The organism is Streptomyces sp. NPDC023573, from assembly GCF_055559735.1.
Genome location: NZ_JBVHKB010000007.1, coordinates 165752 through 280650, shown reverse-complemented (window position 1 = coordinate 280650; position 114899 = coordinate 165752). Strand labels below are relative to the sequence as shown.

Here is a 114899-nt window from a genome sequence, read left to right as displayed (position 1 = left end):
CGCGGTGACCAAGTGGCTGCCGGGGTGGAAGCGCAACGGCTGGAAGACGTCCGGGGGCAAGCCGGTCGCCAACCGGGAGCTGGTGGTCTCCATCGACGAGCTGCTGAGCAGCCGCGCCGTGACCTTCCGCTACGTACCGGCGCACCAGGTGGACGGCGACCCCCTCAACGCGCTGGCCGACCAGGCCGCGAGCGAGGTGGCCGTCTCGCAGCAGGCGGCGGGGACCGCGTACGGCACGGCGGACATGCCGGTGCCCGCGCCCGCCCGCTCGACGAAGAGCCGGACGGTGGGCGCCGCCAGGAGCGGGTCCACGGGAGGCTCCACCGCCGGCTCCTCGGGCCGGGCGCGGTCCGCCGCCACGATCCGGGCGAAGTTCGCGGGCCGGTGCCACTGCGGGAAGCCGTACGCGGCCAAGGACATGATCGCCAAGAACCCGAACGGCTGGGGACACCCGGAGTGCCGGACGGTGCCGGCCTGAGCCGTCCCGGCCGGGAGACCGGCTCCGTGGCATCCGGCACGAGAACGCGCCGGTCCGGGCTCAGGAGCCCCGACGAACCGACGAGAAGGCACACGCGACATGACTGGACAAGATGACCGCTGGGCGGAGCTCACCGGAGGAAAGGCCGGAGAGGCCTACGCTCAGCGCTTCGCCCAGCTCGCCGATTCGGGTCACGACATCCATGGCGAGGCCGCCTTCTGCGCCGCGTTGCTGGGACCGGCCGCCCGGGTCCTCGACGCCGGCTGCGGCACCGGCCGGATCGCCATCCGGCTCGCCGGGCTCGGCCACCGCTGCACAGGCGTGGACGTCGACTCCTCGATGCTCGCCGTCGCCCGCCGGGACGCCCCCGCACAGGAGTGGCTCCATGGGGACCTGGCACGCCTCGACACCCTCGGCCTGGAGCCGGGCTTCGATCTGGCGATCGCAGCCGGGAACGTCATCCCGCTGCTGGCTCCCGGAACCGAAGCGGAGGTCGTCCGTCAGCTGGCCGCGGCACTGCGCCCCGGCGGTCTGCTGGTCACGGGCATGGGCCTGGACGCGGCACACCTGCCGCTGCCGGAACCGACCGTGACCCTCGGGGAGTACGACGACTGGTGCGCACAGGCCGGACTGACCTTGCAGCGACGCCACGCGACCTGGAGCGGCGATCCCTATGACCCGGGCTGTGGCTATGCCGTCAGCGTGCACTTCCGCCCCGCCTGAGCCCAGCCCGTACGCGAGTGCTCCCGTGGGCGGGGCGAGGTCACTTCGACGCGAGACAGCCGGCCGGCGTCCGTGTCCGGGCAGCCCAGGACAGGTGAGGGCCGGGCCGAGCGGAACCGGTCCGGGAGACCTCAGACGTCCGCCCAGACGAGTCGGCCGGACACGCTGCTGCGCGTGCCCCATCGCGTCGCGAGCGCGTCCACGAGCATCAGGCCCCGGCCGTCCTCGGACACCGACGCGAGACTGAAACCGTCGTCCGTGCCGTCCGCACCGAAGGCCACGGGGCCGGGACCCTCCGCGCCGTGCGGGCCCTCCGGCACGGTGCCGGAGGGCCGGTCCCGTGGACCGGGCAGTTTCGGCACATCCCGGCGGCCGCGGTTCCACACGCAGATGCGCACCCGGCCGGGGGTCCGCAGGAGACGGCACCGGATCCGCCGGCCCGCGGTGTGTTCCACCGCGTTCGTGACCAGCTCGGTCACGAGAAGGGCCGCCGTCTCGACGCGTTCGTCGGGTTCTCCCCAGCCCCGCATGGCTTCCTGCACGCGGTGTCTCGCCACAGGAACGGCCCGGGGAAGGCGGGGAATCCACCAGCTCTGTGCGCTCCGCCCGCCCGATCCCTCCGGGGCCGAACGCGCGCACGTGACTATTTCCGACATGTACGTACTCTCCGCGCAAAGTGCATACTTTGCAAGAGGCAGAATGTCAGGATGGTTCCGAATCGGCGCCGGGGTTACTGCCACCCCGGTCGTAGCCTGCCAGGAAGGGATGTGGATGAGGCCCCGGTCCGGCCCCACCCTCGAACACCGAGTCCTGGCGGCGCGTCTGCGGATGCTCAGGGAACGGGCGGGCGTCAGCCTCCAGGCGGCTTCGGTGGCACTCGGTGCCCACCCCGCCACCGTCCGGCGCATCGAGCGTGCCGAGACCGGGCTCGACGCCTATCAGGTCCGGGTCCTCCTCGAGCGTTACGCCGTGTCCGCCGAGGAGGCCGAGCCGATCATGGCGGGTATCGCCGCCGCGAACCTGCCGGGCTGGTGGCACGCGTGGCGGGACGCGATGGACCCGTGGCAGCAGGAGGTCATCGGCATCGAGTCCTCCGCCGCGCTCGTCCGGACCTGGCACCCCGCCCTGATCCCCGAACTCCTGCGCACCCCCGCCTACGAGGCGGCCCTGGGCCGCGGCCTGACCTCCTCCCCCCGGCCACGGCGGGAGGAGGACCGGCACATCGAACTGCTGGCGGAGCGGCAACGCCGTCTCGAGGCGCGCGGCGCGGCCCTCTGGGCCCTGTTCCCCGCCGCCGCCCTCCGTACGCCGGTCGGCGGGCCCTCCGTGATGGCCGGACAGCGGGCGGTGCTGGAGGAGGCGGCCCACCGCCGGCACCGCACGGTGCAGGTGGTGCCCCTCGACGCCCCACCACACCCGATGACCGGTGTGCCACCGCTGCACCTGCTGCGCGTACCGGCACCGGAGATCGGCGACCGTGCGGTCCTGGAGATCCCCGGCGCCCGGGTGGACATCGTCGACGAACCGGCCGTCGTCATGGACTACCGCATCCGCCTGGACCGCGCGTGCGCGGCTGCCCCGCACCCGGGCTCGCCGCTGCCGGAAGGCGGACCGGGACCCAAAATCCCCTGAAGACCGGGCCTGTTGGGGTTTCGATCGCCGTATGACGGTCACGCGCACAGTGCGGAACCCGAAAGCCAGGCGCAATCCAGCAGAGACCGACGGACCGTTCCCAGCGAGAAGGAGTGAGAGACATGGACAACTGGCGCATGCACGCGGCATGCCGCGAAGAGGACCCCGACCTGTTCTTCCCCATCGGCAGCACCGGGCCCGCACTCGTGCAGGCCGAGGAGGCCAAGGCCGTCTGCGGGACCTGCCCCGTGCGGGAGCAGTGCCTGGACTGGGCGCTGGAGAACGGACAGGACTCGGGCGTGTGGGGAGGCATGGACGAGAACGAACGCCGTGCCCTGAAGCGCCGTCGCGCCCGTCAACAGGCCAGGAGCCACGGGTGACGCCTCCGCGCTCCGGCCGCCCGGCCGGGAGACGATGAGCCATGGACACCTCGGTCTGGCTCATCATCGGCGCGCTCGTACTCCTGCTCATGGCGGGTGCGGCCCTCGTCCTGCTGGTACGGGTGATCCGGGCCAGAAGGCTCCTCGTCGACGCCGGCATCCCCCTGAAGAACAAGGCGCTCGTCTGGGCGGCGGTGATCTACACCGTGTCGCCCGTGGACCTTCTGCCCGACCCCGTCTACCTCGACGACATCGGTTTCCTGCTGCTCGCGCTGCGCTCACTGCACGCTGCGGCCGGTGCGGTGCGGGGGCGGCCCGCCATGACGGAGAAGGAGACCGGCGGCAACCTTTCGGCGTCCGGCAGCAACTGAGGGGGCGTAAGCCACCCCCTGCCGGAAGGTGCCTCCCGTGGAGCCTCTGCTTCCCCACACCGCTTCCCGTCCCCGCCGCAGACGCCGCATCACCCGCACCCGCGCGCTGGCCGGCGCCCTGGCGGCAGGGCTGCTCGCCGCCGGCGGACTCGTAGCACTCGGCCCCGTCTCGCAGGCCGCCACCGCGCGGCAGGCGGAGGCGCTCGACCGCGGCGTGGTCAGCGTGCACACCGACAGCGGAAACCTCGTCAGCTGGCGCTGGCTCGGTACCGACCCCGACAACGTGTCGTTCAACGTCTACCGGGCGGGCACCAAGGTCAACACCTCGCCGGTCACCGCCTCGACGAACTACTTCCACTCCGGCGCGCCCGCCACCGCCGACTACACGGTCCGCGCGGTCGTCGACGGTGTGGAGCAGAGCGACTCCGTCCACGCGATCCAGTTCCGCGCCGGATACAAGGACGTGCCCATCAGTCCGCCCGCCGGCGGGACGACACCCGACGGGGTCGGCTACACCTACGAGGCCAACGACGCGTCCGTCGGCGATCTGGACGGCGACGGCGCCCTCGACTTCGTACTGAAGTGGCAGCCCACCAACGCCAAGGACAACTCCCAGTCCGGTTACACGGGCAACACGATCATCGACGGGATCCGCCTCGACGGCACCCGGCTCTGGCGGATCGACCTCGGACGCAACATCCGATCGGGTGCTCACTACACCCAGTTCCAGGTGTACGACTACGACGGTGACGGTCAGGCCGAGGTGGCCATGAAGACCGCCGACGGCAGCGTCGACGGTGCCGGGAAGGTGATCGGCAGTTCCTCCGCCGACCACCGCAACTCCTCCGGATACATCCTGTCCGGTCCCGAGTTCCTGACGATGTTCAACGGCAGGACGGGGGCGGCGATGGGCACCGTCGACTACGTCCCCGCGCGCGGCACGGTGTCCTCGTGGGGCGACTCCTACGGCAACCGGGTCGACCGCTTCCTCGCCGGCACGGCCTATCTGGACGGCGCCAGGCCGTCCCTGATCATGGCGCGCGGCTACTACACGCGCAGCGTCATCGCGGCCTGGGACTGGCGGGGCGGAGCCTTCACCCGGCGCTGGACCTTCGACACGAACAGCTCGACCAACGCCGGCAAGGGATACGACGGACAGGGCAACCACCAGCTGTCCGTCGCCGACGCGGACGGTGACGGCAAGGACGAGATCATCTACGGCGCCATGGCCGTGGACGACAACGGCAGCGGACTGTGGACCACGAAGAACGGCCACGGCGACGCCATGCACGTCGGGGACCTCGATCCCTCTCGCGCGGGTCTCGAGGAGTTCAAGGTCGACGAGGACAGCTCGAAGCCGTCCTCCTGGATGGCGGATGCCAGGACCGGTCAGATCCTCTGGTCCACCCCGGCGAGCGGTGACAACGGACGTGGCGTATCCGGTGACATCTGGTCCGGCAGCGCCGGCGCCGAGTCATGGTCCTCCGCCGTCTCCGGGGTGCGCAACCCGAAGGGCGCCGTGGTCACCAGCCGTAAGCCGTCCAGCTCCAACTTCCTGTCCTGGTGGGACGGTGACACCACCCGCGAACTCCTCGACGGCACCCACATCGACAAGTACGGCACCTCGGGCGACACCCGTCTGCTGACGGGGGCGTCCGTACACTCCGGCAACGGCACCAAGGCCACGCCCGCGCTCTCCGGCGACCTCTTCGGCGACTGGCGCGAGGAAGTCGTCTGGCCGACCACCAACAACACCGCTCTGCGGATCTACTCCACGCCGCACGAGACCGGCACGAAGATCACCACACTGCTCCACGACACCATGTACCGGACCGCGCTGGCGTGGCAGAACACGGCCTACAACCAGCCGCCGCACCCGAGCTTCGCCATCGGCAGCGGGATGGCGACCGCGCCGCGGCCGGGCATCACCACGCCGTGACGCACCGGCGGCCCGTGCCCCTGCCCAGGGGCACGGGCCGCCCCGTGGCTCAGGAGCCCGACGACAGCAGGGGCGGTTCGCCCCAGGACCGCGTGAGGATGTCGCGCAGCAGCCCGGCCTGCGGACCGATGCGCTCGGCCAGGACGGCTTCCGCGCGGGCGAGCATGCTCTGCGCCCGCTCGTGCGCCCGGGCGCCCACCGGGGTGGTGCGGACGATCCGTGACCGGGCGGACGACGGATCGGGCGTCTGCTCCAGCAGGCCAAGGCCGATCAGGCCGTGCACCGTCTGGTGCGTGGTCTGACGGGTGACACCCATCCGCCGCGCCAGCTCGGAGATCGAGGTGCCGTCCGGATCGAGCGCCGCGAACACCGCGGCCTGCGCGACGGTCACGGGCTGCTCACCGGCAGCCGTCATGCCGGCCAGCAGGGCGTCGTCGAACCAGCGTCTGGCCTCGCTGAGGAGCTGGGGCATGTTCGGTGCGGCGTCTGCGGTCATGGTTCCTCGATGGGCGGGCGGGGGCTCCGAGCATAACGACCGGCCGCGCCCGCCCGGCCCCCCGCCCGCACCCGTGATCAGCGCGTACGGGCGCGGGTGAACTCCACCGAACGCTCGAAACACTCGGTGACCCGCTCGTCGGGAACGCCCAGCCACAGGTGCTGGGCACCCGCGACCAGGTGCAGCTCCACGGGCGCCCCCGCCTCCCGGAGCGCGTCGGCCAGCCGGACGCTCTGCCGGGTGGGGACGGCGGTGTCCGCGGTTCCGTGCAGGAGCAGGAAGGCAGGGGCCCGCGCGGTGACGTGGGCCACCGGACTCGCCGCCCTGGCCCTGTCCGGGTCGGCGCCGGCCGGCATTCCGAGGAGGCGCGCCTCGTAGGTGGCCGGGTCGTGGGCGTCGTAGCCACCCCCGTGGTCCTCGGCCAGGGCGACCAGATCGCTGGGGACGTACCAGCACACGCAGCCGCGGACCGGGCCGACACCCCCGGACGGCGCCGAGAGAGCGGCGTGGGCGGCCAGGTGCGCGCCCGCCGACTCGCCCCACAGGACGGTCCGGGACGCGTCCACGCCCAGTTCGTCCGCGCGGGCGCGCAGCCAGCGCAGAGCGGCGGTGAGGTCGTCCCGCTGCGCGGGGAAGTGCGCCTCGCCGCTGAGCCGGTAGTCGGGACACGCGACGGCGAAGCCGGCCCGGACGAGACGGGCGAACGGTCCCGGCTGCCAGGAGTGGAAGCGGGGCCCCATGGTGTCCCGCAGGCCGGTGTGCCAGCCGCCTCCGTGCACGAACACGATCAGGGGGACGGGGGCAGCGGCGTCCTCCGGCAGCCATATGTCCAGCTCCAGCGCCCTGCTCCCCTCGAGCAACCGGTAGACCGCTCCACGCAGCAGCCTCACGCCGGGAGCGGGGTGGGAGGGGGACGGCAGCGGAAGCGTGGCCGGGTCCGGCGGGGCGGGAGGCACGAAGGGGGAGGAGACGGGATCGGAGGGCAGCGGCATGGGCCTGGCTTTCGGTGGGTACGGGCGTTCCCCCGGACGGGAACAGGGAGCGAACGGCCGGTCAGTCCCGGGTGCGCCACTGCTGCCCGGGCATGAAGCGGACGTCGAACCGCTGCGGCACCGTGCCGAACTTCTGCGGGTCGGGGACGTACGGCTCGCGGGGCAGGGTCAGCTCCTCGGTCGGCGTCCCGAGGTTCTCGAAGAAGCGCTCGAAGGTGCCGCCCGGACCCGCCGCCACCCCGATGATCTGGCTGTGATGGCGCTCGATGCGGTAGGCATGCGGGCAGTTCTTGGGTACGAAGCCGAAGTCGCCGGTGGTCAGCAGCTTCTCGTACTGCTCACCTTCCTGGTCCTCGACGAAGAGCCGGGCCGCGCCACTGCCGATGTAGAAGACCTCGTAGGTGTCCGTGTGCATGTGGGCGGGGATGATGTCGCCCTTCACCCCCTCGACTGTGAAGAAGTTGAAGGCGTTCTCGGTCTGCTCCCCGCCGGCGTAGACGGTCACGAGGTCACCGAAGAGGTGGGCCCGGTCGCCCATGCCCTTCTCGATGAAATACGGCTTGCCCGGCTCGGCGGGGATGTGGGAGCGGGTGCGGTACTGGGTGGCGTACTCCATGGTCATGGCGAACCTCCGGGATCGGCTCCGACTGAACCGTCAGGCTACCTGACGGTTCAGTCGGAGTGAAGGACGGACACCGCGGCTCCCGCCCGAGGCGGCGGGCGGGAGCCGCCTCGCCCTACTCGCCCGTCACGGGATCGCGCCCGGTGAGGCAGTAGACCCCGCCCGCAGGGTCCCGCATGACCGTCCAGCCGTCGCCGTCGCGCACGAACGCTGCGCCGAGCCCTTCGTGGTGGGCCCGGCCGGCCGCCAGGTCCGAGCAGGCGAGATCCAGATGCGCCGAGGCCGGGCGGTCCTCGTCCAGGCGCTGCACGAGGAGATGGACGGGCAGGTCCGGCGACGGGCGGAACACATGGAACTCCCGGTGGACTCCCGGGCGTGCGTCCCAGCCGGTCAGCGCCGCCCAGAACGCCACCTCCGCGTCGAACACCGCCGGTGAGACGTCGAGGCAGATCTGGTCCAGCCTGCTCGTCACGCCGCCGGGACCGGTGAGGACCGCCGGCCGCGCCTTCTGGCCCCGCCAGGGGACGACGCAGAAGGGCTGGCCGCCGGGGGAGCGCAGGACGGTCAGTTCCGGGTGCCCGGCCTCCTCCAGGGCGCCCAGCCGGAGAGCCTGTGCGGTGAAGGCGGCCATGTCGTCCACCGCCAGATCGGGATGGGCCCCGCCCTCGCCTCCCACCGCCTGCACCGCGAGGCAGGCGTCGGCGCCGTCCGGGAGCAGGGTGGTGAATTCGCCCCGCTCTCCCCACGGCTCGGAGAGCCGGGTGCCGGTGACCGCGCTCCAGAAGGCGGCGGCGTGGCCGGCGGCTGCTGCGGGCCGGTCGATGAAGGCGTACGTCCAGCGGATCACGGTGCTCCTCTGCTGCGGCTCGGTGCTTCGTGCGGCAGTCCCCATCGTGTCAAAGCGAAGCCCCACGGGCCCCGTTCATCACTCGTTCACCGGTCGGATCCGTCCGCGGCATTCCCTGGCACGCCGCGGGCACCTACGCTCGGCCGCGAATCGATCAACGCTGCGGCGCCGTGGTCCGAACGGTGTTGACAACGTTGTCCCCCTCTGCCGGAGGTATCCGAGACCATGCCCTCCAGACCGTCCCCGGCCCGGCGTCTCGCCGCACGGGCCGCCGCGATCGCCCTCGCCGGCGCGCTCGCCGGTGCCGTCCTGCCGCCGGCCGCGGAGGCCGACGCGCTGGTCGCGCGCCCCACCGCCTACGTGGACCCGATGATCGGCACGGCGAACGGCGGCAACACCTATCCCGGCGCGGTCCGCCCGTACGGCATGATCGCCTGGTCGCCGACCAGTACCACGGGCGACCAGACGAGCACCGGGGCGGCCAACGGCTACGAGTACGGGGTGACCCGGATGCGCGGGCTGAGCCTCACCCATGTCAACGGGGCCGGCTGCAACCCGGGCGCCGCGGGTGACGTGCCGATCATGCCGTTCGTCGGCGACGTCACCTCCTCGCCGTCCGCCGACACGAAGGACGCCGTCTACGCGTCCGGCTTCTCGCACGACGACGAGCGCGCCGTTCCCGGCCGTTACACCGTGGGGCTGGACTCCGGCGCCACCGCGGACCTGGCCGTCAGCGAGCGCGCCGGTGTGGCCGACTTCAGCTTCCCGGCGGACAAGCCCGCCAATCTGCTCTTCCGGGTGTCCAACTCCCTGAACGGCAGCGAGGACGCCGAGATCGAGATCGACACCGCACACCGCAAGGTGACCGGTTCGGTGCTCACCGGGGCGTTCTGCGGCCGGCGCGCCAACGGCGGTACCAACAACCGCAAGAGCTACTACCGGCTCTACTTCAGCGCCTCCTTCGACCGTGCCTTCTCCACCACGGGCACCTGGCGCGACGGCGCCCTCGCTCCGGGCGCCACCAGCGGAAGCGGCGGCGAGGGATACGCCACCGGAGCCGACCGCGCCGGGCGCGGGTCCGGCGGCTGGGTCGGCTTCGACACCCGGGCCGACGACGACGTCCGCATGCGGATCGGGATCTCCTACGTCAGCCAGGCGGGCGCGGAGGCCAACCTGCGCCAGGAGATCGCACCGAGGGCGAGCGTCGACGACGTGGCCCGCGCGGGGTCCGCCGCCTGGGACCGCGAGCTCGCCTCCGCGCGCGTCGGCGGCGGCAGCGACGCGCAGCGCACCGCCTTCTACACCGCGCTGTACCACTCGCTGATGCAGCCGAATCTGATCAGCGACAGGGACGGCCGCTACCCGGGCATGGACGGGAAGCCGCACCGCGTGACGCGCGGTCAGAAGGCCCAGTACAGCAACTTCTCCGGGTGGGACCAGTACCGCGCCCAGATCCAGCTCCTCGCCCTCCTCAAACCGAGGGTCGCCGGTGACTTCGCCCAGTCGCTCTACAACTTCGCCCGGCAGAACGGCGGAGTCTGGGACCGCTGGGTGCACGTCAACGGCGCCACACATGTGATGACGGGCGACCCCACGGCCGCCACCCTCGCCACGTTCTACGCGATGGGCGTACGCAACTTCGACTACGAGGGCGCCTTCGAATCCCTGGCACGGCAGGCCACGGTGCCCCACCCGGACGGTCTCTCCGACGCGGGATGCCCAGGCCAGTGCACCGGCCAGCGGCCCAATCTCGCCCAGTACCTGGAGTCCCACTACGCGGCCCAGGACGTCTGCCACTGCTGGGGAGGCGCCGCCGAGACGCTGGAGGACGCGGTCGCCGACGCGGCACTCGGCCGGTGGGCCCGGCTGCTCGGGCGCGACGAGGAGGCCGACGCCTTCGAGGAGCGCGGCCTCTGGTGGCGTAACGTCTTCAATCCCGAGGCAGGCGACGGCGCCGGGACCACCGGCTACATCCAGGCACGCAACCTCGACGGCTCGTGGGTGACCCCCTTCAGTCCGGGCAGCGACCGGGGCTTCGCGCAGGGGACCAGCGCCACGTACACCTGGATGGTCCCGCAGGACGTGCAGGGGCTGGCCGAGGCCATGGGCGGCCGTGACGTGGCCGCCGAGCGGCTGGACGGCTTCTTCCACAAGGCGGACGGCTCCTGGTCGGTCAAGGGCGGCGACGCGCTGCGCTACGACCCGACCAACGAACCGGGCATCCACGCCCCTTGGCTCTACAACGCGCTGGGGCAGCCGTGGAAGACCCAGGAGACCGTGCGGGAGATCGTGAACACGGTCTACGGGACCGGCCCGCGAGGCCTGCCCGGCAACGACGACCTCGGCACCATGTCGGCCTGGTACGTCTTCTCGGCCCTCGGCCTCTACCCGCAGACGCCCGGCAGCGCCACCATGCTGCTGGGAGCGCCGCTGTTCCCGTCCGCGGTGCTGGACCGTCCGCAGGGCGGTGACATCCGCATCAGTGCCCCGGAGGCAGATGCGACACATCCGTACATCGATGCTGTGAAGGTCGACGGACGGACGGCCGACAGGTCGTGGACGGACGCCCGGCTGGTCACCCGTGGGGGGTCGCTGAGCTACCGGCTCGCTGACCGGCCGAACACGTCCTGGGCCACAGGACCTGCGGGTCTTCCGCGGTAGCACCCCGGCCGGCCCGGGCCCGGAGTCCGGTGGGCGGCGCGACGCCGCCCGCCGGACTCCGCCTGCCCGGCGCGGAGGGCGGAAGAGACCTTGATTTTCTATCGTTGAAAATTCTGTGTGCACGACCGTTGTCAGCTGTTTGGGGCTGTGGCTCAATGTTCGACTATGTGCAGTGCTCCACAGTCCGGGGCACTCCGGCTTCTTCGACGAGGACGACGCCTTGATACGACAACTAGCCCGCCCCCGCACACTTTTCAGATCACTCGCCTGTACGGCGGCGCTGCTGCTCCCCCTCGGGGCCACTCTGGTCCCGGCCGCCGCAGCGGCTCCCGCGGCCCCCGCGGCGGAGGCCGCCACCGCCTCGGCGTCCTCCGAGGAGGATCCCTCCACCGAGGTGCACGGTCTCAAGGGTGAGTACTTCGCCATGTCCGCCCCGGGCGCCCGTGACTTCGCGAAGCTCGGCGCCACCGCGCTCGACCCGGACATCAACTTCCCCGGGCTGACCGGTGCCTTCGAGTCGGCCACCGGGCGGACCGAGCACACCACCGCCCGCTGGACGGGGCAGATCGAGGCCCCGGAGACCGGTGACTACACCTTCTCCGCCATCGGTGACAACGGCTTCCGGCTCTTCATCGACGACAAGGCGGTCATCGACCACTGGGAGCCGGACTGGGACAAGGAGCAGACCAGCGCTCCGGTCGCGCTGAAGGCCGGCGAAACGCACACCTTCCGGCTGGAGATGTTCCAGGACGTCGGCGGGGCGAACATGTTCCTGCGCTGGTCGAGCGCGAAACTCGCCAAGCAGATCGTGCCCGAGTCGGCCTTCACCCCGCCGTCCGACTTCGAGGTCTACCCGGTCGGATTGACCGTCGCGGAGGACGGCCTCAAGGTGCGGGCGACCTTCGACCACGAGGTCAGCGGCATCGAGGACGTCAAGGACCACCTCACCATCGAGGCGGACACGACGCCGATGCCGGTGAAGTCGGTGGCCAGGGCGTCGGACAACCGCAAGGCGCTCGTCGTCACCCTGGGCGCCGCAGTCCAGAAGGGCCAGCAGCTCAAGGTCGTCTACGACGGCGAGGGCGGCCTGAAGAACGGCGACGAGACCGTACCGGAGATCAGCCGCAGGGCGAAGAACCTTTCCACGCACCGGCTGACCACGCCGTGGGGCGACAAGGTCGACCCCAAGAACCCGATGCCCGAGTACCCCCGCCCGCAGCAGGTGCGCGACGACTGGAAGAACCTCAACGGGCAGTGGGAGTTCGCCGGAGCCGCCGCCGGTGAGAAGCCGGTCTTCGGCAAGAAGCTCGACGAGCGCATCACCGTGCCCTACCCCGTCGAGTCGCAGCTCTCCGGACTCGAGCGCCACGAAGACCACATGTTCTACCGCAAGCTCGTCACGGTGCCCAAGAGCTGGTCGGTCGGCAAGCGGGGCAACGACGACCGCCTGAAGCTCAACTTCGGCGCCGTCGACTACCAGGCGCGGGTCTGGGTCAACGGCAAGCAGGTCGCCGAGCACACCGGGGGCTACACCGCCTTCAGCGCCGACATCACCGACGCCGTCAAGGGTGGCGGCCCCCAGGAGATCGTCGTCGCGGTCACCGACACCACCGGAGCCGACCAGCCCACGGGCAAGCAGTCCCCGAACCCGAGCGGCATCTTCTACACCGCCTCCTCCGGCATCTGGCAGACCGTGTGGATGGAGCCCGTCGCTCCGGCCGCCATCGACTCGCTGAAGACCACGCCCGACATCGACAAGGGCAGGCTCGCCCTGACGGTCAACTCCGAGGACGCCTCGAAGTCCGCCCGGGTCACCGCCGTCGCCCGCGACAAGAAGGGCAAGGTCGTCGGCAGGGTCACCGGCCCGGCCAACAGCGAGCTCAGCCTGCCGGTCGCCAGGCAGCACCTGTGGACACCGGACGACCCGTACCTGTACGACCTCGATGTCACTCTCAAGGACGGCCGTTCCAAGGACACCGTCGACAGCTATTTCGGCATGCGCTCCTTCGGAGTCGCCGAGGTCGGCGGCTACCAGAAGCTGGTACTCAACGGGAAGCCGTTCTTCTCCCTCGCCCAGCTCGACCAGGGCTTCTACCCCGACGGGCTCAACACGGCGCCCAGCGACGACGCCCTGGTCTTCGACCTGAAGGCGCAGAAGGACCTCGGCTTCAACTCCGTCCGCAAGCACATCAAGGTCGAGCCGGCACGCTGGTACTACCACGCCGACCAGTTGGGCCTCCTGGTGTGGCAGGACTTCGTCTCCGGCAACCTCACCGGCGAGAAGGGCCAGAAGGCCTTCCTCGACCAGGGTGCCGAGATGATGGAGCAGCTGCACAACTACCCCTCGATCGGCGCGTGGATCGTCTTCAACGAGGGCTGGGGTGAGTGGGACCGCACCGAGACCGGCAAGATCACCGAGAAGGTCGAGGCCGCCGATCCCTCGCGCGTCGTCAGCGCCCACAGCGGTGTCAACTGCTGCAACTCCAAGGGCGACTCCGGCAAGGGCGACATCATCGACCACCACGACTACAACAACACCGACCCGGCCTTCCCCGACGAGACCCGCGCGGCGATCGACGGTGAGCACGGCGGCTTCACCCTGCGGATCCCCGGCCGCATGTGGCCCGGTGCCCCCACCGCGATCTACAGCGGTGTCGCCGACAAGGACGCCCTGACCGCCAAGTACGTCGACAACACCCGTACGTACTACCTGGAGGCGGCCGGCGCCGAACTCTCCGGCTCCATCTACACCCAGGTGACCGACCTGGAGAACGAGCTCAACGGCCTCTGGACGTACGACCGCCGGGAGATCAAGGTCGACGCCGCGAAGGTGCGGAAGATCAACCAGGAGGTCATCGCCGCCGGCGCCGCAGCGGGCGAGCGGGACGAGGTCAAGGGCGGCGGCGCCTGGTCCCTCGACGAGAACAAGGGCACCAAGGCCGCCGACAGCGGCCCGAACCACAAGGACCTCACCCTCTCCGAGGGGGCGTCCTGGGCACCGGGAGTGCGGGGCTCCGCGCTGAAGTTCGACGGCGAGGGCCAGTACGCGCAGACCGTCGGCCCGGTCGTCGACACCACCGGTGACTACACCGTCTCGGCCTGGGCGTCGCTCGACGCGCTGCCGGGCAACTACGGCACCGTCGTCAGCCAGGACGGCCGACGTCAGGAGAACCCGTTCTACCTCCAGTACGGACAGGGCGGGTTCGCCTTCTCCACCCCCGGCGCCCACCGTGCCCGGCTGGAGATCAAGCCCGAGCTCGGCCAGTGGTACCACCTGGTCGGCGTGCGCAGCGGTGACGAGATCAAGCTGTACGTCGACGGCAAGCTCGCCTCCACCGCCGCGGCCGGCACCGCCGACGTCAGCACCGGCGCGCTGTCCGTGGGCCGCGCCAAGTGGTCCGGCGGCAACACCGACTTCTGGAACGGCTCCGTCGACCAGGTGAAGGTGTACGACAAGGCGCTCACCGACCAGGAGGTGACCGCGCTCCACGACGGCGAACAGCCGTAGGGAGCAACCCCGCGGAACCGCTCCCGGCAGCGTGCGCACAGGCCGCGCTGCCGGGAGCTCCGCGCTGTCCCCGGCCCCGCCCGCTCAACCTGTCGGCGGGAGCGCCGCAGGCGTCACACCGGTGAGACCGCGGCTCCGGTGCTCTCCCGGGCCACCACGTGGTGCGGGACCACGATCCGGCGGCCGGCCAGCGTCTCGAACCGCCCCAGGACACGCTCGGTCAGGCACTGCACCGCGCGTTCGGCGATCTGCTCCCGGTCCGGGGCGACCGTGGTGAGGGAGGGGGCGGCGAACCGGCCGTCCTCGATGTCGTCGAAGCCCATGAGCGCCAGGTCCTCCGGCACCCGTACACCCTGTTCGGCCGCCACGCGCAGCGCCCCGAGGGCCAGTTCGTCACTGAAGCAGAAGACGGCGTCGACGGAACGGGGCGTCTCCAGCAGCTCCCGCAGAGCTCGCGCCCCTTCGGCCCGGTGCAGGTCTGCCACCTCCACCTCGGCCACCGGCCGTAGACCGGCCTCCCGCAGCCCTTGCCGGAAGCCCTCGGCCCGCAGCTCGGCCGTCCCGTGGCCCAGCCCCGACTGCAGGCCGATCGCCGCGATCTGCCGACGGCCCAGCGAGACGAGATGACGAGCGGCGTCCCGCGCCGCTCCCACGTTGTCCAGTGCCACATGGTCGATGGACCCGTCCGGTTCCAGCTCGCCGAGGACGACCAGCGGCAGGCCGCCCGCGAGCGACGCCAGCCCGGCCGGGGACGTCGACCACGGACTGATGATCATCCCGTCGACCTGGTGGCCCTCGGACCCTTCCAGGAGCCGCCGTTCCAGATCCGCCCGCCCTCCCGTCCGCTCCAGGAGCACCGTCCACCCGCGCTCCTGCGCCGCGTCGATGAGGAGGCCCGTCAGCGCGCCGAAGTACGGGGAGTGGATCTCGGGCACGGCGACGCCGATGAGCCCCGTACGCCCCTGCCGGAGGTTGCGGGCGGCGAGGTTGGGGCGGTATCCCAGCTCCTCCACGGCCGCCATGACCCGGGCGCGCGTCGCCGGGGCGACGGCCGCGGCGTTGCTCACGACGTTGGAGACGGTCCTGACGGACACGCCGGCGAGTGCGGCGACGTCCTTGAGCCTCGCTGCCACAGCCAATGCGCTCCCGTCCCTCTGTCCGCTAGGGCGGCCGGCGGGCCCTGCCCTCTGCGCTGTGCACCGTAACAGGCTCGTCGCACCACCTCGCGCACTCCCTCTTGCCACGTTGCTTGCAACGTTGCAATATGGGCGCGTCGACAGGGCGGCAGGAGGGCGACACCTCGTCCGCGCCTGCCTGTCGTGCCCGCCTCCCGCCGTTGAAGGGACCATTGCCATGCCCGAGACCTCCCTCGCCCCGCAGCTGGACGCGGCCGTCCAGGATCTGTACACGGCCGGGATCACCGCGCGCCGGGGTGCCTTCACCCCGGAGTGGGCCGACGCGATGCGGGAGGACATCGAGAAGGCCTTCGCCGAGGCGCGCGGCCGGGAGGGCGGAGCGGTCGGCCGGGGGCCGCACCGCTTCTACGTGGAGATACACCCCGAGCAGCTGCGCGGCTTCGTGGAACTCGTCGACCATCCGTGGGTGCGTGGGGTGGCCGAGGCCGTCCTGGGGGCCGACTACCGCATCGTCGAGCTGGGCTTCGACGTCCCGCTGGCCGGGGCGGTGAACCAGCCCTGGCACCGGGACTTCCCCATGCCGGAGGCCACCCTGGACCGGCGCCGGCTGACGTCTCTGGCCTTCAACCTCACGGCCGTGGACACGCGCGAGGACATGGGCCCGTTCGAGATCGCCCCGGGCACCCAGTGGGACGACGACCCGCGCTTCGGTCACGGGATGTTCCCGCCCCGCGACTCCTACCCGCGCTACGCCTCCCTCGCCGAGCGCAAGTACCCGCAGCGCGGGGACGTCTCCGCTCGTTCCGCCCTGACGATCCACCGGGGGACGGCCAACCACTCGCCCGACGCCCGGCCCGTTCTGGTGCTCGGCATCGACGCCCCGGGGGCCGGCAACGACGCGCAGCACGACATGGCGGTGACCAGGGAGTACTGGGCGTCGCTGCCCGGGAGGGTCCGGGCCCACCTGCACTGCCCGGTGGTGGAGGAGCTGGCCCCCATCGTGCAGAAGCACACCATCGAAGGCCTGGTCATGGGCGACGCGTGACACCACCGGGCCCGGTGGCCGGCCCGCCGGCCCGGTGGCTCATCTCAGGGCGCCCAGGGGGCGTCCACCGCCCATATCGTGTCCTCGGTGAAGGTCGCCGCACTGTCCCAGGCGTGGCCGCCGCCCGGAGTGGCCAGCCACACCTCCGAGTCGATGTGACGCAGATAGCTGCCGGGCAGATTGGCGCTCGACAGCCGTACGCCGCCCTGACCCGCCACCGCGCACCAGGTGGCGTCGGCCTTGAAGAGTGCCGAGCCGTCGCTCGCGTCGCGGCGGACCCGGAAGTCCCGGTGGCGCAGGTACTCGCCGGGGTAGTTGCGGGACTCGAACGAATAGCAGTTGCTGTTCGCCAGGCCGGTGACGACCTTCCACGTGGCGTCGTTCTTCAGCAGCGCGGTGCTGCCGCTGTCGACGACGGCCGTGTGGGCGAGCTCCTGGGAATGCCGCAGGTACTTGTTCGTGTGCCCCGCGGTGGTGACCCGGAGCGACCTGTTCCCGGTGGGCAGGGTGACCGGCGGCGGCGGGGTCCTCGACGCCTGGATCAGAGCCTGGTTGGCGGCCCTCACCCGCGCGGTGTCCACCTTGACCACCTGGCGGTCGTAGGTGAGCAGCCCGTTCGCCTCGTTCTCGACGTCCGTGATCTCCGTGTAGACCGAAGCCGAGAGCCCGGCGGGCAGCTGGCCGACGCGGATGGAGTCGATGAGCCCGGCGAAGCGGTCGTTCAGGGCGGAGAGGCTCGCCTGGTCCTCGTAACTGAATCCGCCCCCCGGGTACCACTCGTGGCCCGGCACCTTGTAGCCCAGTCCGCCGAACTCGCCGAGGACGGCGGCCCGGGTCGCGGTCGGCGCGGTGTTCCCCGGGCCGACGTAGATGTGGTTGTCGATCACATCGCCGTTGCCGCCGTCCACCGAACCGCAGCAGTTGACCCCGCTCATGTTGTTGACGAGCCGCGACGGGTCGTAGGCCTTCACCTCGTCGGCGATCCTGGCCTGGTCGTACTGTCCCCAGCCCTCGTTCTGGTTCACCCACATGACCACCGAGGGCGAGCTGCGGTGCTGGTCGATCACCGCGTGGTACTCGGCCTCCCACTGGGCCCGGGCCGCGGGGTCGGGGGTCTTTCCGGTGTCCATCGCCGGCATGTCCTGCCAGACGAGGAGGCCCAGCTTGTCCGCCCAGTAGAACCAGCGCTGGGGTTCGACCTTGATGTGCTTGCGGACCATGTTGAAGCCGAGGTCCTTGTGTGCCTGGAGGTCCGACCTGAGCGCCGCGTCGGTGGGAGCCGTGTAGATGCCGTCCGGCCAGTAGCCCTGGTCGAGTGTCCCGGTCTGGAAGACGAACTTCCCGTTGAGGACCGGGCGCAGGATGTTGCCGACCTTCGCGATGCCGACGGACCGCATGCCCGCGTAGCTGCCCACTGTGTCCACCACCGCCGTGCCGTCGAGCAGTTCGGCGCGTACGTCGTAGAGGAACGGGTCGTCCGGGCTCCACAGCCGCGGGTTCGGCACCGGTACGGAGATGTCCGCGCCGGGGGCACCCGTCGCCGTGCCCACGACCGTGCCACCGCTGGAGACGGTGACTCTCGCGCTCCGGCCGGCGGCTGCTGCCGCCTGCACCTTCACCCGCAGGGTGCTGTTCCCCAGGTCCGGCGTCATGTCCAGGCGGATGACGTGCGACGCGGCGACGGGCTCCAGCCAGACCGTCTGCCAGATCCCCGAGGCCGCGGTGTAGAAGATCCCGCCGCCCGGGTGCGGGGTCACGTCGTTGATCCGCTGTTTGCCGACGGCCTGGCCACCGGTCTGCGTCGGGTCGTACACGGAGACCACGACGGTGTTCGTACCGCCGTTGAGGTGGGGAGTGATGTCGTACGAGAACGAGTCGAAGCCGCCCTTGTGGGCGCCGACCCGGCTGCCGTTGACCCAGACGGTGCTCTGCCAGTCGGAGGCGCCGAAGTTGAGCACGGTGCGGCGGCCGTTCCAGTCCGACGGCACGGTGAAGGTGCGCTTGTACCAGAGCTTGTCGTTCCCGGTGATCCTGCGTTGGATGCCGGACAGCGAGGACTCCGCGACGAACGGGACCCTGATCTGCTCGGAGAACGCCGAGGGCTGCCCGGCGTCGCGGCCGGTCACCGCGAAGTCCCAGATGCCGTTGAGATTCGCCCAGTCAGGGCGGGTCAGCTGGGGGCGGGGGTATTCGGGGAGCGGGTTGTCGACGGACACCTGGTTCGTCCAGGGGGTCGTCATCGGTGCCGGCTTCGGTGCCCAGGCCGTGGGCGCGGCGGCGGCCGGGCCGGTGCCGGAGCCGACGAGTGCGGTGGCGAGCAGTGCCAGCAGGCCGCTGCCGGCGGTTAACCGTCTCCACCAGGTGCCGCGGCTCGGTGCGGGTGCGGATCGCATTCCAGGTACTCCCTCATGAGGACGAGCCCCCGCGCCGGCCGGCGCGGGGGGTGGGACGCCTGCGGGAACCGACCGCTCAGAGCAGCTTCCAGAGATGGTCCGCCGTCCCGTTGTCCTCGTACTGGACGACGTGGGCGCTGTCGGCGGTGGACATGCCGTCCACGCCGAGCACCCTGTCCGAGTTGCGGTTGCGGACGCGGTACCAGCCGTCCCCGTCCGGCACGAGCTGCCACAGGTGGTCCGCCGTGCCGTTGTCGTCGAACTGGACGACGTGTGCGCTGTTCGCCGTGGACATGAGGTCCACGCCGAGCACCTTGCCCGAGTGCTGGTTGCGGATGCGGTACCAGCCGTCACCGTTGGCGACGAGCCGCCACAGGTGGTCGGCGGTCCCGGTGTCGGCGAACTGCACGACATGGGCACTGTTCGCGGTCGACATGAGGTCCACGCCGAGCACCTTGCCGGAGTTCCGGTTGGCCATCCGGTACCACCGGTCCGCGAGCCACGGGACGCCGTCCGGGCTCGCTGTCGGGAAGGACGTGATCCGCAGCCGTGCGGCGCCCATCGGGACGAGCGTGACCTTCTCGACCGGCTCGGTGCTGCGTGCCGGGCTCTGCCGGAGCGGCTGCACCACGTGCTCGTCGTCGGCGCTCCACTCGGGGATGCGGCGGGCGCGGACGGTCATGGAGAGCGGGGTGCCCTCCAGTGTGAAGGGGTTGTCGCCGGGGGAGCGGCGGTGCGGTGCGGGGGGCAGCCGTGCGCCCTCCAGGACGAGGCCGTAGTTCCACGGAGTGGTGGCGTGGACCGCGTACTCCGGGAACTGCTCGGTGCCCCCGATGCGTTCGTACGACTCCCCGATGCGCAGGGAGTAGGTGAGGGGGCCGTGGTCCACGCTGACCGAGCCGTGGTTGTCCGCCCAGGTGCGTACGGTGGTCCGCTGCGGCAGGCGCAGGGTGACCCGGTCGCCGTCGGACCAGGTCCGCTCGATCCTGGTGAAGGCGGGGCCGGCCGGAGCGGTGACGCGCCGCCCGTTGACCCTGATGTCGGGATCGTCGCACCAGGCGGGGACGCGCAGGACCAGGGGGAAGCGCAGCGCCCTCGGGGACGCGAGGGAGAGCGTGACCGTGTCCGTGAACGGGTAGCCGGTCTTCTCGGTGAAGGTGACCTCCGTGCCGTCCGCGACCTTCGCGGTGACCGCGCAGGGCGCGTACATCGCCGCGGCGAGACCGCCGTCCGGGGTGGCGAGCCAGAGCTCCTCGACGAAGTAGGGCCATCCCATGCCGTAGTTGTGCGGGCAGCAGCGGTACTGGTCGACACCCGGCAGATAGGCCTGCATGGCGAAGCCGTTCTGGAACTGCCGGTCCCGCTTGGGCACGTTGTCCAGGTCGACGCCGTTGGCGCTGGTGACGTAGTGGACCGCCTTTCCCGACGGGTCCAGCGAGGCGGGCAGCGAGTTGAAGGCCAGCTCCTCGCAGCGGTCCGCCCAGAGCGGGTCGCCCGTGATCCTGGTGAGCAGTTGATGGCTCGCCATGAACTCCACGATCCCGCAGGTCTCGAAGCCCTGCCGGGGGTCGCCGTGACCCGGCCGGGCGTTCTCGTCCCCGGCGAAGCCGCCGCCGGGGAACTGCCCGTACGCGTCCATGGCCTTGGCGTACGTCCCGTACGTGTCCCGCGTGTCCTGCGGGGAGCCGCTGCGCAGGGCGTACTGGGCGGGCTCGCGGAAGCCCTGTGCGATGTTGACGTTGTGCGGGTCGACCAGATTGTCGCCCCAGTCGGCGCCGTAACGGTGGATCGTGTCGGCGAGGTCGAGCAGGAAGGCGTCACCGGTGCGGTTGAACAGCCAGTAGACGCTGTCGAGACCGTCGCCCCAGCGCAGGGCGATCCAGCTGGTGTCGAAGGCGCCGGGGCCCTGCGCGTTCATGAAGCGGAAGAAGCGGCTGAGGAAGGGGATGATCCTGTTGTCCCCGTCGTACTCCTGCCAGGAGCGCAGTGCCTGGACCAGAGGCAGGAACGGCCAGAAGTCGGGACCGCCGTTCAGTGAGGTGCGCAGGGCCTTCGGGCCGAAGAAACCGTCGGACTGCTGGGTCGCGAGGATCGCGTCGATCCACCGGCGTGCGGCGGCGAGTGCCTTCGCGTCCCCCGTGACGATCGCCAGGTCCGTGTACCCGCGCAGCCAGTAGGGGACTTCCTCCCAGCCGCCCAGGTCGGGGCGGACCCAGCCGGAGTGCTCGAAGTCGAGGAAGTGCGAGAACTCCTCGTAGCGGCCGCAGAGGCCGTCCAGCTGGAGCCGGAGCTGGCCGGCGAGCCAGCCGTCGGCGGTGACGCGCCCCGGCGGCAGTTTCAGGAAGGCGGTCGGATGCAGCGGTGCGGCGTTGGGGGAGTAGTGGCCTCCTCGCGCGGCGGCCATCACTCCCTCCGCGGCGGTCGCCGTGGTGGCCCAGCGGCCGGCGGCTGTGGTGGCGGCGACGGTGGCCAGCGCACCGGTCACGAGTTGTCTGCGGTTCAGGGGCATCGTGTGGGGACTCCGCTTCTGCTCTGCCGGACAGGGGAGGAGCCGGCCCGGGGGGAGGCCGGCGCATGGCGAAGGCGGGGGCCGCCTTGGGGGTGACGGGGCGACACCTCATGTGCAACGTTGGAAAATTGATGTCGGCGGTATGACAGCACGCGCTCAAGGCGGTGTCCAGAGGTGGCGCAGCACCTGGCACAGAAGCGGCCCGGTGATCGGTGCGGGCGAGCGCGCACCCCGGGGCGACACATTTTGGAAACGCATCGACAACTCTCTTGCCGCCTGTGGCGCCTCGCCTATATAACGTTGTAAACCGAGCCGCCGAGAGGCCGCCCAAGCCCTCACGACCGCAGTTCTCGCAGCTCGGAACGGGTCGTGAGGGACAGAGCGTCATCCGCCGCCGAGCGGCTGACGAGCCGTCCCGCCATGCCCGACCGCACGCAGAACGGTGTGCCGTCACCTCGCCAAGGAGCGTCCCGCGCATGATGATCCAGCGTCGATCCCGTACCCTCGCCGCGGCCTGCCTGATCGCCGCCACCGCCACGCTGGCCGTTTCCGGCTGCTCCAAGTCGGAGACCTCCAACAGCGCGGGCGGTGACAGCAGCCAGGGAGCCCAGGCGGCCAAGTCCCCCGAGGCGGCATCCGGCCCCGGCTGCTCCCTGCAGAGCTACGGCGCACCCGAGATAGACCTCAAGAACGCCGTGGTCGGCTTCTCCCAGTCGGAGAAGGAGGCCAACCCCTTCCGTATCGCGGAGACCCAGTCGATCAAGGACGAGGCCGCGAAGATCGGCGTCAAGAAGCTCCTCACCACCAACGCGCAGTCGCAGTTGTCCAAGCAGATCAGCGACATCCAGGACATGCTCTCGCAGGGAGCCCAGTTCCTCATCATCGCGCCGCTGAACTCCGACGGCCTGGAGCCGGCGCTCAAGGCCGCCGCGGCGAAGAAGGTGCCGGTCCTCACCATCGACCGCAAGGTCAACGCCACGGCCTGCAAGGACTACGTGGCCTTCCTCGGCTCCGACTTCGTGGAGCAGGGCAAGCGGGCCGCCGACGCGATGATCAAGGCGACGGACGGCAAGGGCAAGGTGGCCATCCTCCTCGGCGCCTCCGGCAACAACGTGACCACGGACCGGACGAAGGGCTTCGTCGACCGGATCAAGGCGGAGGCGCCCGGTATCGAGATCGTCGCGCAGCAGACCGGCGAGTTCGCCCGTGACAAGGGCCAGCAGGTCATGGAGCAGCTCATCCAGTCCAAGCCCGACATCACCGCCGTCTACGCGGAGAACGACGAGATGGGCCTCGGCGCCGTCACGGCGCTGAAGGCCGCCGGCAAGAAGCCCGGCAAGGACGTCAAGATCGTGTCGGTCGACGGCACCCGCAACGCCGTGCAGGCCCTGGTCAACGGTGAGTACAACGCCGTCATCGAGTCCAACCCCCGCTTCGGCCCGCTGGCCTTCGCGACCGCCCAGAAGTTCTACGGCGGCGACGAGATCCCCGAGAACGTCATCATCACCGACCGCGCCTACGACGAGAGCAACGCCAAGGAATCGCTCGGCGGGGCGTACTGACCCGCTCCTGAACGCATCGGCCCCGGCCGCCGTGGCGCTCGCACCGGGCCACGGCGGCTCCCGGCCCTCACCCTTGGACAGCGGAAGGCCAAGAAGACCCATGGCACCACCCGAAGCAGTACCGCAGGCACAGGAGGCGGCCCAGGACACGGCCTCCACCGTGCTCGAAGCCCGCTCGGTGAGCAAGAGGTTCCCCGGGGTCGTCGCCCTCGACGACGTCAGCTTCTCCCTGCGCGCGGGCGAGACCCACGCACTCGTCGGGGAGAACGGCGCCGGCAAGTCCACCCTCATCAAGGTGCTCACCGGTGTGTACCGGCCGGACGGCGGCGAACTGCGCATGTCGGGTGAACCCGTCCGGTTCGCCCGGCCGTTCGAAGCACAGCAGGCCGGTATCTCCACGATCTACCAGGAGGTCAACCTCGTCCCGCTGATGAGCGTGGCGCGGAACATCTTCCTGGGCCGCGAACCGAGGAACCGGCTCGGCCTCATCGACTTCGCCCGCATGCACCGCGAGACGAGCGAACTGCTCGACGGATTCGGCGTACGCGTCGACCCCCGGCGCCCCCTGCACACCCTCGGCGTCGGCACCCAGCAGATGGTCGCCCTCGCACGGGCGGTGTCCGTCAACGCCCAGGTCGTCATCATGGACGAGCCCACCTCCTCGCTCGAACCACGCGAGGTGGAGACCCTCTTCCGCGTCATCGAAAGCCTCCGCGGCCAGGGCATCGCCGTCCTCTACGTCAGCCATCGCATGGACGAGCTCTACCGCATCTGTGACCGCGTCACCGTCCTGCGCGACGGTCGCCACATCCACACCGGCGAGCTCGCCGCACTCGACCGGATGCAGCTCGTGTCCATGATGCTCGGCCGTGACCTCTCCGAGGTACGCCGCTCCGGCGTCACCAGTTTCGCGGCGGAGGGCCACGAGGCCGCCCGCACCCCGGTACTCACCGCCACCGGCCTCTCCAGCCGCCTCCAGCTCCACGACATATCCGTGTCGCTGTACGCGGGCGAGGTGCTCGGCCTCGGAGGACTCCTCGGCTCCGGGCGCAGCGAGACGGCCAAGGCGCTGTCCGGCGCCCTGCCCCTGGACGCCGGCGAACTCACCGTCGACGGCACCACGCTGAAGCGCCTCACCCCGGCCGCCGCCATCCGCGCCGGCATCAGCCTGCTGCCCGAGGACCGCAAGGCCGAAGGCATCGTGCCCGGCCTCTCCGTCCGCGAGAACATCGTCCTGGCGGCCCTGCCCCGTCTCTCCCGGGCCGGTGTCGTCTCGCGCGCCAAGCAGGACCGGATCGTCGACATCTTCGTGAAGCGCCTGCGGATCAAGGCCTCCAGCCCCGAACAGAAGGTCGGGGAGCTCTCCGGCGGCAACCAGCAGAAGGTCCTGCTGGCCCGCTGGCTCTGCCTGGAGCCCAAGGTCCTGCTGCTCGACGAACCCACCCGCGGCATCGACGTCGGAGCGAAGGCCGAGGTCCAGAGCCTCATCGACGACCTCGCCCGCGAAGGCCTGGCCGTCCTGCTCATCTCCTCCGACATCGAGGAACTCATCGAAGGCGCCGACCGGATCGTCGTCCTGCGCGGCGGAGCGGTCGCGGGTGAGCTGTCGGGCGACGACGTGGCCGAGGACCGGCTGCTCGAAGTGCTCGCCGACCACGCACCGCATCCGGCGGACCGGGCCCCGGCCGCCCAGGAGGACCCCCGATGAACCGGACCGCCGTCGCCCCGCCCGCGAAGAGCGACAAGCCCCACAAGCCGGTGAGCCCCCTGGCCCGGCTGCGTGACCCCGCCTGGTACCAGCGCTACGGCGTCTACGTGGCCGTGGCCGTGGTGCTGCTCTTCAACGCGCTGTTCACCGACCACTTCATGACCGCCGACAACTTCCGCACCCAGCTCGTCCAGGTCGCCCCCATCGTCATCGTCGCCCTGGGCATGGCCCTGGTCATCGGGACCGAGGGCGTCGACCTGTCCGTCGGCTCGACCATGGCACTCGCCGCCGCCTTCCTCCCGCTCTACCTCGGCTACGGGCTCGTTCCCGCACTCGTCGTCGCCCTCCTGGCAGGCGCGGTCGTCGGCGCCGTCAACGGCGCCCTCGTCTCCCTCGTCGGGCTGCAGCCCATCGTCGCCACACTCGCGCTCTTCGTCGGAGGCCGCGGGCTCGCCCTGGTCATGGCCGACGGCCAGCTCAAGCAGATCGTCAACCCCGACCTGCTGTCGCTGGGCACCGGCTCCTTCCTCGGCATCCCGCTCGTGGTCTGGATCGCCGGGGTGCTGGCCCTCGCCGTCGCCTTCCTGGTGCAGCGCACCACCTTCGGCCGGCAGATCGTCGCCGTCGGCGGGAACCGCTCCGCCGCCGCGCTCGCCGGGCTCCCCGTCAAGCGGGTCCTCATCGGCGTGTACGTGCTCTGCGGAGTGCTCGCCGCCCTCGCCGGCATCCTCGCCACGGCCAGGCTGACCGCCAGCGACCCGTCCTCGCTCGGCACCCTCATGGAACTCTCCGCCATCACGGCGGTCGTGGTCGGAGGCACACCCCTCAACGGGGGCTCCGTCCGGGTGCTCGGAACCGTGGCCGGCGCCCTGCTCATGCAGCTCCTGCGCGCCACGCTCGTCAAGCACGACCTGCCCGACTCCACCGCACAGATCGCCCAGGCGGCCATCATCATCGCCGCCGTCTACGTCGCCCGGGAGCGTCGGTCCCGATGAACGAAACCAAGCCCGTCACCGCCGCCCCGGCCCCGGCCGCACCGAAAGCGCCCAAGGCCCCTCCCGCCGCCGGCCCCGAGCAGACCGGCCGGCAGCGCGCCGCGGAACTCCTGCAACGCCAGGGCGTCCTCGCGGTCCTGCTCGCCGTCGTGATCGCCGCCTCGTTCATCTACCCGACGTTCGCGTCACTGGACAACGCGCGCGGCGTGACCATCCAGGCCTCCTTCCTCGCCGTGGTCGCACTCGGCATGACGATGGTCATCATCACCGGCGGCATCGACCTGTCGGTCGGCTCGGTCTTCGCCCTCGGGGGAGTCCTCGCCGCCTGGGCCTCGCAGTACGGATTCCTCGCCGCGCTCCTGCTCCCCCTCGTGGTCTGCGGCGGGATCGGCCTGCTCAACGGATTCCTGATCGCACGCGGCAACATGGCGCCCTTCATCGTCACCCTCGCCACACTCCTGGGCGCCCGCGGCCTGCTGCTCGCCCTCACCGACGAGGGCGCCACCACCTACCTGGTACCCAAGGACTCCGCCTTCGGCGAGCTCGGCCAGGGCAGCGTCTGGGGCTTCGGCTACCCGATCGTCATCGCCCTGGTGCTCTTCGGCGCCGGCGGACTCGTCCTGCAGCGCACCTCGTTCGGGCAGACCCTCTTCGCCGTGGGCGGCAGCAGCGACGCCGCCACCCTGATGGGGCTCCCCGTCGCGCGTACGAAGATCCTCGTCTACACGCTCAGCGGCCTGCTCGCCGGACTCGCCGGCGCACTCAACGCGGCCAGGCTCTCCTCCGGCGTGACCATCGTCGGCGTGGGCATGGAACTCGACGCGATCTCCGCCGTCGTCATCGGCGGCACCCTGCTCATCGGCGGCGCGGGATCCATCAGCGGAACCCTCTGGGGCGTCCTGCTGCTGGCCGTCATCCAGAACCTGATCAACCAGATCGGCTCGCTCAACTCCTCCTACCAGTCGGTCGTCAGCGGCGGCTTCCTTATCGTTGTCGTGGTGGCCCAGCGCTATCTCGCGCGCAGTCGCAGAAGCACCTGACGACGAGCCGGCCGCCGAGCCCGGACCAACAGCCAAGCCGAGCCGAACCAAGGAGTGCCGTGGGCGTCAGCCTCAAGGACGTTGCACAACGGGCGGGCGTGTCCATCAAGACCGTGTCGAACGTGGTGAACAACTATCAGCACGTCACACCAGCCATGCGCGCCAAGGTGCAACAGGCGATCGACGAGCTCGGCTACCGGCCGAACCTCACCGCCCGTCACCTGCGCAAGGGCCGCACCGGCATCATCGCCCTCGCCGTCCCCGAATTCGGCAACCCGTACTTCGCGGAGCTCGCCGGAGCGGTCATCGACGCGGCCGCCCGGCACGACTACACCGTCCTGGTCGACCACACCGCCGGCCTCAAGGAGAAGGAACTCCTGGTCAGCCAGGGATTCCGGTCCCATGTGATCGACGGGCTCATCCTCAGTCCCATCCATCTGGAGACCGAGGACCTCATGGCGCGCACCGAGACGGCGCCACTGGTCCTGCTGGGCGAGCGCGAGTACGAGGCGCCCTACGAACACATCGCCATCGACAACGTGGCGGCGGCCCGCGAGGCCGTGCGCCACCTCGTCGACCAGGGCAGACGGCGCATCGCCTTCCTCGGATCGCGTACCGGCCGGGAACGCCAGCCGGCGCACCTGCGACTGAGAGGCTGGCGCGAGGAACTGGAGGCCGCCGGCATCACACCCGACGAGTCCCTCGTCGTGGTCACCGACGGCTACGGCCGCGAGGACGGCGCCACCGGCATGGCGCAGCTCCTCGACCAGGACCACCGGCCCGACGCCGTGTTCGCGTACAACGACCTCATCGCCGTCGGCGCGATGCGCACCATCACCGCACGCGGCCTGCGGATCCCGCAGGACATCGCCGTCGTCGGCTTCGACGACATCGAGGAGAGCCGCTACACCACCATCTCGCTCACCACCATCGCCCCCGACAAGGAGGCCATCGCCCGTCTCGCCGTCGACAGCCTCGTCGAGCAGCTCTCCGGCGAACCCGTCGCCGAACCGCGCAGACCACGCCCCGGCTACCGCCTCGTCGTCCGCGAATCCACCACGGCCGTCCCCGGCTCCGGCCACACCGAGGATCTCTGATGCAGCGCCCCACCGTGCACCGCACCCCGTTCGGCTCCGTCCAGGGGACCCGGACCGACCTGTACACCCTCGACAGCGGTACGGGGGTCCGAGCCGAGGTCCTGACCTACGGCGCGACCCTGCACCGCCTCACCGTGCCCGACACCACGGGCGCCGCCGCCTCCGTCGTCCGGTCGCTCGCGACGCTCGACGACTACACGGCCGAGCACCCCTACTTCGGCGCCGTCGTCGGCCGTTACGCCAACCGCATCGCCCACGGCCGCTTCGTCCTGGACGGGACCGCACACCACATCCCCGCCAACGACCGGGGCCACGCCCTGCACGGCGGGCCCGACGGCTTCCACACCAAGGTGTGGGAAGCGGTCCCGGCCCGGACCGAGGACACCGTGTCCGTCCGGCTCACCCTGCACAGCCCCGACGATGACATGGGCTTCCCCGGTGCCCTGGACACCACGGTCATCTACACCCTCGACACCGCGGGCACCCTGGCCGTCGACTACGCCTCGGTCGCCGACCGCCCCACGGTCGTCAACCTCACCAACCACGCCTACTTCGACCTGGCGGGCCGGGGCGACGTGCTCGGCCACCACCTCGAGGTCGACGCCGACTCCTATCTGCCCGTGGACGACGACGGCATCCCCCTGGGACCGCCGGCCGAGGTCCGCGGCACCCCGTTCGACCTCACGACGCCCCGGATCCTCGGGGAACGCATCGGTATCGAGGACGCACAGCTGAGCGCCGCGGGCGGCTTCGACCACTGCTGGGTGCTTCGGGACACCGACGGCGGCCTGCGACGCGCCGCACGCCTCACCGCCCCGGACGCGGCCAGGGTCCTGGAGGTGTGGACCACGGAGCCCGGCATCCAGGTCTACACCGCCAACCAGCTCGACGGCTCCTTCACCGACGGCACCGGCCGCCGCCACGAACGGCACGGCGCGATCTGCCTGGAGACCCAGCACCTGCCCGACTCACCCAACCGGCCGGACCTGCCCACCACCGTGCTGCGCCCCGGGGACACCGCGCGCAGCCGCACCGAACTGCGGTTCCCGCACCTGCCGCGTTGATCCATGAGATCCGGCCGGGCGGTCCGCCGCGCCTGCCACGAAGCCGGAACTCCTCGGTATCCGCACCGCCTGACGGACGGCGGCAGCGAGCACCGCGGTCAGGGAGTGGTCCCTCCCGCCACCAGCTTGGTCACCAGCCGGTCGAGGCGGGCGGCCCGGAGCTCCGGGGTCCTCGCCTTGAGCAGCTCGAGAATCACGAGGTAACGGTCCGTCCTGCCGAGCCGTTCGAAGCGTTCGGCCGCCCGTGGGGCGGCGGTCAGCGCGGCGGTGAGATCGGCGGGCACGGTGGCCTCCTTCTGCGAGGGGTACGCCGCCTCCCATCGCCCGTCCTCCCGCGCCGCCCGCACCTCGGCGAGTCCGGGCTCCCGCATCCGGCCCGCCGCCGTCAGCGCCTCCACCTTCCGTACGTTGACGAGGGACCAGGATCCGGCCGGCCGGCGGGGCGAAATCCTCTGCAGGTAGTACACCTCGTCCAGAGATTTCCGCTGCCCGTCGATCCATCCCGAGCAGAGCGCGGCGTCCACGACCTCGGACGCCGTGACGGACATGATGCCCGAGCCCTTCTTCGCGATCTTCAGCCAGAGCTCCGTCCGCACTGCGTGATGCTTCTCCAGCCAGGCGTCCAGGAGCCCGACCCGTTCGAAGAGGAGCGGTTCCGCGCCCGCTTCCCCGGGGGCATCCGCCGTTCCGCCCTCGGCCACTGCACTGTCCGTCCACTTCCGCGATGCGTTCATGGAAGCGACGTTAGAGCTCATACAGGACGGATTCTGTCCTGTATGAGCCCCGGGCGACCGGTCATCGGTGTGGCGGCGGGCCCGTGCTCTCCCGGACGACCAGGTGGGTGGGGACCAGAGTCGTGCCGCGCTCCGTGGTCTCGTCGCGGATCTGCCGCAGGACGCCGTCCACGCATCGCCGGCCGATCTCCGCGAAGTCCTGGTGGACGGTGGTCAGAGGGGGGAGGAAGGAAGCGGAGTCGGCGATGTCGTCGAAGCCTACGACGCTGACGTCCTCGGGCACGCGTCTGCCCCGTTCCTGGAGGGCTCTCAGGACGCCCAGCGCCATCTGGTCGTTGGCGGCGAAGACCGCGGTGCAGGACGGGTCCGCCGCGAGCGCGAGGCCCGCCTCGTACCCCGAGTCCGCCGACCAGTCACCGTCCACCGGAGGCGGAACAGGGCGTCCCGCCTCCTCCAGGGTCTGCCGCCAGGCCTGTGCGCGGCGCTGCGCGGCGAACGACTCGGGCGGGCCGGCGACGTGCGCCACGCTGCGGTGCCCGAGATCGAGGAGATGTCGCACGGCCGCCCTGGCGCCCCCGGACTGGTCCGTGTCCACGACGCTGTAACGGTCGCCCGCGTCGGAGTCGGCCACCACCACATGGGTGTGCGGCGGCAGCGAGATGGCGGCGTCCAGGAGGCGGACTTCCATGATCACGATGATGCCGTCCACGACCTGTTCGCCGAGCATGGTCACGGCGCCCCTGACTCCCGTGCTGGTGGGCGTCGCGACGGGCAGCAGGGTGATCGCGTAGCCCTCGTCCGCGGCGGAGGCGGAAATGGCCTCCAGGGTACGGACGTTGCCCGTGGTGGCCAGGGTGAACAGGATGACGCCCAGCGTGCGGAACTTGCCGCTCTTCAGGGCGCGCGCCGCGCTGTTGGGCCGGTAGTTCAGCTCCTTCATGGCGCTCAGCACGCGTTCGCGGGTCTCCTGCGACACCACCGTGTGCCCGTTGGAGACACGGGAGACCGTCTGCGAGGAGACCCCGGCCAGGCGTGCGACGTCGGCCATCGAGGCCTCCTTGCGGGGCGGCCGATCCATGGCCTGTTCCTTTCCCTGCACTACGTCTGCCTCCGTCGTGGTCGTGTGAGCCTTTCGCCGTGTGGGCGCGCTGTTCCGGCGCGGGGCCGTCCTCGGCCGCGCGTTGTGGGGTGTTCCGATCGGGACCGGCCCCTGTCTCTGCTGCGCGTGTGTGGCTCGATATCGCGTGCGGACCGAGGGCTCGGACCAACGGCATTTCTACCACTCCGGACGCCCGCCGCCGACACGCGGGCACGTACGGACGCCGCCGCACGGGCCGCCGGCGGGCCTGCCGGGACCCAACTGAACGGCGTAGCAGGGAAACCGAGTCTTGACCATGGGGTGAGAGACGTGTAGACATCACTTCACCGATCAATGTTTACGTAAACATCAGCACGGGTGTTCGCGTGAACATCGGCCTTCTCAAGCACAGCGCCTCCATGATGTCCGGTGTCTCCATCCGGCCGGGGCCCTGCACCACGCCGGACCAACAGGAGTACCCATGACGGCCGTTACGCCGATCACGACCGGACGCCGCCCACCGGCCGGAAGGTCCCGCAGCCGGCGTGGACGGGTCGGCTGGATCTTCGTGGGCCCCTTCATGGCCGTGTTCGCCCTGGTGTTCCTCGCCCCGATCGTCTACTCGCTCTATCTGAGCTTCTTCCGTGACCAGTTGGTGGGCGGCACGTCGTTCGTCGGCCTGGACAACTTCCGGCGGGCCTTCGAGGACGAACAGTTCTGGGCAGCCGTCGGCCGGGTGACGCTCTTCCTCGCGGTGCAGGTGCCCGTCATGCTCGGCCTGGCCCTGCTCATAGCCCTCGCCCTCGACAGCGGCAGGATCTACGGGAAGAGCTTCTTCCGGATCGCGGTCTTCCTGCCGTACGCCGTACCCGCCGTCGTCGCCACCCTGATGTGGGGCTTCATCTACGGCACCCGCTTCGGGCTGGTGGGGAACATCAACGACGCCCTGGGCGTGTCGCTGCCCGACCCGCTCTCTCCCTCCCTGGTGCTGGCGAGCATCGGCAACATCGTCACCTGGGAGTTCATCGGCTACAACATGCTGATCTTCTACTCCGCGCTGCGGGTCGTCCCCAAGTCCCTCTACGAGGCCGCCGAGATCGACGGAGCGGGACAGTGGCGGATCATCACCGCGGTCAAGATCCCCGCGATCCGCGGTGCGCTGGTGATCGCGACGATCTTCTCGGTGATCGGCAGCTTCCAGCTGTTCAACGAGCCCAGCATCCTGCAGAACCTGGCGCCCAACGCCATCACCACCTACTTCACGCCCAACTTCTACACCTTCACGCTGTCCTTCTCCGGGCGGCAGCAGAACTACGCGGCCACGGTCTCCCTCGTCATGGGAGTCGTCACGATGATCATCGCCTACGCGGTCCAGCTGCGCGGCATGCGAAAGGAGGCGTGAACGATGAGCGCCCCTTCCTTCACCGCCGAACAGACGCCCCGGCCCTCCACCCACCGCGCCCAGCCGCCGAGCCGCTCCGCGCGCCGACGCCGCACGGCCGGCCGGCCGCGCCGCAGCGTGCTCCTCACGGTGCTCATGGGCGTGACCGCGCTCTACGCGCTGATGCCGCTGGCCTGGCTCGTCATCAACGCCACCAAGACGCAGCAGGGTCTCTTCGGCTCCTTCGGGCTCTGGTTCAGCGGCGACTTCGCCCTCTGGGACAACATCTCGCAGACGCTCACCTATGACGACGGCATCTTCGTCCGCTGGTTCCTCAACACCCTGCTGTACGTGGTCGTGGGCGCGGGCGGCGCCACCTTCCTCGCGGTCCTCGGCGGCTACGGCCTGGCCAAGTTCGACTTCGCGGGCAAACGCGCCGTCTTCGCCACCGTCATCGGCGCGGTCGCCGTGCCCGCCACCGCGCTGGCGGTCCCGACCTTCCTGATGTTCAGCAAGATGGGGCTCACCAACACACCGTGGGCCGTCATCATCCCGTCCCTGATCTCACCGTTCGGGCTCTACCTCATGTGGGTGTTCGCCGCCGAGGCCGTTCCCGCCGAGCTCCTGGAAGCGGCCAGGATGGACGGTTCCGGCGAGCTGCGGACCTTCTTCCGCATCGCGCTCCCGCTGCTGGCCCCGGGCATCGTCACGGTTCTGCTGTTCACCATGGTGCAGACGTGGAACAACTACTTCCTGCCCCTGATCATGATCAAGGATCCGGACTGGTATCCGCTGACCCTGGGCCTGAACGCCTGGAACGAACAGGCGTCCACCGCCGGCGGCCAGCCGGTCTTCAACCTGGTCATCACGGGTTCCCTGATGACCATCGTGCCGCTGGTCATCGCCTTCCTGCTGCTCCAGCGCTACTGGCAGTCCGGCCTGGCCGCGGGCAGCGTCAAGGGGTGAACGGCACCCGCGCCCCCTCGGCCACCGAATCTCCGCGCTCCGGGACCGGTTCCCCCCGGCTCCCGGCCGGCGCGGCGCACCACCCCTCTCCACCCCCGCACCCCCGTGCGGACGTTCCACGGTTCGTGCACCACCCTCACCACAACGGAGTGAAGCAATTATGAGAACCATGACCAGACGCGCGATGCGTGGCGTCGGCCTGCTGTGCGCGGCCGCGCTGAGTCTGACCGCGTGCGGGTCCTCCGACGGCGATTCCGCCTCGTCGGACAAGACCGTATCGGGAGGTGATCTCCGGGCGGCCCTCAAGGAGGGTGGTTCCATCACGGTGTGGGCGTGGGAGCCGACGCTGAAGCAGGTGGTCAGCGACTTCCAGAAGGAGTACCCCAAGGTCAAGGTCAAGCTGGTCAACGCCGGCACGGGCAACGACCAGTACACCGCCCTGCAGAACGCCGTGCAGGCGGGCTCCGGCGTGCCGGACGTCGCGCAGGTCGAGTACTACGCCGTCGGACAGTTCGCCCTCGGCGATTCCCTCGAGGACCTGAGCCGCTACGGCGCCGGGGACTTCAAGGACGACTACTCGCCCGGGCCGTGGAACTCCGTCGCCGTCGACGAGGCCGTGTACGCGCTGCCCATGGACTCCGGCCCGATGGCGCTCTTCTACAACAAGAAGGTGCTGGACAAGCACCAGATCGCCGTCCCCACCACCTGGGACGAGTACCTCGATGCGGCCCGCGCCCTGCACGCGGCGGACCCCAAGGCCTACATAACCAACGACACCGGCGACGCCGGGTTCACGACCAGCATGATCTGGCAGGCCGGCGGGACCCCGTTCAAGAACCGCGACACCGACGTGACGGTCGACCTCGCCGCCGACAAGGGTGTCGTCGCCTACACCGAGGTCTGGCAGAAGCTCATCGACGAGAAGCTCCTGGCGCCCGTCACCAACTGGAGCGACGAGTGGTACAAGGGGCTGGCGGACGGCACCATCGCCACCCTCTCCACCGGCGCCTGGATGCCCGCCAACTTCGTCTCTGGCGTCGAGTCGGCCTCGGGTGACTGGCGCGCGGCCGCCCTCCCGCAGTGGAAGAAGGGCGAGGAGGTCAGCTCCGAGAACGGCGGCAGCGCCCTCGCGGTGATGAAGGCCGGCAAGAACAAGGACCTGGCGTACGCGTTCAACGAGTACGCCAACCACTCCGAGGGCGTCCAGGCCCGCCTCAAGGGCGGCGCCTTCCCCGCCACCACGGCAGACCTGTCCTCGCCGTCGTTCCTCGACACCTCCTTCCCGTACTTCGGCGGCCAGAAGGCGAACGAGATCTTCGCCCGGTCCGCCAGCCAGGTGCCCGAGGACTGGTCCTACCTGCCTTTCCAGGTGTACGCGAACTCCGTCTTCAACGACTCCGTCGGCAAGGCGTACGTCTCCGACACCACGCTGGCCGACGGCCTGAAGCAGTGGCAGAAGGCCGCCGTCACCTACGGCAACGACCAGGGCTTCAGCGTCAACAAGTGACCTCCGCCCGCTGAACCGGCACGGGGCGGTCGCCCTCCGACGGGTGGCCGCCCCGTGCCGTACCCGCACCCGTATCCGAAAGGATCCCCATGACCCCCGCCTCCGAGCGCCACTGGCTGCGCCCGCCCTCCGACGACCGCCCCGCGCGCTTCGCCTACGGGGCCGACTACAACCCGGAGCAGTGGCCGCGCGAGGTGTGGAAGGAAGACGTCCGGCTGATGCGCGAGGCCGGGGTCACCGTCGTCTCCGTCGCCATCTTCTCCTGGGCCCGCCTCCAGCCGGCCGAGGACCGGTGGGACTTCGCATGGCTGGACGAGGTGCTCGACCTGCTGCACGGCGCCGGCATCGACGTGGACCTCGCCACCGCCACCGCCTCGCCGCCGCCCTGGCTCACCACCCTGCACCCGGAGATCCTGCCGGTCACCCGCACGGGGGAGACCCTCTCCCAGGGCGCGCGGCAGCACTGGCGGCCCACCTCACCCGTCTTCCGCGGATACGCCCTGCGACTGGTGGAGGCCATGGCCACCCGTTACGCGGACCACCCCGCGGTGGTCGCCTGGCACATCTCCAACGAGCTCGGCTGCCACAACATCTACGACTACTCCGACGACGCCGCACAGGCCTTCCGTGACTGGCTGCGCGCCCGGTACGTCACACTGGAGGAGCTCAACCGGGCCTGGGCCACCTCCTTCTGGTCGCAGCACTACGGGGACTGGGCACAGATCCAGCCGCCGCGACTGGCAGCCAGCCACGCCAACCCGACCCAGCAGCTCGACTTCAAGCGCTTCTCGTCGGACGCCCTCAAGGAATACCTCCGGGCCGAACGCGAGATCCTGCGCCGCATCACCCCCGAGATCCCCGCCACCACCAACTTCATGGTGATGAGCGGCACCCAGGGCATGAACTACCCCGAGTGGGCCGAGGAGATCGACTTCGTCTCCAACGACCACTACGCCCACCCCGGTCCGCAGCGCCTGGACGAGCTCTCCTTCTCCGCCGCCCTCACCCACTCGATCGCCGGGGGCAAACCCTGGTTCCTGATGGAGCACTCGACGAGCGCGGTCAACTGGCAGCCCGTCAACGTCGCGAAGCGCCAGGGCGAACTCGCCCGCGACTCCCTGGTCCACGTCGCCCACGGGGCCGACGCCGTCTGCTTCTTCCAATGGCGCCAGTCCGCCGCCGGCGCCGAGAAGCACCACTCCGCGATGGTGCCCCACGCCGGTCCCGACAGTGAGCTGTTCCGCTCGGTGACCGCCCTCGGCCGGACGCTGGAGTCCCTCACCCCGGTCACCGGCTCCGTACGGGAACCGGCTCGGGCCGCCCTGGTGTACGACTGGGAATCCTGGTGGGCCGTCGAACGCGACTCCCAGCCGTCCTCCCTGGTGCGCTACCGGCAGGAGGCCCTCGACTGGTACTCGGCCTTCCTGTCCCTGGGCGTCCGCGTGGACGTGGTCACGACCGCGGCCGACCTCACCGGGTACGATTTCGTCGCGGCCCCCCTCCTGCACGTCGTCCCCCTCGAGCTCGCCGGGCGCCTGGACTCCTACGTGCGCGGCGGCGGCCACCTCGCCACCACCTACTACTCGGGTGTCGTCGACGAGAACGACCACGTGCACCTCGGCGGATACCCGGGCGCGCTGCGCGAGCTGCTGGGCATCCGCATCGAGGAGTTCGGCCCGCTGCTGGACGGCGAGGACGTTCGGCTCGACAACGGCCTGACCGGCACGCTGTGGACCGACCGGATCGACCTGACCGACCCCGAGGTCACGGTGCTCGCACGCTACGGGACCGGGGACCAGGCCGGGCGCCCCGCCCTGACCCGGCGCGCCCTGACGGACGGCGGCTCCGCCGCCTACGTCTCCACCCGGCTGGGCCCCCACGGGCTGCCGGACGTGCTGGGGCCCCTGCTGTCCGGCGCCGGAGTGCTCAGCGAGCTTCCCGCCGGCGTGCGGGGGGCGGTGGAGCTGACCGTGCGGACCGACGGCACCCACGCGTACTGGTTCCTCGTCAACCGTACGGACGAGCCCGTCGTCCTCGCCACGGTGGCGGGAGAGGTCCTCGCCGGGCCCTCCCCGTCCGCCGGAGGCGGCCTGGTCCTTCCGTCACGGGGAGTCGCGGTGCTCCGCGTGACGGCCGGAACCACGCCGTTCGCCGGGACCGCCGGCTAGCGGAACGTGCTCCGCGTGCCCTGGGGGACGGTCCCACAGGGCACGCGCGCGCTCAGCGGGAGGCCGTGAACCGGTGGGTGCCCGACCCCACGGCGAAGACGGCGCACCCGTCGTCCAGCCGGAGGAAGTCCGCCGGGCACCGGCCGGCACTGCGTTCGTCGCCGCCCGGTACCCACACCTCGGCCGTCGTGTTCGGCGGCAGCGCGACGCTGAGGGCGAAGCCGTCCGCGTCCTTCCTCCAGCGCGTGGTGACCGGCCCGTACCGTGAGTCGAACCGGCCCTCGGCCCGTGTCACCCCGCCGCCCGGCCTCGGCCGCACGAGGACCTTCCGGAAGCCTGGGGCGCCCGGGGCGATGCCCGCGATGTTCGCGTACATCCACTCACCGACCGAGCCGTACGCGTAGTGGTTGAACGAGTTCATCCCGGCGTCCTGGAAGGAGCCGTCCGGGCGGATCGAGTCCCAGCGCTCCCACATCGTGGTGGCGCCCCGGTCGATCTGGTAGCCCCAGCTCGGGAAGGTCCGCTGGAGCAGCAGCCGGTAGGCGACATCCGTGTGGCCGGTGTCCGTGAGCACCGGCAGGAGCCGCGGGGTGCCGAGGAACCCCGTCGACAGGTGCCCGCCCCTCGCCTCGATGAGCGCCACGAGACGGTCCGCCGCCGGCCCCCGGTCGTCCTCGGCAAGCAGATCCATGGACAGCGCCAGCACATAGGCCGTCTGGGTGTCGCCCTTCACCCGGCCGCCGGCGACGACGTACGCCGCGCGGAACGCGTCGCGCACCCGGCCGAAGAGCGACCGGTAGGGGGCGGGGTCCTTGCCCAGCACCTCGGCCGTCCGTGCCACGAGATCGGCGCTGTGGGCGAAGTAGGCCGTGGCGATGACGTCCTTGGGCGTCTCGTCCTCGATGTTGAGCCAGTCGCCGAACCCGTCCGCCGGGCGCAGCAGCCCGGTGCTGTGCGCCTCCAGATACTCCAGCCAGTGGGTCATCGAGGCCCAGGACTCCTCCAGCACCCGTACATCGCCGTACGCCTGGTACAGGGCCCACGGCACGGTCACTCCCGCGTCGCCCCAACCGGCCGCGCCGTTGCCGACGCCTGGGAGATCCGGGGCGACATGGGTGAACGCGCCGTCCGGGGTCTGTGCGTCGCGCAGGTCCTGGAGCCACTTCGTGAGGAAGCGCGCCGACTCCATCGTGTACGCGGCGGTGGGCGCGAACACGTTGATGTCACCGGTCCAGCCGAGCCGTTCGTCGCGGGCCGGGGGGTCCGTCGGGATGGACAGGAAGTTTCCGCGCTGCCCCCAGGTGATGTTGCGGTGGAGCTGGTCGAGCATGGGGACATCGGTGGTGAAGTCCATGGTGAACGGCGCCGAGGTGTGGATGACACGGCCCACGATCGCGTCGCGGCCCGGCGTGCCGGGATATCCCGTCACCTCGACGTAGCGGAAGCCGTGGAAGGTGAAGCGGGGCTCGTAGGTCTCCCGGCCCCCTCCCTTCAGCGTGTACGTGTCCGTGGCGCGGGCGGTACGGAGGTTGGCCGTGTAGATCGTGCCGTCCGGGTTCAGCACCTCGGCGTGCCGCAGCCGCACCGTGGTGCCGGCCGGCCCGGAGACCGTGAGGCGTGGGGTCCCCACCATGTTCTGACCGAGGTCGAACACGAAGACACCGGGCTCCGGTTCGGTCACCTCACGGGCGGTCAGCTCACGTTCCACACGGCAGGCGCCGTCCACCGCGGCCACGAGCGCCGCCGCCACCCCGTCGACGCGGTCGGCCGCGAGCCATCCGGCCGAGTCGAAGCCGGCGCGTGTCCATCCGGCGGTCTCCAGCCGGGCGTCGTACTCCTCGCCCGCCATCAAATCCGCCCCGACGACCGGCCCCGCCGCGGTGAGCCAGTCGCTCCCCGACACCACGCGCTCGGTCGACCCGTCGGTGTAGGTGACCTCCAACTGGGCCAGGGCGGCGGGGCGTTCACCGTACTGATGCGGTCCGAACCAGGCGATGTTCCCGGCGTACCACCCCGCCGCGAGGGTGATTCCGAGTGCGTTGCCGCCCCGCGCCAGCAGGCCGGTCACGTCGTACGTCCGGTACTGGACGCGGGTGCGGTAGTCCGTCCAGCCCGGGGCGAGGCGGTCCTCACCGACGCGCTCGCCGTTGAGGAACACCTCGTACAGGCCGAGGGCGGTCGAGTACAGCCTGGCCCGTGCGACGCGCTTGCGGCCGAGCGTGAACTCCCGGCGCAGCTGGGTGGCGGGGGAGTACGCCACCTTCACCTCGCCCCAGGGGCCGGAGCCCCAGCGGGCGAGGGTCTTGGCGGCGGGCCAGGCGGTGTCGTCGTAGCCGGGGGAGTACCAGTCGTCTCCCGGCGGTTCCTTGTCGGTGGTCCGCCACTTCGCGTCGGTGACGGACGTGACCACGCCGTCGGCGGTGGTCAGTTCCAGCACTCCGAGCAGCCCGGCGGGACCGCTGACCGCGTTCGTCGCCGACACGGCGATCACCTGGGCCCCGGGGGCGAGATGGTCCGACACGTCGACCAGGACCGGACGCTTCCAGTTCTCGGCAGGGCCGTCGGCCTCCGTGTGCGCCACCTCCACGCCGTTCACCCGGGCGGTGAACCCGTCGTCCGCGCTCATGACCAGCCGGGCCCGGGTGACACCCTCCGGAACCTCCACCCGGCCGCGGAACCACCGTGTGGCGGCGGGTGCCTCGACGGCGGGGTCCCCCTCCGGGAACCAGATCCACGAGGCGTCGTCCAGGGCGGGCGTGCCGGTCAGCGCCTCGGGTGCGGCGATCCACCCGGCGGACCAGTCCGAGGTGTCCAGGAGCCCGGTCTCCCACCAGGACGGCTCGCTCCACGCGGAGGCCCGGCCGTCCGCGTCCCAGATCCGCACGGACCAGAAGTAGCGCGTGCGGGACACGGGCTCGGGGCCCCCGTAGGGAACCAGCAAGGACTGTGCGGACTCGACCCTGCCGCTGTCCCAGACATCGGGCTTCCCGAGGCGGTCGGGGGCGGTGGCCACGCGCACCTGGTAGGCGCTCTGGCTCCGGCCCGGGAGGTCCGACGCGACCGGCCAGCTCAGTCGTGGACGCGGAGTGTCCAGGCCCAGCGGATCGCGTACGTACTCCACGGTCGGTCCGGTGACGCGGGTCCGGCCCGCGGCAGTCCCCGCGGGTCCTGACGCACCGGCGGGAGGAGCGGAGACCGCGGCGAGCGCGGCGGTGGCGGCGGTGGTGCTGAGCAGTCGTCTTCTGCTGATCACAACGCGGCTCCGTAACGATGCGGTGGTGAATCGAAGATGAATCGTTTCAGTCCTGGCGAAGTTAGAGTTTTGACCGCGCACTGTCAAGAGTTCTTTCGTGATAATGCCATTTCTGGGTTGGTAGTTATATGTCTGCTGTCTGTGGCGTTGACGCCACCCTGGGCCGGGTCTATCTTCACCGGCAGGAGGAGTTGAAACCTTTCATATGATCGGCCGAATGGGTCTGCCCCGGCGCCGATCGTTGCGCTGTCCGGCTGACGCGGCTCAGGGTGGCCGGAGATGTGGACGAAAGGTCAGGTGTTCGCACCTCGCGGACCTGACAGGTCCGCGATCCGCTCATCCACCCAAGGGAGAACGCATGCGCCTGCGCGCCCGCTGGGCACCAGCCGCTCTACTGCTGATCGCGCCCCTGATCGGCACCACCACGGCCACGGCAGACACCGGCGAGACCCTCGTGCCGGTGCAGAAGTCGGCCCGGGCCGTGCCCGGTCAGTACATCGTCACCGTCTCACCCGGGCAGAAGCCGGCCGCCATGGCCGAGCAGATCGGGGTCAGCACCCTCTTCACGTACAGCAAGGTCCTGCACGGGTTCGCGGCCTCGCTGACGCCCGCGCAGCTCGAGAAGGTGCGCGGCGCGACGGGCGTCCAGGCGGTCGAGGAGAACAGCGAGGCCTCCGTCTCGCCGCCCGCCGCCGAGGCGGCCGGGAAGCGGGCCGTGGCCGTGAGCTGGGGCCAGGACCGCATCGACCAGCGGAACCTGCCGCTGGACGGCACGTACGACGTGGACGGAACGGGCCAGGGTGTGACCGCGTACATCCTCGACACCGGCATCGAGTCCGCCCACAGCGAGTTCGGCGGCCGGGTGGGCGCCGGGTACGACGCGATCGGTGACGGCCGCGACGGTGAGGACTGCAACGGCCACGGCACGCATGTGGCCGGGACCGTGGCCGGTACGACGTACGGAGTCGCGCCCGCGGCCTCCCTCGTGCCGGTGCGGGTGCTCAACTGCGAAGGCTCGGGCACCTGGGCCGGCATCATCGCCGGCCTCGACTGGATCGCCCGGAACGCCGAGCAGCCGGCCGTCGTGAACGCCTCGCTCGGCGGACCCGCGTCGTCGGCCGTCGACGACGCGTTCGACGCGCTCGCGGCGCAGGGCACCCTGCCGGTCGTCGCGGCGGGCAACGAGAACCAGGACGCCTGTGACGTCTCCCCGGCGCGCGCCGACGGCGTGCTCGCCGTGGGGGCGAGCGACGACCAGGACAGGCAGGCGACGTTCAGCAACTGGGGTACGTGTGTGCGGCTGTACGCCCCGGGTGTGGACATCGTGTCCGCGAACCTCGGCGGTGGCTCCACGACCCTGAGCGGCACGTCCATGGCCAGTCCGCACGTCGCCGGTGCCGCCGCCCTCTACAAGGAGCAGCACCCCGACGCGGCGCCGCAGGAGGTCTCCGACCGGCTCGCCGCCGACGCGACCCCCGACGTCCTGACCGGCCTCGGTGCCGGCTCGCCCGACCGGCTCCTGTACGTCGGCGGTCTCTGACCGCCGGCCGGCTCCACCGGAGCGTGGTCCGCGCGTTCCGCGGGCCCCGCTCCAGGCGGTCGGGCGGAGCTCGCTCCACTTCGCCGGAACAGTCACGCCCGTCCGGCCTCCTCGGCCGCCCCGGCACGTGCCCCGTGCGGTCACCGGCCACGGACGCGATAGCGGGGGAGCGGGGGCTGCGGCACAGTGGTCGTATGGATGATCTCAACGCTCTCGCCGACGAGCACCTCGCCGCGGCCCGCGCCGACGCGCACGGGCGCAGCGCTCATCTCCTGCTGCGCCAGGCCCCCCTGCGGCAGACGGTGATCGCGCTCACCGAGGGCTCCGCCCTCGACGAGCACAACGCGCCGCCCGCCGCGTCACTCCAGGTGCTGCGCGGCGCGGTCAGGCTCACCGCGGGATCCGGTGACGTGGACCTCGTGGCGGGCCGGCTGCACCCCATCCCCCAGGAGCGGCACGGGCTGCTGGCCCTGGAGGATGCGGTGGTGCTGCTCACCGCCGTCAACGACTGAGCCCGCCCGGAGTACATCCGCTGAACCGAGGCATGAGAGAAAGGGAGCGGCCGGGCCGCCGTGAGGCGTCCCGGCCGTCCGCCCTTCCCACGTCCCCGGAGTGACCGCGTGCCCAGCAGGACCGAAGGCCCAGTCGCGGAACGAACCGCACCACCGGCAGGGCGCCCCGCGCGCAGGCACTGGCGCACCGCTCTGCGCCGGACTCCCGTGTCGCTGTGGAACGACGACCTCTCCGACTGGGCGGCCGCCCTCACCTACTACGCCATCCTGGCGCTGCTCCCGGCCCTCCTCGTCACCGTCTCCGTCATCGGCCTGGCCAACCCCGGTGCCACCGACGCCCTGATCGCCGACATCACGGCCTTCGCGCCGGCCGAGTCCGGGGCGGCGCTGCGCCGGCCCCTGGAGGCGGCCACCCGGGAACGCACCGCCGTCTGGCTGCTCGTCGCCACCGGCAGCGTGAGCGCCGTGTGGTCCGCGTCCAGCTATCTGGCGGTCTTCCGCAGGGCGATGCACGCCATGCACCGGGTGAAGGACACCAGGCCGGCCCTGCGCCAGGCGCACATCATCGTGGTCTCGGCGATAGGGCTGCTCGTCCTGCTGATGGCCAGCGCCTTCGCCCTCGTGCTCACCGGCCCTCTGGCGCGCTGGCTCGGCCGCCGGGCGGGCCTGGCGCAGGCGGGCGAGACGCTGTGGGAAGGGCTGAAGTGGCCCGTCCTGCTCTGTCTGGTCGCCTGTCTCATCCTGGTCCTCTTCAGTACGGGACCGCGCTCCGCGCGCAGTGTGCGGCTGGCGCTGCCCGGCGGGGTGCTCGCGGCGTTCCTCTGGCTGATCGCCTCCGCCGGATTCGCGCTGTACGCGACGCACATCGGCAGCTACAGCCGGCTGTACGGGTCACTGGCCGGGCTGGTGGTCTTCCTGATCTGGATCTGGTTCACCAACCTCGCGCTCCTGACCGGCGCCCAGTTCAACGTCGAGCTCGCCCGCGCGGACGGCCCGGAGCGCGAGATGCCCTGAGCGCCTCCGGGCCCTTGTGGGAGCGCTCCCAGGAGTGAAGGATGAGGCGATGACCCCGACCGCGTACGTACGCCCCTACCGCCCCGCCGACCGGGAGGCCCTCGCGGACGTCTGCGTCCGTACGGCCGACAACGGCGGGGACAGCACCCACCTCCATCCGGACCCGGGGCTGATGCCCGCGCTGTTCGCCGAGCCCTATGCCCACCTGGAGCCGGAGCTGGCCTTCGTCCTGGACGACGGCTCCGGGCAGGCGGTCGGATACGTCCTGGGGACCGCGGACACGCGGCGGTTCGCCGTTGCCTTCCGGGAGGTCTGGCTCCCTCGGGTGACGGACCGCTTCCCCGAGCCGCAGGGTGAACCCGAGACGCCCACCGAGGCGATGACGGCCCTCCTGTACCGCCCGGAGCGCATGGTCCTCCCGGAGCTGGACGAGCACCCCGCGCACCTGCACATCGACCTGCTGCCGCCGTGGCAGCGCAAGGGGTACGGCAGGGAGCTGATGGGCGCCTTCCTGGGTGCGCTGCACCAGCAGGGGGTCGGGGCCGTCCATCTGTCCATGGTGACGGCGAACACCCCGGCCAGGGCGTTCTACGACCGGCTCGGGTTCCGGGTGATCGACGTGCCCGACCCCGGACCGCTGACCTATCTGGGGCGCACCACGGAGGGTGTGGAGCCGGCGGGCTGGGCAGGTAGTGGGTGGCGAGCCCGGGAGAGGGCCCGGGCCGCCGGTTCGGAGGGGTGAGTCGTATGACGCAGGAGAGCGCGTGGAGTTTCGCGGACGACCGGGGCCGGCTGGTGGTGGCGGACCGACGGCCCTCCCGGGTGCTCGCGTACGTCCAGGCGGGAGCGACGCTGTGGGACCACGGGATACGCCCGGAGGGGATCTTCGGCTCCGGGCACGACGGGGCGGAGCCCGACCGGGCGAAGACCGGCACGCTCCCGCTGGACTCCGTGGACTACCGCGGCGCGGGTGACGACCTGGACGTGGACACGCTGTTACGCGGGAGGCCCGACCTGGTCGTCGCCGTCAGCTACGGCCACGGTCAGCTCTACGGGCTGGACGCCGACACCGCCAAGCACCTGGAGGAGCGCGTCCCGGTCGTCGTGGTCGACGTGGGCCAGGCGCGCACCCTCGACCGGGTCGCCGCGCGGTTCGCCGAGCTCGCGCGCTCGCTCGGCGGCGCCTCGGGCCCGGACGCGGCCGACGAACTGCGCGCGGCCCGCGAGCGGCTCCGCGCGGCCGCCCGCAACCCCGCCGGCCCCAGGGTGGTGGCCCTCTCGCCCGCGGGTCAGGAGCAGGCGTATGTCGCCCGCCCCCAGATGTGGCCCGAACTGCGGGTGCTGGCGGAGCTCGGGGTCGGCCTGGTGTCCCCGCCCGACGGTGACGGCATCAACTGGGCCACCGTCGACTGGGCGCACGCCGCGGCCCTGGAGCCCGGCATCGTCCTGACGGACATCCGGTCCAACGCCGTCCCGCTCGACGAGATCACCGCTCCCGCCTGGGAAGCCGCCGGGCGCGGCGCGCGGACCGTGCCGTGGAACCCCGAACCGCTGTGCAGCCCCCAGGCGCACGCGCGTTTCCTCGAGCTCGTCGCGGACGCGGTGGAGCAGGCGGCAGGAGACTGAGCGGACTTTCCCAAAAATATTCTGCAAAAACTATTCGGCAAAGGCTGGTCGCGTTCTAGGCTGCCGCCATGGACAGCGACGCGACACACCGTGTGCTCGATCCCGAGCGGGACGCGGCCGCCCTGAAGGCCCTCACCCACCCCCTGCGGCTGAGGCTGCTGGGCCTTCTGCGGCTGCACGGTCCCGCCACCGCGAGCGAGCTGGCGGTCAGGACGGGGGAGACGTCGGCCGCGACCAGCTACCACCTGCGGGTGCTCGCCAAGTACGCCTTCGTCGCGGAGGCGGAGCACCGCGACGGACGTGAGCGCCGCTGGCGGGCCGTGCACTCCGTCACCTCGGCGGACAACGCGGCCATGCTGGCGACGCCCGCGGGCCGGGCGATGCTGGTGCTGGGCAGGCGCCGCCAGGTCGAGCACCTGCAGCAGTCGATGGAGCAGCACGAGGCGGACATCGACGCGGGCCGCCTCGGCGAGGAGTGGCACGACCCCTCGGGGATCGACGACCTGATGCCGCGGCTGACGCCGGAGTCCCTCCGCGAACTCCGCGACACGATGGCGCAGAAGCTCGCGGAGCTGACCGCACGCGACGAGCACGACTCCCGTGCCCGGCAGGTCGTGCTGCTCACCGCCGGACTCCCGCTGGCCCCGGACGGGCCGGCCGAACCCGACGCCGAAGCCGAGGCCGCGCCTTCCGCCGAGGCCGCCGCCCGTGACGCCGCGCCTTCCGCCGAGGCCGCGCCCGACGCCGGAAGAGCCCGGTGACCCCGGTGCCCGAGGGCGGGAAGCCCCGGACCGCGGTGTCCGGAGGCACGGCCGCCGGGCCCGACGAGCGCACCGCGCGCCGCAGGTTCGTCGCCGTGTCCTTCCTCTTCTGGCTCCCCGCAGGCCTCGGCATGGCGCCGATGGTGCTGCTCTTCACCGAGCGAGGCCTGGCCCTCACCGCCGTCGCCGCCGCATTCGCCGCGCACTCCCTGACCGCCGCCGCCCTGGAGCTCCCCACCGGCGGACTCTCCGACGTCATCGGCCGCCGCGCCGTCCTGGCCTGCGCCGGTCTGCTCAACGCAGGCGCCCTCACGCTCATGGGCCTCGGCACCGCCCCATGGGTGCTGGTCCTCGGCATGGCTCTCATGGGCGCCGGCCGCGCCCTGTCCAGCGGACCCGCCGAAGCCTGGTACGTCGACGCCGTGCACGCCCACGCGGGCCCCGACGCCGAGATCCGTACGGGACTGGCGCGCGGCAGTGCGGCCTCGTCCGGCGCCATCGCCCTCGGCGTCGTTCTCGGAGGGGCGCTGCCCTGGCTGCTCGGCCTCGGCCCGGACCCGGGGGACCGGCTGCGGACGCTCACCTCGGATCTGGTCCTGCCGCTCTCCGTGCCCGTGCTCCTCGGTGTGGTCGTCCACCTCGCCTTCGTCATCTACGTCCTGACCGCCCTGACGGAGCCGCCCCGCTCCGTGGCCACCCCGCGCGGCGTCCTGCGGGGCGTGCCCGGTGCCATCGCCGCGGGGCTGCGGCTCGGCGCCGGGGACACGCTGGTCCGTCGCATCCTGATGACCACCGGCGCCGCGGGCACAGCTCTCGCCGCTCTCGAACTGCTCACCCCCGGCCGCGCCGCCGCGCTGACCGGGACCGCGGAGTCGGGCGCGGTCCTCTTCGCCGGCCTGGCCGCCGCCGGATTCGCGTGCTCGGCGCTCGGAAGCCAACTGGCGCCGCTCGTGGCCCGGCTCGCGGGAGACGCGGAACGCGCGGTCCTGGCGAGCCTCGGCGCGAGCGTGGCCGGTCTGCTGGCGCTCGGCGCCACCGTGTCCGCCACCGGGGCGCCCGCGCTGACCACGGCCGCCGCCGGATACGGACTGGTCTATCTGGGCCTGGGCGCCGCAGGGCCCACCGAGAACGCCCTCCTGCACCGCCGCGTCGACACCTCCGGCCGGGCGACGGCCCTCTCCGTGCAGTCACTGGCCCAGCAACTCGTCGGGGCGGCCGGGGGCCTGGTCATCGGCGCGCTGCCCGCGGGCCCGCTGCCCTGGCTGCTCGTCGCCGTCGTGCTGCTGGCCGGAGCACTTCTGTGGACCCGACGCACCACCTCCGCTCCGAAGGCGGCCCCCGCCCCGAGCGGGACGGGGGACTGACCCGCTGCTCCGTACGGACGTCCCGGATCGCGCCCGCCCCCGCCGTTCGGGAGGCTGGCCCGAAGCCGGGACGCGAGATCCCCGTACCTCCAGGAGCAGAGATGCAGCAGGACAAGCACCCGTCGTACCGTCCCGTGGTCTTCCGTGACCGTTCCGCCGGGTACGCCTTTCTGACCCGGTCCACCGCGTCGAGCGAGCAGACGATCGACTGGGACGACGGCAACACCTACCCGGTCATCGACGTGGAGATCTCCGCCGAGAGCCACCCGTTCTTCACCGGCAAGGCCAGGGTGGTCGACACCGAGGGCCAGGTCGCCAAGTTCGAGCGGCGCTACGGCGACGAAGGGCGCGGCGGCGCCTCCTGAGCCCCGGGTCACCCCGGCTCCCCGCACCCGGGCAGAATCGGCGGCGGTGCGCACCCTCACCACGACCGCCCTCCAGGAGACCTGCCCCCATGCCCGACAGCCCCGTCCTGCTGGTCATCGGCGAATGCGTCGCCGACATCGTCCGGCTGCCGGGCGCGCCGGACCGGACCCACCCCGGCGGCAGCCCCGCGAACGTCGCGTACGGTCTGGCCGGACTGGGCCGGAGCACCACGCTGATCACCCAGCTCGGCCCGGACCCCGACGGGCGGCTGATCGCGGAGCACCTGGCTTCGGCCGGGGTACGGGTCCTCGACGACGGCAGCGGCGCGCCCACTCCCACCGCCACGGTGGACCTCGACGAGGCGGGACGGGCCACGTACACGTTCGAGATCGGCTGGACGCTGCGCCCGGTCGCGTGGCCCGGGGAGCCGCCCCGGCACGTCCACACCGGGTCCCTCGCCACCGCCCTCGACCCCGGCGCGGACGTCGTCCTGGACCTCGTCGAGTCGCTCCGCCCGGCGGCGACCGTCAGTTACGACCCCAACGTCCGGCCCGCACTGATGGGGGACCACGCCCGTGCCGTACGCCGCGCCGAGCGCTGGGCCGCGCTCAGCGACATCGTCAAGGCCAGCGACGAGGACCTGCGATGGCTGTACCCCGACGAGGCGCCGGAGACGGCCGCCGAGCGGTGGCTGCGCTCAGGGCCCGCGGTCGTCCTGCTCACCCGGGGCGCCGGAGGGGCGACGGCCTTCCTGCCGGGCGGGACCGTGAGCGCCGGCGCGCCACCCGTCAGGGTCGTGGACACGGTGGGCGCGGGCGACGCCTTCATGTCCGCCGCACTGCACGCCCTGGCCTCGTACGGACTGCTCGCAGGACGGGCCCGCGCACGGCTGCGCTCGCTGGACGCCACCGTCCTGGGCGACGTGCTGCGCCACGCGGTGGCGTCGGCCGCCGTGACCGTCGGACGGGCGGGTGCCCTGCCTCCCGACGAGGAGGAGCTGGCGGCGGCTCTGACCAGCGTGCCGGTCCGGGAGCGGCAGACCCTCCAGGGGTGTCCTCGCCCGCACCACGATCGTTGATTTCGTTATGACCGTGACCCTTACCGACACCGCCCCACCGTCCACCACCGAACTGCTGACCGGCGTCATCCTCGGTCCGGAATTCCGCCGTGAGCACGGGTTCTGGCAGCGGCTGATCAGCACAGAACCGTTCCGCCGCCCCGCCGGCGGAACGCCCGAAGAGCGACTGGACCTCGCCTACGACCGGTTGCGGATCCTCAACCTCTCCCTCGACAGCGGCGCACGCCTCGCCGCCGACCCCCGTGCGCTGGCCGCCCTGCACGCCTGGCTGGGCCCGGTGGACCCCGCGCTGACCACCGTGGCTGGAATCCACTACAACCTCTTCCTCGGCAGCCTCCTCGACCACGAGTGCGCCGGCCGCCGCGATCTGTCGGACTATCTGTCGATGCGGCGCATCGGCACCTTCCTCTGCACGGAGGTGGCACACGGCAACAACGCGGCGGCCATGGAGACCACCGCCACCTACGACCGTGAACGGGACGGCTTCGTCCTGAACACCCCGAACCCGGGCGCACAGAAGTTCATGCCCAACACCAGCCCGGCGGGCGGAGCCAAGTCCGGCCTGGTCGCCGCCCGCCTGGTGGCCGACGGCTCCGACCACGGGGTGCGCCTCTTCCTGGTGCCGCTCACCGACGACACGCAGGCGCTGCCCGGTGTCCGGGTGCGGCGGCTGCCGGCCCGGATGGGCAGCCCGGTGGACCACTGCCTGACCTCGTTCGACCGGGTCTTCGTGGCACGGGACGCCCTGCTGGGACCAGCCGAGGAGGGCGACGTCCCAGGGGAGTTCAGAACGGGGCCAGGGGACAGGCGGCGTCGTTTCCTCACCGCGATCGGGCGGGTCACCCCCGGCCGCATCTCCATGAGCGCCTGCGCCGCGGGCTCGGCCCGCGCGACCCTGGCGGTCGCCGTACGCTACGGCGGGCACCGGATGATCTCCGGCTCCCGGGGCGCACCACCGGTGCCGGTGAACGCCCACCGGACGCACCACGGACCGCTCGCCTCGGCGATGGCCATGGTCTTCGCCATGAGCCTGCTGTACCGCAGGGCACAGGAGCGCTGGGAAGCCCGTACGGACGAGGACGCCCGGACGGACGCGGTGAGGCTGGTCGACGTCGCCAAGGCGTGGATCACCTGGCGGGCCCGCGACGTCATCGTCGAGAGCCGTGAACGCTGCGGCGCCCAGGCGCTGCTGGAGAACAACGGCATGACCGAACTCGTCACGGGCGTGGAGGGCGCCATCACCGCGGAGGGCGACAACATCGCCCTGTACGCCAAGGCCGCGGCCGACATGCTCTTCGCCGCAGAGCCCGGCGGTGGTGACGACGCCCCCGACCGGGCCCCGTACCCCGGGGACCTCGCCGACCCGCACTTCCTGGGCCGGCTACTCGCCTCGGTCCAGGACATCTGGTTCGCCCGCGCCAGGGCCCGTGCGCTGCGGGCACCCGACACAGACACCCTCGGCCGGTGGAACGCGGCCTCGGGCCCCGCCCTGCGCGGCGTCGAAGCCTACGCGTACCGGCAGGCCGCCCAGGCCTACGCCGAGGCCCGCGCGACACTGCCCGAAGGGGCGGCCAGGGAACGGATCGGCGAGCTGGAGCGGCTGTTCGCCCTCGAATGGGTCTCCCGTAACAGCGGCGACCTGCTGGCCGCCGGTCTCCTGAGCACCGCTCAGGTGGACGCCTTGCCCGAGGCCGTCGAGGAGCTCGTCACGGCCGTCGCCGCGCACGCCCCCGAGCTGGCCGAGTCCTTCGCCCTGCCCGAGGAACTGCTCGCCGACTGGCCGATCGCCGGACCCGGCTACGCGGACGCGTACGACGACCCCGAGGGCCCCTGGAACACCGGCCTGGCGGACGCCCGATGAGCGCCGGAGGCAAGGGACAGGCCGTCTGCTGCCGCCTCGGCGAGCACCTGGAGATCCTGGGTCTGCGCGCCGTCCTGCTCGCCTACTGGGGCACGACGTCCGTGCTCGCCCGCCGCGGCGGAAAGCCGCAGCCCGCAAGCGGCGAATCGGTTCACCCCAAGCGCTGACCCGCCCGACGGCCGGCCGGTACGGAGAGGGAGAGACCCCTCGCCGTACCGGCGACGGCCCCCGGGGCAGGCGGCGCGCAGCGTGATAGCTTGCAGACGCCAGTCACACTCCACGTGGAGTCAGGGAATCCGGTGCGAATCCGGAGCTGACGCGCAGCGGTGAGGGGGACGGGCGGGGCCACAGCCACTGGGACACCCACGGGTGCACCGGGAAGGCGCCCCGTCCGGACGAACCCGAGTCCGAAGACCTGCTGGCAACCGCTTCCGCACCGGGAGCGGAACTCCGTACGGGCTCCGCGCATGAGCCCAGAGAACGCCGAGGTCTCCGTGCCGCCCATAGCCAGCACCGCACGCCGAACAGCCCTGCTCATCGCGGGACTTGTCCTTCTGACCGCCTGCGGGGAAGGCGGCGGCGCCTCCGACGGCGCGGCCCGGTCCGCCGCCGGCGACGGCTTCCCGGTGACCCTGGAGAACTGCGGCCGTACGGTGACAGTCGACTCGCCACCGCGTCACGCCGTCTCACTCAACCAGGGATCCACCGAGATCCTGCTCTCCCTGGGCCTCGCCGGCAGGCTGGCCGCCACCGCGACCTGGACGGACCCGGTGATGAAGGGCCTGGAGAAGGACGAATCCACGGTGAAGCGCCTCGCCGAGAACCAGCCCTCCTCCGAGAAGGTCCTAGCCGAGGAACCCGACTTCGTCAGCGCCTCCTTCGCGTCCACCCTCGGCAAGGGCGGGGTGGCACCCCGCGACCAGTTCGAGGAGCTGGGCGTACCGACGTACCTCTCGCCCTCCGACTGCGCGGGCAAGGACAACACCGGCAGCGGCGACGGCTCGCGCTCCGAGCCCCTGACCATGGACCGCGTGTACGGCGAAGTGCGCGACCTGGCCAAGGTGTTCGGCGTCCCGGAGCGCGGCGAGAAGCTGGTGAAGAGCCTTCGCGCACGCGTCGACAGGGCGACCGCGGACATCGACGCGTCCGGCACCACGATGCTCTACTGGTTCGCCAACTCCGAAGCCCCGTACCTGGCCGGGTGCTGCGGCGCCCCCGGCATCATCACCGAGGAGCTGGGCGCGAAGAACGTCTTCGACGACACGCACGAGGAATGGCCCCAGATCAACTGGGAGACCGTCGCCGACCGCGACCCCGACGTCCTGGTCATCGGTGACCTGAGCCGGAAGTCGCAGACGGCCGAGAGCGCGGCGAAGAAGATCGAGTTCCTGGAGTCCAACCCCGCCACGAAGAACATGGACGCCGTCCGGCACAAGCGGTACGTCCTGCTCAGCGGCCAGGCGATGAATCCGACCGTCCGGACCGTGGAGGGCGTGGAGCGCCTCGCGGCCGGGCTGCGCTCGTTCGGGCTCGCGGGGTGACGAGGACCGAACGCGCCCCGGACGTTCGGGTGGAGCAGCCGCCCCCGGCCCGGACGCCACCCGCAGTCCGGGTCCTGCGCGACGGCGTCCTGTGGACCGCCGGGATCGTCCTGCTGCTCCTGTCCGTCGCGGTGGCCGTCACGATCGGGCCCGCCCGTGTCTCCGTCCCGGACGTCTGGGCCGCGGTGGCCTCGCACCTCGGCCTGGGAGACGGGCGGCTGACCCCGATCCGTGACGGCATCATCTGGAACCTGCGCATGCCCCGCACCCTGCTGGCGGCGGTGTGCGGGGCCGGACTCGCGGTGTGCGGCACCGTGATGCAGTCGCTGCTGCGCAACCCGCTCGCCGACCCCTTCGTCCTCGGCGTCTCCTCCGGGGCGTCCACCGGGGCGGTCGTGGTCGTCGTCCTGGGCGTCGGCGGCGGAGCCGTGTCGGTCTCGGGCGGTGCGTTCGTCGGGGCGCTGTGCTCGTTCGCCCTCGTCCTGCTGCTCAGCCACACCCTCGGCGGATCCACCGACCGGGTCGTCCTCTCCGGGGTCGCGGCCATGCAGCTCTTCTCCGCGCTCACGTCCTTCGTCGTGATGACCGCCGCCGACGCCGAACAGACCCGGGGCGTGCTCTTCTGGCTGCTCGGCTCGCTGAGCGGGGTGGGCTGGAGCGAAGTGTGGATGTGCTCGGCCGTGCTGGCCGTGACCCTGCTGATCTGCCTCGGCCACGCCCGTACGCTCGACGCCTTCGCCTTCGGCCAGGACGCCGCGGCCGCGCTGGGCGTGCACGTGGGACGCACCCGGATCGTGCTGCTCTGCACCACCGCGCTCCTGACGGCTGCCCTGGTCAGCTCGGCGGGCGCCATCGGCTTCGTCGGCCTCGTCCTCCCGCACGCCGCCCGGGCGCTGACGGGCTCGGGGCACCGACGGCTGCTGCCGGTGACCGCTCTCGCCGGAGCCGTGTTCCTGGTCTGGGTGGACACCCTGGCCAGGACCGTCCTCGACCCGCAGGAGGTCCCGGTCGGTGTGGTCACCTCCCTCATCGGGGTACCCGTCTTCGTCATCGTCCTTTACCGCACCCGGAGGAACGCGTGAACCGGACAGCGGTCCCCGGCGACGGCCTGCGCGCCGACCGGGTCGCCCGGGAGGCCGGCGGGCGGATCGTCCTCGACGGAGTGAGCATCGCGCCGCCGCCCGGCACCACCGTCGGGCTCCTGGGGCCGAACGGCTCCGGGAAGACCACGCTGCTGCGGGTGATGGCGGGCGTGATCGCGCCCGGCGCGGGTGTCGTCACCCTCGACGGCCGCACGCTCGCCGAGACCGGCCGGCGCGGCGTGGCCCGCCGCGTGGCCGTCGTCGACCAGCACGCGGTCACCCAGGTCGACCTGAGCGTGCTGGACGTCGTACGCCTCGGCCGCATCCCGCACCGCCGGGCCTGGTCGGCGCCCGGGCCCGAGGACGAGGCCGCCGTGCGCGAGGCTCTGGCGCGCACCGGACTGGCCGACCGCGCCGCCCAGTCCTGGCACACCCTGTCGGGTGGCGAGCGCCAGCGGGTGCAGATCGCCCGCGCCCTCGCCCAGCAGCCGCGGGAACTCCTCCTGGACGAACCCACCAACCACCTGGACATCCAGCACCAGCTGGAGCTGCTCTCCCTGGTCGCCGTGCTGCCCGTCACCGCCGTGGTCGCGCTGCACGATCTCAATCTGGCCGCCATGTTCTGCGACCGGGTCACGATCATGAAGGAAGGCAGGGTGGTCGCCGGGGGGACGCCCTCGGAGGTGATCACCGAGGAACTCATCGCCGACGTGTACCGGGTGCGCGCGGTGGTCACGCCGGAAGGGCCCGACGGACGCCCCTCCGTGCGGTTCCTGCCGGGCGGAGCGGCCCACCGGTGACGGCGGGACGAGAGGGCGGGCCCGTGAACCGCCCGGGTCCGCCCCTCGCTGCTGTCGCGCGGCCTTTCGCCGCTGTGTGAGGGGTCAGCGACGACGTCCCTGGCCGAACTCGCCGCCCATGTCCTTGCCGCTGCCCATGTCGTCCTTGCCGTCCGCGTAGTCGATCTTCTCCTTGCGGAGCTCGGCGGAGACTTCCTTCTGCTCGGTGACCTTGTTGGTTTCGAGACGGACCCGTTCCACGGGGACCGCCTCCTTGCGGACGGTGGCTCGTTCGGCGTGCAGGGTGACTTCGACGTCCTGTTCGCCGAGGTCGTGCGTGCCCTTCATGCCTGTGGCCTTGTCGCCCGGCTGCAGAGGCTCGCGCACCACGCGCACCTCCTCGTGGGACACCGGCACCGTCCGTGTGACGTTCTCCGTCACGACGTACTTGTGCAGACGTGCCCTCCCGCTCTCGTACTCCTCCGTGCCGACCTGGAGCTGCTCCTCGGAGCGGACCATCTCCTCACGGCCGCCGGCACCCGCGGCGGACCGCTCGGCTCCGGCTCCGGCGAGCGGGCGGGACGTGGAGGACGTCTCCGTGTCGCGGTGCCTGCCCGCGCCGGCCCCGGTGGTGCCCGTGCCGGCGGTGGTGCCGGTGGCCTTCGCCTGGCCGCCGGAGGCCGTGCGGGCGGTGCCGGCGGCACCGGCTGCCCCGGCTGCGCCCGCGGCACCCATGGCTCCCGTTCCGGTCCCGGACGTCGTGCGCGCGTCGCCGCCCGCTCCGGTGCGTCCGGTGGTCTTCCGGGTCATTCCGTAGTGCCTGTAGAGCTCCTCCTCCTCCGAGACGGAGAGGTGCGCGTCCGCATCGACCCGGGGGGCGTCCTTGACGCGGTCCTTCGGATGCGAGACGTGCAGGTCGGAGCCCACCCGGCGGGCTCCGGCAAGCGGGACGAAGCTCTCCTTCATGCCGAACATGCCGGTCTTCACCGTGATCCAGTCGGGCTTGCCGGTGTCGTCGTCGACGTACACCCGCCCCACTGTGCCGACCTTCTCTCCGTCGCTGTCGTAGACGGTCAGACCGTCGAGTTCTCCGGAATCCGTGAAACCGTCAGCGGCTCCCATGGCCGATTCCTCCTCGCCCGGGCGCGTCCTGCGGTCGGTTCCTGCAGGGAAGGCGCGTCCGGATTCCATCGCGCCTCACCCGGTTGGACGGTGCAACTTCCCGGCCTGTGCGGCGGGCGGCCCAGAACACCGGGGAGGTGCGGTGGCCCCGCTCCACGCGCATATCGGGCCCGCCACACGCATTACGCCATTCGAGTGAGTGAGCACTCTCCCGGGTGCGCCGGGTGTGCGCTCCCGGCCCGCCCGTATGATCGACGCCGCTGCCGACGGTCGGCAGGCTTGTCACGGGGGTGCCTCATCGGATCCGTAGTCATCCGTCAGCCTCGGCAGCGGGGCGAACTGCTGGCCCGGCAGGAGGACGGCCTCGGGCTGCACCACCTGGTCTGGCGGCTGGGGCCCGGCTGGCGCGTGTGCAGCAGCGCCGTGCTCGGCGGCGGGATCGGCCCGCGGGCCTGGATCCTGAACGCCCAGGTGCCCGGCGGCTACCCCCGGCTCGACCCCGGCAGGCACCTCGCCGAGATCGCGGCGTCCGAGGCGCTCGACGGGCCGGGCGCCGGACTGATGACAGCCGCCGATGTCACGGCCCGCACCGTCGCCGACGACGGCGGAGCGACCGCGACCGTCACCAGCGGCCTCGGCGTACGGGGATGGGCAGCGGCCCCGGCCGAGGGCACCGACGGCCCTCGCCCGCCCGGGACCGTCAACATCGTCGTCACCCTCCCCGTGGCGCTCTCCGACGCGGCCCTGGTCAACGCGGTGGCCACCGCCACCGAAGCGAAGGTCCAGGCGCTGGTGGACGCCGGACTCGACTGCTCCGGGACCCCGACGGACGCGGTGTGTGTCGCCGCGCCGGAGCCGGGAGGGCAGTCCGGTGAGCCGTTCGCCGGACCGCGTTCGCGCTGGGGCGCGCGACTCGCCAGAGCCGTCCACCGCGCCACCCTGGAGAGCGCGCTGCGGCAGTCTTGAGACCCACGAGTCCTGGAACTGCCGCAGTCCCGGGGCCCACAGGTCGCGAGACCGGCCCGCACCGACGAAGGGAATCTCCCATGACCACCGCATCCCCCGCCGACGCCGCCCCCGGCACGCCGACCGTCGCGGTCCTCGGCACCGGGATCATGGGGTCCGGGATGGCCCGCAGCCTGCTCAGGGCGCAGCTCCCCGTCAGGGTCTGGAACCGCACACGGTCCAGGGCCGAACCGCTGGCCGCCCACGGCGCCACCGTGACGGACACCCCCGAGGAAGCGGTACGCGGAGCCGATGTCGTCCTCACCGCCCTGAACGACGGCCGGGCCGTGGCGGAGACCCTCACCGCCGCCACGCCCGGCCTGCGTCCGGGGCAGGTCTGGATGCAGAGCGCCACCGTGGGCCTCGGCGCCACGACCGATCTCGCCCACCGGGGCGCCGGACTGGGGCTGGTCTACCTGGACGCCCCGGTCTCCGGCACGAAGCAGCCGGCGGAGCAGGGCACGCTCACCGTGTTCGTCTCAGGCCCCTCGAGCGCCCGCACCACGGCACTGCCCGTCCTGGAGGCCATCGGGCAGCGCACCCTGTGGGTCGGGGAGGAGCCGGGGGCCGCCACCCGGCTCAAGCTCGTCGCCAACACCTGGGTGATCAACCTGGTCAACAGCGTGGCGGAGTGCCTCAACCTCGCGGAGGGACTCGGGCTCGACCCGCAGCTCTTCCTGGACGCCATGAAGGGCGGCCCGCTGGACACGCCGTACCTCCAGGGCAAGTCCGCGGCGTTGCTCTCCGGTGATCTCAGCCCGAGCTTCGCGCTCTCCACCGCGCTCAAGGACTCCCGGCTGATCCTCGAGGCGGCCGAGGCCTCCGGAGTGACGCTCGATCTGGTCGCCGCCTCCGCCGAGCGGTTCACCCGGGCGGAAACGGCCGGACACGGCGGCCAGGACATGATCGCCACGTACTACGCGGGCCGCTCGGCCTGAGCCCCTGCCTTCGGCCGGCCGCACCGGTCAGTGCTGGGACAACGCACTCGGCGAGTCGTTCTTCTCGACCATGACCGCACTCGCGCAGGTACGGCAAACGGCTCCCCAGCAAGCAGAGGGGGAGCCGTTTGCGGCGAGCGCGGACTGCGGGCAGTCGGGAATCAGGCGCGGCGCGAGTGCCGATTGCCGGTGATGACCCGGTACAGGACCAGGAGGATGATGGAGCCGGCAATGGCGGCGATCCAGGTGGAGAGGTCGAAGAAGCCGTCGATGGAGTCGACCCCGAAGATGACCTTGCCGAGCCAGCCGCCGAGAAGGCCTCCCGCGATGCCGATGAGCATCGTGATGATGATGCCGCCGGGGTCCTTGCCCGGAAGCAGTACCTTGGCGATGACGCCGGCGAGCAACCCGATGAAGATCCAGGCGATGATGCCCATGATGCGTCTCCTACCTCGTCGTACAAAGCCTGTGTCAATGCACCGTCTTTACCGTCCCGGCCTTTTCAAACACTGCACATCTGCCGTGTTGTGGGCAGGGCGCCTGTGCACTACGTCGTCTCGGTGCGCTCACTGTCGTGGCGGCCTGACTCCCGCCCGGCACATGAACCACCGGACAGGGCTCAGACGCAGGTGCTCGTCTCCGGGGTACAGAAGTGGACCTGCGGATAGCGCACGGACGGCTTGTCCAGGAGGGGCCGCGGTCGGTGGCGCAGGTGCAGGTCGAGGAAGGCGCGGGTGTATCCACGGACGATCTCCGCGGCCCGGCCGGCCGGCAGATCGGCGCCGATGTCGATGCCCAGCTGCTCGGCCAGCAGTCCGACGACGCGGACGAGGGGACGGGCGTGGAGGGTTCGGATGCGGTGCAGGCACCCCAACCCGGCCTGGGCCAGCTGGAATCGCTGGTCGGGCGTGTTCGGGACACCGGACTGCCGGTCGACCTGAGCGTGACCGGCCGGCCCTGCCCCCTCCCGCCCGGTATCGAACTCGCCGCGTACCGCGTGGTGCAGGAAGCCCTGACCAACACCGTGAAGCACGCCGCCGGTGCGACCGCTGCCGTGACCGTCGATTACGGTCCCGGCCGGCTTCGAGTGGAGGTCACCGATACCGGAGGACACGCGGGTGCTGCCGCGGCAGACGGGAACGGCCGGGGGCTGATCGGGCTGCGCGAGCGCCTCACTGTCTACGACGGAACCCTGGACACCGGCCGGTCTCGGGCCGGCGGCTACCGTGTGGAGGCCCTGATCCCCTTGGAGACACGGTGACCGGGCCGCCGGAGCCGAAGCGGTCGAGGCGGTCCGCCGCACACGCCCCGACGTGGTCCTGATGGATGTCCGCATGCCCGAGATGGATGGCCTGGAGGCCACCCGCCGCATCCTCACCGGAACCCCGGGCGAGCCCCGCATCATCATCCTGACCACCTTCGATCTCGACCGGTACGTCTACGCGGCCCTGGCCGCCGGGGCCAGCGGCTTCCTCCTCAAGGACGTCACCCCCGAGTACCTGGTCGCGGCCACCCGCACCGTCCGTACCGGCGACACCCTTCTGGCGCCGGCCATCACCCGCCGCCTCGTGCAGCGGTTCGCCCGGCGCGGCAGCGACGCCGCCACCCTCCACAGCGATCTCGCCTCGCTCACCCCGCGCGAACTGGAGGTCCTCGGCCTGCTGGCCCGAGGGCTGAGCAACGCCGAGCTCGCCACCCGCCTCCAGCTGGCCGAGACGACCGTCAAGACTCACGTCGCCCGCATCCTCGCCAAGCTCGGCCTCCGCGACCGTGTCCAGGCCGTCATCGTCGCGTACGAGACAGGACTGGTCAGCACAGGCGAACGCGAGACCGGTGAGCCGGGGATCAACAGCCGTACCCACGCCTGCTCTTGTTGTTCGGATTGCCGGATGCCCGGGTGAGCCTCCGGGGCTCTTTTCGGCCGATCCCCTCCGTGGCCGACGAATTGCCGACCGAAGGGGCTGCTCCCCGCCTATGCTCTACACGCGTGTAGAAAGTGCGAGGGGGTCTGGACGTTCCCGATGCGTCTGCTGTGGGGAAATACGTCCGCTGGGCGCAGGCCCTGGCCGCGCTGAACACGTCGGACAAGTAAGCACGATCCACGGATCGCTGCAGGCCGGGCGCCACCGGTATGCAGCGATCCGTCATCTCACGAACCACATTTACATGAAGGAGTGAGCGCCACGATGGTGTTCAAACGGCTGCTCGGTTCGCTCGGCGTAGGCGGCCCGACGGTGGACACGGTGCTGGACACCGGTGCGGTACTGCCGGGTGGGGACCTCACGGGGCAGATCCACCTCTGGGGCGGCAGTGCCGCCTTCGACATCGAGCAGGTCTCGCTGGAGCTGGTGGCCAGGGTGGAGGCAGAGCACGACGACGGCGAGAGCGAAGGCACCATCGTCTTCGACCGGTTCACCGTGGGCGGTGGTTTCCGCCTGGCCGAGGGTGAGCGGCGGAGTGTCCCGTTCTCGGTGACGCTGCCGTGGGAGACACCGGTCACAGAGCTGCACGGCCAGCCGCTGGGCGTCGTGCTGGGGGTGCGTACCGAGTTGGCGGTGGCCGGCGCCAAGGACAAGGGGGACCTCGACCCGCTCCTGGTGCGCCCGCTGCCGGCGCAGGAGGCGATCCTGGAAGCGCTGGGGCAGCTCGGATTCGGCTTCCGGAGTGCGGACCTGGAGTACGGCAGGATCGGCGGCACCGGTCAGCAACTGCCCTTTTATCAGGAGATCGAGCTTTCCCCGCCCGCGCAGTACGCGCACGCCATGAGCGAGATTGAAGTGAGCTTTCTGGCCCACTCCGGAGGGATGGAGGTCGTGCTGGAAGCGGACAAACGAGGCGGCTTCTTCTCCGGCGGCCATGACGCGCTCACACGTTTCGCCATCAGCCACCACGACGTCGAACAGCACGACTGGAAGCTCGAGGTCGACGGCTGGGTGCGTCGGCTCGTCGGAGACCGGGCATCGCACGGGGCGCACGGTTTGCACGGCCACAGTGACGTGTTCGGCGGCAGCGCGCACACGGACGACCACCACGGTCACAGCGGTCACCACCACGACGGGGGCCACCGATCCGGGCCCGGGACGGGCGCCGTTGTCGCGGCCGGCGCGGCGGGCCTGGCGGTCGGAGTCGTGGGCGGCATGGTGGCTGCCGAAGTCGTCGACGAGGTCGGCGACTTCTTCGAAGGAGACGATGAAGAAGGCGAGGAGGGCTGAGGCCCGCCAACCTCGCCTGACTGCTGGTGCGCCGGTGTAGGTGAATCGGGTGTCCGGACCGCATTCCTTCCCTCTAAGGGCTGTCCACGGTCACCGGGTGCCTCACCACCGCGTCGAAGAGGTAGCCCTGCGTGTTGTGGGCCGTCGTCTCCGGCTGGGTGCGTCCCGCCCGGTCCGTTGCCCGCGCCAGCAGCACCCCCGGGCCGGGCACCGCCGGAACCCAGTCGGCGGTCCAGCGGACCCAGCTCCCGGCCCGGGGCTCGTCGCGCAGTCGTGCGCGCCGCCACCGGACACCGCCGTCGGTGCTGACCTCGACCGAACGCACCGGTGCGCCGCCCGACCAGGACCGGCCGGTGAGCAGATGCCTGCGGTGGGCGGCGAACGAGGCACCGGGCGCGAGTTCGAAGGCGCTCTTGAGGGTCTGCCGGGTCAGCGGCGCACTGCCCTCGGTCGGGTACCCGGGGCCGAAGAGCCGGTACAGGCCCGTGTTCCACGGGCTCAGCAGCGGCTCCGCGCTCACCTCGATGTCACCCACCCACTTGATGTGCGCTATGCCCACCCAGGACGGGACGATCAGCCGGACCGGGGCGCCGTGGTCGGGCGGCAGCGGCTCGCCGTTCATCTCGTACGCGAGGAGTACGTCGTCCAGGGCCTTCGCCACCGGCAGGGGCCTGCGCACCCGGCCCAGGTTCGTCCCGTCGCTGACGACCTCCGCGTCCAGGCCGCGCGGCAGCACGTCCACCGCGTTCCGGCCGACGCCCGCCCGGCGGAGCACCTCGGCGAGGCGCACTCCCCGCCAGCGCGCCGTCCCGATCGCGCCCAGCGTCCACGCGGTGCCGCTGACCTGCTGGCCCTGCTGCGAGGTGAAGTAGCTCCGGCCGTTGCCCGCACACTCGACGAACGCGGTGCGGGAGACGGACGGCAGAGCGCGCAGAGCCTCGTACGAGAAGTCCACCGGACCGCCGGTCAGCCCGCTGCCCCAGACCGTCAGCTTCCACTCCGCCGCGTCGACGACCGGCGTCGCGGTGTGGTTGCGGACGAAGAAGCGGTCGGCGGGGGTGAGCAGCCCGGTGTCCCGCAGCGCGGCGAAGTTCGTCTCGGCGTTGGTCCCGCGCACCGTGAACAGCTCGGGCGGCAAGGGCTTCACCACGCCCGCCAGGGACTGCGCCGCGCGCGCGGGGGACGCGGCGGCCGGAACCAGCGGGGCCGCGACCGATGCCGCGGCGACCAGCTTCAGCAGATCGCGGCGGTCGATCCCCGCGGATCTCGCGCCGCCACGGGTCCACTGACGAAGCCGTTTTCGGTCGTACGCGGCTTCGGACGGTACGGCACTCATGGGCGCTCCAGGAGGTCTGCGGTCTAGTCGGTCGGGGCGGCCGGGGCAGGAAACCGGTCCGGGTCCGGACCGTAGAGGCCGCCCGCGCCCGGACGGAAGCCGGTCGCGCACCTGGCCACGAAGTCGCAATGCCGCCGCAACAGACACGCGGGCCGGCCCCGTCACGGACGGGGCCGGCCCGGCATCGGCCGTGGGTCAGTCCTGTGTGAACATCCCGTTGCGCAGCTTGCCCAGCATGCGGCTGAGCAGCCGGGAGACATGCATCTGCGAGATGCCGAGCTCCTCGCCGATCTGAGCCTGTGTCATCTCCTGGCCGAACCGCATGTCGATGATGCGGCGCTCACGCGCGTCGAGATCACCCAGCAGCGGGGCGAGCGTCTGGAGGTTCTCCACCGTCTCCATCGCGGGGTCGGGCTCGCCCAGGACATCCGCCATGGTGCGCCCGCCGGACGCGCGGCCCACCGGTTCAGCGGCGTCGGCCGGCAGGTCGATCGACCCCGCCGTGTAGCCGTTGGCCGCGACGAGACCCTCGGTGATCTCCTCCTCGTCGAGGCCGAGGTGATCGGCGAGCTCCCGCACCGTGGGGTCCCGGTCGAGGCCCGCCGCGAGCGTCTCCTTCGCCTTCGCGAGTTCCACCCGCAGCTCCTGCAGCCGCCGCGGCACATGCACGGACCAGGTGGTGTCACGGAAGAAGCGCTTGATCTCACCGACGATGTAGGGCACGGCGAACGAGGTGAACTCGACCTCGCGGGAGAGGTCGAAGCGGTCGATCGCCTTGATCAGACCGATGGTGCCGACCTGGACGATGTCCTCCATGTCGCCGCTGCCCCGGTTACGGAAGCGTCCCGCGGCGAACCGTACGAGGGAGAGGTTCATTTCGATGAGGGTGTTCCGCGCGTACTGGTACTCGGCGGTGCCCTCGTCGATCTCCCGCAGCGCGTCGAAGAAGAGCTTCGACAGCTTCCGTGCGTCGTGCGGGGCGACCTGTCCGGCGTCCTCGATCCAGGGAAGCACGTCCGGGGCGCCTGCCCGTTGCGCACCGACGGTCTGTGCAGTGTGCAGGGTCATCCCGTCACGCTCCTCAGATTGCGGGCCCTGAGGTGTAGGCGCCTGCCCGATGGCTCGCAACTCATGCGGGGAGAGGTTGATTTGAGCCACGGTCATGCCGGGATTGGCCGACAATGGCCGTGATCGTCCTTCGAGGCGCGATGACGGAGTCCCATGCACCGCGGGGCGTCACGCGGGAACACGCAGAACCGCCCCACCGGTACGGGGGAGCCCGGTGGGGCGGTCGTCTCCAGGGTGCCACAGGCCGAGGTCCGTTGGGGCCGTATCCCGCGCAGTGGTGCGCGATTCCCCGGACCGAACGAGTGGGCGTACGTCCTGCCGCCGGACCCGCCCGGCTCCGTCGCGGCAGCCCGGCGGCGGGACGCCCTGGTGAGGGCGTTGACCGCATGTCTGTTCCCGGGCCGGCCGCCCGGGAATAGACCCGGGCCCGCCGGCCTTTCATCCCTGTCCCCGGCCGCCGATTCCGATGGAGTGAGAGAGTCCATGCCCGAGGCCACATCCCGGCTCGCGAACCCGCACACGCGACGGAGTACGGACCCGTCCACCCCGCGCGCGACGGATCCGTCCGCAGGGGGAGTGCCCCACCCCGGGGCGGAGGCCGAAGGGCCCCATCCGCTGGACAACCCCACCCGCGCCTCGCTGACCGGCCCGCACGCGCACTTCGCCGAACGGCGCGGGCGCATCCTGCGATACCGCGCCGACGTCACCCCCTGGCTCGCTCTGCCGGACGCACCCGACGCCCAGGACTGGGCCGACGCCGCCGCACTCGCGGGCCCTGGCGCGCCCGTCACCGTCACCGCCTTCCGCGAGCCCCCGCCCGCCGACTGGGAGATCGTCTTCCATGCCGAGGGCGTCCAGCTGGTGGACGGCTCGGTGGACGCGGCTCCCGACCCCGAAGCCGTGCTCCTCGGCCCCGCCGACGTGCCGGACATGCTGGACCTGGTCGAGCGCACCCGTCCTGGCCCGTTCCTGCCGCGCACCGTGGAGCTCGGCACCTATCTCGGGATCCGCCGCGACGGGGTCCTGGTCGCGATGGCGGGGGAGCGGCTGCACCCACCCGGCTGGACCGAGATCAGTGGCGTCTGCACCGACAGCTCCGTACGGGGCCAGGGACTTGCGACACGCCTCGTCAGGGCCGTCGCCCACGGCATCAGGGAGCGGGGCGAGACGCCCTTCCTGCATGCCGCCGCGTCGAACACCTCCGCCATCCGGCTCTACGAATCCCTCGGCTTCACCCTGCGCCGCAGGACCGCCTTTCTCTCGGCTCTCGTCCCGGCGGAGACGGAGCCGTACGCCGACGCCAGGACCCGGGGCCGGAGGACGGGTAGCTTGGAACGCGTGGGGCGTCAGTGACGAACAGGCGGGAGGCGTGCCGTGGTCCTGGGACTCCCGCGCCCATCGGCGACGCGCAGCCTTCCGCTGCCCGGCGCCGATCCGGGAGAGACCGAAGCCGGCGCCGCCCGGATCGGGAACTGGGCGCTCGCTCTGTGGCTCCTCCTCCTGACCGTCGCGGTCGTCCTCCTCGACGCCCTCACCGGTAACGACCTCCCTCTCATCCCGCTCATGGTCGTGCTGCCCGCGCTGGCCTCGGTCTTCTGCACCGTGCGCCAGACCACGGCCGTTGCGGTCTGGGTCACGCTGGTCGTCGTCGGCTCCCGGATCGCCTCGACCGGTGCTTTCTGGGACGTGGTCTTCCTCATCGGCTTCACCGCCCTCGCCAGCGCCCTGGGCGTCGTCGCCTGTGCCGCGCGCATCCGGCACGCCACCGAGGTGGCGAGGCTGCGCTCCGCCGCCGTCGCGCTCCAGCGCCAGATCCTGCGCCCCCTCCCCGTCGTCACGCGGCAGATCTGCGCCCACGGCCTCTACGAGCCGATCGAGGAGGACCGGTTCGTCGGCGGCGACATCTACGAGGTCGTGCAGTCGCCTTACGGAGCCCGCGTGATCATCGGCGATGTGCAGGGCAAGGGGCTGCCCGCGATCGGGGCGGGATTCGCCGCCCTCGGAGCCTTCAGGGAAGCGGCCGTCAAGGAGCCCGAGCTCACCGCCGTGGCCGACGCCGTCGAGGACGCCGTCGTCCGGCACAACGCCTTCTCCGCCGAGACCGGTGAGGACGAACGCTTCGTCACCGCCCTGCTGCTGGGGTTCGACGACGGTGAGCGGGTGCGGGCGGTCAACTGCGGCCATCTGCCGCCACGGCTGCTGTGCGACGGGGCGGCGTCGGCGGTCACCCTGCGCCGGACGTCAGTGCCCCTCGGAATGGCGGACCTCAGCGGCGACGCGCGCGCCGCCGAGTGGATCGCGTTTCCGCCGGACGCCGCCCTGCTGGTCCTCACCGACGGGGTGACGGAGGCACGCGACGGGACGGGCGCCTTCTACCCGCTCGACGAGCGGCTCCGCCTGTGGGCGGGGCGCGAGCCGGACCAGGTCCTCGAGGCGCTCCAGGCCGACCTGGAGCGCTTCTCCGGCGGTGTACGCCGCGACGACATCGCGGTGCTGATCCTGAGCAGGCCGCCGGGCGGCGGCTGCGCGACCGCGCCCCCTCAGGACCCCTCGACCACCGGCTCCACCGAATAGCACCCGTGCCACCCCTGAGGCGTCAGCCCGGGGCCGGCTCGAAAGCGCTCCCGGGCACCGGCCCGCCTCAGTGCGGCGTGTGTCCGCTCCGGACTCCGCTCCGGCATCCGGCGCCCCCGATGTAGTACGCGTTGAGGTAGTTCGGTCCCGCGCCCGGGAGCTGAGTGGGGCCGGGAGGCACGCAGAGATGGAAGTCGTTCCCGCTTCCGCCGCCTCTGACATCGACATGGATCAGCACCGTCGTCTCACCGCAGTGGCCGTACGCGGCGAACTGTGACTCGCGGACGCTGTACCGGAAGAACCCGCACTGTGCGGCAGTGACCGTGCCGGCCTGCCGCACTTGCGGACCGTGTGCGGATTCGGGGAAGGCCGGGGCCGCGGACGCCACCGTCGCGGCCGCGACGAGCGCGCTCGCCGTCAGTGCGAAGGCGGCTCGGGGAGAACGGCGCAGGGAGAGCTTCACGTGCATTCCTTACGGTGGGCCATGACGTGGAGGACCGGCTGATCGACTGTGCCTGGCGCCATGGTGCCCACCGCGCGTCGCTCTACCGGCAGCGACACCTTAACTCCGGGTGTGCAGACCGTGACCGTATGTCACTCGAAAGTGCGCCCCCGGAAGAAGATCATGGCGCTCGCCGAGCCGGGGGGCGCGCCGACCACTTCGAGATCAGCCGGGGCCGGACTGCGGGAAACGGGTGGGCCGGGCGTGCGTCGCGCGGGACGCGGGGGGTATGCGAGGTGCGAGACCGGCCCGCCCGTACCAGCATGGGCACAAACCGACGGGAGTGACGACATGACCGACCGCAGGCCCCAGGGAACCGCCTACACGGGGGCGACGGGCTGCCCGCCGCCGGTACCCGCCGACATGCCCGACCAGCAGGCACAGGAGGGCGAGGACGCCCTCGACGTGATCCTTCCCCCGGGTTCGGAACGACCTGAAGCGGAGACCGAAGCCGGTTCGGGCTCCGGCAGGCCCGACCCCGACGAGGCCGGCTCGGGCCGCAGCGGCGCCCGCAATGCCGGCGTCCACCCGGAGCACCCCACCCCGGACGAGTCGACGGGCTGACCCCGCCCGGCCCCGGTGGACCGCGTCCCGAGTCCACCAGGGGCCGCCGCGGCATGGTTAGAATGCGTGCCATGGGTTCGTATTACTTCTTTCTCTGATTCCCGGCCAGGACGCCGCCGCGCGACGCTGACCGTCGCCGCGTGATCCACCCGGTCACGCCGTCTGCCGCAGTCCTCACCGCTGTCCGACACCCCGTCCCTCAAGCGCGCTTCCGTCCGTGACGTCGACGTCCGTGATGCCGATGTGCGCGCTGCAGAGGACCTGTCACTTCAGGGAAAACACCCATGTCTCTTCAGCGCTCCCGCGCCCAACTGGCCATGACCGACGTCTCGAAGGCGTACGGCGACCGGACCGTCCTCGACCTCGTGTCCCTCACCGTCCGGCCCGGGGAGGCGGCCGGCGTCATCGGGGAGAACGGCTCCGGGAAGTCCACCCTGCTCCGCCTGATGGCCGGAGCCGAGACCCCGGACAGCGGTGACATCACCGTCAGCTTCCCGGGCGGCACCGGATATCTCGCCCAGACCCTCACCCTCGACCCCCGCAGCACGGTCCAGGACGCCGTCGACTCGGCCCTCGCCGGCCTCCGCGCCCTTGAGCGGCTGATCCGCACGGCGGAGGAGCGGTTGTCCGAAGGGGACCCCACCGACGCCGAGCTCGCCGCGTACGGCGACCTGCTGACGGCCTACGAGGACCGCGGCGGATATCAGGCGGACGCCAGGACGGACGCCGCGCTGCACGGCCTCGGGCTGGGCCACCTCTCCCGGGGCCGCGCGCTCGGGACGCTGTCCGGTGGTGAGCAGTCCCGGCTGGCCCTGGCCTGCGTGCTGGCCGCGGCACCGGAGCTCCTGCTCCTCGATGAGCCCACCAACCACCTCGACGCGGCAGCGGTCGCCTGGCTCGAGGACCACCTCCGCGCCCACCGGGGCACCGTGGTCGCCGTCACCCACGACCGGGCGTTCCTCGGGCGGATCACCACCGTCATCCTGGAGGTCGACCGCGACCTGCGGAGCGTCTTCCGGTACGGCGACGGATGGGACGGCTACCGCAGGGCGAAGGCCGCCGCCCGCCACCGCCGGGCCCTGGAGCACCAGGAGTGGCTGGCCGGACTCGCCCGCACCGAAGAACTCGTGAGCGCGGCCTCCCGGCGCCTCGCCGGGACGGGCAAGGACCCCGGTCAGGGCTTCGGCAAGCACCGCAGGTCGCACGAGGCCAAGCTTTCGGGCCAGGTCAGGTCCGCCAGGACCCGCCTCGAAGCGCTGCGCCGCTCACCCGTGCCGGCGCCGCCACGGCCGCTGCGCTTCACCGCCGACCTCGCGCTCTCCGGCGAGGACGGCCTCCCGGCGGACAAGGACGGCGACGCGTCCCCCCTGGCCGAGTTGGAGGCGGTCCTCGTGGACGATCGGCTGGACCTGCCCTCCCTGCGCGTCGAGCCGGGCCGGCGGCTCCTGGTCACCGGGCCCAACGGCGCGGGGAAGACGACGCTCCTGCGCGTCCTGGCCGGTGATCTCGCCCCCGATTCCGGCGCGGTCCGACGGCGGGGCAGGATCGGCTACCTCCCGCAGGAACTCCCCACGAGGCCGACCCGCCGCACCCTGCTCGCCACCTTCGCCGCCGGCCGGCCGGGGTTCCCCGACGAGTACGAGGACGAGCTCCTGGCTCTCGGCCTCTTCCGTCCGGAAGACCTGGCCGTGCCCGTGGCGGCCCTCTCCATCGGCCAGCAGCGCAGACTCGCCCTGGCACGGCTGGTGACCCGCCCGGCGGACCTGCTGATCCTGGACGAGCCGACGAACCACATCGCGCTCGACCTGGTCGAGGAACTGGAGGCCGCGCTCGACCGGTACGCGGGAGCGGTCGTGGTCGTCTCGCACGACCGGAGCTTCCGCGGCCGTTTCACCGGCGAGCGCCTCGAACTCCGGTCGGGCCGCGCGGTGACGGACCCGGGAATCCGCACCTCGCAGGGGGTGCGCCCCTCACGTACGCAGGTAGGCGGACGAGCGGCGGACGCCCCCTGACCGCTACCGGAGATCGTATGCCGCGCCGGTGGGCGGCGATCGCCCGGCAGGCCAGGCCGTGAGGTGCGCGGAGTGTCAAAATGTCCGTATGGACGTGCGCAAGCGAAACCGGGTACGGGTGACAGGCCGGGACGGCGGCCCGGTGGTCATGCTGGCCCACGGGTTCGGCTGCGACCAGAATCTCTGGCGTCTCGTCGCGCCCGCGCTGGAGGAGCGCTTCCAGGTGGTCCTGTTCGATCATGTGGGCGCGGGGCGTTCCGATGCGTCGGCCTGGAGCCCCGAGCGGTACGCCACCCTGGACGGCTATGCGCAGGACGTCATCGAGATCTGCCGGGAGCTCGGCCTCGGGCCGGTGGTCTTCGTCGGGCATTCGGTCAGTTCCATGATCGGCGTGCTCGCCGCCGTGCAGGAGCCCGCACTCTTCGAGAAAATGGTCCTCCTCACCCCCTCGCCGTCGTACATCGACGACGGCGCCTACCGGGGCGGATTCAGTGAGCAGGACATCGACGAACTGCTGGAGTCACTGGACAGCAACTACCTCGGCTGGTCGGCGACCATGGCACCGGTGATCATGGGAAACCCGGAGCGCCCCGAACTGGGGGAGGAGCTGACCAACAGCTTCTGCCGGACGGACCCCGAGATCGCCCGGGTCTTCGCGAGAGCCACCTTCCTGTCCGACAACCGGGCGGATCTTCCCAAGGTGACCGTTCCCACGCTCGTCGCCGAGAGCGCGCGCGACTCGATCGCCCCGCGTGAGGTGGGCGCCTTCGTCCACGCGCAGATCCCGGGCAGCGAGCTGGTCACTCTGGACTCGACGGGCCACTGCCCCCAGCTGAGCGCCCCCGAGGAGACCGCCGAGGCGATCATCGCCTTCGTGCAGGGCCCGTGACCGTGCACCCGGGAGGCGACGGGACCGACGGGCCGCGGCCGGCGGAGGACCGCGGCCCGGACTCTCCGGCGTTCTCCGCTCTGCTGGAGGACAGCGTGGAGGACCTGTACGAGAACGCGCCGTGCGGCTACCTCTCCACACTGATGGACGGGCGGATCGCCAAGGTCAACGGAACGCTCCTGCGATGGCTCGGCCACCGCCGAGAGGACCTGGTGGGCCACAGGCACTTCTCCGACCTGCTGACCATCGGCGGCAGGCTGTACCACGAGACCCACTTCGCCCCACTGCTGCGGATGCAGGGCGAGGTCAACGGCGTCGCCCTGGAACTCAAGGCCGCGGACGGCACCCGGCTGCCCGTCCTGGTCACCTCCACCGTCAAGCGGGACGAGGACGGCGAACCACTGCTGATCCGCACCACCCTCCTCGACGCCCGGGACAGGCGTACCTACGAGCGTGAACTCCTGCGGGCCCGGCAGGAGGCCGAGCACGACCGCGAACGCCTGCAACGCCTCACCACCACCCTGCAGCGCACTCTGATCCCGCCGGCCATCGAACCGGTCCCGGGCATGGAGGCCGCCGCGCACTACCACTTCGCGTCCTCCGACGAGGTGGGCGGGGACTTCTACGATCTGTTCCCGCTCGCCGCCGGAGGCTGGGGGTTCTTCATGGGGGACGTACGCGGCAAGGGCGCGGACGCGGCCGTGGTGACGTCGTTGGCGCGGTACACCCTGCGGGCCGCAGCGGTCTCCGATCCCGTACCGGCCAAGGTCCTGGCCAACCTCAACACCGCGCTCGACCACCAGGTCGAGGAGGACGAGCCACTCTTCTGCACCGTGATCTTCGGAATGCTCACACCCGAGGAGGACGACGTCGGATTCCATGTCGTCCTGGCCGGCGGTGGCCACCCTCCCGCCCTGCTGATCCGGGCCGACGGCAGCGCCGACTACCTGCCCACCCCGGGCGGCCAGCTGGTCGGTGTCGTACAGGACGCGCAGTTCACCACCGCCACCCTCGACCTGCGTCCCGGTGACACCCTGCTGCTCTACACCGACGGCCTGACCGAGGCCCGTACCCGGAACCATGGTGAACGTTACGGCGACGAAGCGCTTCTGGACTTCGCGCGGTCCCTCGCACCGACCTCGGCACCCGCTGCCGTCGAGGCACTCACCGCACTCCTGGACTCGTTCGGCGAGGGACTCGACGACGACACCGCGCTCCTGGCGATGAGCGTGCCCCCGGGTGATCGGTGAGGGGCGGGCGCCCGGCGCAGGGCGGGTGTGTTGTCGGCACGGGTGTCCGGGGTCAGGACATCGATGCCCGCATCCCGGGCAACAGCGATCAGGGCGGCGGCCGGTGCCACGGCCATGGGCGCCCACTGCGAGCTTCTCCGGATCGACGTGAGGCCGGTGGGCCGACTCCGTCAGCCGGCCGCGTTGAGGAGGTCGAGGGCGCTCTGCTGGCAGCCGTGGCCCGTGGTGCCGGAACCGCCGGCCCAGTGCGGTCCGTACTGGTCGAGAGGGTTGCGGTCACGGGTGTACGCGGTGTTCGCCCAGCTTGTCAGGGTCCCGGTGTACGGGCGGTCGCCGAGCTGGGTGTTGAGCCGGCCCAGTCCGCGGACGTAGGCGCCCTTGAAGCTGGCGCCGTCATCGGTGCAGGCGTCGCTCTCGCTCGGCTCGCGCGGGACCCCGTCGGTCTGCAGCCGTACGGTCGAGGCGTCGGCCAGGCTGCGGGCGGTCGTCAGCAGGGTGGAGTCGCCGGTGGCCCGGTACAGCTCGGTCAGACCACCCAGTATCACGCCCTGGTTGTACGTCCACGTCGGCCGGCCGTTGTTGGCGCACGCGTCGCTGAGACCGTCGTTGATCATGTTGCTGCTGTTGATCATGCCGCTGTTCCGGAACCACGACCACTCACTCTTCGCCCGGTCCAGATACGTGGTGTCGCCGGGGATGCGGTTGTGCAGGGCGGAGGTGAGCTGGAGGAACAGCTCGTTGGTGATCGCGTTCTTGTAATTGCCGTCGGTGTTCCACCGCACCCCGCCGCCGCAGGTGCCGTTCCAGTTGGCCCACATGTGGTCGGCGTCGGCGCGGGCGGTGTCGAGGTAGCGGCGGTCCCCGGTCAGGTCGTACGCGGCGACCCAGGCCAGACCCCACCAGCCGGTGTCGTCCAGGTACTCGTTCCTGAACTGCCCGCCCTGTGCGTCGATGTTCTTGTCGTACGTCTGGGCGATGGCATACGTGTAGCTGCCCATCCCGGTGATCCGGGCGTTGTCGATGATCGCCGTCAGCGCGTTGGCGCCGGTCCACCACCCGTTGCCGCCGAACAGCTTCGTGGTGCGGTCGTACGACATCATCAGGGCGGTGGCCGCCGCGGTCCGCCGGTCGCCGGCGTTCCAGGTGGCCCGCGCCCACGGTGTGCACGCGATGGCACCTGCCGCCTGCCCGCAGGCCCGCAGGGCTCCGACGCCCTGGGTGTTCCAGTCGTCCACGTTGTACATCTGGGTCCGCCAGCCGCTCCGGCCGGACGGGACCGTCGTGTTGCCGAGCCGGCTGCCGTCGGCCCAGGTGCGGCCGCCGTCGAAGCTGCGGTCGAGCCACACCTCGTCGCCCGCGGCGCCCTTGTCGATGGACGCCCAGCCCATGGCGTCGGTGTCGTCGAAGTGCAGCACGACCGAGCGGCCCGAGAGCGCGGCCGTCACCGGTTGCCGGTCCTGAGGGCTCAGGCCAGGATCTCGGGCGTCGCAGTACTTGTTGCACAGGACAGTGGGAGCCGCCGAGGCGGGCGCCGGTGCGGCCACGCCGATGGATAACGTTGTCATGACGACGAGGAAGACGCCGAGGGCAGTTCTGCTGAGGTTCATCGAGGCTCCCGAGCCGGTCGGACATGGGGGACTGGCGGCGCGACGAGACGGGGCGCGCGCCCGGAAGTCAGGTCGGCGCGTGGTCTCGAAGCTAGCCACAGCGTGACTCGCCGTCAATGAGCCGGGGCCACCGGCGGCCGGTGTCCCGCGCCGGCTCCGGCCCTACGCGTCCGAGGGGGAGCGGCCCTCGCGTACGTAGGCACGCAGGCGTTCCACGAAGACCCGCTGGCCCGCCACCAGCCGTTCGAGGGCGTCGGCCGGAGCGCACCAGGCGAACCGGTCCATCTCCGGGTACTCCCGCAGCACACCGGACCCCCTCGGCCACTCCATGGTGAACGTGCCCGGGCTCGCCCCGGCAGGGTCCAGGTCCGCCTCCACGGCCCACACGGTCACGGTCTTGCCGCCGGACTGGCGAGTCTCTCCCAGGGGCACCCAGGCGCCGTCGGGGAGGGGCATTCCGAGTTCCTCCTCGAACTCCCGGCGCGCGGCGGCGGCGGGCTCCTCGCCGGGTTCGTACTCACCCTTGGGAACGGACCAGGCGGCCGACTCGCGACGGGCCCAGAACGGTCCGCCCATATGGCCGATCAGGACCTCGGCGTCCGGCCGGCCGTCGTCGCCCGCGACGATCCGGAAGAGCAGAAGTCCCGCGCTGCGCCTGGCTGTCGACATGTCGTCAAGTGTGCGGGGCGGTGGGGCGGAAGGCCACCGGTCCGGAGAGCCGCAGGGGGCGCTGCCCGGGCCTTCCGGAGTCACCCCTTCGCCGCGTGCTGTTCCTCCTGATGTCCCCGTTGTCCTCTGGTGCGTCCCACCGGGCGCCGTCATGCTGGCCGCCGACAGCGCTTTCCACGCGTAATCCGCTCTGCACCAGGAGGATTTGTGGGCCTAAGCACCTTCCGCAGCGCCCTGCGGCCGTTCGTGCTGCTGGCGACCGTGGCGGCGACGGCGCTCGGGGCCGTCGCACCCGCGGCAGCCGACTCCGTCCCGGACCCCCGCCCGCACACCACCGCCGAAATCCTCAGACCCGTCGCGCCGCCGCCCGCGAGCGGCCCGTCCGGCGGAGCGAGATCTGTCGTGGACGGCGACGGCATCGAGACCGCCCGTGCCTCCCGCCCCGTCGCACCCGGCGTACGCCTGAGCTCCTACGACCGCCTCGAGTCGGACAAGTGGCTCCGGGTCGACACCCTCTCCGTCGACCTGGGCGGCAGCGGAGTGCGCGCCGACTACCTCTCCTCCGGCAAGGTCGCTGACCGGCGTACGGTCTCCGAACTCGCGGCCGGGCACGATCCGGGGCGGGGCCGACGTACCGTCGCCGCGATCAACGCGGACTTCTTCGACATCAACCAGACCGGAGCGCCCCAGGGGCCCGGGATCCAGGACGGCCGGACGGTCCACTCCCCGGCCCCGGGCGTCAACCGCGCGGTGGGCATCGGCCCGCAGAACGCCGGCCGGATCCTGGAGCTGTACTTCGACGGCACGCTGACCCTTCCCTCGGGCGCACACCCACTCGCCGCGTACAACGCCGCGAACGTGCCGGCCCAGGGCGTGGGCGCCTACACCTCCGCCTGGGGCAGCGCCGACCGCGCGCTGACCGTCGACGACGCGCGGCCCGTCGCCGAGGTGGCCGTACGTGACGGCAAGGTCCTCTCCGTGTCGGACGCCCCGGGATCGGGACCCGTGCCCGAGGACACGGTGGTCCTCGTCGGCCGGGAGGCCGGCGCCGCGCTGCTCACCGCGCTGGAACCCGGCGACCCGGCCGGCATCACCTACAGGGCGCGCACCGACAGCGGAGCCGTGCCGCGCACCGCCGTGGGCGGCCGGGAACTGCTCGTCGTCGACGGGAAGGCGCAGAACCACGACGGCGAGGGCAACAACACCGCGGCGCCCCGCACCGCCGTCGGGTTCTCCGAGGACGGCCGGACCATGCAGGTCATCACCGTCGACGGCCGTCAGGCCGACAGCGGCGGAGTCACCCTCACCGAACTGGGCGAGATGATGCGCGGCGCAGGCTCGTACAGCGCTCTGAACCTCGACGGCGGAGGTTCCTCGACGCTCGTCGCCCGCGAGCCGGGCAGCGACGCCCTCCAGGTGGAGAACAGCCCGTCCGACGGCAGCGAGCGCACCGTCCCCAACGGTCTCGCCCTGACCGCCCCCGACGGCAGCGGCCGGCTCGAAGGATTCTGGGTCGAGACCCGTACGCCGGCCGGTGCCGCCCCCGGCGACGACCCGGTCGCCGGCGGCCACCCCGAGCGGGTCTTCCCCGGCCTGACCCGGCAGCTCACCGCGGCCGGTCACGACGAGACGTACGGACCCGCGGCGGGCACACCGCGCTGGCGCACCGTCGACGGGACGGTCGGCAGCGTCGACGCCCGGGGCACGTTCACCGCACGCCGCGGCGGCACGACCGACGTCCGGGCGGAACGGGCGGGCGCCCACGGCGAGACCCGGCTCACCGTCCTCGACCGGCTGGCCAGGATCCGTGCCACGACCGAGCGCGTCGGCCTGGCGGACAAGGAGGCCACCGGCGGCTTCGGCATCGTAGGGTTCGACGCCCACGGCACGAGTGCTCCCGTCGAGCCGGAGGACGTCACCCTCGACTACGACCACACGCTGTTCGCCGTCGACGACGACGGACGCGGGTCCTTCACCGTGAAGTCGCTCACCGGCTCCGGAGCGGGGCGGATCAAGGCCACCGTGGCAGGCGTCAGCACGGTTCTCGCGGTGAGCGTCGGCCTCACGGAGCAGTCCGTGGCGGACTTCGACGACGCCGGATCCTGGAAGTTCAGCCAGGCCCGCGCGGACGGCTCGCTGGGTGCGACGCCGGACGGGCACACCGGCACCGGTCTCCGGCTCACCTACGACTTCACCCGTTCGACGGCGACACGCGCCGCCTACGCCGCCCCGCCGCAGCCCGTCGTCGTGCCGGGCCAGCCGCAGGCGTTCACGCTCTGGATCAACGGAGACGGCAACGGCGCCTGGCCGACCCTGCACCTCAAGGACGCCGCGGGCTCCGATCAGCTGCTGCGGGGGCCGTACATCACCTGGACCGGCTGGCGGCAGGTCACCTTCGCGGTGCCGGCCGGCGCCGCGATGCCGCTGGCCGTGTCCCGCTTCTACCTCGCGGAGACCGCCGCGGCCAGGCAGTACACCGGCGAGATCGTCATCGACGGCCTGACCGCGCAGGTGCCGCCCACCGTCGAACTGCCCGGACAGGCGCGACCCGCGGACCCGTTGATCGACCCGGCCGCAGTCACCGAAGCCCGGGACTGGCAGTTCGCGGTGATGTCCGACGCCCAGTTCGTCGCGCGCGAGCCGGACAGCGCCATCGTCCAGCAGGCCCGACGCACCCTGCGCGAGATCAAGGCGGCGCGGCCCGACTTCCTGGTCGTCAACGGCGACCTGGTCGACGAGGGCTCGCCCGCCGACCTCGCCTTCGCCCGCCGCATCCTCGAGGAGGAGCTCGGCGACTCGCTGCCCTGGTACTACGTACCGGGCAACCACGAGGTGATGGGCGGGAAGATCGACAACTTCATCACGCAGTTCGGTCCGGCCAGGCAGACGTTCGATCACAAGGGCACCCGGGTGCTCACGCTCGACACGTCGAGCCTCAGCCTGCGCGGCGGCGGCCTCGCCCAGATCAAGGAGGTGCGCGCCCAGCTGGACGCGGCGGCGAAGGACCGGTCCGTGGGCTCCGTGATGCTGATCGAGCACGTACCCCCGCGCGACCCGACCGTGCAGAAGGGAAGCCGGCTGAGCGACCGCAAGGAAGCCGCACTCGTCGAACGGTGGCTTGCGGACTTCCGCCGTACGACCGGCAAGGGGGCGGCCCTCATCGGCAGCCACGTCGGGGTCTTCCACGCCTCGCACGTGGACGGGGTCCCGTACCTGGTCAACGGGAACTCCGGCAAGTCGCCGGCCGGCCCCCCGGACGAGGGCGGCTTCACCGGCTGGTCCCTGATCGGCGCCGACCGCGTCTCGCCCGGCGAACAGGCGGCGGCGCGCCACCGGCCGTGGCGGGGCGGACCCGACTGGGTCTCCGCGCAGACCCGGGCCCACGTCGACGCGCTGACCCTGGAGGCCCCCTCCACGCTCGTCGCGGGTCAGCGTACGAAGGTGAACGCGCACGTCACCCAGGGCACGCGGGCCGTGCCCGTGGCCTACCCGCTCAGCGCCGACTGGACCGGTTCACCGAACGTCCGCGTCGGGGACACGGATGACGCCCGCCGGCGTCACATCGCGACGCTGGACCCCGCCACGGGCGCGCTCACCGCCCTCCGGCCGGGCGCCGTCACGCTCGCGGTGACCGTCAACGGCGTCACCCGGCAGGTACGGATCCACATCGCGGCCGGGGCGGCGGCACCCGCCGCCTGACGCGCCGTCGCGCTCCGCCCCGCACGGTTCCCGGACCCGTCCCGGGAACCGTGCGGGGCGTCCGTGAGCCGGACCCCGTTCCTCAGGTCTTCCGATAGCCGTACGCGTCCGTGGCCGCCGCCGCCACGGTGTCGAGATCGCCGCCCGCCGATGCTGTCACCAGCGCCGCGACCGCCCCCTCGACGAACGGGGCGTCCACCAGCCGTGCCCCGTCGGGCAGTTCGTCGCCCTCCGCCAGCATGGACTTCACGGTGAGCACCGCGCTGCCGAGGTCCACGAGCAGGGCGACCCCGACACCCCGGTCGACGGTCCTCGCCGCCTCGGCGATCAGCTCCGAGCTCGTCCCCAGGCCCCCGGCCGAGGTGCCCCCGGCCGCCGCCACCGGTGCCGTCGCGCCCCCGGCCGCCAGCCCCCTGGCCAGCTCGGCCACGGCCTCCGCCACCGGCCCGCTGTGCGAGACCAGAACGATTCCGACCTGTTTCTCGTCGCTCATGCGTCGCCTCCGGCGTTCGGACCCGCGGCCTCGACGAGGGCTCCCACGAGCAGCGCCGCGGAGGCAGCCCCCGGGTCCTGGTGCCCGATGCTGCGCTCGCCCAGATAGCTGGCCCTGCCCTTGCGCGCCCGGAGCGGCACGGTCTCCAGCGCACCGGCCAGCGCCACGTCGCGGGCCTGCTCGAACGAGGAGCCCAGCACCTCGACGGCCGGGAGCAGCGCGTCGAGCATCGTCTTGTCGCCCGCCTGCGCCCCGCCGAGCTGGGCCACCGCGGCGACGCCCGCTCCGAGGGCCTCCGCCAGCTGCCCCGGAGTCACCTCCGGCGCATCGCCCAGAGACTTCCCGGTGCGGCGCAGGAGAGTCCCGTACAGCGGTCCCGACGCCCCGCCGACCGTGGAGATCAGATGACGGCCGGCCAGTGTCAGCACCGCCCCGGGCGCCGCGGGGGCCTCCTTGTCGAGGACCTCGCACACCGCCGCGAAGCCGCGCCGCATGTTGCTCCCGTGATCGGCGTCCCCGATGGCGGCGTCGAGCTCGGTCAGCCGGTCCGACTCACGGTCGACGGCAGCCGCGGTGGCGGCCATCCAGCGACGGAAGAAATCGGTGTCGAGCACAAGATCTCCTGTTCCTCACACGCGGTGGAAAGTCCGTTCACCGGCCCCAGCGGAGCGCGGGCGTCTGTACCGGCGCGTCCCAGAGCCGCACCATCTCCTCGTCCACCTGGCAGAGCGTCACCGAACACCCTGCCATGTCGAGCGACGTCACGTAGTTGCCCACCAGCGTACGAGCCACCGCCACACCCCGCTCCGACAGCACCCGCTGTACCTCGGCATTGAACCCGTACAGTTCCAGCAGCGGTGTCGCGCCCATCCCGTTGACCAGCACCAGTACGGGTCCGCTGGGCCGCAGATCCTCCAGCACGGCGTGGACCGCGACGTCGGCGATCTCCCCGGAGGTCATCATCGGGCGGCGTTCCCTGCCGGGCTCGCCGTGGATGCCGATCCCCAACTCCAGCTCACTCGGCGGGAGATCGAAGGTCGGCGTGCCCTTCGCCGGTGTGGTGACGGAGCTGAGCGCCACCCCGAAGCTCCGCGAGGACTCGTTCACCCGCCGTGCCATGGACTCCACCCGCTCCAGCGGAGCACCCTCGTCGGCGAGGGCGCCGGCGAGCTTCTCGACGAACAGCGTCGCCCCGGTGCCCCGCCGCCCCGCGGTGAAGGTGCTGTCGGACACCGCCACGTCGTCGTCGACGAGGACCCGGGCCACCTGGACGCCCTCGTCCTCGGCGAGCTCGGCGGCCATGTCGAAGTTCAGCACGTCCCCCGTGTAGTTCTTCACGACGAACAGCACGCCCGCACCGCTGTCGACCGCGGCCGCCGCCCGCACGATCTGATCGGGCACCGGCGAGGTGAAGACCTCCCCGGGACACGCCGCCGACAGCATCCCGGGCCCGACGAACCCCGCGTGCAGCGGCTCGTGTCCGGACCCGCCACCGGACACGAGCCCCACCTTCCCCGCCATCGGGGCGTCGCGCCGGACCACGAGACGGTTCTCGGGGTCCACGACGAGTTCGGGATGAGCGGCGGCCATTCCGCGGAGTCCGTCCGCGACGACGGTCTCCGGCACGTTGATGAGCATGCGCAACGGTTCCTCCTGGGGAGAACGACGACAGGCCGGCGAACCGGCCGGCCCTCGGCGTGGATCCGGTCCACCGGTCAGGTGCGTACGCCACCCAGTATCGAAGAGACCCGTGTGATCGGGAAGCGACGCGTCGGGGGCCGTACCACCGAGTCGACGGCTCACCCAGGTCTTACGGTCCGGTGACGCGGGCGTGCCGCACCGCCCTTCCGCAGTCCGGGCGGCCTAGCGTGGCGGCCATGCGCGTACTGGTCACCGGCGGAGCCGGGTTCATCGGGTCGTACATCGTCAGGACGCTCGTCTCCGGCGGGCACGAGCCGGTGATCCTCGACGCACTGCTGCCCTCCGCGCACGGACCGGCCGGGTCGCGACCCCCCGCGGCGGGCCACCCCGTGCCGCCGGATGTCCGTACGGTCGTAGCGGACGTACGGGACCGGGACGCCGTGGCCCGAGCGCTGTCCGGGGTCGACGCCGTCTGCCACCAGGCGGCGATGGTCGGTCTCGGCAAGGACTTCGCCGATGCCCCGGAGTACGTTGGCTGCAACGACCTCGGCACCGCCGTACTGCTCGCCGGGATGGCGGCGGCCGGGGTCCGGGACCTGGTGCTCGCCGGCTCGATGGTGGTCTACGGGGAAGGGCGCTACGACTGCCCCCGGCACGGCTCCGTCAGGCCGGGCCCCAGGTCCGTCGCCGACCTCGACGCCGGACGGTTCGAGCCGCGCTGCCCGGCCTGCGGCGCCGAACTGACCCCCGGCCTGGTCACCGAAGGGACAGCCGGCGACCCCCGTAACGTCTACGCGGCGACCAAGCTCGCGCAGGAGCACCTCGCCGCCGCCTGGGCCCGCGCGACGGGCGGGCGGGCCGTAGCGCTGCGATACCACAACGTGTACGGCCCCGGGATGCCGAGGGACACCCCGTACGCCGGTGTCGCGTCCTTCTTCCGTTCGGCCCTGGCCCGGGGCGAGGCGCCCCGGGTGTTCGAGGACGGCGGCCAGCGGCGCGACTTCGTGCACGTACGGGACGTCGCGGCGGCCAACGCGGTGGCGCTGGCGGCGGTGGGGGAGCGCGCGGCGGGCACCTTCGACGCCTACAACACGGGAAGCGGAACACCGCACACCATCGGCGAGATGGCCCGCGCGCTGTCCGCGGCCCACGGCGGTCCCGCCCCCGTCGTCACCGGCGAGTACCGCCTCGGGGACGTCCGCCATGTGACCGCGGATTCGCGCCGTCTCCGCGAGGAGCTCGGCTGGAAGCCGGAGACGGAGTTCGGCGAGGGGATGCGGGAATTCGCCACCGCGCCGCTGCGGGCGCGAGGGGACCGGTGACACCCGACCGGGGGCGGCTCAGACCGAGGCGGCGGGAAGCGTGACCTCGAAGCAGCAGCCACCGGTCACGTTCCGTACGTCCGCGCGGCCGGAGTGCGCCTCGACGATCCCGCGGACGATGGCGAGCCCGAGACCCGCCCCCGCAGGCGGCGTACGGGCAGGGCTGCCCCTCCACCCCGTATCGAACACGCGCGCAAGGTCCTCCTCGGGGATCCCGCCGCACCCGTCGGTCACCGAGAGCACGAGACCGTCGGGTGAGCGCTGCGCGGCCACCGCGACCGTCCCGTCGGCCGGGGTGCGCCGGATCGCGTTGATCAGGAGGTTGCCCAGCACCCGGCTCATCTCCTTGCTGTCGACCTCCACGGGCACGGCGTCCACCCGGTCGCCGACGAGCCTGACCCCGTGCTCACGGGCCAGCGGATGTGCCCCGGCGAGCGCGTCGCCGACCAGGTCGTGGGCGGACACCCGGGTGGGAGTCAGCGTGAGCGACCCGGCATGGATCCTGGAGAGTTCGAAGAGGTCGCCGACCATGTCGTTCATCCGCTCCACCTCCCTGCGTATCTGGCGCAGGTAGCGGCCGGAGTCCGGGGCCATGCCGTCCTCCAGGGCCTCGGACATGGCACGCAGCCCCGTCAGCGGGGTCCTCAGATCGTGCGAGATCCAGGCGACGAGCTCCCGGCGTGACCTCTCCAGGGCGCGCTCGCGCTCCCGGGAGCTCTCGAGTTTCGCGCTCGTCGCCGCCAGTTCACGGGTGAGCGCGGCGAGTTCCGCCGTGGCCTGTCCCTCCGGTGCCGCGAACGTCCCCCCTTCGCCGAAGTCGCGGGCGGCCAGCGTGAGGTCCCGGCTCCTGGCGGCCACCCAGCGGCCCAGCAGTACCGCCGTCGCGAGGGACACGACGGCGGCCATGGCCACGACGGTCGTCACCACTGTCAGATCGTGCGGGGACAGGAACATCGCCCAGGCCACGGTCAGTGTTCCGGCGAGCATCGCCGTCACGGCCACGGCGGCGACGACGGTCAACGAGACCGCCAGCGTGCGGTGCCGGAGCAGCCGCAGGGCCAGGGCGCCCAGCAGCCCCGCCGCGGCGGCGCCGAGAAAGGCGAGCAGTGCGATGAGCAGAAGATCGGTCATGTGCTCATTCCCCGGGGGCGTCGTCGTCCGGCAGATCCATGCGGTAACCGACACCCCACACCGTCTGGATCAGAGTGGGGCGGGCGGGGTCGCTCTCGACCTTGCCGCGGAGCCTGCGCACATGAACCGTCACCGTCGACAGGTCGCCGAAGTCCCAGCCCCACACCTCCCGCATCAGCTCCTCGCGGGCGAAGGCCTGTCCAGGGTGGCTCAGGAAGAACGCGAGCAGATCGAACTCCCGGAGCGTCAGAGCGAGATCCCTCCCGTCACGGGTCGCACGGCGGGCGAGCGGCTCCAGGCAGAGCCCGGCACCGCCGAGCCGGGCGGGCGACGACACCTCCGCCCGCCGGCCCCGGCGAAGCACCGCGTCCACCCGCAGCACGAGTTCGCGCGGGCTGAAGGGCTTGGTCACGTAGTCGTCCGCGCCCGTCTCCAGGCCGAGGATCCTGTCGTCCTCGTCCCCCCTCGCGGTGAGCATGATGACGGGCACGGGACCCCGTGCGCGCATACGGCGGCACACCTCGAAGCCGTCCATGCCGGGCAGCATCAGGTCGAGCACCACCAGATCGGGCCGCAGAGCCGCGAAGCGTTCCAGTGCCGCCGGGCCGTCGTCCGCCCGCTCGACGTCGTAGCCCGCGCGCTCCAGATACCCCGCGGCGACCTCCGCGACCGTCGGATCGTCGTCCACGACGAGGACCCGGCCGTGCGACACGCCGTACGCGCGGCCGTTCGGTGATCCCGGGCTGCGCTCCGGAGGGGAGGAGGTGTTCTGCATGGTGCCCACTGTGGCACCACCGGCCGTTCGTCCGGTGGGCACCCGGCCGCCACACGGTCGACGTCCGTGTTTCGTAAGAACCCGAAGCCCGAAATGTCGGATTCCGCTCCGTAGGGTGATCGGCGTGACCGACTCTGCACCGGCGGATTCCGCCGACACCGTCCGCGCCGACATCGTCCTGCCCTGCCTCGACGAGGCCGAGGCCCTGCCCCGGGTACTGGCCCGAGTCCCCGAAGGGTGGCGGGCCATCGTCGTGGACAACGGTTCCACCGACGGCTCGGCGGCCGTCGCCCGCTCGCTCGGCGCGACCGTCGTGCACGAACCGCGCCGCGGCTTCGGCTCCGCCTGCCACGCCGGGCTGCTCGCCGCCGAGGCGGAGTACGTCTGCTTCTGCGACTGCGACGGCTCACTCGACCCGGCGCTGCTCCCCGGCTTCGTCCGGCGGATCGCCGAAGGGGAGAGCGACCTCCTCCTCGGCCGGCGCCGCCCCACGACCCGCGGCGCCTGGCCTCCGCACGCCAGGCTCGGCAACATCGCCCTGTCCGGCATGCTCCGTCGCCGCACCGGTCTCCGGCTGCACGACCTCGGGCCGATGCGGGCGGCCCGCCGGGAGGCGCTGCTGGCGCTCGACCTGACGGACCGTCGCAGCGGCTACCCGCTGCAGATGGTGGTGCGCGCCTCCGACGCAGGACTGCGCGTCACCGAGACGGACGTGCCGTATCTGCCCCGGACGGGGAAGTCCAAGGTCACCGGCACCTGGCGGGGCACCTGGCACGCGGTGCGGGACATGCGTGCGGTGCTGCGGCAGCCTCAGCCGCCGGCCCTGCGGAGCATCGGGGCGGAGGCGTCCCGATGAGTGCACGGACACCCCCTGCCGGGACGACGACGCTGCTGGTCATCGCCAAGGAGCCGGTACCCGGCCGGGTCAAGACGCGGCTCACGCCGCCGTACAGCCCCGGCGAGGCCGCCGAACTCGCCGCCGCGGCCCTCGAAGACACCCTGCGGACCGGACTCACCCTGCCCGCCCTGCGACGGGTTCTGGTCCTCGAAGGGCGCCCCGGCCCCTGGCTGCCCCCCGGCTACGACGTGCTCCCGCAGGGCGCGGGCACCCTGGACGAGCGCATCGCGGCGGCGTTCGGAACCTGCGCCGGACCGGCCCTCCTCATCGGGATGGACACCCCGCAGATCGCGCCCTCCCTGCTGGCACCCGCGCTCTCCCCGGGCGGCTGGGACGGCTGCGACGCCTGGTTCGGACCGGCCGAGGACGGCGGCTTCTGGGCTCTGGGCCTGGCGGCGCCCGACCCCGGCCTCGTACGCGGCGTGCCGATGTCCCGCCCCGACACGGGCGGGATCCAGCGGGCGCGCCTGACCGGCGCGGGCCTCACCGTGCGGGACCTGCCGCCGCTGCGCGACGTGGACACCGCCGAGGACGCGGTGCACGTCGCCGCAGCCGCGCCCCACGGCCTGTTCGCCTCGGCCCTCTCACGCCTCGGCCGGGCGGTGGTCCGATGAGCACGGTGCTGCCTCCGGCAGGCCCGGCGGCCACCCCCTGGGCGGCCGATCCGTACGCGCGCGCGCTGACCCGGGGCCGCGGCCCGCTCTTCCTCCGGCGGAATGACGGGTGGCTCCTTCCGCTGGACGTCGAACGCTGGTGCGCCGACGCCGACGACGCCGACCTGTCGGCGCTCCGCCGCAGCGAGGGGCCGGTCATCGACATCGGGTGCGGACCCGGACGCCTGGTGGCGGCGCTGGCCGCCCGTGGACACCGCGCGCTGGGCATCGACGTGAGCGAGGCAGCCATCGGACGCACCCAGCGGATCGGAGGACCGGCGCTGCGCCGCAGCGTGTTCGAGCCGCTTCCCGGTGAAGGCCGCTGGGGTACGGCTCTGCTCATCGACGGCAACATCGGGATCGGCGGCGACCCCCGGGCCCTGCTCCGCCGGGTCGCCGCCGTGCTGGCGCCGGGCGGCCTGCTCATCACGGAGGCGGCACCCCATGACGTGGACGAGCGGGTCCAGGTACGCATCGACGACGGCCGGGGGCGAGCCGGCGCGGCGCCGCACTTCCCCTGGGCCCGCGCCGGGGTGTCCGCGCTGCTCGCACACGCCCGGTCGGAGGACTGGAAGCCCGTCGATCAGTGGGAGGCCGACGGCCGTCCGTTCCTCGCCCTGCGCCGCGCCCGGACGGTCCGTGCGACCAGCAGGAGCGCCGACACGCCGAACAGCCCGGCCGTGATCAGCAGCCAGTTCCCCAGGAACCTGTCGGGGGACATCCCGCTCGCGGGCTCGTAGCGCTCCGCCTGACGCGTGATCAGAGGGAACCAGACCAGCAGGAGCAGCCCCGACAGGAGCAGAGGTACGCGTACGGAGTTCACCAGCGACGGCCGGCCGGCGAGCGGGATCCGCAGGGCCCGGTCCGCCGCCGAGTACAGCGGCACCAGCACCAGGTCGTGCACGAAAGCGGCTCCCACGAACCACACCAGGATCATGAGAGTGTCCCCGTCGAGCAGCCGCACCCCCGCGTACCCCGCGAGGGCGAACGACGAGACCATCAGCAGCAGGTGCAGCGGCCCTTCCCCGTACCAGCGGCGCAGAATCCGCATCACAGCTCTCCGAACGTCAGGCGGCTCACCCATTTGGTGTTCATCACTCCCGGGGCGGCCGGCACGATGACGCGCGCCGGGAAGCCGTGATCCGGTGACAGGGACTCACCGTTGACCCCCAGCGCCAGCAGTGAGCGCGGGTCGCGCACCTGGTTGTCCCTGAGCGCCACCTTCCGGAACGGCCCGCTGCGCTGGAGGGACTCCACCAGCACACCCGGCGGGCCGGCCGGGAAGCCCGCGAGTGCGGCCAGGTCGCGCAGGGGGACCCCGCGCCACCACTGGTCGGACGTCGACCAGCCCTCCACGCAGGCGATGGGCAGCGCCGCGCTGTGCTGTTCCATGGCCAGGAGATCCTTCATGGACAGCCGGATCTCCCCGGCCGGCCCGACGACGGTGAGCCGCCAGCGTTCCCCCGTGTCGGCCGGAGCGATGCCCACCTTCGCGGCCGTCTTGTTGATCTGGAAGCCGTTGGGCCCCCGGCCGGGCTCGGCGCCCCCGCGCGGGGTCAGCAGGGCGGTCCGCCGCAGCCCCCCGTCGAAGCTCCGGCCGGCGGAGGTCATCAGGAGGAGCAGCGAGCCCGCCCCCACGACGGCGAGGGCGCCGCGCCGGGAGACGGTCGGCGGAGCGGGACGCGGCGAGGCCAGTTCGTCGCTCTCCGCCGTGGGGAGACCGTGGCGCAGGACCCGCAGCGCCCGGGGGAGCTTCAGGCAGGTATGGGTGAGGAAGGCGGCGAAGAAGACCCACGCCCCGTAGAAGTGCAGGGGGTAGAACGATCCGGGGAACAAGTACTCCAACTGGATGTTGAGCAGTCCCGTGACGAATTCGAAGAGCGCCCCGCCCACGAGCAGCAGCAGCGACAGGCGCTCCAGGGCATGCCCGGCCGACCGCGCCGGCGGCAGTGCGAAGAGCTTCGGGATCACCGACCACAGCTTGGCCAGGAGCACGGGCACGAGAACGATGCCGAGGGTGACGTGGATCCCCTGCGTCAGCCGGTACAGCCAGTGAGGCCCGGTGGGCCAGTCGAACAGGTAGAAGCCCAGCCACCCCTTGGCCGGTGTCTTGTCGTTCACGGCCGCGAGATCCGGGTTGTACGCCGCGTACGACAGGAGGCCCGTGACGAACAGCAGGGTGATGCCGGCGAGGAGCACCAGGCCGAGCACGGCCGTGAAGCGGACCCCGCGTACCGGGCTGCGCCAGAAGGCCGGCTCCGTGGGCGGAGGGAAGCCGGGGGAGGGGAGTGCACGGCTTCGCCGGCGTCTTTCGCGCATGTACCGACGTTATGCCGGTGACGACGCTCCCCGGGGCGTACGACTCCTGACGAAAGTCTGACGTCGGCGGAGGGGGGCGATCAACCGCCGCAGGATCTGACGGTTGTGTGACGCGGCGGCGTCGTACCGCCCGCCCCGCCTCCCTGATGCGTAGCGTGCCTGCGTGACGACCGAGGAACGCAGCGACCGCATCCGGCCCGCCGAACCCGCCGTGCCCACCCCCGCCACCGGACCAGGCCCCCGCCGTCGGGACCTCACGGCCGCCGCGGCGGGAGTCCTCCTGGTGGCCGTGGCCATAGCGGTCGGATGGGTGATCCAGGAGGGCGACGGCAGCCTGCAGGTCCACTGGCCGCCGCTCCTTGCCTCCTGGGATCCGCACGTCGGCCCCGGTACACCGGCCGCGGTGGCGGTGGCGGTGGGGGTCGTCGCCTACGGGCCACGGCTCGCGGCCCGGCTCCCCTGGCGCCGGCTGCTGCTCACCTGCTGGACCGGGTCGGTGGCGTGGATCCTCTCGCTCGCCCTCGTCGAGGGCTGGTACCGGGGGATCGCGCGCAGGCTGACCACCAAGCACGAATACCTGCGGGTGATCGACCGCTTCGACGACATCGGCGCCGCCCTGCGCGGTTTCACCGACCACATCGTGATCGGGCCCCCGGGCAACTGGCCCGCCCACGTCGCGGGCCACCCGCCGGGCGCCACGCTCACCTTCGTCGGCCTGGACCGCGCGGGACTCGGGGGCGGCGCCTGGGCGGGCATGTGGTGCATCGTGCTCGGCGGATCGGCGGCGGTGGCCGTCATGGTCACGCTGCGCGCCCTGACGGGTGAACACCTCGCCCGGCGGGCGGCTCCGTTCCTCGTCCTCGCCCCCTTCGCCGTCTGGACGGGCACCTCGGCGGACGGTTACTTCATGGCCGTCGCGGCGTGGTCGGTGGCACTGCTGGCCCTCGCCGCGGCCCGCACGACCCGGCACCCGGCAGCCGCCGCGCTGGGATCCGGACTGCTGTTCGGGCTGACCTGCTACCTCAGTTACGGTCTGACACTCATCGTGATCCTGCTGGCGGCCGTCCTCGTGCTGACCCGGACGGCACGCCCGCTCGGCCCTCTCGTGCTCGGCGCACTGGTCGTCCCCGTGGCCTTCACCCTGGCGGGCTTCAACTGGTGGGAGGCCTACCACCTGCTCGTCGAGCGCTACTACCAGGGCGCCGGCGGGACCCGCCCGTACTCCTACTGGGTCTGGGGGAACCTCGCCTGCACCACACTCGCCGCGGGGCTGGCCACCGTCGCCGGTCTGCGCCGCGCGGCAGGGTTTGCCCCCGCCGCCGTACGAGGACTGCTCCCGGGCACCACCACGGCCGCTCAGCGACTGGCGCTCCTCACCCTGGCCGCGCTCCTGGCCGTCGCCGCCGCGGACCTGTCCGGGATGAGCAAGGCGGAGACCGAACGCATCTGGCAGCCGTTCGTCGTGTGGCTGATGCCTGCCGCCGCCCTGCTTCCGGGCACCGGCAGGCGCGGCTGGCCGGCCGCCCAGGCAGCCGTCGCCCTGACCGTCAACCACCTGCTGTGGACCGGGTGGTGAGCGACGCCGGCGCCGGACACCACCCGCGAGGCCCTCAGCCGCGCACGCAGAGCTCGCGGTCACGCAGCCACTGGCCGAACCAGTCGCTCAGCGGGATCTCGAAGCACCAGCCCGGGTCGTTCGTGCCCGGTGCGGGCGTCGTCGGCGTCCCGGGCTCGGGCGTCTGCGGCGACCCGCTCGGATCCGGCGCGGGCGCCGAGGGCCCGGTCGCGTCCGGGCGCCCGCTCAGCATCTCGCGGAACACCCGGGAGGACTCGGGGTTGTCGGCGCACTGCCACACCCCGTGCGGGCAGTAGTCCGTGATCGTCTGGTACACCGGCTTGTGCCGCTCCATCCACTCCAGCATGCGGCGCATGTACTCCGGGTTGTCGCCGTTGCGGAAGAGCCCCCACTCCGGGAACGAGATCGGCTTGCCGTGCTCGGCCGCGAAGTCGACCTGCTTCTGCAGACCGTACGGCTCGTTCACCTGCTCGTCGAAGGTCCGCGCCGGAGGCTGGTCGTAGGAGTCCATGCCGATGATGTCCACGACGTCGTCGCCCGGATAGCACTCCGTCCAGGGCACGGCGTCCCGCCCCCTGCTCGGAGCGAAGTCGAAGCGGAACTTCTGGCCGGGCACGGACCGCATCGCCGTGACGATGCGGTTCCAGTACGCCTTCCACGCGACGGGATCAGGACCGCACCGGTGCGTGTACGTCGTCCCGTTCATCTCCCAGCCGAGAACGATCACCGTGTCGGGGACGCCGAGCAGGACCAGACGCTCGGCCAGCCGGCGGAAGTGCTCGTCGAACCGCCCCTCGGCGCCCGCCCGAAGCAGGCCGCGGACCTCCTCGTCGGGGACGTGCTCCTCGTTCCGCTCCAGCATCGGTGTGTTGAGCACGAACATCCGGTCCTCGGACGCCTTCCGCCAGGCCGCCCACGAGGCGAGGAAGCCGGGGCGGCCCTCGATGTTCTCCCACAGGTCACCCGGCAGATAGCTGTGACCGACACGCAGCTCCGTACCGCCGAGCCAGCGCGACAGCTCGTCCATCCGCTGCACGCCTTTGGGCCCGTAGTCCAGATAGGCGCCGATGGCGGTCGTCGCCCCCGGATCCGGGGCCTGCCGCGCCGCTCCCTTGCCGGCCTGGATGTCCGCGGCGTCACGGTCGGCGAGGACCGCGCCGCCGACGAGGAGGCAGAGCGCGGTCGCCCCGACGCCGAACGTGATGAGACGGCGCTGTACGGCCACGGCTTCTCCTTGGATAGCGTCCTGTCCCCGACCCTGTCGACCCTAAGGAGGAGGATTCGACAATGGGCGGTGGGGACGCCGGTGAATAGACCATTCGCGACACGCGCAGGTTCAGAGTGGGCCGTTCGGGTGACTCATATCGAAGGTGAAAGGCAGGGAGCGGACGCGATTGTCGAAATTCGAATGCACCAGGCCCGGTTCGCCGGATGTCCGGAGACTTCCCGGACGGGTGAGCATTTCGCGGAAGAGCGCCTTCATCTCCAGTTTCGCCAGATGGGCGCCCAGGCAGTGATGGGGGCCTCCGCCGCCGTATCCGAGGTGTGGATTGGGCGACCGGGTGATGTCGAAAGCACCGGGGTCGTCGAAGACGGACGCGTCGCGGTTGGCGGACGCGTAGAGGAGCAGGACCTTCTCCCCGGGCAGAAAGGTGTGGCCGCCGAGCGTGCGTTCGGCCGCCACGGTCCGGCGGAACTGGATGATCGGCGTCGAGTGGCGGACGATCTCGTCCACCGCGCCGTCGGCGTAACGGTCGAAGTCGGACTCCAGGAGGGCCCGCTGCCCGGGATGTGCCGAGAGCAGGACCAGACCGTGCGCGATCGCGTTCCGGGTGGTCTCCACACCCGCCACGAGCAGCAGCGAGAAGAACGCGCCGAGCTGACGCGAGGACAAGGACTGTCCGCCCACGTCCGCGCGGACGAGTGCCGAGATCACGTCGTCCTGCGGGACCCGCCGCCGCTCACGGGCGATGCCCGCCATCTCCAGCTGCATGCGGGCCAGGGAACGCAGCCCGCGCCCCGGGACGCGGAGCCGCGCACGGCCACGCCTCTGGACACCGACGTACTCCGACGCGTGGTCGACACGCGCCGCGATGCGGGCCCGGTGCCGCGCGGGGACGCCCATGAGGTCGCAGATCACCTCGAAGGGCATACGCGCAGGCGCCGAGCGCATGAAGTCGCCCGGTCCTTCCGTGATCAGCTCGTCCACCAGCCGCCGGGCGACGGCGCCGATGTTCTCCTCGGCGGCGGCTAGCAGCCTCGGTGTGAAGGCGCGGGAGATCGTCCGGCGCAGCCCCGCGTGCTCGGCGCCGTCCATGTTGACCATGGAGTTGCCGAACAGCGCCTTGGCCCAGGGCGCCGGTTCCGGAGTGGTGACCCCGGGGGCACTGGCGAAGACCTGCGGCTGCCGGCTCGCCTCCCTCACGTCCGCGTGCTTCACCAGCGCGTAGAACGGCGTACGCGACCCCGTACGAGGGGTGAAACGGACCGGTGCGTCGAGCTCCCTCAGCCGGGCGAACTCCGCGAGCCGCTCGGACCGTGGCAGCCGCCAGAACGCCGGATCCGCCAGATCGGCACCGGCCGTTCCTCGCACGCGGACCGTGGACACCTGCGTCGGCGCGTTCATGCACAACCTCCGGGAGTTCGGACGGCCATGCTGACCCGGCGGGCGGCGCCGCGCGGCCGACACGGCCGTACCGCACCACGGAATTCCCACGGTCGCGTGATGCCCTGGTGACGAGAACCGTTCACGCTCCGTCTCGTTGCCACTCGGACGGGACATCTCACAGGAACGGACGAGAAGGAGGCCGACCCACCATGAATCCGACCGACGCCACGGCCGGGCAGCCGCCCGGCGCTCCCCGGCCGGCCCGCCGGGCGGTGCTGCGCACCGCCTTCACCGCGGCCGTGATCGCGGGCACCGGCGCCGCGCTCGCCCCGGTGCTCCTCGACGCCCCGGAGCCCGATGGTCCCTCCCGGGAGCGCGGCGCCGTGGGGCCCGAGCGCTTCTCCGAGCTGTACAAGGGCCGCGAGATCCGGGGCACGGCCACGGCCGTCGTGCCGGCCGGCGCACAGCCGCACGCCGGTGAGGCCGGAGCCGTCGCCGCGGTGTCCGTCACCGAGGTCAGTGTCGACCGGAGGACGCTGCACGTGATGAGGCGCGCCGACGGGAGCTACCTGAGCGCCGTCAACCACTACGAGTCGTTCCCGACACTCCTCGAGACGGCCCGCGCCGCGGTGGACGAACTCGGCACCGCCCAGTTGTCGGCAGCCTCCCCGCACACCATCTGAGCCCTTGAGGACGAGCACGCGTGTACAGCCGCAAGAATCAGCGTGATCTCACACGCACCGAGAAGAAGCGCCTGGTCGACGCGATCCTGGAGCTCAAACGATCGGGCCGCTACGACGACTTCGTCAGCGTGCACCGGGAGTTCTACGTCACCGACGCCGAGAGCAGGCCACGGCCCGCCCACATGACCCCGTCCTTCTTCCCCTGGCACCGCAGATACCTCCTGGAGTTCGAGAAGGCGCTGCGGGCGGTCGACCCGCGGGTGTCGATTCCCTACTGGGACTGGACACGGGACGACACGGCGAAGGCGTCCCTCTGGGCGGAGGACTTCCTCGGCGGCAACGGCAGACCGGGCGACCGGCAGGTCATGACCGGACCGTTCGCCTACCGGCAGGGGAACTGGCGGATCCGCGCCGGAGTGACCGACGACCCCTTCCTGCGCCGCAACTTCGGCCGGCCCTCCGCGCCCGTCGCGCTGCCCCGGCCGGCGGACGTGGAACGTGCGCTGCGCGATCCGGTGTACGACGCCGCGCCCTGGAACAGCGTCAGTGCCACGGGTTTCCGCAACAGGATCGAGGGGTGGGGCATCAGGGGCGGCCGCGGCGTGTCCAACCACAACCAGGTGCACCGGTGGATCGGCGGCTCGATGGCGGGTGCCGCCTCGCCCGACGATCCCGTCTTCTGGCTGCACCACGCGTTCATCGACCTGCTGTGGGCCCGCTGGCAGAAGGCGCATCCGCGCTCCCGCTACCTGCCGGCCCGCGCGCTCCCCGCCGACGACCCGCAGCGCGACCGGATCTTCGCGTACGACCAGCCCATGCCGCCGTGGGACGTGGCGCCCTCCGAGCTCATGGACCACAGCCGGATCTACCGGTACGCCTGAGCGCTGCCTCCCGAACGGGGCCGGGCCTCCTCCCGCCGCGCACACGACGCGGAGGGAGGAGGCCCGGACGGAGCCTGGGGGAGGTCAGTGGCCGTAGCCGTACTCGCCCTTGTCCTGGTGGCTGTCCGACACGTTGGCGCAGGTGTTGCCGAACGCCGGGTTCAGCAGAGCGATCACGTTCACCGTGTTGCCGCACACGTTGACCGGGATGTGCACCGGCACCTGGACGGCGTTGCCCGAAAGGACACCGGGGGAGTGGGCCGCGACGGCCTCCGCCCCGGCGTCGGCGGCAGCCATGCCGGCACCGCCGGCGATCAGGGCACCGGTACCTGCCATGACGGCGGCCACCTTCGAGATACGCGACATCAGTTCTCCTTGAGAGGGTCGGAGCCGGCCGCCGAGCGTGCGGCCGGTATGCCCTGACAACGCCGAAGTCGACAGACGGTAACGGATCGCCGCAAAACTCATCATCACGGCTCAACTCAGACCGAGGAAGGCGGCCCCGGCCGCCGGCAGCTCGCCGATCCGGCCGCGCCAGTCCCGCGCCGCGGGAAAGCGGGCTCTCACCGTCTCCGCCGCCCGGTCCCGCACGTCCACCTGCGTCTCACGCAGCCGCAGCAACGGCTCCAGCGCCGGACGGGCCAGCATCAGACGCCGGTTGACGACCGGCACGGGACCCCAGTGGCTCTTGTACTGCTCCGACCCGCGCAGCAGGCTCAGCACACCGCGGTCCGCGCCCCCGGCCTCCCGCGCGATCTCGCGCAGCAGCATCGCGGAGACATCCACCTTCGTCTCCCTGAGCCGCGGATCGGCCCCGTAGAGATAACCGCCCGTCAGCCGCGCCGTCCGGAACGACAGATCGGCGGCCACCACCTCCCCGTCGAGCAGGAACTCCCTGACCGAGGCCTCGCCGTCGCGCACCATACGGCGGGTGGAGCGCACCAGATGCGCGCAGAACCGGGGCCGCAGATGCTCCGGGTTGACCCCTCTGCCGAGCCACTGGAGCTCGTGCAGCCGCAGCAGGGTGCCGACGGCGCCCGCCACCCGGTGTACGGGCGCGGTGCGGCACTCGATGCCGAGCGCGTCGATCCTGCGCAGCTTGGCCCGCGCCCGCTGGGCGCGGGAACCGGTCATCCGCCCGATGAGGGCGTCGACCGGCTCGGCGGGCAGCTCCATGCAGGTCGAGTCCTCGCGGCTGCTCCGGGCACCGCCCCACGCCTCGAACAGCAGGTGGACCGAGGCGTCGGGCCGCACCTCCCGCAGGTCGACGACTGTGTGCGCGGCGGCCCGGTGGAGCCCGCGCTCCAAGGCGGTGACCGCGGCCCGGGTGTCCTCGCCGTCCACCAGGATGTCGAAGAAGTCGGAGATCGCGCCGCCCATCGGCACCAGCAGAGGCATAGGCCGGTGTACGAGCATCAGCGGAACCGCCCCGATCAGCTGTCCTCCCCGGCGCGCCAGGAGGACCCGGAGCCGGCCCGGGACCCCGTAGGAGAGCCACCACGAGTGGAGCCACGCGTGGCTCTGGAACGGCGTCGCGGTGGGGCAACGGCGGTGCAGCGCGTCCCACTCCGCCGCGAGGTCCGCGAAGTCCGGCAGGTCCCTGCAGAGGGTGACGGTGAGCCGCCCGTGTCGGTCGGTGTTCATCGCGCGAGCTCCCTCTCGACGGTGCTCCCGCCCTGGGCGGGACCCGGCACCTGGGCCGTGACGCCCCGGCGTCCGGTGCGGGGGCGGACGAGCAGGACCAGTCCGCCGGCCAGTCCTCCCGCGCTCGCGCCCACGGCCGTCCCGAGCGGCGCGGACGGGGACACGGGGTCGACGGGAGGTACGGCGTGCGAGAACTTGACCAGCTTCACACCGGTCTCCTTCGCGACGTGCCCGCTGCTGACGACCACCGCCTCCGTCACCGCGTTGGCGATGTCCGCGGCACGGTCCGGATCGGCCGACGTGCCGGTGACCGAGATCATGGGCGAGTCGGGAGAGGTCTCGGACCGTACATGTGTGCGCAGTTCGCGCACGGGCTCCCCGGCGGCGCCCTTGGCGTAGGAGAGGGTGGCGTCGCTGGTGGCCAGGCGGCCGTACGACTGCGCGTACCCCAGCGCGGCGGCCGGATCGATGTCCTTCCCGGCGGTGACCATGGCATAGCTGGTGGCCGCGTACTCGGGCGTGGCGAGCAGACCGTACGAGAATCCGCAGGCCGCTCCGAGCAGGACACCGGCGGGCAGCGGCAGCCACCACCCGGTCCGTGCGAATGCGGGGCGGAGCCTGCGGAACCGTCCGCGGACGGCCGGCTGCTGCTCGGGCGAGTCGGTCATGAGGGTGCTCTCTCGGTCGGTGGGACTGCTGTCGTGTCGATGGCCTGTGCGTAGACGTCCATGAGGCGCCGGCTGCTGAGCCTGATGTCGTAGTGGTCCACGGCGGGGGGTGGCGGCAGCCTTCGGGCGCCGCTCTCCACGCGGCGCCGGAGCTCGGCCGTCAGCTCGTCCGTGGGATCGGCAGCGCCGGCTCCGGATCCGATACGGGTGGCGCCCCGCACGCGGTCCGCCGGGAGGTCCTCGATCGCGGGGCAGGCCGCGTACACGACCGGCAGCCCGGCCGCCAGGGCCTCGACGACGGCGAGTCCGAAGGACTCCTCGCGGGACGCCGAGACGAACGCGTCGACGGCACTGAGCACCGCCGGGACGCCGGGGCCGGCCCCCGAGGTACCGCACTCGCCCAGGAACCTGACGCGGCCGGCGACCCCGAGCCGGGCGGCGAGAGCGCGCAGCGCCCCGGCCTCCGGCCCGTCCCCGGCCAGGACCAGCCGGACACCGGGGAGGGCGGCGACCGCGCGGATCAGCACGTCGAAGCGTTTGCCGGGGACCAGCCTGCCCACACCCCCCACCACGAACGCCGCGTCGGGAAGGCCGAGCAGGGCCCGGGTGGCGTGCCGTCGAGCGCCGTCGAAGCGGAACGCCGCCACATCGACGCCGTTGGGGACGGTGTGGATCCGGGCGGCCGGCACCCCCCAGTCGCGCAGCCTGCTCGCGACGGTGTCGGAGACCGCGACCGTCGCCGCCCCGAGCCGCTCGGTGCGCAGATAAAGCTGCCTGGTGGAGCGGGTGAGCGGCCGCCCCTCGATCTCCGCGCGGCCCAGCGAGTGCTCCGTCGACACCGCGGTGGTCCCGGCGAGGCGGGCCGCGATCCGTCCGTAGACACAGGCCCGGTAGAGGTGCGTGTGCACGAGGTCGTACGAGCCGCGGCGGATGAGCCGGGCCAGCCGGGGTACGGCGCCGAGGTCCCGGTTGCTCCGCATCCCCAGGTCCCGGACACGGACGCCGTCGGCCCGGAGTCCTTCCGCGACCGCTCCCGGATTCGTGAGCGTCACGACGTCGCAGCGCACCGGCAGATGCCGCAGCAGCAGCCGCAGCTGCTGCTCGGCCCCTCCGATCCCGAGGCCTGTGATGACGTGCAGCGCCCTCACCCGGCGTCACCCGGCCGCCCGGCGCGGGGGGAGCGGTGCCGCAGCCGGTGCCGCACCTCCTTGGCCAGCAGACGGGCACCCCGGTCGGCGTGGCTGACATGCGTGCGGGGAAGGGCGTACGGCCCCGACAGGGAGCCGGGGACGAGGGCGCATCCGTACGCGTATCCCGCCTTCCGCACGGACTCGGCCACCCGGCGGTCGGCCGTGCCGTACGGATAGCAGAAGCCGGACGGCGCCTGCCCGGTGACGCGCCGCAACGCCTCACGGCTGCCGTGCGTCTCCTCGCGCAGTTCGTCGTCCGGCAGCGCCGTCAGATCCCGGTGGAGCATTCCGTGCGAGCCGATCTCCATACCCGCCGCGGCGACGGTACGGACGTCCTCCTCGGTCAGCAGCGGCCTGCGCGGGCCGAGCGCATCCCAGGCGTTGGACCCGCCGGGCCGACCGGGCAGGACGAACACCGTCGCGGTGCAGCCGTGGGCGCGCAGGACCGGGAGGGCCTCGTCGAGGAAGTCGGCGTACCCGTCGTCGAAGGTGAGCCCGACCAGCCCCTGCCTCCCGGAGGCCCGCGCGCGCAGCAGCGCCGAGATACCGACGCCGGTCAGCCCCCGGCGCCGCAGCCAGGTGAGCTGCTCGTCCAGACGGCCGGCGGAGACGGTGATGCCGTACGGATCGTCCGTGGGGTCGCTCACCGAGTGATAGGTCAGGATCCACGGCCGGGACCCGGCAGGGAGCGTCCGGGCCGGGGGCGCCGAGGTGTCAGCGGTCATGAGGAAACCTCTGTCGGATGAGTGCCAGCAGATGAACGGCTTCCGGAGCCCGGAGTACGAGCCCGGTGAGCAGGAACGCCACGGGGACGAGCAGACAGCCGGCCGCCAGACCCGGCAGCGGTCCCGGCACCAGCTCCGTGGCCAGCCGGCCGCCGGCCGCCGCGACCGCCGCCGCGACCGCAGGCCGGACGAGGGAGAGGGCGACGGCCCCGGGCCGTACGGCCACCGCCCGGGAGCCGAGCCCCAGCAGCATCAGCAGGGCCGCCGTGCTGATGCCGACGGCATTGGCGGCGGCGATGCCGTGGACACCGAAGGGGCCGGTCAGCAGCACCCCGGCGACGGTGGTGACCAGGAGTCCCGCGCCCATCGCGCCGAGCGGGTACCAGGTCGGCCGGCCGGCCGAGAAGAACGGCCTGCACAGGGCGCCGACCAGTGTGTGGCCGAGCAGGCCCAGCGCGTAGACCCGCATGACACCGGCCGTGGCGGCGGTGTCCGCCGCGTCGAAGGCGCCGCGCTGGAAGAGGACTTCGACGACAAGGGGCGCACAGCCGAGCACCGTCGCCGTGCCCAGCAGCACCACGGTCCCTGCCAGGGCGAGATCGCGTTCGACCCGCCGGCGGGCACCCTCCCGGTCCCCGGCCGCCATGGCCCGCGCGACGACGGGGAAGGTCACCGTGCAGATCATCATGGAGAGCACCATCGGCAGCTGCGCGACCTTCTGCGCGTAGTTCAGATGAGAGATGGCCCCGTCCGGCAGCGACGACGCGAGGAACCGCTCGACGAAGACCTGCGACTGACGGCTCACCACGAACAGGACGACCGGCGCCAGGACCGTCGCCCCGAGAAGGGCGGTACCGGAACCACGCTCCCGGGGCGCACGCTTCCCGCGCCGCGCGGGCACCAGCCGCAGGAACGTGGGCAGGAGGGTGAGGATCATCAGCAGGCTGCCGACGGCGACCCCCGCGGCCGCGGCACGCACCCCCCAGACGGAGTGCAGCGCCAGCGTCATGGCGATGATGCCGGCGTTGTACGCGATGTAGACGCCGGCCGGCGCCAGGAATCTGTTGTGCGCCCGCAGCGCCGCGCTGAAGTATCCCGTGACCCCGAAGGTGAGGACGGTGACGGCCGTCAGACGTGTGCAGTCCACCGCGAGCCGGGGGTCGTCCAGCCCGGGAGCCAGGACCGCGACGGTCCAGGGCGCCCCCCAGACCAGCAGCCCTCCGGCGCAGGCCAGTGCGGCGAACAGCCGGGGGAGCGTGTCGGCGACCAGGGCGCGGACCGGGTCCTGGGTGTGGCCGCCGGCCGCACGCCGGGTCAGGGCCAGGCTGAACGCCGGCACGAGCAGCAGCGCCATGCCGTCCTCGATCAGCAGCGTGGCCGCCATCTCCGGGACCGTCCAGGCGATCAGAAAGGCGTCGCTGGCGTGACTGGCACCGAAGAGCCGGGCCAGGGCCTGGTCGCGGAAGAGACCCAGCAGCGCGGCGATCACGGTGAGTCCGGCGGCGCCACCCGCCGCCCGGGCGAGGAAGCGCCCGGGCCCTGCCGGGGCATCCTGCGTGGACGTTCCCGTGGCCGTCGCCTCCGTGACGGTCCCGCTCACGCGTCGGTCGTCCTCTCCGGCCCGGCCAGCGCCCACCACGCGGCGAGGCCCAGCACGATGCCGGTCAGGACGGTCGAGGGGCCGCCGATGTCCGCGTACAGGAAGTCGACCGTCTGCCAGGTCATCAGCCCGACGGCGGCGAGACCGCAGTCGACGGCCGCGGCCCCCCGGGCCCGCGCGAGCACCAGCCTGCGCACCCCGCCGGCCAGGAGCGCAGCCCAGGAGCCCACCAGCGCGGTGAAGCCGATCAGCCCCTGCTCGCTGAGCACCAGCAGGTACATGTTGTGAGGGGAGAGCAGCGGCTGCTTACGGAACTCCTGGCCGGCCCCCGCCGTGTCGCTGCCGGCCGAGAGCCCGATCGAGGCGTGCCCGTCACGGTGGGCGGGGAAGCCCTTCAGACCGACACCGGTCGCGGGCCGCTCCCGCCACATCCCCGCCGCGGCGGCCCACATGGCGTAACGGTCGTTGACCGACCGGTCGGGGGCGCTGGTCACCTCGGCGATGCTGGTGAGCCGCTGCGAGATCATCTCGGATCCGACGCCGAAACCGCCCACCAGGACGACTCCGGCAGCGACCAGCACGGCCAGCGCGCGGACGGCCTGTCGGAGCCCGGTCAGCACGATCACGGCGAGGGCCCCGGCGGCCGTCGCGATCCACGCTCCCCGGCTGAAGGACAGCGTGAGCGGGACGAGCAGCAGCGCGGCGGTCACAGGGGCGTACGACCTCAGCCGGCGCGGAGTGCCGACGGGGGTGCGGAGCGCGTACGCGGCTGCCGCCACCAGGCCGTAGCCGACGACCGTGGCCATCCCCATCACATCGCTGGGGCCGAACGTGCCCACGGCGCGGATGTCCTCCCCCATGTAGGAGGCGCCGGTTCCGGTGACGTACTGGTGCACCCCCGTAGCACCCTGGACGACCGCCAGCAGGACGAGTGCGCCCGCGACGGCCCGGAACCCCGCGGCGTCCCTGACCAGCAGAAGGACGGCGGCCGGCACGAGGACGAAGATCTGCAGGTACCGCACGAATCCCGGCAGGGCCGCCACCGGGTCCGTGGCGGTGACCGTGGCCAGGGCGAGTCCGACGGCCGGGAGCCCCAGCACGACCGCCGCGGCCGGCGTGAGCGGACGCCGCCGCTCGAACAGCAGACAGCCCACACAGACGAGGACGGCCACCCCCGACAGGAGATCGGCCGCGGGCACGCCCGCCACCGGCCAGGGTGACGCCTCGTCGGCCGGGAGGGCCACGAGCAGGACGGTCGCGATCAGCGGCAGCAACGGCCAACGGTCGCGCCACCCGTGCGGGGGCGCCTGCTCCTGGGCGGCCGGGACGACGGGCGGTGAGGCCACGGTGAGGGTCACGGGTCAGCTGCCTCCTAGCCGGAACACCGAGCCGGCCGTGCGCGCCAGCACGCACAGGTCCTGCCAGAGCGACCAGGTATCGATGTACCGGTTGTCGAAGCGCGCCCGGTCCTCGATCGAGGTGTCGCCCCGCAGGCCGTGCACCTGGGCCAGTCCCGTGATGCCGACGGGCATCCGGTGCCTGGACCGGTAACCGGGATGGGCGAGGCTGAACTGCTGCACGAAGTAGGGGCGTTCGGGGCGCGGCCCGACCAGGCTCATGTCGCCGCGTACGACGTTCCACAGCTGCGGCAGCTCATCGAGCGACGTCCGGCGGAGCAGCCTGCCGACGCGGCTCATGCGCCGGTCCGACGAGACGTTCCACCGGGTGGCCGACTCGTGCGCGTCGGCCGGGCGCAGTGTGCGGAACTTCAGCAGGACGAACGGCCGCCCGTAGCCCCCGATCCGCTCCTGGCGGAAGATGACGCCGGGGCCGTCGCACAGACGCACGGCCAGCGCGCAGGCGGCCATCACCGGGGAGGCCACGACCAGGGCCGTCATGGCCAGGACGGCGTCCATGGCCCGCTTCACCCGGTGCGCCACCGGGCGGTGCGGTCCGGCGTGGAGCGCGTGGGCCGCGAAGCCCCACACATGGTCCGGCCGGGGCGCGGTCCGGTACCGGACGACGGTCGCCTGATCGGTGATCAGCCACATCCGGCAGCCGTGCCGCGCGAACAGGGCGACGAGCTCCGCCCCGTCGGGCGCGGCCTCGGGAGGGGCCGTGAAGACGGCATGCCGCACGGAGTTCTGCACGACCGCCCGGCCGGCGTCCTGCACCGACGTCAGGACGGGCAGCCGGGCTCCGCCCGTGGGCGCGCCCGCCGTCCCGTCCCCGGCCGGACCGGATCCCGCCACCCGGCCGACGGGCCGCATCCCGTACCGCGTGTGCTCCTGCAGCACGGAGACGACCCGGTCCGCGAGCGGACCGTCCCCCACCACCAGGGTGGACCGCGGATGACGCGCGGCCGACCACAGCCGGGACCGGTGGACCACGGCGCGCGCCCCGCAGCTCACCAGGGTCTGGAGGCCGGCCGCGCAGCCGAGCGCCGTCCACCCGGCGGTGAGGCCCGGGTCGTACGCGGACACGGCCTCGGCGACGACATACCACTGCACCATTGCCAGCCCCGCCAGCGCGGGCAGTTCGGCCGGCGCCGAGGGGGAGAGCCCGGTCCGGTACAGCCCCCGGTACGCGTTGAGGAGCAGTTGCGTGGCCGCCTGCAGAAGAGCGACGACCGGCGGCCAGAGCCCGGGTGCGACCATGGCCACGGCCAGGCCGAGTGCGAGCACGTCGGATGCCAGGAGCGCGGCCGGGGCCCGGCCTCGCCGGCCTCCCGCGATCCGTGGGGCCGGGGTGTCCTCCCCGCCGCCGCGCGGCGGGCGGATCGCGGTGGCGGCGCGCCGTACGGCGGTTGCCTGGGCGGCTCGGGGGACAGGTGCACTCTCCGTCGTCATCGCTCGGTGCGCTTCCTCGTCGTGGGGCGGGACTGGCCGACAAGTTCCTCGTAGAGGCGCAGGACCGCTCCGGCGGTCTTCGTCACGTCGAAGACCGCCCGGGTGCGGCTCTGCGCGGTGCGGCCCAGTCGCGCCCGCAGGGCCGGGTCGCCCAGCAGTCTGGTGAGCGCCGCCGCGAGAGCCGCGGGGTCCCCGGGCGGCACCAGGCAGTGGGGGAGGTGCCCGGGCGGCAGGCTCTCCCTGGCGCCGTCGACGTCGGTCAGCAGGGCCGGGGTGCCGCAGGCCATCGCCTCGAGGGGGGCCAGCGCCATCCCCTCCCAGCGTGACGGGAGGACCAACAGGTCCGCCGCGTGGATCCAGGGCCGCACATCCGCGCTCTCGCCCGCGAACAGAACACCGGGGGGCGCGGTGCGGCGCAGCTCGTCCCCGTAGGGTCCGTCGCCTACCAGGACCAGCCGCGCGCCTCCCGTCGACGCCGTGCGCCAGGCCCGCAGCAGCACGTCCTGGCCCTTCTGCCGGCTCAGGCGTCCGACGCACACGACCAGGGGCACCTCGGCCGGGGTCCCGTCCAGCAGCGCGAGCGATCCACGGGCCGACGCGACGGCATCCCCGCAGACAGGCCGGAAGCGGCCCAGATCGATGCCGTTGTGGATGACCGACCAGCGCGCCGTGATACCCGCGCGCTGCCCGGACACGCGCTCGGACTCGCTGACGCACAGGATGCGGTCGCTCCACCGCGCCCCGAACCGCTCCCACGCCGCCGCCAGTCCGGCGGCCCGGCCTTCCAGGGCCTCGAACGACCAGGCGTGCGGCTGGAAGACCGTCGGGACCCGGCCGCGCACGGCCAGCCGCCCGGCGAGTCCCGCTTTGGCGCTGTGGGCATGGACCACGTCGGGAGCGCAGGCACGGATCAGACGGCCGGCGGTGAGAACCTCCCGGCCGAGCCGGGGGCCGGGGCCGCGCTCCGCGGGCCAGGAACACACCCGCGCCCCGGCGGTGGACGCGCCGGCCGCCAGGGCTCCGTCCGGCGGGCAGGCCACGACGGGCCGCAGTCCTGCTCGTACCTGTGCCGCGACGAGGTCGGTCACGACCCGTGCGACTCCTCCCTCCACCGGCTGGACCAGGTGGAGGACTGTCAGTCGACTTTCCTCGGTGCAACTCTTCTGCAGCACGCACGGCTCTCTTTCACATGCCCCCGAAGAGCCGGTTCGGGTAAACACCGGCGGCAAGGAATATGGCGGCGGAGATCAAGTAGTAAAACCGAACTGCACTGTGGCAGACCGTACGTGGGAAAACACGTATGACTCGCGCTCGTGTCGGGATGGATTACCCCTGCCAAGTCTCCGGCCACCTGTTCCTCGATTTCTGCGGCGTGTCAGACGGATATGGCTGTCCCTGTCCGCCGCTGTGCCGCATGATGGCCGAGCTGTGCGTCACCGCTCCCGAGGGAGTATTCCGACGGTGTATCCCCGGGGGTTCCGGATACGTCAGGCGTAAAGCACCTCAATTACCGTCCCGTTGGTGCCAGAATTCCGGATACCCGTGTTCCGGCTGTCCGGCGCGGCATTCTCTCCGGGCCCGCCGCGTCCCGGCACCCTTTCCCCGCGAACCGGCCGGCCATGGCGAAACGGCCACGGGATCCGCCGTGTGCCGTGTCTACTGCCGGGCAGGGCCGTGTACCCGGGTGTGCGGCCGAGGAGGCAGTATCGGGTACAACTCGTGATGATCGTCCGCCCGGTGGCGGTCCGCGAACGGCCGATGAGGACAGAGGAGAATCGATGGTTCACGAACGGGCCGGTCAGCCGGCGCAGCCCGGAGACCTGGTGGACGTGGCACGGCTGGTGACGGCCTACTACACGGTCCACCCGGACCCGGGTGAGCCCGGCCAGCGCGTGGCCTTCGGGACGTCGGGGCACCGGGGATCGGCGCTCGCGGCCGCGTTCAACGAGGACCACATCGCCGCCACCACCCAGGCCATCTGCGACTACCGGGAGCGGCAGGGCACGGACGGGCCGGTGTACCTCGGGGCCGACACCCACGCCCTCTCCGAACCCGCCCGGATCACGGCCGTCGAGGTGCTGGCCGCCAACGGTGTCACCGTCCTGATCGACAGCGACGACGGCTACACCCCCACCCCTGCCGTCTCGCACGCGATCCTCACGTACAACCGGGACCGCGGGAGCGGCCTCGCGGACGGCATCGTCGTCACGCCCTCGCACAACCCGCCCGCCGACGGCGGCTTCAAGTACAACCCGCCGCACGGCGGCCCTGCCGGCTCGGACGCCACCTCCTGGATCCAGGACCGGGCCAACGCCCTGATCGAGGGCGGGCTGAAGGAGGTCCGGCGGATTCCCTACGCCCGGGCACTCGCCGCCGACACCACCCGACGGCACGACTTCCTGACCGGTTACGTCGACGATCTCCCGGCCGTTCTCGACCTGGACGCCGTGCGCGACGCCGGCATCCGGATCGGCGCCGACCCCCTCGGCGGGGCCTCGGTCGCGTACTGGGGGCGGATCGCCGAGCGCCACCGGCTCGATCTCACGGTGGTCAACCCGCTCGCCGATCCCACCTGGCGCTTCATGACGCTGGACTGGGACGGCAAGATTCGTATGGACTGCTCCTCGCCCTACGCCATGGCCTCGCTGATCGAGCGGCGCGACGCCTACACCATCGCCACCGGCAACGACGCGGACGCCGACCGGCACGGCATCGTCACGCCGGACGGCGGGCTGATGAACCCGAACCACTATCTGGCCGTGGCCATCCGCTACCTCTACTCCCACCGGGAGAACTGGCCGGCCGGCACGGGCATCGGCAAGACCCTGGTCTCCTCCTCCATGATCGACCGGGTCGCCTCCGACCTGGGCCGGCAACTCGTGGAGGTTCCCGTGGGCTTCAAGTGGTTCGTCGACGGGCTGTTCGGCGGCACCCTGGGATTCGGTGGAGAGGAGTCCGCCGGGGCGTCCTTCCTGCGGCGCGACGGCAGGGTGTGGACGACGGACAAGGACGGGATCCTGCTCGCCCTGCTCGCCTCGGAGATCACGGCCGTCACCGGCTCGACGCCCTCCCAGCACTACGGGGAACTCACCGCCCGGTTCGGCGATCCGGCCTACGCCCGCATCGACGCACCCGCGACCCGTGAACAGAAGGCGGTGCTGGCCAGGCTTTCCCCGGAGCAGGTCACCGCCGACACGCTGGCCGGTGAGCCGATCACGGCCGTGCTCACCGAGGCGCCCGGCAACGGCGCGGCCATCGGCGGGCTCAAGGTCTGCACCGACAGCGCGTGGTTCGCGGCCCGCCCGTCCGGCACGGAGGACGTCTACAAGGTGTACGCGGAAAGCTTCCAGGGCGCCGGACACCTTGCCAGGGTCCAGGACGAGGCGCGCGCCCTGGTCTCCGACGCACTGGGTGCCACGGGCTGAGCGGCCGGGCGGGCGTGCCCGGCGCGCCCGCCTCCGCGCCCGGCCCGGTCGCCTGCGTCGTTCACGCGTCCGGAACGGTGCGCTGGACCTGGCGGAGGAAGGCGGCGTTGTCGGGCGTCCGGCGGATCTTGTCCAGCAGCGCTTCGAGCGTGGTCCGCGCGTCCCTCGACCGCAGGGCCCGCCGCAGCCCCCGTACGGCGGCCAGCTCTCCCGAGGACAGCAGGAGTTCCTCGCGGCGGGTGCCCGAAGGGGTGATGTCGACCGCGGGGAAGACCCGCCGGTCCGCGGACTCCCGGTCGAGGCGGAGCTCCATGTTGCCGGTGCTCTTGAGCTCCTCGAAGAAGTAGTCGTCGGCGCGTGAGCCGGTGTCCACCAGCACGGTCGCCAGAATGGTGAGCGAACCGCCTTCCTCGGCGAGCCGGGCCGCCCCGAACAGCTTCTTGGGGCCGATGAGCGCCGACGCGTCCACGCCACCGCTCAGCGTGCGCCCGCCCGCCCCCGCGCTGTTGTTGTGGGCGCGGCACAGACGGGTGAGGGAGTCGAGGAGGATCACGACGTCGCGGCCCTGCTCGACCAGCCGCTTGGCGCGCTCCACGGCGAGGTCCGCGAGCGCGATGTGCTCCTTGGCGGGCCGGTCGAAGGTGGAGGCGTACACCTCACCGCGCACGGAACGGCGCATGTCCGTGACCTCTTCGGGCCGTTCGTCCAGGAGGACCACCATCAGGTGGCACTCGGGGTGGTTGACGGCGACCGACGCGGCGATCTGCTGCAGGAGCACGGTCTTGCCGGTCTTCGGAGGCGCGACGATCAGGCCGCGCTGCCCCTTGCCGACGGGGGAGACGAGATCGATGATCCGCGGGGCCGGGCCCCCGTCCGGCCTCTCCAGGCGCAGGCGCTCCCGGGGGTGGAGCGGGGTGAGGTCACGGAAGTGCGGCCGGCCCCGGAGCTCGTGCGCCGCACGGCCGTTGACGGAGTCGACGCCGGACAGGGCACGGGGGCGTTCGCACGTCCCGTCGACGACATCGCCCTTGCGCAGGCCGTACCGCCGGATCAGGGCGGGCGGCACCTGGACGTCGTGGGATGAGGGATGGCCACCGTCGGTGCGCAGTACGCCGTGTCCGTTGTCCGTGGTGTCGAGGACACCGACGGTGCGGACGGGCTGGTCCTGTCGGACCACGGGTCGTTCGAGTGTGCTGGTCATGGCGGGTCCTTTCGCGGACATGGCGAATGAGGGGTCCGGCGAAGGCAAGGCGGCGGAATCACGCCTCGTACGACGGGCTCAAGAGGCCCGGACCGGACGGAAGAGATGGTGCGAGAAGCTGGATCGCCGGTCCTTGAAGGGCGGGCGCAACAGCGGGGGGAGAAGCACCGGCGCCCGATTCGGGCGTTCACGTGTGCTGATCGCAACGTACCATGCCGGGCCGACGAAGGGAAGGGGGTGGCCCCGGAGGCCCCTCCTCAGCTCCTGGGAGCGGCCGGGGCCCGGCAAGAGGGGCCCCGGCCGGGCCGCCTCCGAGTGGTGGAGGCGGCCGGGGCCCGGCCCTCAGACTTCCCCGCGGAACGCCCGCAGGAGCTGCCCGGCAGCCAGGGTCGCCGTCAACTCGCCCGCACGGACGCGCTGTTCCAGCTCTGGCGCGAGGGTACGCACCGCGGGATGGCTGCGCAGGCTGTCCAGCAGGTCGTCGCGGACCATCACCCAGGTCCAGTCCACCTGCTGCTCACGGCGCTTGGCCGACAGCCTCCCCGTGGACTCCAGGAGCGTGCGGTGCTGCTCCAGCCGCTCCCACAACGCGTCCAGACCGGTCGACTCCCTGGCGCTGCACGTCAGCACCGGGGGAGTCCAAGCCGCGTCCACGGGGTGCATCAGGCGCAGCGCACCCGCAAGTTCACGTGCCGCGGAGCGGGCGTCACGCTCGTGCGGGCCGTCGGCCTTGTTGACCGCGATGGCGTCCGCCAGCTCCAGGACACCCTTCTTGATGCCCTGCAGCTGGTCGCCCGTGCGCGCCAGGGTGAGCAGCAGGAAGGTGTCGACCATGTTGGCGACCGCCGTCTCCGACTGTCCCACGCCGACCGTCTCGACCAGCACCACGTCGTAGCCGGCGGCCTCCATCACCACGATGGACTCGCGGGTCGCCTTGGCCACCCCGCCGAGGGTTCCCGCGGTGGGGGAGGGGCGTACGAACGCCCGCGCGTCCACGGCCAGCCGCTCCATCCGCGTCTTGTCGCCCAGGATGGAACCGCCCGTACGGCTGGACGACGGGTCCACGGCCAGCACGGCGACCCGGTGCCCGAGTCCCGTCAGCATGGTGCCGAGCGCGTCGATGAACGTGGACTTCCCCACGCCCGGCACCCCGCTGATCCCGATGCGCCTGGCCCGCCCCGAATGCGGCAGCAACTCGCTCAGCAGCCGTTGCGCCGCCGTCCGGTGATCGGGGCGGGTGGACTCGACCAGGGTGATCGCGCGTGCCACGAACGCGCGTTTCCCGGCGAGCACACCCTGTACGTATGCGTCGGTGTCGATGTCCCGCGCCATCGGTCAGCGGCTCACAGCTCGTGGCCGAGCGTGGCACCGAGCCGCGTGACCAGATCGTGGGCGGCGTCCGGGATCACGGTGCCGGGCGGGAACACCGCGGCGGCACCGGCCTCGTGCAGCGCCTCGATGTCCTGCGGCGGTATCACCCCGCCGACCACGATCATGATGTCCTCCCGGCCCTCGGCGGCCAGCTCCTCGCGCAGCGCGGGCACGAGCGTGAGGTGACCGGCGGCGAGCGACGAGACACCCACGACGTGCACGTCGGCCTCGACCGCCTGCCGGGCGACCTCGCCGGGCGTCTGGAAGAGCGGGCCGACATCGACGTCGAAGCCCAGGTCGGCGAAGGCCGTCGCGATCACCTTCTGGCCGCGGTCATGACCGTCCTGGCCCATCTTGGCGACGAGGATGCGCGGACGCCGCCCCTCCGCCTCCTCGAAGGCGTCGACCAGTGTGCGGGTGCGGTCCACGGACGGGGACTCTCCTGCCTCTTCGCGGTACACCCCGGAGATCGTACGGATCTGGCCCGCGTGCCTGCCGTACACCTTCTCCAGCGCGTCGGAGATTTCGCCGACCGTGGCCATGGCCCGGGCGGCGTCGACGGCCAGTGCCAGCAGATTGCCTTCGAGTCCCGGCCCCGGGTCCCGCTCCGCCGCGGCCGTCAGGGCACGCAGGGCGTCCTGGCAGGCCGTCTCGTCGCGCTCCTCGCGCAGCCGGCGCAGCTTCTCGATCTGCTGGGTGCGCACCGAGGAGTTGTCGACCTTGAGCACATCGATCTTCTCGTCGGTCTCCACCCGGTACTTGTTCACGCCGATGACGGGCTGGCGCCCGGCATCGATCCGGGCCTGCGTACGTGCCGCGGCCTCCTCGATCCGGAGCTTCGGGATGCCCGCGTCGATGGCCTTGGCCATGCCGCCGGCCGCCTCGACCTCCTCGATGTGCTGCCAGGCCCGCGCCGCGAGGTCGTGGGTCAGCTTCTCCACGTACGCGCTGCCGCCCCACGGGTCGATGACCCGGCAGGTGCCGGACTCCTGCTGCAGCAGCAGCTGGGTGTTGCGGGCGATCCGCGCCGAGAAGTCCGTCGGGAGCGCGAGCGCCTCGTCGAGCGCGTTGGTGTGCAGTGACTGCGTGTGCCCCTGCGTCGCCGCCATCGCCTCCACGCACGTACGGGTCACGTTGTTGAAGACGTCCTGTGCCGTCAGGGACCAGCCGGAGGTCTGCGAATGGGTGCGCAGCGAGAGGGACTTGGGGTTCTTCGGGCCGAACTCCCCGACCAGCCTCGCCCAGAGCAGCCGGGCTGCCCGCAGCTTCGCGATCTCCATGAAGAAGTTCATGCCGATCGCCCAGAAGAAGGAGAGGCGGGGCGCGAACGCGTCCACGTCCAGGCCCGCCGCCTGTCCGGCCCGCAGGTACTCCACCCCGTCGGCCAGGGTGTACGCCAGCTCCAGGTCGGCCGTCGCGCCGGCCTCCTGGATGTGGTAGCCGGAGATCGAGATGGAGTTGTACCGGGGCATCTTCTGCGAGGTGAACGCGAAGATGTCGGAGATGATCCGCATCGAGGGGCCGGGCGGATAGATGTAGGTGTTGCGGACCATGAACTCCTTGAGGATGTCGTTCTGGATGGTCCCGGCCAGCTTCTCGGGGGCGACGCCCTGCTCCTCCGCGGCGACGATGTACAGCGCGAGTACGGGCAGCACGGCGCCGTTCATCGTCATGGACACCGACATCCGGTCCAGCGGGATGCCGTCGAAGAGCTGGCGCATGTCGTAGATCGAGTCGATCGCCACGCCCGCCATGCCGACGTCACCCGTGACCCGGGGGTGGTCGCTGTCGTAGCCGCGGTGGGTGGGCAGGTCGAACGCGATGGACAGGCCCTTCTGCCCGGCCGCGAGGTTCCGCCGGTAGAAGGCGTTGGACTCCTCGGCCGTGGAGAACCCGGCGTACTGACGGATCGTCCAGGGCTGGTTGACGTACATCGTCGGGTACGGACCGCGCACGTACGGCGCGATACCCGGATAGGTCCCGAGGAAGTCGAGCCCCTCCAGGTCCCGTCCGGTGTACAGCGGCTTGACCTCGATGCCCTCCGGCGTCTCCCAGAGCAGCTCGTCCTCGGACCGGTCGGCCGACTCCTTCACCGCGGCCCGCCACCGGTCCTCGGAGACCTCGGCCGGGGGCTCGCCGTTCAGCGCGATGCCGGAGAAGTCCGGTACGGGGGTCCCTGCGGAGACCGTGCGGGTCTCGGGGGTCTGCATCACGCCACTCCCATGCGGTCGAGTTCGGAGGAGAGGACGGAGACCACGTCGCAGCCGGCGAACACCTGCACGTCGGCCCCGGTGTACTCGCCGGGCCGTCCCGCGAGGAAGATCTGTTCGGCGCCGGCGGCCCTGAGGGCCGAGGCGACGGCCTCGCCCTGTTCGGCGTAGAGCGGGTCGGCCGAGCACAGACAGGCGATCGTCGCCCCGCTGGCCGTGAAGGCCTCGGCGGCGGTGGACGCGTCCACCGAAGCCGGTTCGTGGACCGGCTGGATGCCGCCCGACAGGAAGAGGTTCGCGGCGAAGGAGGCCCGCGCGGTGTGCACCGCGGCGGGCCCGATCGCGGCGATGAACACCTTCGGCCGGCTGCCCGTGGCCGCGAGGTGAGCGTCCGACCTGGACCGCAGCACTTCGAACGCCTCGTCGCGCCTGACCTCGGGCAGCCCGGCGCCCCGCGGCGAGGCGGGTGCGGGCTCACGCTCCACGGGACGCTCGTCGAGGGACGGGAATTCACTGACTCCGGTCACCGGCTCCTTGCGCCGGGCCAGATCCCTGCTCCGCGCCGCCCATGTGGCCGCGAGCCGCTCGCGCACCATGCCGGACCGGAGGGCGGCGGCCTGACCGCCGGCCCGCTCGACCTCCTGGAAGAACGCCCACGCGGCAGAGGCGAGTTCATCGGTCAGCCGCTCGACGTACCAGGAACCGCCCGCCGGGTCCGTGACCCTGGCCAGATGCGACTCCTCCATCAGGATCGTCGAGGTGTTGCGGGCTATCCGCCGGGCGAACGCGTCCGGCAGCCCCAGTGCGTGATCGAACGGCAGTACGGTGACGGATTCGGCTCCGCCGACGCCCGCGCCCAGACAGGCCAGCGTCGTCCGCAGCATGTTCACCCATGGATCGCGGCGCGTCATCATCACCGACGAGGTCACGGCGTGCTGCCGCTGCGCCCCCGCGTCCGGGGCCCCGCAGACCTCGGCGACCCGGGCCCAGAGCCTGCGGGCGGCGCGCAGCTTCGCGATCGTCAGGAACTGGTCGGCCGTGGCGGCGTACCGGAACTCCAGCTGCGCGCAGGCCTCCTCGACGGAGAGTCCCGACGACGTCAGCGCCCGGAGATAGGCGACACCGGTGGCCAGCGAGAGCCCCAGCTCCTCGGCGGCCGAACCGCCCGCCTCGTGGTACGGCAGCGCGTCCACGGCCAGGGACCGCAGCCCGGGATACTCACGGGAGCACACCCGGGCCCAGTGGACGGCGTCGCTCAGCTCCGGCTCCGTGCCCTTGCGCGCGGCCTGCCCGAGCGGGTCCACCCCGAGGCTGCCCCGTGCCGTCTCCTTCGCCATGCCCCGGACCTCGTAGAGCCCGAGCAACTCACGGACGGCGGGCCCGGGATCGGCGCCCGCGTCCAGCACGACGGGAGCCAGGTCGAGATGGACGCCCTCGAGTGCGCGGGCGAGGCCTGACACCGGGACCCCACCAGGCCCGCCGACGGCCAGCCAGAGCGACGTGACGCCGTTCTCCAGATCGCCGAGCACGGCCTCGTTGAGGCGCACCGGGTCGGCCAGCGCGTGGCGCTGGCGCACGTCCCAGCCGTCCGTGGTGTTCCCCGCCGGCCTGCTGCCCCGGGTGAAGGGTGCGAAGCCGGGCAGACCGGGGTCCGCCGATGAGTCGGTGGAGGTGTACAGGGGGCGGACTGTGAGCCCGTCCCCGAGCGCGGTGGACAGCGCTTCCTCGGCGGCCGAGCCCGTGACTTCCTTGCCCGACTTGCGCAGGACGCCTTCGACAAGGCTCTGCCACTGGTCGTGGGAGGGGTCGGGGAACTCGGCGGCCCGGGAGAGCCCGTCAGCAGGCAGGACCGTCATGCTCAGATGCTAGGTCAGCACACCGATGAGCAGCAGGGCCACTCGCTGTGACCTTGCACTCTCCGAAATGTGCCGGAACCGCTGGGTGATGCCGCCTTGTCCGGTGGATCTCGAACCGCGGCGCGGCCCCGCGCCGGCACCCCGGCCGGCGCGAGGCCGCGCAGGTCAGGCTCCGACGTAGGCCGCCAGGTGCTCGCCGGTGAGGGTGGAGCGGCCGGCCACGAGGTCGGCCGGTGTGCCCTCGAAGACGATCCGGCCGCCGTCGTGACCCGCGCCAGGCCCGAGGTCGATGATCCAGTCCGCGTGTGCCATGACCGCCTGGTGGTGCTCGACGACGATGACCGACTTGCCGGAGTCGACGAGCCGGTCGAGCAGACCGAGCAACTGCTGGACATCGGCGAGGTGCAGACCCGCCGTCGGCTCGTCGAGGACGTAGACACCGCCCTTCTCGGCCATGTGGGTGGCGAGCTTGAGCCGTTGCCGCTCGCCGCCGGAGAGCGTGGTGAGCGGCTGTCCGAGGGTCAGGTAGCCGAGCCCCACGTCGGCGAGCCGGACGAGGACGCGGTGCGCGGCCGGCGTGCGCGCCTCGCCGGTCCCGAAGAACTCCTCGGCCTCGGCCACCGGCATCGCGAGCACCTCGCTGATGTCCCGGCCGCCGAAGCGGTACTCGAGGACCGACGCGTCGAACCTCTTGCCCTCGCAGTCCTCGCAGGTCGACGTGGTGCCGGCCATCATCCCCAGGTCGGTGTAGATGACGCCCGCGCCGTTGCACGTCGGACAGGCACCCTCGGAATTGGCGCTGAACAGCGCCGGTTTCACGCCGTTGGCCTTGGCGAACGCCTTGCGGATGGGGTCGAGCAGTCCGGTGTAGGTGGCCGGGTTGCTGCGCCGTGAACCCTTGATCGGGCTCTGGTCGACCGACACCACGTTCTCCCCGGCGGGGACCGAGCCGTGCACCAGCGAACTCTTGCCGGAACCGGCCACGCCGGTGAGGACGGTCAGCACCCCGAGCGGGATGTCGACGTCGACGTCCCGCAGGTTGTGGAGTGACGCCCCGCGGATCTCCAGCGCGCCGGTGGGCTTGCGCACCGACTCCTTGACGGCGGCCCGGTCGTCGAAGTGGCGGCCCGTGACGGTGGAACTCTTGCGCAGGCCCTCGACGGTCCCCTCGAAGCAGACGGTGCCCCCCGCCGTACCGGCGCCGGGGCCGAGGTCGACGACATGGTCGGCGATCGCGATCGTCTCCGGCTTGTGCTCCACGACGAGCACCGTGTTGCCCTTGTCCCGCAGGCGCAGCAGCAGGTCGTTCATCCGCTGGATGTCATGGGGGTGCAGGCCGATGGTGGGCTCGTCGAAGACGTAGGTGACATCCGTGAGCGAGGAGCCGAGGTGACGGATCATCTTGACGCGCTGCGACTCACCTCCCGAGAGCGTGCCCGCCGGACGGTCGAGCGAGAGGTAGCCGAGACCGATCTGCACGAAGGAGTCCAGGGTGTGCCGCAGTGCGGCGAGCAGGGGCGCGACCGAGGGCTCGTCGAGCTCGCTCACCCATGTGGCCAGATCGCTGATCTGCATCGCGCAGGCGTCGGCGATGCTGATCCGCTCGATCTTCGACGACCGGGCTGCTTCGCTGAGCCGGGTGCCGTCGCACTCGGGGCAGGTGGTGAAGGTGACCGCGCGCTCCACGAACGCCCGGATGTGGGGCTGCATCGCCTCCTTGTCCTTGGACAGGAACGACTTCTGGATCTTGGGGATCAGTCCCTCGTAGGTGAGGTTGACGCCGCTGACCTTGACCTTGACCGGCTCCCCGTAGAGGAAGGCCCGCAGCTCCTTCTCGGTGTAGTCACGGATCGGCTTGTCCGGGTCGACGAATCCCGACTGGGCGTAGACCTGCACGGTCCACTGGCTGTCCGACTTCCAGCCGGGGATGGTGAACGCGCCCTCGGCGAGCGACTTCGAGTCGTCGTAGAGCTGCGTGAGGTCGATGTCGGAGACCGAGCCCCGGCCCTCGCAGCGCGTACACATGCCGCCCGTGCGGTGGAAGGTGGCCTTCACGGTCTTGGTCCTCGCGGCACCGCGTTCGACGGTGATCCCGCCGCTCGCCCGGACCGACGCGGTGTTGAAGGAGTACGCGCCGGGCGGGCCGATGTGCGGCTTGCCGAGCCGGCTGAAGAGGATGCGCAGCATCGCGTTGGCGTCGGTGGCGGTACCGACCGTGGACCGCGGATCGGCTCCCATCCGCTGCTGGTCGACGATGATCGCGGTGGTGAGCCCCTCCAGTACGTCGACCTCGGGACGCGCCAGCGTCGGCATGAAGCCCTGCACGAAGGCGCTGTAGGTCTCGTTGATCATCCGCTGCGACTCGGCGGCGATGGTGCTGAACACCAGCGAGCTCTTGCCCGAGCCGGAGACGCCGGTGAACACCGTCAGCCGGCGCTTCGGGATTTCGACGCTGACGTCCTTGAGGTTGTTCACGCGCGCGCCGTGCACGCGGATCAGGTCGTGGTTGTCGGCAACATGCGGCGTGGGCGGCCGCCTGTCCGTCCTCGTGGCCATGCTTGTGGTTTCTCCATCTGTCACGCGGGCCGCCTGCGCGGTCCCCGGCGGCGTCACCGGCACGTCGCGGCAACGGTGGTTGTCTATCAGAGGACGGTTCCGTTCCGGGGCGGAATCAGCTGCGGGACTGGTTGAAGCGCAGCATGTTGCCGGACGGGTCGCGGAAGGCGCAGTCCCGGACGCCGTACGGCTGGTCCACCGGCTCCTGGAGCACCTCGCCGCCCGCCGCGCGGATGCGCTCGAAGGTGGCGTCGCAGTCGTCGGTGCGGAAGATGACACCGCGGAGGAGACCCTTCGCCAGCAGTTCCGCCATGGCCGCCTTGTCGGCGGAGGAGGCGTTCGGGTCCGCGAGCGGCGGTTCGAGGACGATCTCCACACCGGGCTGCGACGGTGCGCCGACGGTCACCCAGCGCATCCCCTCGAAACCGACGTCGTTGCGCACCTCCAGGCCGAGGACATCCCGGTAGAAGGCCAGCGCCTTGTCGTGGTCGTCGACGGCGATGAAGCAGGTTGAAAGGCTGATTTCCATGCTGATGACGCTACGGGCGGCGGGAGGCTTTCGCTTCTCCATTCCTGACCGGTCTCGTGAGGACCTTGGCGACACAGGCCGGTACGGCGGCGCCCGCGTCATGGGGGCGGGCCCGGTAGGCGCTCGGGCTCTCGCCGACGAGCTCGGTGAAGCGCGAGCTGAACGACCCCAGCGAGGTGCAGCCGACCGCGAAGCAGACCTCCGTCACCGTGAGATCGCCCCGCCGCAGCAGGGCCTTCGCACGCTCGATCCGGCGCGTCATCAGGTAGCTGTACGGCGTCTCCCCGAACGCGGCGCGGAAGCTGCGGGAGAAGTGGCCCGGCGACATGAGAGCGACGCGGGCGAGAGCGGTGACGTCGAGCGGCCCCGCGTAGTCGCGGTCCATACGGTCCCGGGCCCGGCGCAGCCGGACGAGGTCTTCCAGGGTCACCCCACCACGTTCCCACGGCTGCCGACGGCGGCGCGCGTTGCGCCTCTATCCGCTCTGCCATCATTTTTCACAGTGCGTAACGGATTGCCCGAAGTTAAGCTGCTGTCGATCCAGAACCGCACGGGAAGGACGCACCATGGCCGTGGGACCCGTGGAGTACCTCGTCGTCACCTTTCCCGGCGGCCGTTTCTCCGACGCGATCGCGCCCGTACTGGCCGACGCCGTCGGATCCGAGGCGGTACGCATCCTCGATCTGGCCTTCGCCCGCCGAGATGCGGGCGGAACCCTCGCTTACGTCGAACTGCGGGAGATGGACCCCCAGGGGCTCGTGCCGTTCGAACCACCGGGCGACCGGGATGCCGGCCTGCCGCGGATCACGGATCTCGAGGTGCTCGAACGTCTGCCCGAAGAGGGCTCTGCCGCGCTGATCGTGTGGGAAGACCTCTGGTCGGTGCCCCTCACCCGGGCGGTCCAGGAGGCGGGCGGCCTTCTCCTGGCGCACGAGCGCGTCCCGGCGGACGGCGGGGACGATGTCATCACGCTGCTCGAGAGACTCGCCGATCTGAAGCAGCGGGGCGTCCTCACCGACGCGGAATTCGCCGCACAGAAGACAAGGATCCTCGCCGACTGAGTTCACCACCGGTGTCCCGGTACCTCACGTCCCTTTGTCGATATTCGCACGCCGTGCGACGTTGATTCCGACCTGCAGTCTGTCGGGAAAGAGGCAGTTCATCGTGCAGACCGCCCGGGCCGTCCCCGCCTCCACCGTTGTCAACCTGCGCGATCTGGGCGGCATCGCCCTGGGGCGCAACCGCCGCCTGCGCCAGGGAATCCTGCTGCGCTCGGGCCAGCTGAGCGAATTCGACGCGGAGCACGACATGGCCGTGGCCGCGCTCGGCATCCGCACCGTCGTCGATCTGCGTACCGCCGATGAACGCCGATGGGCGCCGGACCGGCTGCCGACGGGCGCGAGGCTCTTCGTCGCCGACGTCCTCGGTGACGACCCGGGCGTGACGCCGGCGCGGCTCAAGGCGCTGCTCGGTGACCCGGACGGAGCAGCCGGTCTGCTCGGCGGCGGGAAGGCGGAGGAACTGTTCGCCGGGACGTACCGCAGGATGGTCCTCTCGCCGGGCGCGGCGGCCGCCTACCGTGCCTTCCTGGACACCGTCGCCGATCCGCGCGCGAGACCACTGCTCTTCCACTGCGCGACCGGGAAGGACAGGACGGGCTGGGCCACCGCCCTGCTGCTGATGATGGCGGGCGCCTCCCGTGACGTCGTACGCGCCGAGTTCCTGGCGGTGAACCGGGCGGTGCGCGCAGCCTTCGGGCCCGCGGTGCGGCGCTTTCTCGACGAGGGAGGCGACCCGGACATCGCCTCCGCCGTCATCGAGGCCAGGCCCCGCTATCTC

Annotated in this window: 95 protein-coding genes, 2 pseudogenes and 1 riboswitch (2 of these 98 running past the window's edge); of the genes and pseudogenes, 55 read left to right on the top strand and 42 right to left on the bottom strand. The window is 71.9% G+C overall.

What is annotated here, in order from left to right:
* Positions 1-478 carry the 3' portion of a ribonuclease H family protein gene (locus tag ACZ32T_RS23620; protein WP_467368820.1) on the top strand. 233 nt of this gene lie to the left of the window's left edge, so the window shows 478 of its 711 coding nt (coding positions 234-711); the start codon falls outside the window, past its left edge; it ends in the stop codon at positions 476-478.
* A gap of 99 nt (positions 479-577) precedes the next feature.
* Positions 578-1201, top strand: a complete 624-nt coding sequence (locus ACZ32T_RS23615) for a class I SAM-dependent methyltransferase (RefSeq protein WP_467368818.1) — start codon at positions 578-580, stop codon at positions 1199-1201.
* 131 nt (positions 1202-1332) lie between these two features.
* Here the strand turns inward: ACZ32T_RS23615 and ACZ32T_RS23610 are convergent, their stop codons facing one another.
* Positions 1333-1731: an ATP-binding protein gene (locus tag ACZ32T_RS23610; RefSeq protein WP_467368816.1), complete on the bottom strand. Its 399-nt coding sequence runs from the start codon at positions 1729-1731 to the stop codon at positions 1333-1335.
* 241 nt (positions 1732-1972) lie between these two features.
* On the opposite strand from ACZ32T_RS23610, the gene ACZ32T_RS23605 reads away from it, so the two are divergent.
* From ACZ32T_RS23605 to ACZ32T_RS23590, 4 genes are all read left to right on the top strand, one after another.
* The gene (locus ACZ32T_RS23605) at positions 1973-2833 is read left to right on the top strand and encodes a helix-turn-helix domain-containing protein (RefSeq protein WP_467368814.1); all 861 of its coding nucleotides are present in this window, start codon (positions 1973-1975) and stop codon (positions 2831-2833) included.
* A gap of 122 nt (positions 2834-2955) precedes the next feature.
* Positions 2956-3213: a WhiB family transcriptional regulator gene (locus ACZ32T_RS23600; RefSeq protein ID WP_014157877.1), complete on the top strand. Its 258-nt coding sequence runs from the start codon at positions 2956-2958 to the stop codon at positions 3211-3213.
* Between the two features lie 41 nt (positions 3214-3254).
* Complete coding sequence (locus tag ACZ32T_RS23595; RefSeq protein ID WP_467268910.1) at positions 3255-3584, top strand: YkvA family protein; 330 nt, start codon at positions 3255-3257, stop codon at positions 3582-3584.
* A gap of 37 nt (positions 3585-3621) precedes the next feature.
* A complete protein-coding gene (locus ACZ32T_RS23590; protein ID WP_467268912.1) occupies positions 3622-5523 on the top strand; it encodes a rhamnogalacturonan lyase in 1902 nt (633 codons plus the stop codon).
* 49 nt (positions 5524-5572) lie between these two features.
* Here ACZ32T_RS23590 and ACZ32T_RS23585 read toward each other — a convergent pair whose 3' ends face one another.
* The 4 genes from ACZ32T_RS23585 to ACZ32T_RS23570 form a co-directional block, all read right to left on the bottom strand.
* The gene (locus ACZ32T_RS23585) at positions 5573-6019 is read right to left on the bottom strand and encodes a MarR family winged helix-turn-helix transcriptional regulator (protein WP_467368812.1); all 447 of its coding nucleotides are present in this window, start codon (positions 6017-6019) and stop codon (positions 5573-5575) included.
* A 77-nt stretch (positions 6020-6096) separates the two neighbouring features.
* Positions 6097-7011, bottom strand: a complete 915-nt coding sequence (locus ACZ32T_RS23580; RefSeq protein ID WP_467368810.1) for an alpha/beta hydrolase fold domain-containing protein — start codon at positions 7009-7011, stop codon at positions 6097-6099.
* 61 nt (positions 7012-7072) lie between these two features.
* Positions 7073-7633, bottom strand: coding sequence for a quercetin 2,3-dioxygenase (locus ACZ32T_RS23575; protein WP_467268918.1), 561 nt, complete (start codon positions 7631-7633; stop codon positions 7073-7075).
* Positions 7634-7748: 115 nt separating this feature from the next.
* The gene (locus ACZ32T_RS23570) at positions 7749-8480 is read right to left on the bottom strand and encodes a VOC family protein (protein WP_467268920.1); all 732 of its coding nucleotides are present in this window, start codon (positions 8478-8480) and stop codon (positions 7749-7751) included.
* A gap of 225 nt (positions 8481-8705) precedes the next feature.
* Between ACZ32T_RS23570 and ACZ32T_RS23565 the strand changes: the two genes are divergently transcribed.
* Together ACZ32T_RS23565 and ACZ32T_RS23560 are read left to right on the top strand one after the other, a co-directional pair.
* Complete coding sequence (locus ACZ32T_RS23565; protein ID WP_467368808.1) at positions 8706-11141, top strand: GH92 family glycosyl hydrolase; 2436 nt, start codon at positions 8706-8708, stop codon at positions 11139-11141.
* 172 nt (positions 11142-11313) lie between these two features.
* On the top strand, positions 11314-14649 hold the full coding sequence (locus ACZ32T_RS23560; protein ID WP_467368806.1) for a LamG-like jellyroll fold domain-containing protein: 3336 nt from the start codon (positions 11314-11316) through the stop codon (positions 14647-14649).
* Between the two features lie 113 nt (positions 14650-14762).
* Here the strand turns inward: ACZ32T_RS23560 and ACZ32T_RS23555 are convergent, their stop codons facing one another.
* Positions 14763-15782, bottom strand: a complete 1020-nt coding sequence (locus ACZ32T_RS23555) for a LacI family DNA-binding transcriptional regulator (RefSeq protein WP_467368804.1) — start codon at positions 15780-15782, stop codon at positions 14763-14765.
* Positions 15783-16002: 220 nt separating this feature from the next.
* Here ACZ32T_RS23555 and ACZ32T_RS23550 point away from each other — a divergent pair, with 220 nt between their 5' ends.
* The gene (locus tag ACZ32T_RS23550) at positions 16003-16830 is read left to right on the top strand and encodes a phytanoyl-CoA dioxygenase family protein (protein ID WP_467368801.1); all 828 of its coding nucleotides are present in this window, start codon (positions 16003-16005) and stop codon (positions 16828-16830) included.
* Positions 16831-16874: 44 nt separating this feature from the next.
* Here the strand turns inward: ACZ32T_RS23550 and ACZ32T_RS23545 are convergent, their stop codons facing one another.
* Positions 16875-19223: an AbfB domain-containing protein gene (locus ACZ32T_RS23545; protein ID WP_467368799.1), complete on the bottom strand. Its 2349-nt coding sequence runs from the start codon at positions 19221-19223 to the stop codon at positions 16875-16877.
* Positions 19224-19299: 76 nt separating this feature from the next.
* The gene (locus tag ACZ32T_RS23540; protein ID WP_467368797.1) at positions 19300-21732 is read right to left on the bottom strand and encodes an RICIN domain-containing protein; all 2433 of its coding nucleotides are present in this window, start codon (positions 21730-21732) and stop codon (positions 19300-19302) included.
* Positions 21733-22208: 476 nt separating this feature from the next.
* On the opposite strand from ACZ32T_RS23540, the gene ACZ32T_RS23535 reads away from it, so the two are divergent.
* From ACZ32T_RS23535 to ACZ32T_RS23510, 6 genes are all read left to right on the top strand, one after another.
* On the top strand, positions 22209-23294 hold the full coding sequence (locus ACZ32T_RS23535) for an ABC transporter substrate-binding protein (protein WP_467268931.1): 1086 nt from the start codon (positions 22209-22211) through the stop codon (positions 23292-23294).
* 100 nt (positions 23295-23394) lie between these two features.
* Entirely contained in the window at positions 23395-25002 is a 1608-nt protein-coding gene (locus ACZ32T_RS23530; RefSeq protein WP_467368795.1) for a sugar ABC transporter ATP-binding protein, read from the top strand.
* A complete protein-coding gene (locus ACZ32T_RS23525; RefSeq protein WP_467368793.1) occupies positions 24999-25997 on the top strand; it encodes an ABC transporter permease in 999 nt (332 codons plus the stop codon). The genes ACZ32T_RS23530 and ACZ32T_RS23525 overlap by 4 nt, the downstream gene beginning before the upstream one ends.
* Positions 25994-27037, top strand: coding sequence for an ABC transporter permease (locus tag ACZ32T_RS23520; protein WP_401620881.1), 1044 nt, complete (start codon positions 25994-25996; stop codon positions 27035-27037). The genes ACZ32T_RS23525 and ACZ32T_RS23520 overlap by 4 nt, the downstream gene beginning before the upstream one ends.
* A 59-nt stretch (positions 27038-27096) precedes the next feature.
* Positions 27097-28134 (top strand): LacI family DNA-binding transcriptional regulator, encoded by a 1038-nt coding sequence (locus ACZ32T_RS23515; protein WP_467268938.1) that lies wholly within the window; start codon positions 27097-27099, stop codon positions 28132-28134.
* A complete protein-coding gene (locus ACZ32T_RS23510) occupies positions 28134-29198 on the top strand; it encodes an aldose epimerase family protein (protein WP_467368791.1) in 1065 nt (354 codons plus the stop codon). The genes ACZ32T_RS23515 and ACZ32T_RS23510 overlap by 1 nt, the downstream gene beginning before the upstream one ends.
* 98 nt (positions 29199-29296) lie before the next feature.
* On the opposite strand, the gene ACZ32T_RS23505 is transcribed toward ACZ32T_RS23510, so the two are convergent.
* On the bottom strand, positions 29297-29932 hold the full coding sequence (locus tag ACZ32T_RS23505) for a YdeI/OmpD-associated family protein (protein ID WP_467368788.1): 636 nt from the start codon (positions 29930-29932) through the stop codon (positions 29297-29299).
* 61 nt (positions 29933-29993) lie between these two features.
* Complete coding sequence (locus ACZ32T_RS23500) at positions 29994-31010, bottom strand: LacI family DNA-binding transcriptional regulator (protein WP_467268942.1); 1017 nt, start codon at positions 31008-31010, stop codon at positions 29994-29996.
* 481 nt (positions 31011-31491) lie between these two features.
* Between ACZ32T_RS23500 and ACZ32T_RS23495 the strand changes: the two genes are divergently transcribed.
* The 4 genes from ACZ32T_RS23495 to ACZ32T_RS23480 all read left to right on the top strand — a co-directional run bounded on the left by ACZ32T_RS23495 (position 31492) and on the right by ACZ32T_RS23480 (position 37032).
* The gene (locus tag ACZ32T_RS23495; protein ID WP_467268944.1) at positions 31492-32412 is read left to right on the top strand and encodes a carbohydrate ABC transporter permease; all 921 of its coding nucleotides are present in this window, start codon (positions 31492-31494) and stop codon (positions 32410-32412) included.
* Between the two features lie 3 nt (positions 32413-32415).
* Positions 32416-33357, top strand: a complete 942-nt coding sequence (locus tag ACZ32T_RS23490) for a carbohydrate ABC transporter permease (RefSeq protein ID WP_467368786.1) — start codon at positions 32416-32418, stop codon at positions 33355-33357.
* A 160-nt stretch (positions 33358-33517) separates the two neighbouring features.
* Entirely contained in the window at positions 33518-34864 is a 1347-nt protein-coding gene (locus ACZ32T_RS23485; protein WP_467368784.1) for an ABC transporter substrate-binding protein, read from the top strand.
* Positions 34865-34953: 89 nt separating this feature from the next.
* Positions 34954-37032: a beta-galactosidase gene (locus ACZ32T_RS23480; RefSeq protein WP_467368782.1), complete on the top strand. Its 2079-nt coding sequence runs from the start codon at positions 34954-34956 to the stop codon at positions 37030-37032.
* Positions 37033-37084: 52 nt separating this feature from the next.
* Here the strand turns inward: ACZ32T_RS23480 and ACZ32T_RS23475 are convergent, their stop codons facing one another.
* Complete coding sequence (locus tag ACZ32T_RS23475) at positions 37085-40285, bottom strand: alpha-L-rhamnosidase (RefSeq protein ID WP_467368780.1); 3201 nt, start codon at positions 40283-40285, stop codon at positions 37085-37087.
* A gap of 358 nt (positions 40286-40643) precedes the next feature.
* Here ACZ32T_RS23475 and ACZ32T_RS23470 point away from each other — a divergent pair, with 358 nt between their 5' ends.
* The 14 genes from ACZ32T_RS23470 (at position 40644) to ACZ32T_RS23405 (ending at position 53830) form a co-directional block, all read left to right on the top strand.
* Complete coding sequence (locus ACZ32T_RS23470) at positions 40644-41825, top strand: S8 family peptidase (protein ID WP_467368778.1); 1182 nt, start codon at positions 40644-40646, stop codon at positions 41823-41825.
* A gap of 194 nt (positions 41826-42019) precedes the next feature.
* Entirely contained in the window at positions 42020-42337 is a 318-nt protein-coding gene (locus ACZ32T_RS23465; protein ID WP_467268956.1) for a cupin domain-containing protein, read from the top strand.
* 108 nt (positions 42338-42445) lie between these two features.
* Entirely contained in the window at positions 42446-43351 is a 906-nt protein-coding gene (locus tag ACZ32T_RS23460) for a YihY/virulence factor BrkB family protein (RefSeq protein WP_467268957.1), read from the top strand.
* Positions 43352-43400: 49 nt separating this feature from the next.
* Positions 43401-44093, top strand: coding sequence for a GNAT family N-acetyltransferase (locus tag ACZ32T_RS23455; protein ID WP_467268959.1), 693 nt, complete (start codon positions 43401-43403; stop codon positions 44091-44093).
* Between the two features lie 5 nt (positions 44094-44098).
* Positions 44099-44977: an ABC transporter substrate-binding protein gene (locus ACZ32T_RS23450; RefSeq protein ID WP_467268961.1), complete on the top strand. Its 879-nt coding sequence runs from the start codon at positions 44099-44101 to the stop codon at positions 44975-44977.
* Between the two features lie 68 nt (positions 44978-45045).
* A complete protein-coding gene (locus ACZ32T_RS23445; protein WP_467268963.1) occupies positions 45046-45738 on the top strand; it encodes a helix-turn-helix domain-containing protein in 693 nt (230 codons plus the stop codon).
* Positions 45739-45743: 5 nt separating this feature from the next.
* Complete coding sequence (locus ACZ32T_RS23440) at positions 45744-47102, top strand: MFS transporter (RefSeq protein WP_467369034.1); 1359 nt, start codon at positions 45744-45746, stop codon at positions 47100-47102.
* 101 nt (positions 47103-47203) lie between these two features.
* Entirely contained in the window at positions 47204-47467 is a 264-nt protein-coding gene (locus ACZ32T_RS23435) for a type B 50S ribosomal protein L31 (protein ID WP_356707055.1), read from the top strand.
* Between the two features lie 89 nt (positions 47468-47556).
* Positions 47557-48546: a carbohydrate kinase family protein gene (locus ACZ32T_RS23430; protein ID WP_467268965.1), complete on the top strand. Its 990-nt coding sequence runs from the start codon at positions 47557-47559 to the stop codon at positions 48544-48546.
* A 7-nt stretch (positions 48547-48553) separates the two neighbouring features.
* A complete protein-coding gene (locus ACZ32T_RS23425; protein ID WP_467268966.1) occupies positions 48554-50407 on the top strand; it encodes an acyl-CoA dehydrogenase family protein in 1854 nt (617 codons plus the stop codon).
* Positions 50404-50574 carry a hypothetical protein gene (locus tag ACZ32T_RS23420; RefSeq protein WP_467268968.1) on the top strand — a complete coding sequence of 57 codons (171 nt, stop codon included), beginning with the start codon at positions 50404-50406 and terminating at the stop codon, positions 50572-50574. The genes ACZ32T_RS23425 and ACZ32T_RS23420 overlap by 4 nt, the downstream gene beginning before the upstream one ends.
* Before the next feature lie 83 nt (positions 50575-50657).
* Positions 50658-50844, top strand: a riboswitch (cobalamin riboswitch).
* A 30-nt stretch (positions 50845-50874) separates the two neighbouring features.
* Positions 50875-51948 carry an ABC transporter substrate-binding protein gene (locus tag ACZ32T_RS23415; protein WP_467368776.1) on the top strand — a complete coding sequence of 358 codons (1074 nt, stop codon included), beginning with the start codon at positions 50875-50877 and terminating at the stop codon, positions 51946-51948.
* Between the two features lie 29 nt (positions 51949-51977).
* The gene (locus ACZ32T_RS23410) at positions 51978-53030 is read left to right on the top strand and encodes a FecCD family ABC transporter permease (protein WP_467369031.1); all 1053 of its coding nucleotides are present in this window, start codon (positions 51978-51980) and stop codon (positions 53028-53030) included.
* Entirely contained in the window at positions 53027-53830 is an 804-nt protein-coding gene (locus ACZ32T_RS23405) for an ABC transporter ATP-binding protein (RefSeq protein WP_467368773.1), read from the top strand. Before ACZ32T_RS23410 ends, ACZ32T_RS23405 begins: the two co-directional genes overlap by 4 nt.
* An 84-nt stretch (positions 53831-53914) precedes the next feature.
* Here the strand turns inward: ACZ32T_RS23405 and ACZ32T_RS23400 are convergent, their stop codons facing one another.
* Positions 53915-54931 (bottom strand): PRC and DUF2382 domain-containing protein, encoded by a 1017-nt coding sequence (locus ACZ32T_RS23400; RefSeq protein ID WP_467368771.1) that lies wholly within the window; start codon positions 54929-54931, stop codon positions 53915-53917.
* A gap of 339 nt (positions 54932-55270) precedes the next feature.
* Between ACZ32T_RS23400 and ACZ32T_RS23395 the strand changes: the two genes are divergently transcribed.
* Both ACZ32T_RS23395 and ACZ32T_RS23390 read left to right on the top strand, forming a co-directional pair.
* Positions 55271-55897 carry an adenosylcobinamide amidohydrolase gene (locus ACZ32T_RS23395; RefSeq protein WP_467369029.1) on the top strand — a complete coding sequence of 209 codons (627 nt, stop codon included), beginning with the start codon at positions 55271-55273 and terminating at the stop codon, positions 55895-55897.
* A gap of 80 nt (positions 55898-55977) precedes the next feature.
* The gene (locus tag ACZ32T_RS23390; RefSeq protein ID WP_467268977.1) at positions 55978-56874 is read left to right on the top strand and encodes an NAD(P)-dependent oxidoreductase; all 897 of its coding nucleotides are present in this window, start codon (positions 55978-55980) and stop codon (positions 56872-56874) included.
* A gap of 161 nt (positions 56875-57035) precedes the next feature.
* Here ACZ32T_RS23390 and ACZ32T_RS23385 read toward each other — a convergent pair whose 3' ends face one another.
* A complete protein-coding gene (locus ACZ32T_RS23385; protein WP_467268979.1) occupies positions 57036-57311 on the bottom strand; it encodes a GlsB/YeaQ/YmgE family stress response membrane protein in 276 nt (91 codons plus the stop codon).
* Positions 57312-57733: 422 nt separating this feature from the next.
* Here ACZ32T_RS23385 and ACZ32T_RS23380 point away from each other — a divergent pair.
* The 3 genes and pseudogenes from ACZ32T_RS23380 to ACZ32T_RS23370 all read left to right on the top strand — a co-directional run.
* A pseudogene (locus ACZ32T_RS23380) lies at positions 57734-58135 on the top strand (sensor histidine kinase); the annotation flags it as partial.
* A 10-nt stretch (positions 58136-58145) separates the two neighbouring features.
* Positions 58146-58775, top strand: a pseudogene (locus tag ACZ32T_RS23375) (LuxR C-terminal-related transcriptional regulator); the annotation flags it as partial.
* Positions 58776-59060: 285 nt separating this feature from the next.
* Positions 59061-60086, top strand: a complete 1026-nt coding sequence (locus ACZ32T_RS23370; RefSeq protein WP_467369027.1) for a sporulation protein — start codon at positions 59061-59063, stop codon at positions 60084-60086.
* Between the two features lie 73 nt (positions 60087-60159).
* Here ACZ32T_RS23370 and ACZ32T_RS23365 read toward each other — a convergent pair whose 3' ends face one another.
* Both ACZ32T_RS23365 and ACZ32T_RS23360 read right to left on the bottom strand, forming a co-directional pair.
* Entirely contained in the window at positions 60160-61422 is a 1263-nt protein-coding gene (locus ACZ32T_RS23365; protein ID WP_467368769.1) for a sulfite oxidase, read from the bottom strand.
* A gap of 195 nt (positions 61423-61617) precedes the next feature.
* The gene (locus ACZ32T_RS23360; protein ID WP_467268982.1) at positions 61618-62490 is read right to left on the bottom strand and encodes an RNA polymerase sigma factor SigF; all 873 of its coding nucleotides are present in this window, start codon (positions 62488-62490) and stop codon (positions 61618-61620) included.
* 483 nt (positions 62491-62973) lie between these two features.
* On the opposite strand from ACZ32T_RS23360, the gene ACZ32T_RS23355 reads away from it, so the two are divergent.
* Positions 62974-63843: a GNAT family N-acetyltransferase gene (locus ACZ32T_RS23355; RefSeq protein WP_467268984.1), complete on the top strand. Its 870-nt coding sequence runs from the start codon at positions 62974-62976 to the stop codon at positions 63841-63843.
* Between the two features lie 21 nt (positions 63844-63864).
* Positions 63865-65064, top strand: coding sequence for a PP2C family protein-serine/threonine phosphatase (locus tag ACZ32T_RS23350; protein WP_467368767.1), 1200 nt, complete (start codon positions 63865-63867; stop codon positions 65062-65064).
* Positions 65065-65131: 67 nt separating this feature from the next.
* On the opposite strand, the gene ACZ32T_RS23345 is transcribed toward ACZ32T_RS23350, so the two are convergent.
* Positions 65132-65527, bottom strand: a complete 396-nt coding sequence (locus tag ACZ32T_RS23345) for a DUF6355 family natural product biosynthesis protein (protein WP_467268988.1) — start codon at positions 65525-65527, stop codon at positions 65132-65134.
* Positions 65528-65857: 330 nt separating this feature from the next.
* Between ACZ32T_RS23345 and ACZ32T_RS23340 the strand changes: the two genes are divergently transcribed.
* From ACZ32T_RS23340 to ACZ32T_RS23325, 4 genes are all read left to right on the top strand, one after another.
* Positions 65858-66130 carry a hypothetical protein gene (locus ACZ32T_RS23340; protein WP_467268990.1) on the top strand — a complete coding sequence of 91 codons (273 nt, stop codon included), beginning with the start codon at positions 65858-65860 and terminating at the stop codon, positions 66128-66130.
* A gap of 284 nt (positions 66131-66414) precedes the next feature.
* A complete protein-coding gene (gene abc-f, locus ACZ32T_RS23335) occupies positions 66415-68142 on the top strand; it encodes a ribosomal protection-like ABC-F family protein (RefSeq protein ID WP_467368765.1) in 1728 nt (575 codons plus the stop codon).
* Between the two features lie 88 nt (positions 68143-68230).
* On the top strand, positions 68231-69031 hold the full coding sequence (locus ACZ32T_RS23330) for an alpha/beta fold hydrolase (RefSeq protein WP_467268994.1): 801 nt from the start codon (positions 68231-68233) through the stop codon (positions 69029-69031).
* Positions 69028-70281: a PP2C family protein-serine/threonine phosphatase gene (locus ACZ32T_RS23325; protein WP_467368763.1), complete on the top strand. Its 1254-nt coding sequence runs from the start codon at positions 69028-69030 to the stop codon at positions 70279-70281. The genes ACZ32T_RS23330 and ACZ32T_RS23325 overlap by 4 nt, the downstream gene beginning before the upstream one ends.
* A gap of 170 nt (positions 70282-70451) precedes the next feature.
* Here the strand turns inward: ACZ32T_RS23325 and ACZ32T_RS23320 are convergent, their stop codons facing one another.
* Positions 70452-71846, bottom strand: coding sequence for a glycoside hydrolase family 76 protein (locus ACZ32T_RS23320; RefSeq protein WP_467269245.1), 1395 nt, complete (start codon positions 71844-71846; stop codon positions 70452-70454).
* 204 nt (positions 71847-72050) lie between these two features.
* Entirely contained in the window at positions 72051-72557 is a 507-nt protein-coding gene (locus tag ACZ32T_RS23315) for an NUDIX hydrolase (RefSeq protein ID WP_467268998.1), read from the bottom strand.
* 207 nt (positions 72558-72764) lie between these two features.
* On the opposite strand from ACZ32T_RS23315, the gene ACZ32T_RS23310 reads away from it, so the two are divergent.
* Positions 72765-76256, top strand: a complete 3492-nt coding sequence (locus tag ACZ32T_RS23310; protein WP_467368761.1) for a phosphodiester glycosidase family protein — start codon at positions 72765-72767, stop codon at positions 76254-76256.
* Between the two features lie 82 nt (positions 76257-76338).
* Here the strand turns inward: ACZ32T_RS23310 and ACZ32T_RS23305 are convergent, their stop codons facing one another.
* The 3 genes from ACZ32T_RS23305 to dhaK are packed head-to-tail and all read right to left on the bottom strand — an operon-like array spanning position 76339 to position 78393.
* Positions 76339-76749, bottom strand: coding sequence for a PTS-dependent dihydroxyacetone kinase phosphotransferase subunit DhaM (locus ACZ32T_RS23305; RefSeq protein ID WP_467269002.1), 411 nt, complete (start codon positions 76747-76749; stop codon positions 76339-76341).
* Positions 76746-77363, bottom strand: a complete 618-nt coding sequence (gene dhaL, locus ACZ32T_RS23300; RefSeq protein WP_467368759.1) for a dihydroxyacetone kinase subunit DhaL — start codon at positions 77361-77363, stop codon at positions 76746-76748. The genes ACZ32T_RS23305 and dhaL overlap by 4 nt, the downstream gene beginning before the upstream one ends.
* A 37-nt stretch (positions 77364-77400) precedes the next feature.
* Positions 77401-78393 carry a dihydroxyacetone kinase subunit DhaK gene (dhaK, locus tag ACZ32T_RS23295; protein ID WP_467368756.1) on the bottom strand — a complete coding sequence of 331 codons (993 nt, stop codon included), beginning with the start codon at positions 78391-78393 and terminating at the stop codon, positions 77401-77403.
* Between the two features lie 233 nt (positions 78394-78626).
* Here dhaK and ACZ32T_RS23290 point away from each other — a divergent pair, with 233 nt between their 5' ends.
* The gene (locus tag ACZ32T_RS23290; protein ID WP_467269008.1) at positions 78627-79712 is read left to right on the top strand and encodes an NAD-dependent epimerase/dehydratase family protein; all 1086 of its coding nucleotides are present in this window, start codon (positions 78627-78629) and stop codon (positions 79710-79712) included.
* 18 nt (positions 79713-79730) lie between these two features.
* Here the strand turns inward: ACZ32T_RS23290 and ACZ32T_RS23285 are convergent, their stop codons facing one another.
* Positions 79731-80843, bottom strand: a complete 1113-nt coding sequence (locus tag ACZ32T_RS23285) for a sensor histidine kinase (RefSeq protein ID WP_467269010.1) — start codon at positions 80841-80843, stop codon at positions 79731-79733.
* A gap of 4 nt (positions 80844-80847) precedes the next feature.
* The gene (locus ACZ32T_RS23280) at positions 80848-81618 is read right to left on the bottom strand and encodes a response regulator transcription factor (protein WP_467368754.1); all 771 of its coding nucleotides are present in this window, start codon (positions 81616-81618) and stop codon (positions 80848-80850) included.
* A 124-nt stretch (positions 81619-81742) separates the two neighbouring features.
* Between ACZ32T_RS23280 and ACZ32T_RS23275 the strand changes: the two genes are divergently transcribed.
* The 3 genes from ACZ32T_RS23275 to ACZ32T_RS23265 are packed head-to-tail and all read left to right on the top strand — an operon-like array spanning position 81743 to position 83909.
* Positions 81743-82474, top strand: a complete 732-nt coding sequence (locus ACZ32T_RS23275) for a glycosyltransferase family 2 protein (RefSeq protein WP_467269013.1) — start codon at positions 81743-81745, stop codon at positions 82472-82474.
* On the top strand, positions 82471-83130 hold the full coding sequence (locus ACZ32T_RS23270) for a TIGR04282 family arsenosugar biosynthesis glycosyltransferase (protein WP_467368752.1): 660 nt from the start codon (positions 82471-82473) through the stop codon (positions 83128-83130). Before ACZ32T_RS23275 ends, ACZ32T_RS23270 begins: the two co-directional genes overlap by 4 nt.
* Positions 83127-83909, top strand: a complete 783-nt coding sequence (locus tag ACZ32T_RS23265; RefSeq protein ID WP_467368750.1) for a class I SAM-dependent methyltransferase — start codon at positions 83127-83129, stop codon at positions 83907-83909. Before ACZ32T_RS23270 ends, ACZ32T_RS23265 begins: the two co-directional genes overlap by 4 nt.
* A gap of 310 nt (positions 83910-84219) precedes the next feature.
* Here the strand turns inward: ACZ32T_RS23265 and ACZ32T_RS23260 are convergent, their stop codons facing one another.
* Complete coding sequence (locus tag ACZ32T_RS23260; RefSeq protein ID WP_467368748.1) at positions 84220-85488, bottom strand: molybdopterin-dependent oxidoreductase; 1269 nt, start codon at positions 85486-85488, stop codon at positions 84220-84222.
* Between the two features lie 163 nt (positions 85489-85651).
* Between ACZ32T_RS23260 and ACZ32T_RS23255 the strand changes: the two genes are divergently transcribed.
* The gene (locus ACZ32T_RS23255) at positions 85652-87064 is read left to right on the top strand and encodes a hypothetical protein (protein WP_467368746.1); all 1413 of its coding nucleotides are present in this window, start codon (positions 85652-85654) and stop codon (positions 87062-87064) included.
* 34 nt (positions 87065-87098) lie between these two features.
* Here the strand turns inward: ACZ32T_RS23255 and ACZ32T_RS23250 are convergent, their stop codons facing one another.
* Positions 87099-88289, bottom strand: a complete 1191-nt coding sequence (locus ACZ32T_RS23250; RefSeq protein WP_467269023.1) for a glycoside hydrolase family 26 protein — start codon at positions 88287-88289, stop codon at positions 87099-87101.
* Between the two features lie 111 nt (positions 88290-88400).
* Positions 88401-89690, bottom strand: coding sequence for a cytochrome P450 (locus ACZ32T_RS23245; protein ID WP_467368743.1), 1290 nt, complete (start codon positions 89688-89690; stop codon positions 88401-88403).
* 191 nt (positions 89691-89881) lie between these two features.
* Between ACZ32T_RS23245 and ACZ32T_RS23240 the strand changes: the two genes are divergently transcribed.
* Positions 89882-90355 carry a tyrosinase family oxidase copper chaperone gene (locus tag ACZ32T_RS23240; protein ID WP_467368741.1) on the top strand — a complete coding sequence of 158 codons (474 nt, stop codon included), beginning with the start codon at positions 89882-89884 and terminating at the stop codon, positions 90353-90355.
* A 20-nt stretch (positions 90356-90375) separates the two neighbouring features.
* Positions 90376-91236 (top strand): tyrosinase family protein, encoded by an 861-nt coding sequence (locus ACZ32T_RS23235; RefSeq protein WP_467368739.1) that lies wholly within the window; start codon positions 90376-90378, stop codon positions 91234-91236.
* Positions 91237-91320: 84 nt separating this feature from the next.
* Here the strand turns inward: ACZ32T_RS23235 and ACZ32T_RS23230 are convergent, their stop codons facing one another.
* The 9 genes from ACZ32T_RS23230 to ACZ32T_RS23190 all read right to left on the bottom strand — a co-directional run bounded on the left by ACZ32T_RS23230 (position 91321) and on the right by ACZ32T_RS23190 (position 101084).
* Complete coding sequence (locus ACZ32T_RS23230) at positions 91321-91602, bottom strand: chaplin (RefSeq protein WP_467269028.1); 282 nt, start codon at positions 91600-91602, stop codon at positions 91321-91323.
* 111 nt (positions 91603-91713) lie between these two features.
* Positions 91714-92880, bottom strand: a complete 1167-nt coding sequence (locus ACZ32T_RS23225; RefSeq protein WP_467269029.1) for a GNAT family N-acetyltransferase — start codon at positions 92878-92880, stop codon at positions 91714-91716.
* Positions 92877-93548, bottom strand: a complete 672-nt coding sequence (locus ACZ32T_RS23220; protein ID WP_467368737.1) for a YveK family protein — start codon at positions 93546-93548, stop codon at positions 92877-92879. The genes ACZ32T_RS23225 and ACZ32T_RS23220 overlap by 4 nt, the downstream gene beginning before the upstream one ends.
* Entirely contained in the window at positions 93545-94696 is a 1152-nt protein-coding gene (locus ACZ32T_RS23215) for a glycosyltransferase (RefSeq protein ID WP_467368735.1), read from the bottom strand. The genes ACZ32T_RS23220 and ACZ32T_RS23215 overlap by 4 nt, the downstream gene beginning before the upstream one ends.
* On the bottom strand, positions 94693-95463 hold the full coding sequence (locus ACZ32T_RS23210) for a polysaccharide deacetylase family protein (RefSeq protein WP_467368732.1): 771 nt from the start codon (positions 95461-95463) through the stop codon (positions 94693-94695). The genes ACZ32T_RS23215 and ACZ32T_RS23210 overlap by 4 nt, the downstream gene beginning before the upstream one ends.
* A complete protein-coding gene (locus tag ACZ32T_RS23205; RefSeq protein ID WP_467368730.1) occupies positions 95453-97063 on the bottom strand; it encodes a lipid II flippase MurJ in 1611 nt (536 codons plus the stop codon). The genes ACZ32T_RS23210 and ACZ32T_RS23205 overlap by 11 nt, the downstream gene beginning before the upstream one ends.
* Positions 97060-98421 (bottom strand): O-antigen ligase family protein, encoded by a 1362-nt coding sequence (locus ACZ32T_RS23200; protein WP_467368728.1) that lies wholly within the window; start codon positions 98419-98421, stop codon positions 97060-97062. The genes ACZ32T_RS23205 and ACZ32T_RS23200 overlap by 4 nt, the downstream gene beginning before the upstream one ends.
* Positions 98422-98424: 3 nt before the next feature.
* Positions 98425-99912 (bottom strand): sugar transferase, encoded by a 1488-nt coding sequence (locus tag ACZ32T_RS23195; RefSeq protein ID WP_467368726.1) that lies wholly within the window; start codon positions 99910-99912, stop codon positions 98425-98427.
* Positions 99909-101084 carry a glycosyltransferase family 4 protein gene (locus ACZ32T_RS23190; RefSeq protein WP_467269040.1) on the bottom strand — a complete coding sequence of 392 codons (1176 nt, stop codon included), beginning with the start codon at positions 101082-101084 and terminating at the stop codon, positions 99909-99911. The genes ACZ32T_RS23195 and ACZ32T_RS23190 overlap by 4 nt, the downstream gene beginning before the upstream one ends.
* 606 nt (positions 101085-101690) lie before the next feature.
* Between ACZ32T_RS23190 and pgm the strand changes: the two genes are divergently transcribed.
* Positions 101691-103337: a phosphoglucomutase (alpha-D-glucose-1,6-bisphosphate-dependent) gene (gene pgm / locus ACZ32T_RS23185; RefSeq protein ID WP_467269042.1), complete on the top strand. Its 1647-nt coding sequence runs from the start codon at positions 101691-101693 to the stop codon at positions 103335-103337.
* A 61-nt stretch (positions 103338-103398) separates the two neighbouring features.
* On the opposite strand, the gene rho is transcribed toward pgm, so the two are convergent.
* The 7 genes from rho to ACZ32T_RS23150 all read right to left on the bottom strand — a co-directional run bounded on the left by rho (position 103399) and on the right by ACZ32T_RS23150 (position 113490).
* Positions 103399-104538, bottom strand: a complete 1140-nt coding sequence (gene rho, locus ACZ32T_RS23180; protein ID WP_467269044.1) for a transcription termination factor Rho — start codon at positions 104536-104538, stop codon at positions 103399-103401.
* A gap of 342 nt (positions 104539-104880) precedes the next feature.
* Positions 104881-105870 carry a methylmalonyl Co-A mutase-associated GTPase MeaB gene (gene meaB / locus ACZ32T_RS23175; protein ID WP_467368724.1) on the bottom strand — a complete coding sequence of 330 codons (990 nt, stop codon included), beginning with the start codon at positions 105868-105870 and terminating at the stop codon, positions 104881-104883.
* Between the two features lie 11 nt (positions 105871-105881).
* Positions 105882-108119: a methylmalonyl-CoA mutase gene (gene scpA / locus ACZ32T_RS23170; protein ID WP_467269048.1), complete on the bottom strand. Its 2238-nt coding sequence runs from the start codon at positions 108117-108119 to the stop codon at positions 105882-105884.
* Positions 108119-109975 (bottom strand): methylmalonyl-CoA mutase small subunit, encoded by a 1857-nt coding sequence (gene mutA, locus ACZ32T_RS23165; protein WP_467368722.1) that lies wholly within the window; start codon positions 109973-109975, stop codon positions 108119-108121. The genes scpA and mutA overlap by 1 nt, the downstream gene beginning before the upstream one ends.
* Positions 109976-110140: 165 nt before the next feature.
* Positions 110141-112531, bottom strand: coding sequence for an ATP-binding cassette domain-containing protein (locus ACZ32T_RS23160; protein WP_467368720.1), 2391 nt, complete (start codon positions 112529-112531; stop codon positions 110141-110143).
* A 115-nt stretch (positions 112532-112646) separates the two neighbouring features.
* On the bottom strand, positions 112647-113060 hold the full coding sequence (locus ACZ32T_RS23155; RefSeq protein WP_467269054.1) for a VOC family protein: 414 nt from the start codon (positions 113058-113060) through the stop codon (positions 112647-112649).
* A gap of 10 nt (positions 113061-113070) precedes the next feature.
* A complete protein-coding gene (locus tag ACZ32T_RS23150) occupies positions 113071-113490 on the bottom strand; it encodes a helix-turn-helix transcriptional regulator (RefSeq protein ID WP_467368718.1) in 420 nt (139 codons plus the stop codon).
* 136 nt (positions 113491-113626) lie between these two features.
* Here ACZ32T_RS23150 and ACZ32T_RS23145 point away from each other — a divergent pair, with 136 nt between their 5' ends.
* Together ACZ32T_RS23145 and ACZ32T_RS23140 are read left to right on the top strand one after the other, a co-directional pair.
* The gene (locus tag ACZ32T_RS23145) at positions 113627-114121 is read left to right on the top strand and encodes a DUF6325 family protein (RefSeq protein ID WP_467269058.1); all 495 of its coding nucleotides are present in this window, start codon (positions 113627-113629) and stop codon (positions 114119-114121) included.
* A 103-nt stretch (positions 114122-114224) separates the two neighbouring features.
* On the top strand, positions 114225-114899 hold the 5' portion of the coding sequence (locus ACZ32T_RS23140; RefSeq protein WP_467269060.1) for a tyrosine-protein phosphatase. Its footprint extends 123 nt past the window's final position; only the first 675 of its 798 coding nucleotides appear in the window; it begins with the start codon at positions 114225-114227; the stop codon falls past the right edge of the window.

What these genes read in the sequence shown, in the direction of transcription:
- ACZ32T_RS23615 (WP_467368818.1), top strand. Translation starts at nt 578, where the DNA reads ATGACTGGACAAGATGACCGCTGGGCGGAGCTCACCGGAGGAAAGGCC.
- ACZ32T_RS23610 (WP_467368816.1), bottom strand. Translation starts at nt 1,731, where the DNA reads ATGCGGGGCTGGGGAGAACCCGACGAACGCGTCGAGACGGCGGCCCTT.
- ACZ32T_RS23605 (WP_467368814.1), top strand. Translation starts at nt 1,973, where the DNA reads ATGAGGCCCCGGTCCGGCCCCACCCTCGAACACCGAGTCCTGGCGGCG.
- ACZ32T_RS23600 (WP_014157877.1), top strand. Translation starts at nt 2,956, where the DNA reads ATGGACAACTGGCGCATGCACGCGGCATGCCGCGAAGAGGACCCCGAC.
- ACZ32T_RS23595 (WP_467268910.1), top strand. Translation starts at nt 3,255, where the DNA reads ATGGACACCTCGGTCTGGCTCATCATCGGCGCGCTCGTACTCCTGCTC.
- ACZ32T_RS23585 (WP_467368812.1), bottom strand. Translation starts at nt 6,019, where the DNA reads ATGACCGCAGACGCCGCACCGAACATGCCCCAGCTCCTCAGCGAGGCC.
- ACZ32T_RS23580 (WP_467368810.1), bottom strand. Translation starts at nt 7,011, where the DNA reads ATGCCGCTGCCCTCCGATCCCGTCTCCTCCCCCTTCGTGCCTCCCGCC.
- ACZ32T_RS23575 (WP_467268918.1), bottom strand. Translation starts at nt 7,633, where the DNA reads ATGACCATGGAGTACGCCACCCAGTACCGCACCCGCTCCCACATCCCC.
- ACZ32T_RS23565 (WP_467368808.1), top strand. Translation starts at nt 8,706, where the DNA reads ATGCCCTCCAGACCGTCCCCGGCCCGGCGTCTCGCCGCACGGGCCGCC.
- ACZ32T_RS23550 (WP_467368801.1), top strand. Translation starts at nt 16,003, where the DNA reads ATGCCCGAGACCTCCCTCGCCCCGCAGCTGGACGCGGCCGTCCAGGAT.
- ACZ32T_RS23545 (WP_467368799.1), bottom strand. Translation starts at nt 19,223, where the DNA reads ATGCGATCCGCACCCGCACCGAGCCGCGGCACCTGGTGGAGACGGTTA.
- ACZ32T_RS23540 (WP_467368797.1), bottom strand. Translation starts at nt 21,732, where the DNA reads ATGCCCCTGAACCGCAGACAACTCGTGACCGGTGCGCTGGCCACCGTC.
- ACZ32T_RS23535 (WP_467268931.1), top strand. Translation starts at nt 22,209, where the DNA reads ATGATGATCCAGCGTCGATCCCGTACCCTCGCCGCGGCCTGCCTGATC.
- ACZ32T_RS23530 (WP_467368795.1), top strand. Translation starts at nt 23,395, where the DNA reads ATGGCACCACCCGAAGCAGTACCGCAGGCACAGGAGGCGGCCCAGGAC.
- ACZ32T_RS23525 (WP_467368793.1), top strand. Translation starts at nt 24,999, where the DNA reads ATGAACCGGACCGCCGTCGCCCCGCCCGCGAAGAGCGACAAGCCCCAC.
- ACZ32T_RS23520 (WP_401620881.1), top strand. Translation starts at nt 25,994, where the DNA reads ATGAACGAAACCAAGCCCGTCACCGCCGCCCCGGCCCCGGCCGCACCG.
- ACZ32T_RS23510 (WP_467368791.1), top strand. Translation starts at nt 28,134, where the DNA reads ATGCAGCGCCCCACCGTGCACCGCACCCCGTTCGGCTCCGTCCAGGGG.
- ACZ32T_RS23505 (WP_467368788.1), bottom strand. Translation starts at nt 29,932, where the DNA reads ATGAACGCATCGCGGAAGTGGACGGACAGTGCAGTGGCCGAGGGCGGA.
- ACZ32T_RS23500 (WP_467268942.1), bottom strand. Translation starts at nt 31,010, where the DNA reads ATGGATCGGCCGCCCCGCAAGGAGGCCTCGATGGCCGACGTCGCACGC.
- ACZ32T_RS23495 (WP_467268944.1), top strand. Translation starts at nt 31,492, where the DNA reads ATGACGGCCGTTACGCCGATCACGACCGGACGCCGCCCACCGGCCGGA.
- ACZ32T_RS23490 (WP_467368786.1), top strand. Translation starts at nt 32,416, where the DNA reads ATGAGCGCCCCTTCCTTCACCGCCGAACAGACGCCCCGGCCCTCCACC.
- ACZ32T_RS23485 (WP_467368784.1), top strand. Translation starts at nt 33,518, where the DNA reads ATGAGAACCATGACCAGACGCGCGATGCGTGGCGTCGGCCTGCTGTGC.
- ACZ32T_RS23480 (WP_467368782.1), top strand. Translation starts at nt 34,954, where the DNA reads ATGACCCCCGCCTCCGAGCGCCACTGGCTGCGCCCGCCCTCCGACGAC.
- ACZ32T_RS23470 (WP_467368778.1), top strand. Translation starts at nt 40,644, where the DNA reads ATGCGCCTGCGCGCCCGCTGGGCACCAGCCGCTCTACTGCTGATCGCG.
- ACZ32T_RS23465 (WP_467268956.1), top strand. Translation starts at nt 42,020, where the DNA reads ATGGATGATCTCAACGCTCTCGCCGACGAGCACCTCGCCGCGGCCCGC.
- ACZ32T_RS23455 (WP_467268959.1), top strand. Translation starts at nt 43,401, where the DNA reads ATGACCCCGACCGCGTACGTACGCCCCTACCGCCCCGCCGACCGGGAG.
- ACZ32T_RS23450 (WP_467268961.1), top strand. Translation starts at nt 44,099, where the DNA reads ATGACGCAGGAGAGCGCGTGGAGTTTCGCGGACGACCGGGGCCGGCTG.
- ACZ32T_RS23445 (WP_467268963.1), top strand. Translation starts at nt 45,046, where the DNA reads ATGGACAGCGACGCGACACACCGTGTGCTCGATCCCGAGCGGGACGCG.
- ACZ32T_RS23435 (WP_356707055.1), top strand. Translation starts at nt 47,204, where the DNA reads ATGCAGCAGGACAAGCACCCGTCGTACCGTCCCGTGGTCTTCCGTGAC.
- ACZ32T_RS23430 (WP_467268965.1), top strand. Translation starts at nt 47,557, where the DNA reads ATGCCCGACAGCCCCGTCCTGCTGGTCATCGGCGAATGCGTCGCCGAC.
- ACZ32T_RS23425 (WP_467268966.1), top strand. Translation starts at nt 48,554, where the DNA reads ATGACCGTGACCCTTACCGACACCGCCCCACCGTCCACCACCGAACTG.
- ACZ32T_RS23420 (WP_467268968.1), top strand. Translation starts at nt 50,404, where the DNA reads ATGAGCGCCGGAGGCAAGGGACAGGCCGTCTGCTGCCGCCTCGGCGAG.
- ACZ32T_RS23415 (WP_467368776.1), top strand. Translation starts at nt 50,875, where the DNA reads ATGAGCCCAGAGAACGCCGAGGTCTCCGTGCCGCCCATAGCCAGCACC.
- ACZ32T_RS23400 (WP_467368771.1), bottom strand. Translation starts at nt 54,931, where the DNA reads ATGGGAGCCGCTGACGGTTTCACGGATTCCGGAGAACTCGACGGTCTG.
- ACZ32T_RS23390 (WP_467268977.1), top strand. Translation starts at nt 55,978, where the DNA reads ATGACCACCGCATCCCCCGCCGACGCCGCCCCCGGCACGCCGACCGTC.
- ACZ32T_RS23385 (WP_467268979.1), bottom strand. Translation starts at nt 57,311, where the DNA reads ATGGGCATCATCGCCTGGATCTTCATCGGGTTGCTCGCCGGCGTCATC.
- ACZ32T_RS23370 (WP_467369027.1), top strand. Translation starts at nt 59,061, where the DNA reads ATGGTGTTCAAACGGCTGCTCGGTTCGCTCGGCGTAGGCGGCCCGACG.
- ACZ32T_RS23365 (WP_467368769.1), bottom strand. Translation starts at nt 61,422, where the DNA reads ATGAGTGCCGTACCGTCCGAAGCCGCGTACGACCGAAAACGGCTTCGT.
- ACZ32T_RS23360 (WP_467268982.1), bottom strand. Translation starts at nt 62,490, where the DNA reads ATGACCCTGCACACTGCACAGACCGTCGGTGCGCAACGGGCAGGCGCC.
- ACZ32T_RS23355 (WP_467268984.1), top strand. Translation starts at nt 62,974, where the DNA reads ATGCCCGAGGCCACATCCCGGCTCGCGAACCCGCACACGCGACGGAGT.
- ACZ32T_RS23340 (WP_467268990.1), top strand. Translation starts at nt 65,858, where the DNA reads ATGACCGACCGCAGGCCCCAGGGAACCGCCTACACGGGGGCGACGGGC.
- abc-f (WP_467368765.1), top strand. Translation starts at nt 66,415, where the DNA reads ATGTCTCTTCAGCGCTCCCGCGCCCAACTGGCCATGACCGACGTCTCG.
- ACZ32T_RS23330 (WP_467268994.1), top strand. Translation starts at nt 68,231, where the DNA reads ATGGACGTGCGCAAGCGAAACCGGGTACGGGTGACAGGCCGGGACGGC.
- ACZ32T_RS23320 (WP_467269245.1), bottom strand. Translation starts at nt 71,846, where the DNA reads ATGACAACGTTATCCATCGGCGTGGCCGCACCGGCGCCCGCCTCGGCG.
- ACZ32T_RS23315 (WP_467268998.1), bottom strand. Translation starts at nt 72,557, where the DNA reads ATGTCGACAGCCAGGCGCAGCGCGGGACTTCTGCTCTTCCGGATCGTC.
- ACZ32T_RS23305 (WP_467269002.1), bottom strand. Translation starts at nt 76,749, where the DNA reads ATGAGCGACGAGAAACAGGTCGGAATCGTTCTGGTCTCGCACAGCGGG.
- ACZ32T_RS23290 (WP_467269008.1), top strand. Translation starts at nt 78,627, where the DNA reads ATGCGCGTACTGGTCACCGGCGGAGCCGGGTTCATCGGGTCGTACATC.
- ACZ32T_RS23285 (WP_467269010.1), bottom strand. Translation starts at nt 80,843, where the DNA reads ATGACCGATCTTCTGCTCATCGCACTGCTCGCCTTTCTCGGCGCCGCC.
- ACZ32T_RS23280 (WP_467368754.1), bottom strand. Translation starts at nt 81,618, where the DNA reads ATGCAGAACACCTCCTCCCCTCCGGAGCGCAGCCCGGGATCACCGAAC.
- ACZ32T_RS23270 (WP_467368752.1), top strand. Translation starts at nt 82,471, where the DNA reads ATGAGTGCACGGACACCCCCTGCCGGGACGACGACGCTGCTGGTCATC.
- ACZ32T_RS23265 (WP_467368750.1), top strand. Translation starts at nt 83,127, where the DNA reads ATGAGCACGGTGCTGCCTCCGGCAGGCCCGGCGGCCACCCCCTGGGCG.
- ACZ32T_RS23260 (WP_467368748.1), bottom strand. Translation starts at nt 85,488, where the DNA reads ATGCGCGAAAGACGCCGGCGAAGCCGTGCACTCCCCTCCCCCGGCTTC.
- ACZ32T_RS23245 (WP_467368743.1), bottom strand. Translation starts at nt 89,690, where the DNA reads ATGAACGCGCCGACGCAGGTGTCCACGGTCCGCGTGCGAGGAACGGCC.
- ACZ32T_RS23240 (WP_467368741.1), top strand. Translation starts at nt 89,882, where the DNA reads ATGAATCCGACCGACGCCACGGCCGGGCAGCCGCCCGGCGCTCCCCGG.
- ACZ32T_RS23230 (WP_467269028.1), bottom strand. Translation starts at nt 91,602, where the DNA reads ATGTCGCGTATCTCGAAGGTGGCCGCCGTCATGGCAGGTACCGGTGCC.
- ACZ32T_RS23225 (WP_467269029.1), bottom strand. Translation starts at nt 92,880, where the DNA reads ATGAACACCGACCGACACGGGCGGCTCACCGTCACCCTCTGCAGGGAC.
- ACZ32T_RS23220 (WP_467368737.1), bottom strand. Translation starts at nt 93,548, where the DNA reads ATGACCGACTCGCCCGAGCAGCAGCCGGCCGTCCGCGGACGGTTCCGC.
- ACZ32T_RS23210 (WP_467368732.1), bottom strand. Translation starts at nt 95,463, where the DNA reads ATGACCGCTGACACCTCGGCGCCCCCGGCCCGGACGCTCCCTGCCGGG.
- ACZ32T_RS23195 (WP_467368726.1), bottom strand. Translation starts at nt 99,912, where the DNA reads ATGACGACGGAGAGTGCACCTGTCCCCCGAGCCGCCCAGGCAACCGCC.
- pgm (WP_467269042.1), top strand. Translation starts at nt 101,691, where the DNA reads ATGGTTCACGAACGGGCCGGTCAGCCGGCGCAGCCCGGAGACCTGGTG.
- rho (WP_467269044.1), bottom strand. Translation starts at nt 104,538, where the DNA reads ATGACCAGCACACTCGAACGACCCGTGGTCCGACAGGACCAGCCCGTC.
- meaB (WP_467368724.1), bottom strand. Translation starts at nt 105,870, where the DNA reads ATGGCGCGGGACATCGACACCGACGCATACGTACAGGGTGTGCTCGCC.
- scpA (WP_467269048.1), bottom strand. Translation starts at nt 108,119, where the DNA reads ATGCAGACCCCCGAGACCCGCACGGTCTCCGCAGGGACCCCCGTACCG.
- mutA (WP_467368722.1), bottom strand. Translation starts at nt 109,975, where the DNA reads ATGACGGTCCTGCCTGCTGACGGGCTCTCCCGGGCCGCCGAGTTCCCC.
- ACZ32T_RS23160 (WP_467368720.1), bottom strand. Translation starts at nt 112,531, where the DNA reads ATGGCCACGAGGACGGACAGGCGGCCGCCCACGCCGCATGTTGCCGAC.
- ACZ32T_RS23155 (WP_467269054.1), bottom strand. Translation starts at nt 113,060, where the DNA reads ATGGAAATCAGCCTTTCAACCTGCTTCATCGCCGTCGACGACCACGAC.
- ACZ32T_RS23145 (WP_467269058.1), top strand. Translation starts at nt 113,627, where the DNA reads ATGGCCGTGGGACCCGTGGAGTACCTCGTCGTCACCTTTCCCGGCGGC.